Raw genomic sequence first — 115,343 nt, 5'->3', positions numbered from 1 at the left:
CCGGCCCTACCTGTTCGCGGCGGTATGCGCCGAGCTGGACAGGCGCAACCTCAGCGTTCACGACGCGCAGATTTTCACCACCCGCGACGGAATGGCGATGGATACCTTTATCGTCCTTGAGCCGGACGGCAGCCCGCTGTCGCCGGATCGGCATGAGGCGATCCGCGCCGGGCTGGAGCAGGCGATCGCCCAGCGCAGCTGGCAACCGCCGCAGCCGCGCCGCCAGCCCTCCCGGCTGCGCCACTTTACCGTCGATACCGCGGTCACCTTCCTGCCGACCCACACCGACAGGAAATCGTTTCTTGAGCTGATCGCCCTCGACCGGCCGGGGCTGCTGGCGCGGGTCGGGCAAATTTTTGCCGATCTGGGAATTTCGCTGCACGGTGCCCGAATTACAACCATTGGCGAACGAGTAGAAGATTTATTTATAATCGCCACCGCCGATCGGCGCGCCCTTAATAGCGCGCTGCAGCAGGAAGTGCATCAACGGTTGACAGAGGCCCTTAATCCAAACGATAAAGGGTAACGTGTTTATTCATATGGAAAGAGATTAACAATGCAGCAGTTACAGAACGTTATTGAGACCGCTTTTGAGCGCCGTGCCGACATTACTCCGGCCAATGTGGATACCGTCACCCGTGAGGCGGTAAACCAGGTGATTTCCCTGCTGGATTCCGGCGCGCTGCGCGTGGCGGAAAAGATCGACGGCCAGTGGGTAACGCATCAGTGGCTGAAGAAAGCGGTGCTGCTCTCTTTCCGGATTAACGATAACCAGGTGATAGACGGTGCGGAAAGTCGCTATTTTGATAAGGTGCCGATGAAATTTGCCGACTACGACGCGGCGCGCTTCCAGAAGGAAGGTTTCCGCGTTGTGCCGCCGGCGGCGGTGCGCCAAGGCGCGTTTATCGCCCGCAACACCGTGCTGATGCCCTCCTACGTCAACATTGGCGCATACGTTGATGAAGGCACCATGGTAGATACCTGGGCGACCGTCGGCTCCTGCGCGCAGATCGGTAAAAACGTTCATCTCTCCGGCGGCGTCGGCATCGGCGGCGTGCTGGAGCCGCTGCAGGCTAACCCGACCATCATTGAAGACAACTGCTTCATCGGCGCGCGCTCCGAAGTGGTGGAAGGCGTGATCGTGGAAGAAGGTTCCGTGATCTCCATGGGCGTCTATATCGGCCAGAGCACCCGCATTTACGATCGCGAAACCGGCGAAGTGCATTACGGCCGCGTCCCGGCCGGCTCCGTGGTGGTTTCCGGCAATCTGCCGTCAAAAGATGGCACCTATAGCCTGTACTGCGCGGTCATCGTGAAAAAAGTCGACGCCAAAACGCGCGGCAAGGTCGGTATTAACGAACTGCTGCGTTCTATCGACTAACGCTGCGGGCCGGGTAACGGGACGTTATCCGGCCATTTTCATCATCTAATGGATGAGAGATGATTTCACGAAGAGGTCTGTTACCGGGCGCTGCCGGAACGGGTTATATGCACTAGCTGGAGCCAGAGTGATTTGCGGTCTCCGCGCCGCATATTCCCTTCTTTCATACTCAGCCCGGCGCAGACGCTGTTCTTCTCCGACTTACCCTATTCCCGCAATGTTCCCCTGCCCCTGATTGCCCGGGCCATGACGCACGCCCTTGCGCAGCGGCCAGATGCATATTCCCCTTATCGGTCTACCGTTTACGCTGGTTAACGATAAAAGGCACGCCGCCGGCTTAAACGCCTTTGGCACCCGCAGGATCTACACCACCCGGGGCGTCGGCAGCCTTTACGGCCTGCGCCTGAACGGCCGCCCGGAGGTCACCTGGCTCATCTGACCCAGGCCGCGCACCCGACCTCCGCCGCCGGTTAAACCCGCCGCCAGAGCTATCGTCAGGATAAAACAGGTAACTTTCCCGTTTTTACGCCATTATAAAATGCAGTAAGAATGCAGAAGGAAGCGGCATCCCTGAAAACCAGGCCAGCAGCTAAGATGCCATAAGTAAAATTCACTGACTCTCTGTTTGAGGTACCGCTATGTATGACAACCTGAAAAGTCTGGGCATTACCAATCCGGAAGAAATCGACCGGTACAGCCTGCGGCAGGAAGCCAACAACGACATTCTGAAAATCTATTTCCAAAAGGATAAAGGCGAATTCTTCGCCAAGAGCGTCAAGTTCAAATATCCGCGCCAGCGTAAAACCGTGGCCGCCGACGGCGTTGGCCAGGGCTACAAGGAGGTACAGGAGATCAGCCCCAATCTGCGCTACGTGATCGACGAGCTGGATCAAATTAGCCAGCGCGATCGCAGCGATATTGAACTGAAGCGTAAGATCCTCGACGACCTGCACCACCTGGAAAGCGTAGTGGCCAACAAAATCAGCGAAATTGAGTCCGATCTGGAAAAGCTGACGCGCAAATAAGCGCCCTGCCGCCCGGCGCGCTTTGCTTACCGGCCTCTGCGTCGGGCAACGACGCGATCCGGGGGCTTCGGCCTGGCCTTAGGCTGTGTCCCTTAATGCTGCTCGTCCAGCTGCAGCGCCACGTACAGCAGCAGCCGATCGTCAAAATTTCCCAGATTCAGGCCGGTCAGTTCAGAAATCCGGTTGAGACGGTACTCCAGCGTATTACGGTGGATAAACAGCGCCTTTGAGGTCGCCAGCGGCTGCACGTTATGGCGAAACCACGCCGTCAGCGTTCGCCGCAGCAGGCCGTTGTTGTCCATCGCCTTCAGCCTGGTAAGCGGACGCGCCAGCTCATTGGCCTGCCAGCCGCCGCGCAGGCTGTCGAGCAGCACCGGCAGCATCAAATCCTGATAAAAGTAGCTGCGGCTCTCCGGCATCCGCTGCTTGCCGACCATCATGGTGGTGCGCGCGGTGCGCCAGGAGCGGGCAATGCTGCCGGGGCCGGTAAAATAGTTGCCCAGCGCCACCCGAAAGCGCAGCTGGCCGTTCTCTTTCATTCGCGCAATCAGCTGCTCAACGCGCCTGCGGTGATCCTCCGCGTCCCAGCGGCCAAACTGGTTCAGCGCCGGTTTCAGCACCACCATCTCGGTCAGTGACACAATCGCTATCAGGTTATTGCGCTCCGGCGTGGTCAGCGCGTTCTGCAGTTGCTGCAGCTCCGCCATCGCGCTGTCGACGCCAAGCTGCCCGCTGTCCACTTCCACCACCGCCACCACGCGCGGCTGGTTGAGATCGATGCCGAGCCGCTGCGCCCACTCCGTCAGCGCGGGGGTATGCTCTTCGGCCTGGAGCAGGTTCATCACCAGCTCCTCGCGCAGGCGGCTGTCCTGGGCCAGCAGATGCATCAGCCGCGACTGCTCAAGCATCATTTCGGCGGTCATACAGACCAGTTCGCCATACTTGCGCAGGTGCTCCGGCTCGCCGGTGAGCCCGATCACGCCGACAATTTCCCCCTCAAGGCGCAGCGGCAGGTTAATCCCCTGCCGCACGCCGTGCAGATGGCGCGCCACCGCGTCGTCAATATCCACCACCCGCCCCTGAGAGAGCACCAGCAGCGCGCCTTCGTGCAATTCACCAATACGTTCGCGATCGCCACTGCCGATGATGCGCCCCCGGTCATCCATTACGTTGATGTTGGTATCAATAATGCGCATCGTGCGCGCCACGATATCCTGCGCCATTTTAGTATCAAGATGCCAGCCAGCCATAATCCCTCCTCTGAGCAGATCCCAAGCATAGGGAAGATAATAGCGGGCACCATTGTGCAAACGCACAAAGCCGAGGGGAGAAGTATGGAGTTGTGGCCAGGTTCACAAAATATATTGTCGGCTCTGAGGCGGGAGGTAAAACAGAGCAGCCCCTCCCGCGGCGGGAAGGGGCCGTAGGGTGAAATTACTGCATCAGCAGGTAGATAGAGGTGTCACCGCGCTGAATATTCAGCGCCAGCACCGACGGCTTGCTGTCGAGAATTTTGCGCAGTTCGGCAATATTTTTCACCGGCTGCTGGTTAGCGCCGACGATAATGTCGCCTTTCTTCAGGCCAATCAGCGCCGCCGGGGTGTTCGCCTTCACGTTGTTCACCACCACGCCTTTATCCTGGCCCTTATTGCTCATCTCAGCACCTTCGATGCCGTTAAAGATGGAGCTGGAGTCCACCTGGTTCTGGCTGCTCTGCTGCAGCTCCAGGTTAACGGTAACCGGCTTGCCGTCGCGCAGCAGGCCGAGGCTGATCTTGCTGCCGACCGGCATAGTGCCGACCTGGGCGCGCAGCGCCGCGAAGCTGCCGATGGTTTTGCCGTTCAGCGAGGTGATCACATCGCCGGCCTTAATCCCCGCCTTCGCGGCGGAAGAGTTCGGCATCACCTGGCTGACGAACGCGCCGCGCTGGGCGTCGACCTTCATCGCTTTCGCCAGCTCAGAGTTCAGCTCGGTGCCCATGATCCCCAGCTCCCCGCGCTTCACCTGGCCATATTTAACCATCTGGGAGGTCAGGTTCTGCACCATGTTACTTGGAATAGCGAAGCCGATGCCGATATTGCCGCCGTCCGGCGCAAGGATCGCGGTGTTGATACCGATCAGCTCGCCGTTCAGGTTCACCAGCGCGCCGCCGGAGTTACCGCGGTTGATCGCCGCATCCGTCTGGATAAAGTTTTCATAATTTTCCGCGTTCAGGCCGCTGCGCCCCAGCGCGGAAACAATGCCGGAGGTGACGGTTTCACCGAGGCCAAACGGGTTGCCGATCGCCACGGTATAGTCGCCTACGCGCAGCGCGTCGGAGTCGGCAATTTTAATAGCGGTCAGGTTTTTAGGCTCCTGGATCTGGATCAGCGCAATATCGGAACGGGGATCTTTGCCCACCATTTTGGCGTCAAACCTGCGCCCGTCGCTCAGCTGAACCTTAATCACCGTGGCGTTATCCACCACGTGGTTGTTGGTTACAACGTAGCCCTTCGCAGCGTCAATGATGACGCCGGAGCCGAGCGCCATGAATTTCTGTTTCTGGTTTCTGCCGACACCCGGACCACCCTGGCAGAACGGGGAGTCCATAAACGGCGAGCCGTCCTGGCAGAACGGCGAGTTGTCGCCGAAGAACTGCTGGAAGTTACGCGACATACGCGGCGTATTAACGGTCGTGCTTCCTTCAACGTTAATACTCACCACCGAGGGCATAACTTTTTCAAGCATCGGTGCCAGGCTTGGCATTTGTTGGGCAGTCGTTGCTGAAGAAGCAGTCTCAGCGGCAGAGACGGCCAGCGGAGATAACGCCAGACCTAAACTCAGAGCCAGTGCACTCATTGCTAACGTGGATTTTTTCATCTGTTTCGATCTCGATTATCAGGTAACGTAAAATTGCTGTGTAGGTCAGAGTCATTTTATAGCGTGAAGTTCCGGGCGGAAGTTTCTGGAAAAAGTAAAAAAATATTGTCCATCTTTACAAAAGCCCGGGCGCGTTAAATAGCTCTGGCCGCACTCAGCAGAATGCCGCCGGCACCGGTTCTGCGATCGATCCGGGAAACATAAGCCAGCGTTATTATTCAACCGCCATTAAGCGCCGGTATTCATCCCACGCATATAAATCGGTCATCCCGCTAATATAATCCTGGATCAGCCGGCAGCGATAATAGTATTCCAGAACCGGATATTCCACGGCGTCAGGAGCTATTTTACCCATCGCCTCTACATAGGCCAACCGGTGGCGCGTAGAGAGCTTCTGAAAAAGACGCGACTCAATAGGAAACCGCTGCAGGCGCTCTTTTGCCACCAGCTCGCTAAAGTCCGCCAGCGTCATCGCGAGCAGCGGCCGGTAGATATCCAGCAGCCCGCCAATGACCCGATAGCCCTGCAGCTCCAGTTGCTCCACCTCGGGATGGCTGAACACATGTTTAATGGCGACGTTTTTGTAAAGCTCCAGCAGCTGGCTGTAGCTGCTGGCGTCCTCCAGCAGCGCGTGGTTAAAGGTTCCGTCAAAGATCTGCGGTAAATTATCAATAAAGCGCTGGGCGGCGTAAGGCACCAGCTTATTCAGCGTATTGACCCGTAAATACATAAAGAACTGATCTTCCGTACTGCGGCTTAAGGTATTCGCCCGCGATTTCTCCCAGGCATTTTCTATCACCTGCGCAAACAGCGATCCTTTTTCCTGCTCTCCCCAGGCCTCGCGGAGGTGATGATAAAGCTGCTCAACGCTGAAGATTTTTTTCTCAACCGCATCCTCAAGATCGGCCACGCAATAAGAGATATCGTCGGCGGCTTCCATAATCCACGTTAAGGGAAACCGGCTGTAAGGGGCCTGGTTCAGCGCTTTATGCAGCCGCGCAATATAACGCTCTTCAGAAAGATAGTAGCCGGGTTTTTTCATTAAATAGCTGTGGGAGGCGGGAGGCTCGCCGCGCCACCATGCCGGCCGCGTATATTTCAGGATGCCGCCCACCTGCGCCCAGGTCAGATTCATGCGCATCAGCGTCTGCACCAGACGAATGCCCTGCGCATTGCCTTCAAAATAGCAGAGATCCTGGCGCACCTTTCGCCGCAGCTCGTTAAGGGCATCTTCCCCTTCCCTCAGCCGCAGCGCCACCACCACGCAGCGATCGCCGCTCAGCGGCAGGCCTTCCGCATCTGCCGGATGCAGCCGCTGGCGGAACCAGTCGTTGATCGCCGCTTCGCCAAAATGGCCAAACGGCGGATTGCCGATGTCATGCATCAGGCAGGACATCTCGACGATGCTCTCAAAAGGCCCCGTCAGCTCGCTCAGGCCGTAGCGCTCCAGCAGCTTCAGCTCCTTAAGACGACTCAGCACTTCCTTGGCGATATAGCGCCCGACCTGCTGCACCTCCAGGGAGTGGGTCAGACGAGTGCGCACTGCCGCGTTGCGCTCCAGCGGAAAAACCTGGGTTTTCTGCTGCAGCCGACGAATCGCCGGGGAGTTAATAATCCGCCCGCGATCGCTTTCAAAAATGCGCAGGATCTCATGCTCGGACTTTACGCCCTGCGGTGAACGGTAACGACGACGCCAGTTTATTTTGTTGCGAAAATCAATCTGTGCCATGGCCTCTCCCGCCTGAGAAATGCGCTTCCCCTTAAGCGCATGATAAACTATGCCTTCAAATCGGTCCTATCGCGAGTAAATCTATGAAAATCGGCATCATTGGTGCAATGGAAGAAGAAGTTACGCTGCTGCGTGACAAAATCGAAAACCGTCAGACCCACGCCCTCGGCGGCTGTGAGATTTATACCGGCCAGCTGAACGGCACCGGGGTTGCGCTTCTGAAATCAGGTATCGGTAAGGTGGCGGCGGCGCTGGGTGCCACGCTGCTGCTGGAGCGCTGCCGGCCGGACGTCATCATCAATACCGGCTCTGCGGGCGGCCTGGCACCGACGCTGAAGGTGGGCGATATCGTAGTCTCTGACGAGGCGCGCTATCACGACGCCGACGTCACCGCCTTTGGCTACGAATTTGGACAGCTGCCGGGCTGCCCGGCCGGCTTTAAGGCCGATAGCGCCCTGATCGCCGCCGCTGAATCCTGCATCGCGGCGCTAAACCTCAACGCGGTGCGCGGACTCATCGTCAGCGGCGACGCCTTCATCAACGGTGCCGAGGGGCTGGCGAAGATCCGCCACAGCTTCCCCCAGGCGATTGCCGTAGAGATGGAAGCGACCGCCATCGCCCACGTCTGCCATAACTTCAACGTGCCGTTCGTGGTGGTACGCGCCATCTCCGACGTTGCCGACCAGCAGTCCCACCTCAGCTTTGAGGAGTTCCTGGCGGTAGCCGCCCGCCAGTCCAGCCTGATGGTTGAAACGCTGGTGCAGAAGCTGGCCAATGGCTAAACCACGCTTCAGGGCGCTGGCCGCCCTGCTTTTCATTCTGCCGGCGTGGCTGGTCGCCGCGCCGCGCGTAATTTCCCTCTCCCCCGCCAACACCGAACTTGCCTTCGCGGCCGGGATCGTGCCGATCGCGGTCAGCAGCTATTCCGACTATCCGCCGCAGGCGCAGGACATTGAGCAGGTTTCCACCTGGCAGGGGATGAACCTGGAGCGCATCGTGGCGCTGAAACCGGATCTGGTTATCGCCTGGCGCGGCGGCAACGCCGAACGGCAGGTCAACCAGCTGAGCGCCCTGGGAATCAAAGTCATGTGGGTGGACGCCGTCAGCATTGAACAGATCGCCGATGCGCTGCGCCAGCTGGCCGCCTGGAGCCCGCAGCCGGAACGGGCCGAGGCCGCCGCTCAGTCGCTGCTGGACGACGCCGCCCGCCTGCGTGCCGAACGCGCCGGACGGCCGAAAAAGCGCGTCTTTTTGCAGTTTGGCGTCAATCCGCCCTTTACCAGCGCAAAAGGCACCATCCAGAACCAGATACTGGAGCTGTGCGGCGGTGAAAATATTTTTGCCGCCAGCCGGGTGCCCTGGCCGCAGGTCAGCCGCGAGCAGGTGCTGGCGCGCGCGCCTCAGGCCATCGTGGTAACGGGAAATTCTGACGAAATTCGCAAAATTAAACAATACTGGGGAAAACAGCTGGAAATTCCGGTTATTTCTCTTAACAGCGACTGGTTTGAACGGGCAAGCCCGCGTATTATCCTCGCCGCAAAACAGCTCTGCAGCGCGCTGGCACAGGCGGAATAGCGTCTGCCCCGTCAACGGGTTACGCAGGCTGCGGGGCGAGCCTTAAGGATGAGACGGACACAGGCCAACGTACATGTCGCCTGAAGTATGACGGGTATCCGTGGGGATTTAACAATGCTCGTTTATTGGCTGGATATTGTAGGCACGGCCGTATTTGCCATCTCCGGGGTTTTGCTGGCCGGAAAATTACGCATGGACCCGTTCGGGGTTCTTGTGCTGGGGGTGGTCACCGCCGTGGGCGGCGGCACCATTCGCGATATGGCGCTGGATAACGGCCCGGTCTTCTGGGTTAAAGATCCCACCGATCTGGTGGTGGCGATGGTCACCAGTATGTTCACTATTTTGCTGGTGCGTCAGCCCAGGCGGCTGCCGAAATGGATGCTGCCGGTGCTGGACGCCGTGGGGCTGGCGGTGTTTGTCGGCATCGGCGTCAACAAGGCGTTTATCGCCGGCACCGGCCCGCTGGTGGCGATCTGTATGGGAGTGATTACCGGCGTCGGCGGCGGCATTATTCGCGACGTGCTGGCGCGCGAGGTGCCGATGATTCTGCGTACCGAGATTTACGCCACCGCCTGCATTATCGGCGGGATCGTACACGCTACGACGCACTACAGCTTTGGGCTACCGTTGGAGAGCGCCAGTATGCTGGGAATGGGGGTAACGCTGATCATTCGGCTGGCCGCCATACGCTGGCGTCTGAAGCTACCGACGTTCGCCCTGGATGAGAGCGGGCGTTAAGGAAATACTGCCTGGCGGAACCCGCAGGTCCGCCAGGAATCCGCGCCCGCCGATCAGATACTGAAGGACGATCCGCACCCGCAGGTGCTTTTCGCGTTCGGGTTGGTCACAATAAAGCGGGACCCTTCCAGGCCTTCGGTATAGTCGACGGCACCGCCCACCAGGTACTGCAGGCTCATCGGATCAACCACCAGACCAACGCCCTGTTTCTCAATGGTCATATCACCTTCGTTGACCTGGTCATCAAAGGTGAAGCCATACTGGAAACCGCTGCAGCCGCCGCCGGTAATATAGACGCGCAGCTTCAGGTTCGGGTTATCTTCGTCAGCGATCAGGCTCTTTACTTTAGTGGCTGCGGCTTCGGTAAACTGCAGCGGCAGCGCTACGTCATCACTCATATTTTTGCTCCAAACGACATCGGCAATTGGGCAAATTCTGACCCAATAGTCGGGCCATTATCTAATACCCTGGTTATTCGTTCAAGTATTCTCGCCAGAGGCGTCCTGTCGCTTCGCCGCCTGCTCCGCATCCTGCTTTGCCAGCGTGCGCGCCAGGATGGTGGAGTATAGCGGTTTTCCGCCAAGAAACTGCGCCAATAGTGTCGCGCCGAGGCAGGTGATGATCATTGGCAAAATGAGCTGATAGTTGTCGGTCATCTCCAGCACCAGCACGATGCCGGTCAGCGGCGCGCGCACCGAGGCCGCCATCAGCGCCCCCATTCCGGCGATCGCAAAGGTTCCGGCCTCAAGATGATAGTGGGGGAAGGTGGCCGCCGCCGCCATCCCGAAGGCGGTGCCGAACAGGGTGCCCAGCGCCAGCATGGGCGCAAAAATTCCCCCCGGCGCGCCGGAGGAGAAGCACAGCAGCGTGGTGACAATACGGGTAATGAAAATAAACAGCAGCAGCCCGACGCTGTAGTTGCCCGCCGCGGCGATGGGGATCAGGTTAAAGCCGCCGCCCGCCGCCTCCGGGTCAATCAGCCCCAGGATCCCGCACAGGCCACCGATCGCTCCGCCCATCAGTACCCATTTTTTGATATTGCCGCCGTGAAAGCGCTGGAACATATCCTGGGTGCGCAGCACCAGATGGTTGAAAAGCGGCCCCACGCAGCCAAAAATCATGCCGAGGATCAGGTACAGCCACAGGGTATTGACCGGCGCATTGGAAAGCTTGCCGACCTCAATAATCGGTGCTTCACCGTTAAAAATACGAAACACGATGCTCGACATGATGACGCCGGTAAACACCGCTTTAATCGAGATCAGGCTGTAGCGAAACTGCGGACGCATCTCTTCAATAATAAACAGAATGCCCGCCAGCGGCGCGTTAAAGGCGGCAGAAAGCCCCGCCGCCGCGCCGGTCGCCAGCAGGGTATGCCGCGCCTCGGCGCTGCGCATACGAAAAATATCGAGCACCATCCGCCCGATGTTGCCGCCGATCTGCACGGTCGGGCCTTCGCGCCCCAGCACCATGCCCGCGCCGAGGGTGCCCATTCCGCCGATGAACTTTACCGGCAGCACGCGCCACCAGCGCACGGGCCGCAGCTCCTCAAGTGCCCCTTCAATTTCCGGAATCCCCGATCCTCCGGCCTCCGGCGCAAACCGACGCACCAGAAAATAGCCAACCATCGCCAGGAGGGCAGAGAGCACAAAGGCCAGCGGCCAGACCAGAAACGCGCTGTCGGCGGCCTGGACCAGCGCCCCGATGCGCAGATTCTGCACCCAGGTCACCGCCTTTTCGAACGCCACGCCGACGATGCCCGTTACAATGCCGACCACAGCGGCCATCAACAGGATCGCCAGCGGCGTTTTATCCCGTTCAAGAAGACGACGAATCAGCGCGCCGCGCCGTAAACGGACGACCTGTTGCGCTTCAAAGGAAGGAGAGTCTGTTTTCATCAGTTGATCGTTTAAGGAAATGACAAAATCCGGAAACGGCATTCTACTCGCCTTTTCCAGAAAATCTCCTGTAAATCGTGTTGTTTCAAATGATGTCCACTTTCCTTAGAATAGCGGCCATTCACTTTTTCCATCAATCAGGAACCCTCCATGAGCAAGTCTGAACACCTCTACAGCGCAGCGCGCGAGCTGATCCCCGGCGGCGTTAACTCCCCCGTACGCGCCTTTACCGGCGTCGGCGGCACGCCGCTGTTTATTGAAAAAGCGGACGGCGCGTATCTGTATGATGTCGACGGCAAGGCCTACGTTGACTACGTCGGCTCTTGGGGGCCGATGGTGCTGGGCCATAACCACCCGGCTATCCGCAACGCGGTGATTGAGGCGGCGGAGCGCGGCCTGAGCTTCGGCGCGCCCACCGAGATGGAGGTCAAAATGGCGGCGCTGGTGACCGAGCTGGTGCCCACTATGGATATGGTGCGCATGGTGAACTCCGGCACCGAGGCGACCATGAGCGCCATTCGCCTGGCCCGCGGCTTTACCGGCCGCGATAAGATCGTCAAATTCGAAGGCTGCTACCACGGCCACGCCGACTGCCTGCTGGTTAAGGCCGGCTCCGGCGCGCTGACCCTCGGTCAGCCCAATTCTCCGGGCGTACCGGCGGATTTCGCGAAGCATACCCTGACCTGCACCTATAACGATCTGGCCTCGGTGCGCGCGGCGTTTGAACAGTTCCCCCAGGAGATCGCCTGCATTATCGTGGAGCCGGTCGCGGGCAATATGAACTGCATCCCACCGCTGCCGGAATTCCTGCCGGGCCTGCGCGCCCTGTGCGACGAGTTCGGCGCGCTGTTGATTATCGACGAAGTGATGACCGGCTTCCGGGTGGCGCTGGCCGGCGCGCAGGACTACTACGGCGTGACGCCGGATCTGACCTGCCTGGGCAAAATTATCGGCGGCGGGATGCCGGTAGGCGCTTTTGGCGGCCGTCGCGAGGTGATGGACGCGCTGGCCCCCACCGGGCCGGTTTACCAGGCGGGAACGCTCTCCGGCAACCCCATCGCCATGGCGGCGGGCTTCGCCTGCCTGAACGAGGTGGCCCGACCGGGGATTCATCAGACGCTGGACGCGCTGACCACCCGCCTGGCGGAAGGTCTGCGGGAGGCGGCGAAGGCGACGGGGATTCCGCTGGTGGTAAACCACGTCGGCGGTATGTTCGGCATCTTCTTCACCGACGCGCCGTCGGTCACCTGCTACCAGGATGTGATGGCCTGCGACGTGGAGCGCTTTAAGCGCTTCTTCCATCTGATGTTGGCGGAGGGCGTCTATCTGGCACCGTCGGCCTTTGAGGCGGGCTTTATGTCCGTGGCACACAGCATGGACGATATCAATAACACCATCGACGCCGCGCGCCGGGTGTTTGCCTCGCTGTGATTCTGACGCCTCGCCCGGCGGGCGAGGCGTTTACGCTAGCGGCTCTGCCTGCGCAGCAGCCAGACAAAGTACGGCGCGCCGATAAACGTGGCGAGCAGCCCCGCCGGGATCTGATAGGGGAACAGCACCATTCTGCCGCACCAGTCGGCAAAGACCAGCAGCATTCCTCCCACCAGCGCCGAGATCGCCAGATGCGGCATCGCGCGACGAAAACCCAGCATCCGCGCAATATGCGGTGCCATCAGCCCGACAAAGCTCAGCGGTCCGATAGACAGCGTGGCGGTCGCCGTCAGGGAAGCCGCCAGCAGCAGCAGGCCAACCCGCGCCGGCGTCAGCGCGATACCCACCGACCTGGCGGTATCGCCGCCCAGCGGCAGGACGATCAGCCAGCGGCGGCACAGGGGGATGAGCGCCAGCAAAATAAGCATCACTATTCCGGTACGCACCACCTGCCCACCCGAGGCGTTCCAGGTGGAGCCGGAGATCCAGGTGAGCACCGAGGCCATTCGCGGATCGCCACTCGCCTGCAGCATCATCAGCAGCATAGTGAAGGCGGTACTGAGCGCGATCCCCGCCAGCAGCATACGCTGGGGGGAGAAGCCGCCGCGCCCGGCGGCAATCATCACAATCAGCAGCGCCGCCCCCGCCCCAAGGCTGCCGGCGGGCAGCAGCCAGACGAAAGCGTTTTCCGGCACCAGAAACAGCATCAGCACGACGCCAAACGCCGCGCCGGAGCTGATCCCCAGTACTTCCGGACTGGCCATCGGGTTACCGGTCAGGCGCTGAATAATGCATCCCGCCGCCGCCAGCATCACCCCGGCGATCAGCGCCGCCGCAACGCGCGGCCAGCGCCACGGCAGCAGATCGTCCAGCCGCGCTCCGCTCGCCCAGCTCCAGCCCTGGGCGTCGCGCCCGAAAGAGAGCGCCACAAGGGCGACAATCAGCAGCAGCGCGCCTCCCGCGAGGGCATAGCCAACCACGTGGCGACGCTCCGCCGCAACCCGATCGCTCGCGCTCATGTCCGGCGCGCTGATGCTCTTAAGGCGCGGCAGCAGCCACAGCAGCAGCGGCGCGCCCACCAGCGCCGTGACGGAACCGGTGGAGACTTCCATCCATACCCGGCTCAGCCAGAGAACGATCTGATCGGAGAGCCAGAGGATCAATGCGCCGATGGGCGGTGCCAGCGCCAGCCGCGCCAGCAGACGCCGGGCACCGAGCATTTTCGCCAGCAGCGGCGCAAACAGGCCGATAAAGCCGATAATGCCCACCGCGTTGACCAGCAGCGCGCTGAGGGCTATCGCCAGCGTCAGCGCCACCAGCCTCGCCGTCGACAGCGCCAGCCCGAGGTTGCGCGCCACGCCGTCGTCCAGCCCCATCAGGGTCAGCGGGCGCAGCAGCAGCAGGGTCAGCAGCCCCCCGCCGAGCAGCTGCGGCCACAGCTGCTGGACGCCGCGCCAGTCGGTCTGGGTCAGCGTACCGGTGCTCCACAGAAACAGGCTCTGCAGCTGCTCGTGGTGAAAGAGCACCATCAGCTGGTTAATCGCCCCACAGTACAGGCTGACCACCAGGCCGGCGAGGATCAGGGTGACCGGCGACAGGCGTTTCCCCCAGGCGACGCCGAACACCAGCGCGCCCACAAGACAGGCCCCGGCCAGCGCCGCGTACTGTGCGGTCAGCGCCCCCGGCAGCGCCCACAGGGCGGCGACGGCGATGCCCAGCTGCGCGCCGGTGGCGACGCCGAGCGTGGCCGGCTCCGCCAGTGGGTTGCGCAGCACCTGCTGAAACAGCACGCCAACCAGCCCCAGCCCGGCACCAACCAGCAGGGAGATCGCCAGACGCGGCAGCAGGCTGAAGTGAAAAATCATCTGCTCGATCGCGTTAACGTCCGGCGACCGGATGGCCTGCAACCACTGGCCGCGCGGCAGCGCGACGGAAAGGTTAGCCCAGCTCAGCCAGGCGGCGGCGATGAACAGCAGCGCCAGCAGACAGGCCGGGAACAGCGTCGTCCGTTTACTCACGCCCGGCCTCCCAGCGCATTGTCCAGGATGCGCACAAAGCGCATGGCTGACAGCGTCGCGCCGTAGAACCAGACGGCGGGCGCGCGCTGAAAACGACCGGCGCGGATGAACGGCATGGCCTGCCACAGCGGCGTCGCCATCAGCGTTTCCATCTCTTTACCGTTGCCGTGATCGAAGCACAGCACGTCAACGTCGCGCCAGGACGCCAGCCGGTCAATACCGACAATGCTGCTGCCCCAGAAGTTAGTTTCCCCCTGCCAGGCGTTGGGAATACCGAACGCATCCAGCACCTCCTGAAACAGGCAGTTCGGGCCGAAGACCAGCATATGGCGCGCGTCGACCTGGGTCATCATGAGCAGAGGCCGCGCCCCGCGCCGCGCAAAGCGCGGCTTCATGCGCTCGATAAAGCGCTCATATTCCGCCAGGTGGTGGCGCGCCGCCGGTTCGAGATTCAGCAGCTGCGCCAGCTCCAGCAGCGACCGCCGCGCCACCGCCAGCGGATTTTTACCGTCGCTGAAGTTAACGCCGCGTCCCGGCGCGATGCGCAACAGCTTTTCCGGCGCGGGGCCGTAGCCCGCCGACCAGACCATAAACGACGGCCGCATATCCGCCAGCAGCTCCAGGTTCGGCTCGGTGCGCAGCCCGACGTCGATAGTCGATGCCGGCAGCGGCGGCTCGCTGACCCATATCCGGTAGTTGGGCAGGTCCGCCACGCCGCAGGGGATAACGCCGAGCGCCAGCAGCAGCTCCACCGGCAGCCACTCCAGCGCCACGATGCGCTGCGGATCGATCGCCGCCGCGCGCGCCTGGCCCGGCCGCCAGAGCAGCGGGGAAAGCGCCATCGCCGTCAGCAGACGGCGACGGGTAACAGAAAATAAAGCAAAATTATGCATTACAGAACAAAGCTCACGGGTGCAGCGCCGGCCGGGTGTGGCAGAATGCCCATCGGAATGCCGTAAATGGTCGCCAGCGTTTCGCTGCGCATCAGCTCGTCGGGCGTCCCCTGGGCGATGGCTTCACCGCCGCGCAGCGCCACCAGGTAATCGCAGTAGCGGGCGGCCATATTGATATCGTGCAGCACGGCGACCACCGTCAGGCCGCGCTGCTGGCTCAGGCGGTGCACCAGCGCCAGCACGTCCACCTGGTGGGCGATATCCAGCGCCGAGGTCGGTTCATCCAGCAGCAGGCAGCGGCTGTCCTGCGCCACCAACATCGCAATCCACGCCCGCTGGCGCTCGCCGCCGGAGAGGCTGTCGACCAGACGGTTCGCCAGCGGCCCGAGGCCCACCAGCGCGATGGCCTCCTCCACCTTTTCCCGATCGGCGACGCCGAAGCGCCCCAGCGCCCCGTGCCACGGATAGCGGCCAATGGCCACCAGCTCGCGCACCGTCATCCCTTCCGCCGGCGGCAGCTGCTGCGGCAGATAGGCCACCCGGCGGGCAAACGCCCTGCTGCTCCAGCTTTCCAGCGGCCGTTCGTCAAGCAGAATAGCGCCTTCCGACGGCGGCTGATGGCGACCAAGCATTTTCAGCAACGTGGATTTTCCGGAGCCGTTATGGCCGATAAGGCCGGTCACTTTGCCCATCGGGAACGTTAAGGTAAGCGGGTACAGCAGCGTGCGGGTCGGCACGCGAAAGGAGACATTACGCAGCGTGAAGGTGGTGTCAGGTTGGAGAGAGTGTTCCTGCATAGCGGCCAACTTGTAAAGCGGGCGCGGCAAGCCGCGCCCAAAGAAAAATTAGAAACGGAAGGTGGCGGTTGCAACAACCTGACGCTCCGCGCCCCAGAAGCAGCCGTAGGTGTTGAAGCAGCTGGCAACGTACTCACGATCGAACAGGTTGTTGACGTGAAGCGCCACGTTAGAGCCTGCCATACCAAAGCGCGCCAGGTCATAACGCACCAGGGCATCCACCACGGTATAGCTGCCCACTTTAAACGAGTTCGCCGGATCGCCATAGCTGGAGCCGGAGTAACGTCCACCCGCCCCCAGCGTCAGGCCAGAGAGCGCACCGTTAAAGATGGTGTAGTCACCCCACAGGGAGGCCATATGTTTTGGCACCTGCGCCGGCGTGTTGCCTTTGTAGGTGGTATCGGTGGTATATTCCGCATCGGTCCAGGTATACGACCCCACCACGTTAACGCTGGCCGACAGCGCGGCTTTCGCTTCAATTTCCACACCGCGCGAGCGAATTTCGCCGCCTTCAATTGAGAAGAAGGAGCCTGGCGTTGGGTCAGACATCAGGTTGTTGGATTTGGTCAGCTGATAGACCGCGCCGGTAATAACGATCGGACGATCGTTCGGCACATACTTCACGCCCGCTTCGTACTGCTTACCTTTTGACGGTGCAAAAATATTACCGCTCGCCCCGGTCTGGGAAGCCGGTTCAAACGACTCGCTGTAGCTAAAGTATGGGGTTACGCCGTTATCAAACAGATAGTTAACCCCACCACGCCAGGTAAACTGGTTGTCATCACGCGAGTCGGTAATGCCAGACACACGATTCAGGGAGTCCTGTTTCGCCCAGTCGTAACGACCGCCGAGGGTTACCAGCACCTTATCCCACTGCATCTGATCCTGCACGTACAGGCCGGTTTGTTTCTGCTTATTCAGAATACGGTAAGCCCCTGAAGGTTCAGGGTGCGCGCCGAAGTCGAAATCGCCGCGGTCGAGGTTATAGATATCAGACGGCGTAACGGAACCCGCATAGCCGAACCAGGAGTCGATATCGTTACGCATCCGCATAAAGTCAACGCCGGTCAGCAGAGTGTGATCGACAGAACCCGTGGCAAACTTGCTTTGCAGTTGGGTATCCACCGCGAAGTTTTCCAGCTTCTCGTTATCAATAACGTACTGGCGGGTCAGCGTGTGGCCCCACTGTGACTGGGGAACGCTGGCGCACGGGCTGGTCGCAGGATCGCTCGAATACATCGGATCCGAGCACATGCCGTAACCGTAGACGCTGTTCTGCGCAACTTTGTTCTGCGCATAACGCAGATTCTGACGCACGGTGAAGGTGTCGTTAAACTCGTGGTCAAAGCTATAGCCCACCATCTTCTCATTACGGGAATAGGTGTTGTTGTTTGCCCCTTCGTTGAAGTCCGTCGGCAGGCGTTTGCCGTTCGGCAATTTAGACACTGTCCCCTCTTTCGGCAACCAGCCGTAGTAGCCAGTTTCCGGTTCGTTCTGGAAGTACGAGAAGAAGGTGAAGTTGGTTTTATCATCCGGACGCCAGCTGAAAGAGGGCGCGATGGCGTAACGCTGCTCTTCCGCGCCCTGCTGTTGAGCATTGGCCGAACGGGCGAGGCCGGTTAAGCGGTAAGCGTAAACGCCATCGTCGTCCAGCGCGTCGCTAAAGTCAAAACCGGTCTGGAACAGACTGTTAGTACCCATTTTAAACTGGACTTCCTTCAGCGGTTCGCTCAGCGGGCGCTTGCTGACCATGTTCAGCAGGCCACCGGGGTTACTTTTTCCGTAAAGCACAGAAACCGGACCGCGCATCACCTCCGCACGCTCCAGCATATAGGGGTCGATCACCGCATCGTTATAGAAGTTGCCCTGCATTTTCAGGCCGTTCAGATAGTTATTCTGGCTCTGGCCGTCGGCAGCGAAACCGCGGATGATCAGGTAGTCATAAGTATTATGACGCGCCGCGGGTTCCCACCGCAACGCCAGGAGTGTAGCTGAGCGCCTCTTTTACCGACTTCGGCTGATGCAGCGCCATCTCTTCAGCTGTGACCACAGAGATAGACTGCGGCACCTTCTCAATCGGGGTATCGGTTTTGGTTGCCGTGGCGGAGTGTCTTGCCGCGATGGTGGCGGCCGGCCCCCAGGCGCTTTCCTGAGCGGCGGGCGCGGCGGTAACGGTGAGGGTCTCTTCTTTCGGTTGAACCGCCGCCTGTGCATAGACAGACATGCCGCTAACCGCTGTGGCTACGACGACTGCGATTTTGCGCAGCGAGCGAGTTGGCTGAGCAGTTTGGAAACGCGCCATTGGTGTATCTCTGATGAAAAGTGAATGATAACGTAAACGAGAATTATTATAATCGCAGGATAATATTCGAAGTGAACGGCGATTAGCAAGCGGTACGCGCCATCAGACAGGCTAATGGGTTAACAAAACGCCACATAAAGAGTATGGATTACTATATCAGGCTGCTGCATTGTTTGCCGCAGGAGGGAAAAGCACGCAAACCCGCCGAAGCGGGTTTGCGCAGCGAGCGAGTTGGCTGAGCAGTTTGGAAACGCGCCATTGGTGTATCTCTGATGAAAAGTGAATGATAACGTAAACGAGAATTATTATAATCGCAGGATAATATTCGAAGTGAACGGCGATTAGCAAGCGGTACGCGCCATCAGACAGGCTAATGGGTTAACAAAACGCCACATAAAGAGTATGGATTACTATATCAGGCTGCTGCATTGTTTGCCGCAGGAGGGAAAAGCACGCAAACCCGCCGAAGCGGGTTTGCGCTGTCCGACGGTCAGTTACCGCCAAACATCTCTTTGATCCAGCCGGCCACGCCGTCACCGTCCTTTTGCTCCTGGGCCGGCTGCTGCTGCGGCTGAGAGGAGTGATCGAACGGATTGCCCGACGGCTGCTGCTGCATTTCGTTCTGCTGGCACAGCGCGTTGGCATCGCTGGTCCAGACGGGCAGCGAGCGCACCCCACCGCCACAGACGAAACCGCCGTCGTAATCCACGCCAATATCGGTCACATCCTCCGGCGGCGTCAGGGTCAGCGGGGCTGGCGTCTGGTTTGCCAGATAGCGCTGATAAATCGACATCGCCCCGCTCGCCCCGTACAGCTTCGTCGGCTGGTTGTTGTCGCGCCCCACCCAGGTGATGGTCACCTGACCGCCGTCAATACCGGCAAACCAGGTATCGACGTTGTTATTGGTGGTCCCGGTTTTCCCCGCCAGATGCAGGCCCGGATACTTCGCCCCCAGCTGGCGGCCGGTGCCGCGCTGTATTACCTGCTGCATGGTCCACAGCGTCATGTATGCCGCCTGGGCGGGCACGGCGCGCTCGGCCTGCGGGAAGCTCTGATACAGCACCGTGCCATCTTCAGCGATGACCGAACGCAGCGCCGAAAGCGTCGCGCGGTTGCCGCCGCTGGCAAGGGTCTGGAACGCCTGTGCCACCTCAAGCGGCGTCAGGTTCAGCGCCCCCAGCAGCATCGCCGGAACCGGATTCAGCCGCTCCTTCGGCACCCCCAGCTTAACCCAGGTATCGGTTACGGCGGGCAGCCCCAGCGCCATCCCCAGGTTCACCGTCGGCACGTTCATCGAGCGCGTCAGAGCATCCACCAGCATCACCCTGCCGCTCTCGCTGTAGCGGCGGTCGTCATTCTGCGGCGACCACACCTTGCCGTTTGGCTGGCGCAGCGCGATGGGCGCGTCGGCAATCCAGGTGTTCAGACGATACAGCTTTGGCTGGCTCAGGGCGGTCAGGTAGGTGGCCGGCTTCGCCAGCGAACCGATGGACCGGCGCGCCTGCATGGCGCGATTGTAGCCGGCGAACTGAGGCTCCGCCCCGCCGACCATCGCCCGCACTTCGCCGCTGAAGCGGTCGACCACCACCATTGCGGTTTCAAGATCGCTCAGCTTGCGCTGCTTTTTCAGCGCCGGGATCCCCTCCACGGCCGCTTTTTCCGCCGCGTCCTGGGCCACGGGATCAAAGGTGGTGAAGATCTTCACGCCGGAGAGATCTTTCACCTTATCGCCCAGCTTCGTCTGCAGCTCCTGGCGCACCATCTGCATAAAGGCCGGCTGCGGGGAGATCACCCCACCGCGCGGCTGAACGCCCAGCGGACGAGCGCTCAGCATGTCGTAAAGCTCCTGATCTATCACCTTCTGCTGCTGCAGCAGACGCAGCACCAGGTTACGGCGCTCCAGCGCCAGCTTCGGGTTACGCCACGGGTTGTAGTAAGAGGCCCCCTTCACCATGCCCACCAGCAGCGCCTGCTGGTCAAGGCTCAGCTCCTCCACCGGACGACCGAAGTAGTACAGGCTCGCCAGCGGAAAGCCGCGGATCTCGTTATCGCCGCTCTGCCCGAGGTAGACCTCGTTCATATACAGCTCAAGAATGCGGTCTTTGCTGTAGCGGGCGTCCATAATCAGCGCCATATAGGCTTCGTTCGCCTTACGCCAGTAGGAGCGCTCGCTGGAGAGGAACAGGTTTTTTACCAGCTGCTGGGTCAGCGTACTCGCTCCCTGCACCGTTCGCCCGGCGGTCAGGTTCGCCAGCACCGCGCGGCCGATGGAATACAGGCTGATGCCGTCATGCTCGTAGAAGTGGCGATCTTCGGTCGCCAGCAGCGTATCCACCAGCAGATCCGGAAAGCCGCTGCGCGGCACGAACAGGCGCTGCTCGCCGTTCGGCGAAGAGATCATGGTAATCAGCCGCGGATCGAGGCGGAAAAAACCGAACTGGCGGTTATTCTCCAGGTTGACGATGGTCTCCAGATGTCCGCTGGCGAAGGTCAAACGCGCGCGTACCTGCCCCTCTTTACTGTCCGGGAAATCAAACGGACGGCGGATCATCTCAATGCTGTTCGCCTGAACGGTAAACTCGCCGGGGCGGGTCATTTTCGTTACCCGACGATACTGCGTCGCCTCCAGCAGCCTGATCATCTCATTTTTGCTGACCGACATCTCTGGTTCGAGGTTGACCATGCGGCCATAAACGGCCGCCGGCAGCTGCCAGACCTTGCCGTCAATACGGCTGCGGATCTTTTGATCCAGATACACGCCGTAGATGGCGAACAGCACCACAAATACAATCAACAGCTTCAGCAGCAGCCACAGCCAGCCGCGCTTGCCGCGAGGCTTGCGCCCCTTGCCTTTCCCTTTACGCGGCATTGGCTTTTCATCCTCATAGTCATCGTCATAATCGTCGTCATACTCATCGTCTTTGAGGCGACGACGGCTCACCTTTTGTTTCGCCGGACGCGAGGGTCTCCCTTTACGTCCGATTGGCTCGCGGTCATTCCCGGCCATGCTTTTTCTCCGCAACGTTCAGGCGCAATGGCCCGATTTTCTGTGCTTCCGTCAGAAAACAGAAGAAGAACTCTCTCAAAATAAACAGCAAGGCTTTCTTATTAAGAAAGCCTGCGTTTGCGCCCTCTTCCCAGGGAGAGGGCCGGGGTGAGGGCATCGGGCCGCACTCACCTTTTACGAATATTTCTTCGTCCGCCGCGTCGGGGCGCTAGTTGCCGGATCGTCCGGCCAGAGGTGTTTGGGGTAGCGTCCCTTCATCTCTTTTTGCACTTCACGGTAGGCCCCCTGCCAGAAGGCGCTTAAGTCCCGGGTGATCTGCAGCGGCCGCTGCGCCGGCGACAGCAGCTCCAGCACCAGCGGCACCCGCCCCTGGGCGATGGTTGGGGTCGTCGCCTCGCCAAACATCTCCTGCATTCTGACCGCCAGCGCGGGCGGATTATCTTCATGATAGCGGATAGCTATCCGGCTGCCCGTCGGCACAGTGTAATGCGAGGGCAGCGCACTATCCAGCCGTTGTAGCACCGGCCACGCCATGAGTCCGCGCAGCGCCTGGCCCACATCCAGCGTCTTCAGGTCGCGCAGCGAACGCACGCCGGCCATATGCGGCAGCAGCCAGCTTTCCAGGGTCGCCAGCAGGGTCGGCTCATCCGCCGCGGGCCACGCATACTCCGGCAGCCACTTCGCCGCGCACTGCAGCCGTAGACGCAGCTGCTGCGCGTCGGGCGTCCAGTTCAGCACGCTTAAGCCCTTGTCGCGGATCCCGTTGAGGATCGCCTGCTGCAGCTCCGCCTCCGAAGGCTTCGCCAGCGGCTGAACTTTTATCGTCAGCTCCCCGATGCGCAGCCTGCGCCACGCCTTCAGGGTGCCCTGCGCGTCGTCCCATTCGACGGTGTCCGACTGCTGCAGAAGCTGCGGGCAGCGCTGCGTTAACGCCTCGATATCCAGCGGCAGCGCCAGCAGTATGCGCGCGTCCGGCGAGGCGCTCCCCTGCAGCAGCAGCGGGGCGATGAGCCACTCGTGGCGGCCCAGCGCGTCGTCGGCGTCCAGCGCCGCCCCCATGCCGTTCGCCAGCTGATAGCGCCCGGTCAGGCCGCGACGGCGGGCGATACGGTCGGCAAAGCCGCGGGCAAGCAGAGGGGCGATAAGCTGGCCGTCAGCCTCGCCGCCCCGCACGCCGAGCCGCCTGAGCAGCTGCTGGCTGCGCTGCCGCCAGGCGGGATGAGCGCGTGAAAACGCCGCCCCGAGATCGGCGCTGCCCGAGCGCGGCGGCTCTTCCAGAATGGCCGCCAGCCTCGCGGCGGTGGTCGCTTCGTCGCCGCTGCGGGCGTCGACCAGCATTGCCGCCAGCCGGGGATCGCTGCCCAGCGCCGCCATCTTCCGCCCCGTCGCGCTCAGGCGATCGCCCTCCAGCGCGCCCAGCATCGCCAGCAGCCGCCCGGCGGCCTGCAGGTTGACCGCCGGCGGCGCGTCCAGCCAGGTAAGCTGCGCCGGATCGCGACATCCCCACTGCAGCAGCTCCATCAGCAGGCCCGAGAGATCGCTCTGCAGGATCTCCGGCTCGCTCTGGGCCGCGGCGCGCTCCGCCTGCTCTTTCGCCAACAGGTGCAGACAGATGCCCGGTTCCAGACGCCCGGCGCGTCCGGCCCGCTGGGTCATGGAGGCCTGGCTGACGCGCTGGGTTATCAGCCGGGTCAGGCCGGTACGCGCGTCAAAGCGCGCCACGCGCTCCTGGGCGCAGTCCACCACCAGCCGGATACCTTCAATGGTCAGGCTGGTTTCGGCAATGTTAGTCGCCAGCACCACTTTGCGCCTGCCCGGCGGCGGCGCAAGGATCGCCCTGCGCTGATCGTTCAGCGCCAGCGCGCCGTACAGCGGGCAGAGCAGCACGTCGTCGCCGACCCGCTCGCTAAGTTTTTCCTGCACGCGCTGAATCTCTCCGACGCCGGGCAGAAACAGCAGCAGCGAGCCGCGCTCATGGCGCAGCAGCTCCGCCACCGCCGCCGCAACGCCCTCCTCAAAGCGGCCGTGCGCCGGAAGCGGCTGGTAACGGCGCTCAACGGGAAACGCCCGCCCTTCGGAGACAATTACCGGCGCGTCGGGCAGCCGCTGCGCAAGGCGCTCGTTATCCAGGGTCGCGGACATAATCAGCAGCTTCAGGTCATCGCGCAGCCCCTGCTGCACGTCCAGCAGCAGCGCCAGCGCCAGATCCGCCTGCAGGCTGCGCTCGTGAAATTCATCGAGGATCACCAGCCCCACGCCGCTCAGCTCCGGATCGCGCTGGAGCGTGCGGGTGAGCACCCCTTCGGTTACCACTTCCAGCCGGGTTTGCGGCCCGACGCAGCTCTGCGCCCGCATCCGGTAGCCCACCGTCTCGCCGGGCGCTTCCCCCAGCAGCTCCGCCAGCCGCTGCGCCACGCTGCGCGCCGCCAGCCGACGCGGCTCCAGCAGGAGGATCTTACCGTTGATGCCCGGATGCGCCAGCAGCTGCAGCGGCAGCCAGGTTGACTTTCCGGCCCCGGTGGGGGCGCTCAGCAGCACCTGCGGCGCGGCGTCAAGGGCGGCGAGCAGGTCAGACAGTACGGCGGATACGGGCAACGACGTCACAAATGGCTCCAGAGGGTTAACATTCTTCGCGCTGCATTGTAGCATCGTATCGCCCGTCCTCCGTAACTGCGCAATGTATCGTCCCGGACGAAGTCAGTCCCGGCGGGCATCGGAGCCGCCGGACCGGCCCCCGGAGCAACCGCCAGCCACGTTAATCATCCATTAAGGAGCGCCGCCCTATGCCTTCTGAGCCTCAACGGCTGTTCTTCGCGCTGGCGCTGCCGGACGCCACTCGTGAAGAAATTATCCGCTGGCGGGCCGAATGCTTTCCGCCAGAGGCCGGGCGTCCCGTCGCCGCCGACAATCTGCACCTGACCCTGGCCTTTCTGGGGGAGGTAAGCGCGGAAAAACGCCGGGCCCTTACCCAACTTGCCGGGCGTATTCGCCAGCCCGGATTTACCCTCCGGCTGGACGACGCGGGCCAGTGGCCGCGCTCGGGCATCGTCTGGCTTGGCCCGCGCCGGTCGCCGCGCGGGCTGCTGCAGCTGGCCGATATGCTGCGCGCTCAGGCGGCGCGCAGCGGCTGTTATCAAAGCCCGCGGCCCTTTCATCCGCATATTACGCTGCTGCGCGACGTCGGGCAGGCGCTGGCGATTCCCCCTCCCGGCTTCAGCTGGTCGTTTCCGGTCCGCGAATTCGCCCTCTACGCTTCGGCGTTCAGCCGGGGACGAACCCGCTACACCCAGCTGCAGCGCTGGACGCTTACCGAATAGTTAAGGAGATCAGATGCAGTTTTCTCCCCCCCTTCAGCGCGCCGTTCTCGTCCGCCGCTATAAGCGGTTCCTGGCCGATGTGCTGACCCCGAACGGCGATGAGTTAACGCTGCACTGCCCGAACACCGGGGCCATGACCGGCTGCGCCACGCCGGGCGATACCGTCTTCTATTCCACGTCGGAAAACGGCAGGCGCAAATATCCGCACACCTGGGAGCTTACCCTGACCCAGGGCGGCGCGCTGATCTGCGTGAACACCCTGTGGGCCAACAGGCTGACCCGGGAGGCGATCCTGAGCGGGCTAATCCCAGAACTTTCTGGCTACACCTCTTTGAAAAGCGAAGTAAAGTATGGCGCGGAACGCAGCCGTATTGATTTTATGCTGCAGGCAGAGTTGCAACCCGACTGCTATATTGAAGTGAAATCGGTTACCCTGGCGGAAAAGGAGCAGGGCTATTTCCCTGACGCCGTTACCGAACGGGGCCAGAAGCATCTGCGGGAACTGATGAGCGTCGCGGCGGGCGGCGAACGGGCGGTGCTCCTGTTCGCGGTGCTGCACTCGGCTATCGGGCGATTTTCACCCGCCCGTCATATTGACGTCAGGTATGCGCAGCTCTTGTATGAAGCGCAGCAGAAGGGGGTGGAAATTCTGGCCTATAAAGCGGAACTTTCCACCGCAGGTATGACTCTTAAGGAACCCTTACCCATTACGCTGTAATGGCAAAAACAGCGGGTTAGTTTATAGGCAGATCGCGTGCGCAAATACGCTTTTCTTCACAGGGTTGTCAAGGCTTGTATAGAGTTAATTGCTATCCTGAAAAGCATCTGCTATTTATAGCGACCTGATTTTCCCCCGACCATGGGGATCGATAGTGCGTGTTAAGGAGAAGCAACATGCAAGAAGGGCAAAACCGTAAAACATCGTCCCTGAGTATTCTCGCCATCGCTGGGGTGGAGCCGTACCAGGAGAAACCGGGCGAAGAGTACATGAACGAAGCCCAGCTGGCGCACTTCAGGCGTATTCTTGAAGCATGGCGCAATCAACTCAGGGATGAGGTCGATCGCACCGTTACACATATGCAGGACGAAGCGGCTAACTTTCCCGATCCGGTTGACCGCGCCGCGCAGGAAGAGGAGTTCAGCCTTGAGCTACGCAACCGTGACCGCGAGCGCAAGCTGATCAAAAAGATTGAGAAAACGCTGAAGAAGGTTGAAGACGAAGATTTCGGCTACTGCGAATCCTGCGGTGTGGAAATCGGCATTCGTCGCCTGGAAGCGCGCCCAACCGCCGATCTGTGCATCGACTGCAAAACGCTGGCGGAAATTCGCGAAAAACAGATGGCCGGTTAAGCCGACCATTCTACCACCTTTACCCCAGGCGGGAGCTTCTCCCGCCTTATTCTTTACTATCCGCAGAATGACTCACTCACGCTATACTGGCCGCTTCGCCCCTTCGCCTTCCGGCGAGCTGCATTTCGGCTCCCTGATCGCCGCCCTCGGCAGCTACCTGCAGGCGCGCGCCCATCGCGGCATCTGGCGCGTCCGTATTGAAGATATCGATCCGCCTCGTGAAGTTCCCGGTGCCGCAGACGCCATTCTGCGCCAGCTGGAACATTACGGCCTGCACTGGGACGGCGAGGTTCTGTGGCAATCCCAGCGCCATGAGGCCTACCGCGAGGCGCTCGCCTGGCTCCACGAGCGGGGGTTGAGCTATTACTGCACCTGCTCCCGCGCCCGCGTTCAGCGCGTCGGCGGCCTTTACGACGGCCGCTGCCGCGACCGGCATAACGGGCCGGAGCAGGCCGCGATGCGTCTTTATCAGCGCCAGCCGGTGCTGCGGTTCACCGATCGACTGCGCGGCGACGTTCAGGCCGACCCGCGGCTGGCGCGGGAAGATTTTATTATCCATCGCCGGGACGGGCTGTTTGCCTATAACCTGGCGGTGGTGGTGGACGACCGCTTCCAGGGAGTCAGCGAGATTGTCCGCGGCGCGGATCTTATTGAACCGACCGTGCGGCAAATCTCGCTTTATCAGCAGTTTGGCTGGCCCGCCCCCGACTACGTGCACCTGCCGCTGGCGCTTAACGCCCAGGGAGCCAAGCTCTCCAAACAGAACCATGCTCCCGCGCTGCCCTCCGGCGATCCGCGCCCGGTGCTGGCGGAGGCGCTGCGCTTTCTCGGCCAGCGCTGCCCCGACGACTGGCGCGAAATTTCGCTGGAGGCGCTGCTGCGGCAGGCGGTCGATAACTGGACGCTGACGGCGGTGCCCAGGAGCGGCGCTGTAAATTCAGCGTTCTCAAATGCGCCAGGCTGAGCTATGATTAGCCGCTATTTTTTATTCGCTGTCTTTCGTATGCTGCGGCATCGCCTTCGCCTGTTCGCTTCAGGCACGGAAGTACACCGGTTTTCCACAGGGCCGGTCGCCAATACGAAGCTATCGAGAAACGTTGATCCTGAATGGATGTTTGACACTACCGAGGTGCCCTATTTTTACCCGAGTCGCTAATTTTTGCCGCAAGGTGCTAAGCCGCGAGGGGAGCGAGGCCGAAGCCGTCGCCGCCCGTCCGCATATGACGGTAATCCCGCGTGAGCAGCACGCTATTTCCCGCAAAGATATCAGTGAAAATGCCCTGAAGGTAATGTACAGGCTCAATAAAGCGGGATACGAAGCCTGGCTGGTGGGCGGTGGAGTACGCGATCTGCTGCTCGGCAAGAAGCCGAAAGATTTTGACGTCACCACTAACGCCACGCCGGATCAGGTGCGCAAGCTGTTCCGTAACTGCCGCCTGGTGGGCCGCCGTTTCCGCCTCGCCCACATTATGTTTGGCCCGGAAATTATCGAAGTTGCCACCTTTCGCGGCCACCATGAAGGCAGCGAGAGCGATCGCACCACCTCCCAGCGCGGCCAGAACGGTATGCTGTTGCGCGACAATATTTTCGGCTCCATTGAAGAAGACGCCCAGCGTCGCGACTTCACCATCAACAGCCTTTATTACAGCGTCGCCGATTTTACGGTACGCGACTACGTCGGCGGGATGAAAGATCTGCAGGAGGGGGTGATCCGCCTGATCGGCGATCCGGAAACCCGCTATCGCGAAGATCCGGTACGAATGCTGCGCGCCGTGCGCTTCGCCGCGAAGCTGGAGATGCGCATCAGCCCGGAGACCGCCGAGCCGATCCCGCGGCTGGCGACCCTGCTTAAGGACATTCCGCCCGCGCGCCTGTTTGAAGAAGCCCTGAAACTGCTGCAGGCGGGCTACGGCTACGAAACCTACCGCAAACTGCGCGAGCACAGCCTGTTTCAGCCGCTGTTTCCCACCATCACCCGCTATTTTACCGAAAACGGCGACAGCCCGATGGAGCATATTATCGCGCTGGTGCTGAAGAACACCGACAAGCGCATTCATAACGATATGCGCGTCAATCCGGCGTTCCTGTTTGCCGCAATGTTCTGGTATCCGCTGATGGAAACGGCGCAGAAAATCGCCCAGGAGAGCGGTCTGACCTGGCACGACGCCTTCGCGCTGGCGATGAACGACGTGCTGGACGAAGCGTGCCGCTCGCTGGCGATTCCGAAACGTCTGACCGCCCTGACCCGCGACATCTGGCAGCTGCAGCCGCGCATGTCCCGCCGCCAGGGCAAGCGCGCCTGGAAGCTGATGGAGCATCCGAAGTTTCGCGCCGCTTACGATCTGCTGGCTCTGCGGGCGGAAGCGGAGCATAGCGCCGAGCTGCAACGGCTGGTGAAGTGGTGGAGCGAATTCCAGGTTTCCGCGCCGCCGGAGCAGAAAGGTATGCTCAACGAGCTGGACGAAGAGCCGGCACAGCGCCGCCGCAGCCGCCGTCCGCGCAAGCGCGCGCCGCGTCGCGAAGGCACCGCGTGACGATCGCCTGGATCGCCATCGGCAGCAATCTGGCCTCTCCGCTGGCGCAGGTTAACGCCGCGGTTAAGGCCCTCGGCGAGATCCCCCACAGCCGGATCGTCGCCGTCTCCTCTTTCTACCGCACGCCGCCGCTCGGCCCGCAGGATCAGCCCGACTACCTGAACGCGGCCGTGGCGCTGGAGACCGCCCTTGCCCCGGAGGCGCTGCTTGACCATACCCAGCGCATCGAGCTGCAGCAGGGGCGGGAGCGCAAAGCGGAGCGCTGGGGGCCGCGCACGCTGGATCTCGACATTATGCTGTTCGGCGATGAGGTTATCGCCGGCGAGCGCCTGACGATCCCCCATTACGACATGAAAAACCGCGGCTTTATGCTGTGGCCGCTGTTTGAAATCGCGCCCGATCTCACCTTCCCCGACGGCGTTCCCCTGCGCCAGCTTCTGGCCCGCCTCGGTGCGGAAAAACCTGCCCTCTGGTAGCGCCCGCCCGCTCTGCGCCTTTTTAGCGGGCCGCGTCAAACGCCCGTTTAAATCCGTTGCCGTCGCCGGGGTTGACTGCCAAAATGCCGGAGTTTACAGGAACACCTTCAGGAAACGCTATGAAACCGACCACCATCTCGCTGCTGCAGAAATATAAGCGGGAGAGCAAACGCTTCGCCACCCTTACCGCCTATGATTACAGCTTTGCAAAACTGTTCGCCGACGAAGGCATTAAGGTGATGCTGGTGGGCGACTCGCTGGGCATGACGGTTCAGGGGCACGACTCCACGCTGCCGGTCACCGTTGACGACATCGCCTACCATACCCGCGCCGTCCGCAGCGGCGCGCCCCACGCCCTGCTGCTCGCCGACCTGCCGTTTATGGCCTGCGCCACGCCGGAGCAGGCGTTTGAGAACGCGGCCGTGGTCATGCGCGCCGGAGCCAATATGGTCAAGATCGAAGGCGGCGGCTGGCTGACGCAGACGGTAAAAATGCTGACCGATCGCGCGGTGCCGGTGTGCGGCCACCTGGGGCTGACGCCGCAGTCGGTCAATATCTTCGGCGGCTATAAGGTCCAGGGGCGCGGCGACGCCGGTCAGGGGCTGCTCGACGATGCGCTGGCGCTGGAGGCGGCGGGGGCGCAGCTGCTGGTGCTGGAGTGCGTGCCGGTGGCGCTGGCAAAACAGGTGACCGACGCGCTGTCCATTCCGGTCATCGGCATCGGCGCGGGGAACGTGACGGACGGTCAGATTCTGGTGATGCACGACGCCTTCGGCATTACCGGCGGGCATACTCCCTCATTTAGCAAAAATTTCCTGAGCCAGGCAGGCGACATGCGCGCCGCCGTACGGCAGTATATTGCGGACGTTGAATCCGGCGTCTGGCCGGACGATGAACACAGTTTCCATTAAGGAGTGTCGTTGTGCTAATTATTGAAACCCTGCCGCTGCTGCGCCAGCACATCCGAAGAGCGCGTCAGGAAGGTAAACGCATTGCGCTGGTGCCAACCATGGGCAACCTGCACGATGGCCATATGAAGCTGGTGGACGAGGCCAAAGCCCGCGCCGACGTGGTGGTGGTCAGCATTTTCGTCAACCCGATGCAGTTCGATCGCCCGGACGACCTGGTACGCTATCCGCGCACCCTGCAGGAAGACTGCGAAAAGCTGAACAGGCGCAAAGTGGAGATCGTTTTCGCACCCGTGGCGGAAGAGATCTATCCGCAGGGGGCCGAAGGCCAGACCTGGGTCGAGGTGCCGGGGCTGTCCACCATGCTGGAGGGGGCCAGCCGTCCGGGCCACTTCCGCGGCGTCGCCACCATCGTCAGCAAACTGTTCAACCTGGTGCAGCCGGATATCGCCTGTTTTGGGGAGAAAGATTTTCAGCAGCTGGCGCTGATCCGCAAAATGGTGGCCGATATGGGCTACGACATTGAGATCGTCGGCGTACCGATCGTACGCGCGAAAGATGGCCTGGCCCTCAGCTCGCGCAACGGCTACCTGACCGCAGAGCAGCGTAAAATCGCGCCGGGCCTGCACAAGGTGATGAGCGAGATCGGCGAAAAACTCCTCGCGGGCGAGCGCGATCTGCAAGAGATCGTCGCCCTCGCCGGCCAGGCGCTGAATGAAAAGGGGTTCCGTGCTGATGATATCCAAATCCGCGATGCGGATACCCTGCTGGAACTTACCGACACCAGCCGCCGGGCGGTGATCCTGATCGCCGCCTGGCTGGGCCAGGCGCGTCTGATCGATAATCAGATCGTTACATTAACGCCGTAGACAGGGCTTAAAAACCGGGCAATACTGCCCGGGAAATGTCCTGTATCAGGCCAGATGCGCCTGGTTCGTTAATATGCTCAACCTTCAGGCTGCCCTGGCGATGTAACCCGCAGGCGGCCTGAAGAATAAAGTAAAGGTAGATCCTATGATTCGCACGATGCTGCAGGGTAAACTGCACCGCGTAAAAGTGACCCAGGCGGACCTGCACTACGAAGGCTCCTGCGCCATCGACCAGGATTTCCTCGACGCGGCCGGTATCCTGGAAAATGAGGCGATTGATATCTGGAACGTGAGCAACGGCAAGCGTTTCTCCACCTATGCGATTGCCGCCGAGCGCGGTTCAAAAATCATCTCGGTCAACGGCGCGGCGGCGCACTGCGCGGCCGTTGGCGATATCGTGATTATCGCCAGCTTCGTCACCATGAGCGACGAAGAGGCGCGCAGCTGGCGGCCCAGAGTGGCCTATTTTGAAGGCGATAACCACATGAAGCGCACCGCAAAGGCGATTCCGGTTCAGGTTGCCTGACGCCGTCCTCCCCGCGGCCGATGGCCCATCGGCCGCCTGACGATCCGCCCCTTCCCCGTCTGTCTTTTCTTGTCGCCGGCCAGCCGGGTTATCCCTCTGGCCCGGCCTGCTTCCGGCTCAGCGTCGACGTCACGCCCGGCTACTCATGCCGGTCATGTAATAACACAAAGGGGGGATGCTTCTGCTGCTGGTGCCAGAGGCTGGTGGTTTCCGGCGCGCCCAGCGTCACGATCCGCTCGCGAAACGCTTCGCTGCTCATCGACTTCCGCCAGGGGAGCATCTCTTCCAGCAGCGAATAGCTAATACCGGAAATCACCTCGCATTGGGGATGTTTATGGCTCTGCAGCGACGCCACGCGCCAGGGCGTGGCCCCGGTGGTATCGGTTAAAAAAATCACCCCGTCGCCGGAGTTCGTTTCATGCAGCGCGTCGCACAGCATCCGGCTCAGCATATTGGCGCTCAGCCCGCACCAGAAATTGACCGCCCGGCACTGCGCCTGCGGCCCGTGTCTCTTTTGCAGACGCTCCAGCAGCGCCTCAGCCCGATCGTCATGACAGGTAATGACCCAACCCAACATAACCTACCTCCTTAGCGTCTGCTCTATCCGGGCGACGTTGCCCACCATCGTGAATCCGGACAGCGCCCGACACCTTACGTTAGCGTTTTACACCCCGTCAGGGCGAGCGTAGCGCGTCAGGTTCAGGGGCGGGGGCGCGCTCCCTTTTTTCGAACCAGGTTGTTAGCAGGCGAGTAGTTTATCAGGGTAATCACCAACGAAGGGTGATAATCGTCAAAAGTCCTTTTCCCGGCGTCAGCGCCGGGAAAAATCGTATCAGCTACGCAGTCCGCGACCGCGCTGAATCAGATACCAGCACAGCAGATAAAAGCCGACGATAAACACCAGCAGCACGCCGAAAGTGGTAACCAGCGGCACGTCATGAATGCCGAGAAAACCGTAGCGGAAGCCGCTTATCATATAGACGATCGGGTTCAGGTGCGACAGACCCTGCCAGAACGGCGGCAGCAGCGTTAGGGAGTAAAACACCCCGCCGAGGTAGGTCAGCGGCGTCAGCACAAAGGTCGGGATCAGGCTAATGTCGTCGAAGGTTTTCGCGAACACCGCGTTGAGCAGGCCAGCCAGCGAGAAGAGCACCGCCGTCAGGATCAGCGTCAGCGCGACGAAGGTCCATGAGTGAACCTGAAACGGCACAAAGAACAGGGAGATCGCCGTTACCAGGATGCCCACGCACAGGCCGCGCGCCACGCCGCCGCCGACAAAACCGGCGATAACCACGTGCGTCGGCACCGGTGCCACCAGCAGCTCTTCAATATTGCGCTGAAACTTGGCGCTGAAGAACGACGAGGCGACGTTGGCGTAAGCGTTGGTAATCACCGCCATCATAATCAGCCCCGGCACGATAAACTGCATATAGCTGAAGCCGTGCATCTCCCCGATCCGCGAACCGATCAGGTTGCCGAAAATAATAAAATAGAGCGTCATGGTAATGACGGGCGGCACCAGCGTCTGGATCCAGATGCGCATAAAGCGGTGGATCTCTTTCGCCCAGATACTTTTCAGCGCGACCCAGTAAAGCTGCATCATGGGCGATCTCCTTGTTTTTCATGAACCAGTGAAACGAACAGCTCTTCCAGGCGATTGGCCTTGTTACGCATACTGAGCACCTGAATGCCCTGGGCGCTCAGCTGGCTGAAGACGCTGTTCACCCCCTGCTCGCGCAGCACTTCCACCTCCAGCGTAGAGGTGTCCACCAGGCGATACTGATAACCTTCCAGCTTCGGCAGCGGGCTTTTAGGCGCTAAATCCAGAATAAAGGTTTCGGATTTCAGCTTGGAGAGCAGGCTTTTCATGGAGGTGTTTTCCACCAGCTCGCCGTGTTGAATAATGCCGATATTGCGGCACAGCATCTCCGCCTCTTCCAGATAGTGCGTCGTCAGAATGATGGTGGTGCCTTTGTCGTTTAAATCCTTCAAAAACCCCCACATAGAGCGGCGAAGTTCAATATCGACGCCGGCGGTCGGCTCATCGAGGATCAGCAGCTTTGGCTCGTGCATCAGGGCGCGGGCGATCATCAGGCGGCGCTTCATGCCGCCGGAGAGCATCCGCGCGCGTTCTTTGCGTTTTTCCCACAGATCGAGCTGCTTAAGATACTTTTCGCTGCGCGTTACCGCCTCTTTGCGCTCCACTCCGTAGTAGCCCGCCTGATTGACCACGATCTGCTGGACGGTTTCGAACGGGTTAAAGTTAAACTCCTGGGGCACCAGCCCCAGCTGGCGCTTGGCGTTAACCACGTCCTTTTCAAGATCGTAGCCAAAAACGCTGACCCGCCCGGAGGTTTTATTCACCAGCGAGCTGATGATGCCAATGGTGGTGGATTTCCCGGCTCCGTTAGGCCCAAGCAGCGCATAGAAATCACCGGCTTCAACCTGTAAATTTATCCCCCGTAGCGCCTGTACGCCCCCCGGATAGGTCTTTCTAAGTTCCTGAAGTTCCAGAGCAATGGTCATAGTTTTTTACTTACCTTACGTTCTTGCACTCTATACCCGTCATACTTCAAGTTACATGTGCGTTGGCTACGCTCACTCACCCCGGTCACATAGTTCGCTATGCTCCCGGGGATTCGCTCGCTTGCCGCCTTCCTGTAACCCGAATTATTTAGGGTATATATGGTTTAAATAATGTGGAAGTTGCCCTATATTAGCCCAACGCACTTATTTGGTTACAGGTCGTTAACCTCCATGAAAGACATAGATACACTCATCAGCAACAATGCACTATGGTCAAAAATGCTGGTGGAAGAGGATCCCGGTTTTTTTGAGAAGCTGGCACACGCGCAGAAACCGCGTTTCCTGTGGATTGGCTGTTCCGACAGCCGCGTTCCCGCTGAACGCTTAACCGGCCTGGAACCCGGCGAGCTTTTTGTTCACCGCAACGTCGCTAACCTGGTAATTCATACCGACCTGAACTGCCTCTCCGTGGTGCAGTATGCGGTTGACGTGCTGGAGGTTGAGCATATTATCATCTGCGGCCACTACGGATGCGGCGGCGTGCAGGCGGCGGTAGAAAACCCGGAGCTGGGGCTAATCAATAACTGGCTGCTGCACATCCGCGATATCTGGTTCAAACATAGCGACCTGCTCAGCGAAATGCCCCAGGAGCGCCGCATGGACACCCTGTGCGAGCTGAACGTGATGGAGCAGGTCTACAACCTGGGCCACTCAACCATCATGCAGTCTGCCTGGAAGCGCGGCCAGAAGGTGACGATCCACGGCTGGGCCTACGGCATCCACGACGGCCTGCTGCGCGATCTGGAGGTCACCGCCACCAGTCGAGACACCCTGGAGCAGCGCTATCGCCAGGGCGTTTCCGGCATCGGCCTGAAGCACATCAACCATAAGTAACGCGGCACCCGACGTGCCGTTCTGCAGGCCCGGCAGGCCGCGCCGCCGGGCTACCCGTCCTACTCGTCCAGCATAACCACTTTGCCAACGTACGGCAGATGGCGATAGCGCTGGGCGTAGTCGATACCGTAGCCGACCACGAACTCATCCGGAATAGAAAAGCCGACAAACTCAACCGGCACATTCACCTCCCGGCGGGAGGGTTTATCCAGCAGGGTGCAGATCGCCAGCGACTTCGGCCCGCGCAGGCTGAGTATTTCACGCACCTTCGACAGCGTATTGCCGGAGTCGATAATATCCTCCACAATCAGCACATCCTTCCCGCGGATATCTTCATCCAGATCCTTGAGGATTTTCACGTCGCGAGTGCTGGACATCCCGCTGCCGTAGCTGGAAGCGGTCATAAAATCGACTTCATGAGACACCTGCACTTCCCGGCACAGATCCGCCATAAACATAAACGATCCGCGCAGCAGACCGACCAGCACCATATCACTGCCGCTGTCTTTATAGTGTTCAGTAATCTGACGACCCAGTTCGGCAATACGCGCTTTGATCTCCGCTTCGGGGATCATGACTTCTACAGTATGTTTCATGTCTATAACCATATGATTTAAAAAACAAAGCACCTCATGCCCGGTCATAATAAGCGGGCGCTGAAGCGCAAGGCACGCAGTATACCAGCAAAAACATTTATTGGCGGCATCTGTTAGTAAAGTTCATTTTGTGATCATCCTCACACAACGCCTACCTATAATTAACTGCGATTAAAAAATTAACCGGTCAGGATGGAATCCTTTTATGGCTGAAAAACATTCACCATCGCCACGGCTGCTCGTGGCGCTGACGGCGCTCTTCGCCGCCCTCTGCGGGCTTTATCTGCTTATCGGCGGCGGCTGGCTGGTGGCCGTCGGCGGCTCCTGGTACTACCCCATCGCCGGGCTGGTAATGCTCGGCGTGGCGGTGCTGCTGTGGCGCGGCCGGCGCTCCGCGCTATGGCTGTATGCCGTCCTGCTCCTCGCCACGATGATTTGGGGCGTCCGGGAGGTCGGCTTCGACTTCTGGGCGCTGACGCCGCGCTGCGACGTTCTGATTTTCTTCGGCATCTGGCTCATCCTGCCCTTCGTCTGGCATCGTCTGCGCGTCCCTTCCCGCGGTGCCGTCGCCGGGCTGCTGGCGGCGCTGCTGATCGGCGGCGGCATGTTGACCTGGGCCGGGTTCAACGATCCGCAGGAGATTAACGGCACCCTGCGAACCGACGCCAGCCCTGCGGCGGCCATCTCTCAGATCGCCGACGGCGACTGGCCCGCCTACGGCCGCAATCAGGAGGGCCAGCGCTATTCTCCCCTCAGGCAAATTAACGCGGATAACGTCCACAATCTGAAGGAGGCATGGGTCTTCCGCACCGGCGATTTGAAACAGCCAAACGATCCGGGCGAGCTGACCAACGAGGTCACCCCGATTAAGGTAGGCGAAACGCTTTATCTCTGCTCCGCCCACCAGCGTCTGTTTGCCCTCGACGCGGCGACCGGCAAAGAGAAATGGCACTACGATCCACAGTTGAAGACCAACGAATCCTTCCAGCATGTGACCTGCCGCGGAGTCTCTTATCATGAGGCGAAGGCTGATACCGCCTCGCCGGAGGTGATGGCCGACTGTCCGCGCCGCATCCTGCTACCGGTTAACGACGGCCGCCTTATCGCGCTGAACGCCGACACCGGCAGGCTGTGCGAAACCTTCGCCAGCGGAGGTGTGCTCAATCTACAGAGCAATATGCCGGACACCACGCCGGGGCTTTATGAGCCGACCTCGCCGCCCATCGTCACCGATAAAACCATCGTGATCGCCGGTTCAGTGACCGATAACTTCTCCACCCGCGAAACTTCCGGGGTTATCCGCGGCTTTGACGTCAATACCGGCAGGCTGCTGTGGGCCTTCGATCCGGGGGCCAAAGAGCCGAACGCCATCCCGTCCGACGAGCACACCTTCACCTTTAATTCGCCGAACTCCTGGGCACCGGCGGCCTATGACGCGCAGCGGGATCTGGTCTATCTGCCAATGGGCGTGAGCACGCCGGATATCTGGGGCGGACACCGCACGCCGGAGCAGGAGCGCTACGCCAGCTCGATTCTGGCGCTGAACGCCACCACCGGCAGGCTGGCCTGGAGCTACCAGACGGTTCACCACGATCTCTGGGACATGGATATGCCCTCTCAGCCAACGCTGGCGGATATTACCGTGAACGGGCAGACCGTTCCGGCGATCTACGCCCCGGCGAAGACCGGCAACATCTTTGTGCTGGACCGGCGTAACGGCCAGCCGATCGTGCCCGCGCCGGAAACGCCGGTGCCACAGGGTGCCGCCAAAGGCGACTACGTCAGCAAAACCCAGCCGTTTTCTGAACTGAGCTTCCGCCCGCAGAAAAAGCTGTCCGGCGCGGATATGTGGGGCGCGACGATGTTTGACCAGCTGGTCTGCCGGGTGATGTTCCACCAGCTGCGCTATGAGGGGATCTTCACCCCGCCCTCCGAGCAGGGCACGCTGGTGTTCCCCGGCAACCTCGGCATGTTCGAATGGGGCGGCATCTCCGTCGACCCGCATCGCCAGGTGGCAATCGCCAACCCGATGGCGCTGCCCTTTGTCTCCAGGCTTATCCCCCGCGGGCCGGGCAATCCGATGGAGCAGCCGAAAGACGCCACCGGCACCGGAACCGAAGCGGGCATCCAGCCCCAGTACGGCGTGCCGTACGGCGTCACGCTGAACCCGTTCCTGTCGCCGTTTGGCCTGCCGTGCAAGCAGCCAGCCTGGGGCTACATCTCCGCGCTGGATCTGAAAACGCATAAAGTGGTGTGGAAAAAACGCATCGGCACCCCCCAGGATAGCCTGCCGTTTGCGATGCCGATACCCGTGCCGTTCAGGCTGGGGATGCCGATGCTCGGCGGGCCGATTTCCACCGCCGGCAACGTGCTGTTTATCGCCGCCACCGCCGATAACTACCTGCGCGCCTACAACATGAGCAACGGCGAAAAGCTGTGGCAGGGACGTCTGCCAGCGGGCGGCCAGGCGACGCCAATGACCTATGAGGTGAACGGTAAACAGTACGTGGTGGTTTCCGCAGGCGGCCACGGCTCGTTTGGTACAAAGATGGGCGACTATATCGTTGCTTACGCCCTGCCGGACGACGCCAGGTAATCGTCTGACAAAAAACGCCTGCCCTACTCCGCAGGCGTTTTTATATTGTCAGATCGTGGACGGCAGCTCTTTACCAAACTGAAAAAACTGAAGCGACAGTAAGGCCGCCTTCGCCTGACCGACTAAGACTTGCCCACCAGGCGTCATTGTCGCGGGCACTCTGAACACGGACGGCGCAACCGCCGTCCGGCATTTTTTATACGGTGAATCCCAGCATCATCCCCGTATCCTCATGCTCCAGCAGATGGCAGTGGGCCATATAGGCGTGCTCTTTCGGTGCCGGGTGGTTAAACTTCACCAGCACCTCGCTGACGCCGCCCTCCACCCGTACCGTATCCTTCCAGCCCGCGCGGTGCGCCGCCGGAGCCTGGCCGTTTTCCCGCAGAATGCGAAACTGCGTACCGTGAATATGGAACGGGTGCAGCATCATATCGCCCTCGCCGGAAATCACCCAGCGCTCCGGTTTGCCCCGTTCCGCCGCGAACATCGGCTGCTGCATATCGAAAGCTTTATCATTGATCTTATTGGCATTGTGGAAATCAAACGCGCCGTCGCCATGATGCATATTGCCCATGCTGCCGTGGTTCATCCCGCCATGCTCCATCCCGGCCATCGCCCGATCGCCATATTTTTGCCGCAGAAGCTGCATACCCACCATATCGAGCATCGGGTCCATTGAGAGCTGAAGTCTCCGTTCGGTCAGCCCTTCCAGCGACGGCAGCGCGGGCAGCGTCGTCAGGGTATCCGGCAGGGCACCGGAAGAACCCACCCCTACCGGCTGAATACGCATCACCGGGTGCGGCTTATCAAACGGCGCAAGGGTCATTCCCATCTGGCTGACCGGCAGGGTCAGCAGATCGAACGGCCTGCCGTCACTGACGTTTACCAGCACTTCAAAACGCTCTCCCGTCAGCATCGGCAGCGCTTCAAGCTTCACCGGCTCCGCCAGCAGCCCGCCGTCGCTGGCGATAACGTACAGCGGCCGCCGGTCGCTGGTTGCAAAATTGAGCGAGCGCGCGTTGCAGCCGTTAAGCAGGCGCAGGCGCAGCCAGCCGCGCGGAGCGGCATGCCGGGGATAGATCGCCCCGTTCGTCAGCAGGGTGTCGCCGAACCAGCCGACGGCAGCGGTCATGGCATCCAGCTGATAGTCAATCTGGCCGTCGGCGCTGAACCGCCGATCCTGAACAATAACCGGCACGTCATCAATGCCCCACCGCCCCGGCAGCGGCAGCTGGCGGATTTCCGTATCTTCGACCAGCACCAGCCCCGCCAGCCCCATCGCCACCTGACGTCCGGTCTTCCCATGCAGATGCGGATGGAACCAGCAGGTGGCCGCCCGCTGATCGACGGTAAAGGTAACGGTGCGCGTGCCGCCCGGCGGAATAATCCCCTGCGGGCCGCCGTCCACCTCGCCCGGCACCTCCAGGCCATGCCAGTGCAGGGTCGTCTCTTCAGCAAGCTGGTTATGAATGGCGACGGTGACGGTTTCTCCCCGCCGCAGCTTCAGCGCCGGGCCTGACAGGCTACCGTTGTAGCCCCAGGTGGCGGCCGCTTTTCCGCCAAAGCGGGTGTGGCCGGCCTGGACGGTAAGCCGCAGGCGGTTTTGTGAATCACGGGTAAGCAGTTCAGGAACGGGCAGCGGAGGGGGCTCGGCCGCCAGAGCGGCCCGGCTCCACGGCGGCAGCGCCAGCGCAGCGCCGAGCGCCGCGGAATATTTCAGGAAATCACGTCGTAGCATAAGCACTTCCTTATTTTAGGCTGTGTCCCTTAACCGGGCGTGGCGTCGACGCTGAGCCAGAAGCGCGTAATCAAGGCGGAGGGCGCAGGACGTAGTGAACGACGTTCAAGCCCGACAACGCAGAGTACGCGCTTCTGGTTTGCGTCCCGCAGGGCTGGGGCCATTCAGGCCCGCTGCCGCGTTGCTCGCAGCGCATCTGGAATAACCAGACCTCACGGCTCGCGCCTTGCCCCGGACCTGAATGGCCGCCAGCGACGCTCACGAACGGTTAAGGGACACAGCCTGGCAGGTAAGGCAGAGGCCGGTTCCTTCTGACTCAGCCTGCCGGATAGCGCAGGCTAAGGCGGGAACCTTATGCGCCTCCTGATAAAATAAAGGAGTCCGTTAGCCCCTGAGCGTCAGAGGAGTATATACCCTAAATAATTCGAGCTGCAGGACAAAACGCAGCGCGTTTTGCACAGCCTCAGGGCTGGCCCCGAAGGGGTGAGGCCGCAGGGCCGAATAAAGCCAACGCACATGCAACTTGAAGTATGACGGGTATGTACCCTAAATAATTCGAGTTGCATGAAGGCGGCAAGCGAGCGAATCCCCGGGAGCATAGCGAACTATGTGACCGGGGTGAGTGACAAATCTGCCCGGAGCAGATTTGAACGCCGCCCAGCGGCGGCCCGCCAGGGCGAGTCTCATGGATGAGACGAGTAACCCGTAGCCAACGCACAGGCAACTTGAAGTATGACGGGTATAAACGTTCAGACGCCCGGGAAGCCGCCCCTACGCTGACGAATTCCCGCGCCGGGCCGCCCTCTTCTGGTGAAGCTTACGCCGTTATTTCCTCCGGTCTTCTGACGAAGGAGGGAAACGAAGACTCTTCTTCATCCACCTCTTCTGTATTAAAGACGGCGATCATCTGGTTAAGATGCCTTGCCTGATCGTCCAGGCTGGCGGTCGCGGCGGCGGCCTGCTCCACCAGCGCCGCGTTTTGTTGGGTGGTGGAGTCCATCTGGTTAATCGCCACGGCGACCTGCCCTATACCGGTTTTCTGCTCTTCTGACGCCAGGGAGATCTCCTGCATCAGATCGCTGAACTGGGTCACGTACTGCACGATATTTTGCATTCCGTCTCCCGCTTCATTCACCAGCCCGGTTCCCAGCTCGATCTCATCAACCGAGGTGCGAATAATATTATTGATCTCTTTTGCCGCCTCCGCGCTTCGCGCCGCCAGGCTACGGACCTCTGATGAGACTACCGCAAAACCGCGCCCCTGCTCGCCGGCACGCGCGGCCTCCACCGCGGCGTTTAAGGCCAGAATATTGGTCTGGCTGGCGATGCCGTTAATCACATCCGTGATCTCAGCGATCTGGCTGGCGCTCTTTTCAATTCTTTCCATTGAGGCAATCGCATTTTTCATCACCTCCGCGCCGTTATTCGCGGCTCGCCTGGCGTCAGCGGCCAGCACGTTGGCCTGCTTCGCGTTATCCGTATTGTTTTCAACGGTAATCTTTATCTGCTCCATGCTGGCCGCCGTCTCCTGCAGCGCCGAGGCCTGCTCCTCGGTGCGGGACGAGAGATCGTTATTGCCCGTTGTCAGCTCAGAGGAGCTGTTGCCGATGGTATAAACGTTTCCTTTGATGGTAGAGATCATGGTGACCAGCGACTGGCGCATCGCTTCCACGTGGGAAAAGATATCACCAATTTCATTTTTCTCGAAGTTGGTTAACTTTTTGCTCAGGTCGCCTTTACTGATTCTGCCAATATCTACTGCAAGCGCGTTAAGGCGGCGGACAATTTTCGCTTTGGCAATATACAACGAGAAACCAAACAGGCACAGCGAGAGAAGAACAAAAATAAAGGCAAATATCTTCAATGTAAATACGGCGCGCTCAGCACCATTAATAAAATCAATTCTTTCGCGTTCAGCCTTACCTATTTCCTCCCTGATAAGGTTAGTAATTTCAGATAATTTCGAGCTGGTAGAGGTGGTGGCATTCTGCAGGTTCAATATTTGTGACATGGAAAAGTCATAAATTTTTATCAGCGCCTGAGAGCGGTCAATGATGTCGTCATAACGGGTATTATGCAGCTGATCCAACTCCAGGAGTGCCTGTTCGGTCAGCTTTCGTCTACGCTGGTAGTCATCGATATATTTTTGCGTTGGTTTTCTTGAGGCCTCGATATCGGCATCAAGGGTATTGATGCTCCCGCGCATCATAGATAAGTTGTATCTGATCTCGTTAATTTTATTGGTTTGGTTACTCATGTCAGAAGAAACTTGTAGCGCGGTAGCCGTCTTATCCGCCATTGAGAGCGAAGTAACGGAAAAAGCAATTGCACAAAGCATCATGGCAAGAGGAATAGAGATAATAGTGGTGGATATTTTCATCGTTGCTCCATAACACAGAAATTTTATAGACAGGCTTCTCATGCAACTGTTTAACGAAGTTTCTTACTACAGTCAAATAGATAAAAAATGGAAACAACTATGATTTATGATTGGCCTGGTATAAAAAAAGTCAGTTCCATTTAACGTGATATAAGCAGGCAAAAAAAACGGGAGAATTTACTTTATTACGGCAGCTTAATCTGAAATAAACCTCCCTTTCAGAACTTCTCCGGCACAGCATTTTTAATAGCAAACCATTGTTTATCTCTCTGATTTGGCGAAGCGGTAGCCAATGAACCGCCGCTGGCTGCAAAAATTGCCGATCGTCATCACATTTTTGCGAACAGAAAAAGAGGGGCGGATTTGAACATGGTTATATAACACAGTATATATCGATTTTGTAACCGGAAGGTGGGCGACGTCGGGGCCAGTCGCCCGCCGCGCTGGCGGAACTGAGTCTCCCGGAGTCTTCGGGTTACATAACAAAACCAAAGTGCTTTGGAGAGCGCCGGGTCGGCACCCTGGCGTAAGAGGGGATGCTCCTGATGAAGCCCCTGAAACGCAGGAGACGAGCAGTAGCTCGCCCAGAGCCAACGCACAGGCAGCCTTCATGCAACTCGAATTATTTAGGGTATAAGGACATATTCATGATCCCCGTAAAATCTCTTCTCACCGGTTTGCTCCTCTGCTGTAGCCTTTTCGCCGCGGCCGCCGATTTACATCTCTATGCGGGAGCCGGCCTGCGCGCGCCGGTTGATGAAATTATCGCGCGTTTTGAAAAAGAGACCGGCCATCGCGTCACGGTAGAATACGGCGGCTCAGGGCAGATCCTCACCCGCGTTCAGCTCACCCGGCGGGGCGATCTGTTTCTGCCCGGCTCCGCTGACTACGTGGATAAACTCAGCGCGGAGGGTCTGGTCAGCGCCGCTTTTCCCCTCGTGCTTCATACGCCGGTCATGGCGGTTCGCAAAGATAAAGCCGCCGGTATCACCACCTTTGCGCAGCTTGCCGAAAGCCAGCTGAAGCTCGGAATGGGCGATCCTAAGGCGATAGCGCTGGGGAAAAGCGGTGAAAAGCTGCTGGCGCTTACGGGCTACGGAGAATCCCTGCGGGAAAAAGTAGTGGTCAGAACCGCCACCATTAAACAGCTGGTCGTTTACCTGCTCAACGGCGATGTGGACGCCGCCGTTATTGGTCGCACAGACGCCGTAAACAATAGCGATACGTTAGTTATTCTGCCAACGCCCGCCGGCACTCCGCAAGAGATCGCGACGCTGGCCCTTTTGCAGAGCAGCCAACATCCCGAAGAGGCGCGCCTGCTGGCGGACTACTTTGCTGCGGCTCCGGCGATTAAGGTCTTTACGGACAGGGGCTATCTGCCCGTCAGTAAATAACCTTCCACAACAGGTGCACGGATGTCTAAGCTGATTTTTCTGCCGCCCTGCCTGCTGCTGGCGCTGGTGCTGGGTTCGCTCTTATCGCTACTCTTTGAACTGGATCTGGCAACGCTTATCCAGGTTCTCGGCGATCCGGAGCTGCATTTTGCCGTTTTGCTCTCGTTGGGAACCGCCCTGCTTTCCCTGACGCTGTCGCTGCCGATCGGCATTTCCGCAGGCTGGGTGATGGCCCGTATGTCCTTCCGGGGCAAAGGCGTTATCAATACGCTGCTCGATATTCCGCTGGTGACGCCCCCGCTGATCGTCGGCATCGGCCTGCTGCTGCTGCTTGGACAGCGCGGGCCGCTGGCATCGGTGCTGCCCGGCTTATCGGGGCTGCTGTTTTCCCCCTTTGGCGTGGTGATCGCGCAAACCTATGTGGCGAGCGCCATTATTCTGCGCTCCGCCAGCGCGGCCTTCTCCGGAATCGATAAGGCTTATATCAACACCGCCTGGAACCTGGGGCTGACGCCGCTGCGCACCCTCTTTCTGGTGGAGATCCCGCTGTGTCGCCACGCCCTGCTGGGAGGCTGCGTGCTGGCCCTCGCCAGGGCGCTGGGAGAATTCGGCGCGACGCTGATGCTGGCCGGGGCGATACGCCTGAAAACCGAAACCCTGCCGGTCGCCGTCTATCTGAATATCGCCAGCGGTGATTTTTCTCTCGCCATCGGCTGCGCGCTATTACTCATTATGCTGGCAGGGAGCCTGCTGCTGGCGCTGCACCAGCTGCAGCGCCTTGATAAGGAAACTCCCCATGCTGCGCATTGAGCGCCTGAGCACGCAGGCCTTCAGCGATCTGAGCTTTCATGCGGCGGAGGGCTGTTGCACCGTCATCGTCGGCCGGTCGGGCAGCGGCAAAACGACGCTGCTGAACGCCATCGCCGGAACGATCCCCTGTCAGGGACATATCGCGATTGACGGACGCCGCATTGATAATGTGCCCGCCTGGCAGCGCCCGTGCCGCTATCTCAACCAGCGGTTATATCTTTTCCCGTACCTGACGGTGGCGGGAAACCTGGCTCTGGCGCAGTACGCCGCCGGGCAGCCCAGGGCGAAACGGGCGCAAATGGCAATCCTGGACGAGCTGGGTATCGCGCACCTGGCGCACCGCTATCCGCGGCAAATCTCCGGCGGCGAGCAGCAGCGGGCGGCGTTAGCCAGGGCGATGATCTCACGCCCCCGCCTGCTGCTGCTGGACGAGCCCTTTTCCAGCCTGGACTGGGATATCCGCCGCCAGCTATGGGAGAAGGTAAAAAACCTGCAGCGGCGCGGAGTGACGATCCTGCTGGTTACCCATGAGCCCCAAGAGACACAGTTTCTGGCGCAGACGCGGTGGGTCATGGCGGCGGGCCGGCTTGAGGAGTCCACCCTGCCCGTGGCGTCAGGGAGCTGCATAGCGCACCCGAGGCAATAATAAAGGTCGTCGCCTTGCCCACAGTATGCTAACGTTTAATTCTCGTTACACTGTGGTAGAAGCAATGAAGACGTTGTTCAGCACACTTTTATTCGGCGGCCTGCTGGCCATATGCGCAAACAGCTATGCGCTCAGCGAATCTGAAGCGGAAGATATGGCCGACTTAACGGCCGTTTTTGTTTTTCTGAAAAACGACTGCGGCTATCAGAACCTGCCCAACGGCCAGATCCGGCGCGCGCTGGTTTTTTTCGCCCAGCAGAACCGCTGGGATCTGAGCAACTACGACGCCTTCGATATGAAGTCCCTCGGCGAAGACAGCTACCGCGATCTGAGCGGCATCGGCATTCCGATGGCGAAGAAATGCACGGCGCTGGCCCGTGATTCTCTCAGTCTGCTGGCCTACGTTAAATAATTCCTTTACCTTACTGATGAAACATTGACCGTGCATCTGCGGTCATTGTTAGCTATGACGCTGCGCCTTTTTATAGAGGTGTTAACTAAGGAGGTAACAACCGATGGCCAAAAATCCACAGTGGCATGAAACGCTGCACGATCAGTTTGGGCAATACTTTGCCGTAGACAAGGTTCTGTATCATGAAAAAACCGCTCTTCAGGATCTGATCATCTTCGAAAACGCCGCCTTTGGCCGCGTTATGGCGCTGGACGGCGTGGTGCAGACCACCGAACGCGATGAGTTTATCTATCATGAGATGCTGACCCACGTTCCGCTGCTGGCGCACGGCCGGGCGAGGCACGTGCTGATTATCGGCGGCGGCGACGGAGCGATGCTGCGCGAAGTAACGCGGCACAAAGAGATCGAAACCATCACTATGGTGGAGATCGACGCCGGTGTCGTTGCGTTCTGTCGCCAGTATTTACCCAACCACAGCGCCGGCAGCTATGACGATCCGCGCTTCACGCTGGTCATTGACGACGGCGTCAACTTCGTCAGCCAGACCCACCGGACCTTTGATGTCATTATCTCCGACTGCACCGATCCTATCGGTCCAGGCGAAAGCCTGTTCACCTCGGCGTTTTACGAGGGCTGCAGGCGCTGTCTCAATCCCGGCGGCGTTTTCGTCGCGCAGAATGGCGTCTGCTTTCTGCAGCAGGACGAGGCGCTCAACAGCTACCGCAGGCTGAGCCGCAGCTTCGCTGACGTCAGCTTCTACCAGGCCGCGGTGCCCACCTATTACGGCGGCATTATGACCTTCGCCTGGGCCACGGACAATCAGGCGCTGCGCGCGCTCTCCAGCGAGATTATTCAGGCGCGTTTCCATAAGTCCGGCCTGAAGTGTCGCTACTACAACCCGGCTATCCACACCGCGGCGTTTGCCCTACCGCAATATCTGCAGGATGCGCTGTCCGCACGGTAATTCTGAGGAGGTGAACTCAATTGAAAAAACTTAAGCTGCACGGCTTTAACAACCTGACGAAAAGCCTGAGTTTTTGTATTTACGATATCTGCTATGCCAAAACCGCAGAAGAGCGCGATGGTTACATCGCCTATATTGACGAACTCTACAACGCCAACCGCCTGACCGAAATTTTGTCGGAAACCTGCTCGATTATCGGTGCCAATATCCTCAATATCGCCCGCCAGGACTACGAGCCGCAGGGGGCCAGCGTCACCATTCTGGTCAGCGAGGAGCCGGTTGACCCGCGGCTTATCGACAAAACCGAACATCCCGGCCCGCTGCCGGAAGCCGTGGTTGCCCATCTCGACAAAAGCCATATCTGCGTACATACCTACCCGGAAAGCCATCCGCAGGGAGGGCTGTGCACCTTCCGCGCCGACATTGAGGTCTCCACCTGCGGCGTTATATCACCGCTGAAGGCGCTGAATTATCTGATTCATCAGCTGGAATCAGATATTGTCACCATCGACTATCGGGTTCGCGGTTTTACCCGCGATATCAACGGCATGAAGCACTTTATCGATCATGAGATCAACTCCATCCAGAACTTTATGTCGAAGGATATCAAGTCGCTGTATGACATGGTGGACGTGAACGTCTATCAGGAGAATATTTTTCACACCAAAATGCTGCTGAAAGCGTTCGACCTTAAGCACTATATGTTCCATACCAGACCGGAAGATCTGACGGAAGCGGAGCGCCAGGAGATTGCCGCTGCGCTGTGGAAAGAGATGCGCGAAATTTACTATGGGCGCAATATCCCAGGCATATAACGTTTAATACCCATCGCCGTTACGCTGACTGCATCCGCATCAGGGTAACGGCCCCGATCGGGCTCCATAAAAATCAAAGAAGCATTTTTAAGCAGAAAAACCGGGCGCTGACGCCCGATTCAGTCGAAGTGAAACCGATCAGGATTGCTGCATAAACTCTCTGTATGCTTTCACCACCTGCAGAAAGTCCTCCACGCCGCACAGGGACAGGCTCTCTTCATCGTAATAATTCATCCCGTCCTCCATTTCGTCGCCGGTAAACGCCAGCTGGTTGGCGCGGATCATCACCTCCTCACCGTCCATCCAGAGCGTATATTCATGCCCCGTCCGCTGCCAGCTGCGCTCGCTGCCTTTGAGGGCGCGCGCCGCCTGTTCGACTTCGTCCAGCAGCGCCAGATTCGTCTTTACCTCTTCATTAAACCAGTGGCCTGTCGCCTCATGGCCCATAGACATACGCACCAGCACCCGTCCGGTAACATCACGCAAAAATTCATAATCCATAGCGTTTTCCTCTGCAAAGCCGTTACGGCAATTATCGCAGCAGTGAGGAAGAAAAGAAGCGTGTGGGGCGGGAAGAATGGAAATAAAAAAGATGAGGGTGACCCCCTGCGATCTGGCCCCCTTCCCCACCGGGAGAGGATCAAAACAGAAAAAACCGTCTCTGGGGGAGAGGGTTCAGGTTGATGACAAAGAGGGAAAAAACGTGGTTTTTCCCTCTTCGTGGTTAGCAGCCGAAAATCAATGAATTGATTTTCCTTGTTTATTTTTGTGGTGATTATGGCCGAACGAGTTCGGCCTGGGGTTTGTCATCAGTCTCAACCGTCTCTGGGGAGACGGTTTTGCTGTTTATACCGCCGTCTGGAAAATAACGCCGTCCGCTTTTTCGGTGTACTGAGCAAGCTGGTTGAAGTTCAGATAACGGTAGGTGTCCATCGCGCTCTTATCCACCTGGGCCATGAAGCTCTGATACTCTTCCGGCGTCGGCAGCTTACCGGTCAGCGCCGCCACGGCCGCCAGCTCCGCCGAGGCCAGATAGACGTTGGCACCGGTGCCTAAGCGGTTCGGGAAGTTGCGGGTCGAGGTGGAAACCACCGTTGCGCCGTCCGCCACCCGCGCCTGGTTGCCCATGCACAGGGAACAGCCCGGAATTTCAACACGCGCGCCGCTCTTGCCAAATACGCTGTAGTAGCCCTCTTCGGTGAGCTGCGCGGCGTCCATGCGGGTCGGCGGTGCCACCCACAGGCGGGTCGGCAGCTGGCCCTGATGCGCGTCCAGCAGCTTACCCGCCGCCCGGAAGTGGCCAATATTGGTCATACAGGAGCCAATAAACACTTCGTCGATCCGCTGGCCCTGCACCTCGGAGAGCAGGCGCGCGTCGTCCGGATCGTTCGGCGCGCAGAGGATCGGCTCCTTAATATCGGCCAGATCGATGTCGATCACCGCCGCGTATTCCGCATCGGCGTCAGCTTCCAGCAGCTGCGGATCCGCCAGCCATTTTTCCATTCCCTGAATACGGCGCTCCAGGGTGCGGCGATCGCCGTAGCCCTCCGCAATCATCCACTTCAGCAGGACAATATTGGAGTTCAGGTATTCGCTAATCGGCTCTTTGTTCAGCTTGATGGTGCAGCCGGCCGCAGAGCGCTCGGCGGAGGCGTCGGTCAGCTCGAACGCCTGCTCCACCTTCAGATCCGGCAGGCCTTCAATTTCCAGAATGCGGCCGGAGAAGATGTTTTTCTTGCCTTTCTTCTCAACGGTGAGCAGCCCCTGCCTGATGGCGTACAGCGGGATCGCGTGTACCAGATCGCGCAGGGTGATCCCCGGCTGCATTTTGCCTTTAAAGCGCACCAGCACCGACTCCGGCATGTCCAGTGGCATCACGCCGGTGGCGGCGGCAAAGGCCACCAGACCGGAGCCAGCCGGGAAAGAGATACCGATGGGGAAGCGGGTATGGGAATCACCGCCGGTGCCGACGGTGTCCGGCAACAGCATACGGTTCAGCCAGGAGTGGATAACGCCGTCGCCCGGACGCAGCGATACGCCGCCGCGGTTCATAATGAAGTCCGGCAGGGTATGGTGCGTGGTGACGTCAACCGGCTTCGGATAGGCCGCGGTATGGCAGAAGGACTGCATCACCAGGTCGGCGGAGAAGCCGAGGCAGGCCAGATCTTTCAGCTCGTCGCGGGTCATCGGGCCGGTGGTATCCTGCGAGCCTACCGAGGTCATCTTCGGCTCGCAGTAGGCTCCGGGACGCACGCCGGCGACGCCGCAGGCGCGACCCACCATCTTTTGCGCCAGCGAGTAGCCGCGAGCGCTTTCCGCCACGTCCTTCACCTGACGGAACACGTCGCTGGGCGGCAGCGCCAGCGCTTCACGCGCTTTGCTGGTCAGACCGCGGCCGATAATCAGCGGGATACGCCCGCCGGCGCGCACTTCATCGATCAGCACGTCGGTCTTCAGCGTGAAGCTGGCCAGCAGCTCGCCGGTTTCATGGCTGCGCACTTCGCCTTTATACGGGTAAACGTCAATCACGTCGCCCATGTTGAGGTTGGAAACATCCACCTCCACCGGCAGCGCGCCCGCGTCTTCCATCGTATTAAAGAAGATAGGGGCAATTTTGCCACCGAGCACCAGGCCGCCGCTGCGCTTGTTCGGTACGTTGGGAATATCGTCGCCCATAAACCACAGCACCGAGTTGGTGGCGGATTTACGCGAGGAGCCGGTGCCGACCACGTCGCCGACGTAGGCCAGCGGAAAGCCTTTTTGCTGCAGCGCCTCGATCTGCCTGATTGGGCCAACTGCGCCAGGCTTATCCGGATCGATGCCCTCACGGGGGTTTTTCAACATGGCCAGGGCGTGCAGCGGAATGTCCGGGCGCGACCAGGCATCAGGGGCCGGCGACAGGTCGTCGGTATTGGTTTCGCCGGTGACCTTGAAAACGGTAACGGTCAGCTTCTCCGCCAGCGGCGGACGGCTCAGGAACCACTCAGCGTCGGCCCAGGAGCGCAGCACCTGCTCCGCATAGCGGTTGCCCGCTTTGGCTTTGTCGACCACGTCGTAGAAGCTGTCGAACATCAGCAGGGTATGGCACAGCGCTTTAGCGGCAAGCGGTGCCAGCCGGTCATCGTCCAGCGCGTCGATCAGCGGGTGAATGTTATATCCGCCCTGCATAGTGCCGAGCAGTTCGACGGCTTTTTCGGGGCTGACCAGCGGGGATGAGGTTTCGCCTTTGGCGACGGCGGCAAGAAAGCCCGCCTTAACCCAGGCGGCTTCATCGACGCCGGGGGGAACACGGTTGACTAACAGGTCTGACAGGAATGCTTCTTCGCCTGCGGGCGGATTTTTCAGCAGCTCGACGAGCGCGGCCATTTGGGTCGCATCTAAGGGTTTGGGCACAATCCCCTCGGCGGCACGTAAAGCCTGATGCTTACGGTATTCTTCTAGCACGACGGTTCTCCTCGCTCTCATTGTCATAGTGCGGCAGGCGATTCTCTTCACGCTCCTGTGAGACAGCAGTTAGTAGGGTAAATGCCCGATACCGCAACCGGCAGAATAGCAGGATTTTATTGAGGTGTTAATGTGTTTACAAAAAAGCAACATAGAAAAGTGGCTGAATCGTTAAGCATGGTCTAATGTTGCGGGCGTTTTCAGGGCGAAGCAAATTATCGTCTGTTGACCCCGCCCGGGCGGAGAGCGGAACGCGCATTTCTGCCCCGACGTTAGCCTGAACGGACGCCCTCTTCGGGAGCGTTCCCGCCCTGCCCGTTTTCAGCCAAACGGCGTCAATTTAAACAGGAGCGCAGCGGCGGCTCGCTATCTTCCGCCCCGCCGGCCGGAGGTATTGTCTGCTTTCAGCGCCGCAACGGACTCCGTCAGGGTTTTCTACCGCCGTAAAAAAACGGCTCCGTAGAGCCGTTCTGTCAGAAAGCGGGATTCGCTCCTGAATTACTTTTTCTTTGCCTTCGGGTTTGGCAGGTCGGTGATGCTGCCTTCGTAGACTTCCGCGGCCAGGCCGACGGACTCATGCAGCGTCGGGTGCGCGTGGATGGTCAGCGCAATGTCTTCTGCATCACAGCCCATCTCGATGGCCAGGCCGATCTCGCCCAGCAGCTCGCCGCCGTTAGTGCCGACGATCGCGCCGCCGATAATGCGGTGAGACTCTTTGTCAAAGATCAGCTTGGTTATACCGTCAGCGCAGTCGGAAGCGATCGCGCGGCCGGAGGCCGCCCATGGGAAGGTCGACGTCTCGTAGCTGATGCCTTTCTCTTTCGCTTCTTTCTCCGTCAGGCCGACCCATGCAACTTCTGGTTCGGTGTAGGCGATGGACGGGATCACTTTCGGATCAAAGTAGTGTTTCTTACCGGCAATCACCTCAGCGGCAACGTGCCCTTCGTGAACGCCCTTGTGCGCCAGCATCGGCTGGCCAACGATATCGCCGATGGCAAAGATGTGCGGCACGTTGGTGCGCAGCTGTTTGTCAACGCGGATAAAGCCGCGATCGTCCACTTCAACGCCCGCCCTGCCGGCGTCGAGGTTTTTACCGTTCGGCACGCGGCCAATGGCCACCAGCACGGCGTCATAACGCTGCGCTTCGGCAGGCGCTTTTTTGCCTTCCATAGAGACGTAGATACCGTCCTCTTTCGCTTCGACGGCGGTCACTTTGGTTTCCAGCATCAGGTTAAACTTCTTACCGATGCGTTTGGTGAACACCTTGACAATGTCTTTGTCCGCCGCCGGGATCACCTGGTCGAACATTTCAACCACGTCAATTTCTGAACCCAGCGCGTGGTACACGGTGCCCATCTCCAGACCGATGATGCCGCCGCCCATCACCAGCAGACGCTTCGGTACGGACTTCAGCTCCAGCGCGTCGGTGGAATCCCAGACGCGCGGATCGTCGTGGGGAATGAACGGCAGCTGAATCGGACGGGAACCCGCCGCGATAATGGCGTTGTCAAAATTGATGACGGTTGTGCCGCCTTCGCCTTCAACTTCCAGGGTGTTGGCCCCGGTGAATTTTCCCAGACCGTTAACCACTTTGACCTTACGGCCTTTCGCCATGCCCGACAGACCGCCGGTGAGCTGAGTGATGACTTTCTCTTTCCAGGTGCGGATCTTGTCGATATCGGTTTTCGGCTCGCCGAAAACGATACCGTGCTCGGCCAGCGCTTTGGCCTCTTCGATAACTTTCGCCACGTGCAGCAGCGCTTTTGAAGGGATACAGCCGACGTTCAGGCAGACACCGCCAAGGGTGCTGTAACGTTCGACGATGACGGTTTCCAGACCTAAATCAGCGCAACGGAAGGCTGCAGAGTAACCTGCGGGGCCTGCACCAAGTACCACGACCTGAGTTTTTATTTCAGTACTCATCATGACCTCTGTAATTTATTCCCGGCGATGCGGAGCAGCTAACCGCCCACCGTTTGCCGGGTCGTTCTGTTCGTCCGTATTTTACAAAACTGTTAACAATTTTGAAACAACAAACGGCAGCCGAGGGTTCTTTATCTTAGCAACCCTAACCACATCATAAGGTTACCAGACAAAAAGCCGGCCGTTCGGCCGGCTTTTTTATTTACATCACCAGGCGGCGAATATCAGACAGCATCGTATTAATGATGGTGATAAAGCGCGCACCATCAGCACCGTCGATCACCCGGTGGTCGAAGGAGAGAGAGATCGGCATCATCAGACGCGGTACGAACTCTTTACCATTCCACACCGGCTCCATGGCGGATTTGGACACGCCGAGGATCGCCACTTCCGGCGCGTTGACGATCGGCGCGAAGTGGGTGGTGCCCAGGCCGCCGATGCTGGAGATCGTAAAGCAGCCGCCCTGCATTTCGCCAGCGGTCAGTTTACCATCACGCGCTTTCTTAGAAATGGTCGTCAGCTCACGGGACAGCTCGGTAACGCTCTTTTTGTTCACATCTTTGAAGACCGGAACCACCAGACCGTTTGGCGTATCAACCGCCACGCCGATATTGATGTATTTTTTCAGCGTCAGGCGCTGACCGTCCTCAGAGAGCGAGCTGTTAAAGCGCGGCATCTGCTCAAGGGCTGCGGCAACCGCCTTCATGATGAAGACAACCGGGGTGTATTTCACATCCAGTTTGCGCTTCTCGGCCTCAGCGTTCTGCTGCTTACGGAAGGCCTCCAGGTCGGTGATATCGGTTTTGTCGAAGTGGGTAACGTGCGGGATCATTATCCAGTTACGGCTCAGGTTCGCACCGGAGATTTTCTGGATGCGCCCCAGCTCAACTTCTTCGATTTCACCAAACTTGCTGAAGTCCACCTTCGGCCACGGCAGCATCCCCGGAATACCGCCGCCAGCGGCGGCGGCCGGAGCGGCCTCGGCGCGTTTGATCGCCTCTTTCACATAGGCCTGAACGTCTTCGCGCAGGATGCGGCCTTTACGGCCGGAGCCTTTCACCTTCGCCAGGTCGACGCCAAACTCGCGCGCCAGGCGGCGAATCAGCGGAGTCGCGTGGACGTAAGCGTCGTTCTCGGCAAATTCAGATTTGCCCTCGGCCTTCGGTGCCGGCGCGGCCGGTGCTTCAGCTTTCGCCGCCGGAGCCGGGGCGGCCGCCGCCTGTTTAGCCGGGGCGGCTGCCGGGGCAGCGCCTTCGACTTCGAAGACCATAATCAGCGAACCGGTTTTTACTTTGTCGCCGGTGCTGATTTTGATCTCTTTAACCGTACCGGCAAACGGAGCCGGGACTTCCATTGAGGCTTTATCGCCCTCTACGGTAATCAGCGACTGCTCGGCCGCCACGCTGTCGCCCACCTTTACCATCACTTCGGTGACTTCAACTTCGTCGCCGCCGATGTCCGGTACGTTAACCTCTTTCACGCCGGAGGCGGCGGGTGCCGCTGCGGCAGCCGGAGCCGCTTCCGCTTTCGCCGGTGCTGCTGCGCCGGCTTCGTCCGCCACGTCGAAGATCATAATCAGCGAGCCGGTGGAGACTTTATCGCCGGTATTGACCTTAATCTCTTTCACCACGCCGGCGAACGGTGCCGGAACTTCCATCGAGGCTTTGTCACCTTCCACGGTAATCAGCGACTGCTCGGCCGTCACGCTGTCGCCCACCTTAACCATGATCTCGGTGACTTCAACTTCGTCACCGCCGATGTCCGGCACGTGAACGTCTTTCGCCGCCGCTACAGGAGCGGCTTCTTTTTTCTCTTCTGCCCTGGCAGGTGCCGCATCAGCGGCACCGTCGGCGGAATCGAAAATCATGATTAGCGCGCCGGTCTGGGTTTTATCGCCAACGGAGACTTTGATCTCTTTAACGATGCCCGCCTGCGGCGAGGGCACTTCCATAGAGGCTTTGTCGCCTTCTACGGTAATCAGCGACTGTTCAGCCTCAACCTTATCGCCCGGTTTGACCAGAATCTCGGTGATTTCAACTTCATCGGTTCCGATATCCGGCACTTTGATTTCGATAGCCATTATTCTCTTACCTCTTACGCCAGACGCGGGTTAACTTTATCTGCATCGATGTTGAATCGGGTGATAGCCTCTGCCACCACTTTCTTATCGATTTCGCCACGTTTAGCCAGTTCACCCAGCGCCGCAACCACCACGTAGGATGCGTCAACTTCGAAGTGGTGACGCAGGTTTTCACGGCTGTCGGAACGACCAAAACCGTCGGTGCCCAGCACGCGATAGTCATCAGCCGGCACGTAGGTGCGCACCTGCTCGGCGAACAGCTTCATATAGTCCGTGGAGGCAACGGCCGGCGCATCGTTCATGACCTGAGCGATGTACGGTACGCGCGGGGTTTCCAGCGGATGCAGCATGTTCCAGCGTTCGCAATCCTGGCCGTCGCGCGCCAGCTCGGTGAAGGAGGTGACGCTGTAGACGTCGGAACCAACGCCGTAGTCCTTCGCCAGAATCTCTGCCGCTTCGCGGACGTGGCGCAGAATGGAGCCGGAGCCAAGCAGCTGAACCTTACCTTTGCTGCCTGCCAGGGTTTCGAGTTTATAGATACCCTTACGGATACCCTCCTCGGCACCTTCCGGCATCGCCGGCATGTGGTAGTTTTCGTTCAGCGTGGTGATGTAATAGTAAACGTTCTCTTGCTTCTCGCCGTACATACGCTCCAGGCCGTCGTGCATGATGACCGCGACTTCATAGGCGTAGGAGGGATCGTAAGAGATACAGTTCGGGATGGTCAGCGACTGAATATGGCTGTGGCCATCTTCGTGCTGCAGACCTTCGCCGTTCAGGGTAGTACGTCCGGAGGTGCCGCCGATCAGGAAGCCGCGCGCCTGCTGGTCGCCCGCCGCCCAGCACAGGTCGCCGATACGCTGGAAGCCGAACATCGAGTAGTAGATATAGAACGGGATCATCGGCAGGTTGTTGGTGCTGTAAGAGGTTGCCGCCGCCAGCCAGGAAGCGCCTGCGCCCAGCTCGTTAATCCCTTCCTGCAGGATCTGACCCTTCTCATCTTCTTTGTAGTACGCCACCTGCTCACGGTCCTGCGGGGTGTACTGCTGGCCGTTCGGGCTGTAGATACCAATCTGGCGGAACAGGCCTTCCATACCGAAGGTACGCGCCTCATCGGCGATGATCGGCACCAGCCTGTCTTTGATCGACTTGTTCTTCAGCATCACGTTCAGGGCGCGAACGAAGGCGATGGTGGTGGAGATCTCTTTGCTCTGCTCTTCCAGCAGCGCGCTAAAGTCCTCAAGCTGAGGCAGCTCCAGCTTTTCGGTAAACTTCGGCTGGCGGCTCGGCAGATAGCCGTGCAGCTTCTGACGCTGGGCGTGCAGATAGGTATGCTCTTCAGACCCTTCCGGGAAGGTAATGAACGGCAGTTTTTCGATATCGGCATCGGCTACCGGCACGTTGAAACGATCGCGGACGTAGCGAACGCCGTCCATGTTCATTTTCTTCACCTGGTGGGCGATGTTTTTACCTTCGGCAGAGTCGCCCATGCCGTAACCTTTAATGGTATGGGCGAGGATGACGGTAGCTTTGCCTTTGGTTTCCTGCGCTTTTTTCAGCGCCGCGTAGACTTTCTTCGGATCGTGGCCGCCGCGGTTCAGCGCCCAGATCTGCTCGTCGGTCCAGTCGGCGACCAGCGCGGCGGTTTCCGGATATTTACCGAAGAAGTGCTCGCGCACGTACGCGCCGTCTTTGGATTTGAAGGTCTGGTAGTCGCCGTCAACGGTTTCATTCATCAGTTGGATCAGCTTGCCGCTGGTATCTTTACGCAGCAGCTCGTCCCAACGGGAGCCCCACATGACCTTAATCACGTTCCAGCCTGCGCCGTCGAAGATGCCTTCCAGTTCGTTAACGATTTTGCCGTTACCGGTGACCGGACCGTCGAGACGCTGCAGGTTACAGTTGATAATAAAGACCAGGTTATCCAGCTTCTCGCGGGTGGCGATAGTGATCGCGCCCTTGGATTCCGGCTCGTCCATTTCACCGTCGCCAAGGAAAGCGTAAACGGTCTGCTTAGAGGTATCCTTCAGGCCGCGGTGCTCCAGATATTTCAGGAACTTCGCCTGGTAGATCGCGCCGATGGGGCCGAGCCCCATGGAGACGGTCGGGAACTGCCAGAACTCCGGCAGCAGTTTCGGGTGCGGATAAGAAGGAAGGCCGTGGCCGTGAACTTCCTGACGGAAGTTATTCATCTGCTCTTCGCTCAGGCGACCTTCCAGGAAGGCGCGCGCGTAGATGCCGGGAGAGATATGGCCCTGGAAGTAAACCAGGTCGCCGCCGTCCTGCTCGTTGCGGGCGCGGAAAAAGTGGTTGAAGCACACTTCATAGATCGTGGCGGAGGACTGGAAGGAAGCCATGTGACCGCCCAGCTCAAGATCTTTTTTAGAGGCCCGCAGGACGGTCATAATGGCGTTCCAGCGGATGGCGGTACGAATACGGCGCTCCAGATCCAGATTACCGGGATACTCCGGCTCGTCTTCAACGGCAATGGTGTTGACGTAGTTGCTGGCTCCGGCACCTGCCGCCACCTTCACGCCGCCTTTGCGGGCCTCTGAAAGCAGCTGGTCAATCAAATACTGAGCGCGCTCAACACCTTCTTCACGGATGACCGATTCGATCGCCTGTAGCCAGTCGCGGGTTTCGATCGGATCCACGTCATTCTGGAAACGTTCTGACATGGGGGTATTCCTTATCTATCTAATACGTTGAGTTATCTGGAACCTGTCCCATTGCGTTTTCACACGCCCCGCGCTTCATGCTGTATCCTGACCGGCCGCCAGGCTGCCCGGCGCTTCCATGCGTTTCACCCTTCCGGGTCGCCGTTCCACGGCGTTAAGATCCATTCCGGGTTCCGGCCGCATCCTTTGCTCTACGTCCGGAGGCTTGCTCACTTGCCTTGTCATACAACCTGCATCAGTCGGAACTGAAAAACGCAATAAGACAGGTTCTGCGTTATCTACCCGTTATACTTCAGGCCGCACGTGCGTTGGTTTACCGCCTTTATGCCACCTGAATTATTAAGGGTATAGCCTGGCTCATCAGGCGCAATTGTTACAACCCCACGCGGATCCTGAACGGCGTAAACTGACCGACGCTTACATCACGCGGGTCGCTACGCCCTTCTGCCGGCGCGCGCTAAACGCAGCGCGCGTTAGCGGGTGCTCTCCGGACCTCGGCGGCGAATAACATCGCCTGCGAACCTGGCTTTTTGTTGCCGCGCGCTTTTCATGCGCGTGATTTACAACATCTTCTGGTAAACGTGCTGCCAGAAAAATCACTAATTTTTTCGCTGCTCCAGGCGGCGCAGAGCGCGTTCGCGACGGCTCTGCTCGCGGCTACGGTCCAGCAGAATCTCTTCGATAAACGCAAGGTGGCGATGCGAAGCCTCGCGCGCCTCTTCGGGCTTACCGGCAATAATCGCTTCAAAAATGCGGGTGCGGTGACTGCTTACCAGCGGCAGCATTTCGCGACGCGAATAGAGCAATTCAAAGTTCTGACGGACGTTCTGCGCCAGCATTGGCTCCATACACCTTAGCAGATGGAGCAGAACGACATTGTGGGCCGCCTCGGTAACGGCAATCTGATACTGGAGCACCGCGTCGGACTCCGCATCCAGATCGCCGGACTGCTGAGCCAGCTCAATCGCATGATGCAGCTCGCGAATGCGGACTTTGTCCTCATCCGTGCAGCGCAGCGCCGCATAGTAGGCGGCAATGCCTTCCAGCGCATGGCGCGTCTCCAGCAGATCGAACTGGGATTCAGGATGTCCGGACAGCAGCGCTACCAGCGGGTCGCTAAAGCTCTGCCAAAGGCTGTTCTGAACAAAAGTGCCGCCGCCCTGACGACGCAGCAACAGCCCCTTCGCTTCGAGACGCTGGATCGCCTCGCGCAGAGAGGGGCGGGAAACGTCGAACTTCTTCGCCAGTTCGCGCTCCGGCGGGAGTTTTTCACCGGGGCGCAGGGTCCCCTCCAGAATTAAAAACTCCAGCTGTTGCTCAATGACATCGGATAGTTTGGGTTGGCGGATTTTGCTATAGGCCATGCGGTCCTGTCTTAAACCATTTGCCTGGAGTTAATTGGTCTTACCAATTCTTTATCTGTGACGCTAAAGTAACAAAGTATTCACCTTGTGTCCATACAGCTTTTGATTGAAATCACTAAACCCGGCACTTTTTAACAAGTAACCAGGCCAAACACCCCAAACATGTAACTTATTGCAAATGTTAAATTTACCTGTAAAAAATTTGTTTTAACTAATTTGAAACGTAGAAAAATCTCATCTGAACCGATTCACCTGCGGCAATTATGAATTTATATTCAATAAACATGAATAATATAAGCAATATCGCCGTTACCAGCGCTTTGTAATTGATTTACACATGCTCTCTTTTTAGGCAAGCCGCTCTTCGCGCTTCATAAAGCAGGTGCATTCGCCGCCGCATACCATTATTCTTGTCCACGTAAAAGAGCTTTATCAGCATTTCCATGAAAGTCGCTGTAAAGAAAAAAATACAAAAACGGAATAACACACTTACACACGCATCACCGCGTAGCTTAAAAAGTAATGACTCACGCGGATCGGTCCCTTGCGGCAAAGCGGCCCGAAGCGGCGAGAGTAAACCACACACGAGGTTTTATGATGGAAGGTCAACAGCACGGCGAGCAGCTAAAGCGCGGTCTTAAAAATCGACATATTCAGCTTATCGCGCTGGGCGGCGCGATAGGGACGGGTTTGTTCCTGGGAAGCGCCTCCGTTATCCAGTCCGCCGGTCCCGGCATTATTCTGGGATACGCTATCGCCGGATTTATTGCCTTTATGATTATGCGCCAGCTGGGGGAAATGGTCGTCGAAGAGCCGGTCGCCGGTTCATTCAGCCACTTTGCCTATAAGTACTGGGGTAGCTTTGCCGGATTTGCCTCCGGCTGGAACTACTGGGTGCTTTACGTGCTGGTGGCCATGGCGGAGCTGACCGCCGTCGGTAAATATATTCAGTTCTGGTGGCCGGAAATCCCGACCTGGGCCTCCGCTGCGGCGTTCTTCTTACTCATCAACGCCGTTAACCTGACCAACGTCAAAGTGTTTGGCGAGATGGAGTTCTGGTTCGCTATTATTAAAGTAATCGCCGTCGTCGCGATGATTCTGTTCGGCGGCTGGCTGCTGTTCAGCGGCAGCGGCGGCCCGCAGGCCACGGTGCGCAACCTCTGGGAACACGGCGGCTTTCTGCCGCACGGCCTGACGGGGCTGGTGATGATGATGGCGATTATTATGTTCTCATTCGGCGGTCTGGAGCTGGTGGGGATCACCGCCGCCGAGGCCGATAATCCGCAACAGAGCATTCCGAAAGCGACCAACCAGGTTATCTGGCGGATCCTGATCTTTTATGTAGGCTCGCTGGCGATCCTGCTCTCCCTGCTGCCCTGGACCCGCGTAACCGCCGACACCAGCCCGTTTGTCCTCATCTTCCATGAACTGGGCGACACCTTCGTCGCCAATGCCCTCAACGTCGTGGTGCTGACCGCCGCGCTCTCTGTGTATAACAGCTGCGTCTATTGCAATAGCCGTATGCTGTTCGGCCTGGCACAGCAGGGCAACGCGCCGAAGGCGTTGATGTCGGTGGATAAACGCGGCGTACCGGTAAACACCATTCTGGTTTCGGCGCTGGTCACCGCACTGTGCGTACTGATTAACTACGTTGCGCCACAGTCCGCCTTCAGCCTGTTGATGGCGCTGGTGGTATCGGCCCTGCTCATCAACTGGGCCATGATCAGCCTGGCGCATATCAAGTTTCGCCGCGCCAGGCAGCGGCAGGGAATGACGCCGCGCTTCCCGGCGCTGTTCTACCCGGTCGGCAACTGGATCTGCCTGATTTTTATGGCGGCAGTGCTGGTGATTATGCTTATCACGCCAGGCATGGCAATCTCGGTCTACCTGATCCCGGTCTGGCTGGTGGTGCTGGGCATCGGCTTTCTGTGCAAACAGAAAAGCGCCGGAGTGGTAAAAGCACATTAGAAACGCTGTGTGGAGAGCCAGAGGAGCGGCTTCTGACGAACTGCTCACGAGTGGTTAAGAGACGCTCCCCTCCCCCACCGCGGGTGAGGGGAGCCAGGCTTAAACCAGCGTGCCGTAAAGGGTCAATAGCGCAATTATCACCACCAACGTGAACGACGTTTTCCGGGCCATTGAGACGGCAGATTTCGGCGTTTCAACGCTGTCGGTATGGGGTTCGCGTGCCAGAGAGAACTGCGCCAGCCGGGTCAGTACCTGATACTGCGAGGTATGCCGATCCGTCAGCGAGGCAAACCAGGCGGGCAGCGCTTTTTCACCGTGCCCCAGCAGAGCATACACCACCCCCGCCAGCCGCACCGGAACCCAGTCCAGCACGTGCAGCACGGCGTCAATGGCGGACTGCTGGCGCTGTTGCGGGGTCATATAGCGCGCCAGCCATGACTGCCAGGCGCGTAAAAAGGCGTAGCCCACCAGGGTCACCGGTCCCCACGGCCCGCCAACGATCAGCCAGAACAGCGGTGCCAAGTAAAAGCGAAAGTTTATCCACAGCAGCGCATTCTGCAGCTCGCGCAGAAACTCACGCTCGCCGCAGTCCGGCGGCACGCCGTGAATCAGCGTCAGCTCGCTGGCCATCGCCTTGTACGCATGGGCATCACCGCGGGAGGCCGCCGTAAGATAAGCGTGGTAGTGCAGGCGGACCTTGCCCGCGCCGATGCACAGCAGGCCGATCAGGATCCACGCCACCAGCGACAGCACGTTAAACAGCACCCCTTCCAGCGCGTACAGCAGCAGAAAGGTTATCGCCATCACAAAGATCATCATTCCCAGCGTACGCGCCGCCGAGAAATGGTGGATCCGGCGAAAAATCGCCTCCAGCCGGTGATCGAACTGCCAGTGCTCTCCCAGCTTAAAAAGGCGCTCGACGATCAGCACCAGTAGCGTTGTAAACAGCGTCATGTCATCTCCTTGTGTGACGAGGCGGCAAGCAGAGCGCGAAACGTCTCCCAGTCAAACGCGGGTCCAGGATCGGTCTTGCGCCCGGGGGCAATATTGCAGTGTCCGGTCATGTTATCGGCAAGGGCCGGGTAGCGCTTTAGCAGCGCGCGGGTTACGGCGGCCAGCTGCTGATACTGCACGTCGGTATAGGGCAGCGTATCTGTCCCTTCCAGCTCGATACCGATGGAAAAATCATTGCAGCGCTCACGCCCCTGCCAGGACGAAACGCCCGCGTGCCACGCGCGCTTATCAAATGGAACATACTGGATAATTTCGCCATCCCGGCGAATCAGGCAATGGGCCGAAACGCGCAGATGGGCAATTTCGGCGAAAAAAGGATGGGCGTGGGGATCGAGGGTTCCGCTAAACAGGGCGTCGATCCACGGGCCGCCGAACTCGCCGGGCGGCAGGCTGATATTATGCACAACCAGCAGCGAAGGGGCTTCCTCATCAGGACGGCAGTCGTAATGCGGCGAGAGCACGCGCCGCGCCTCCGTCAGCCAGCCCTTATCCAACAGCATGAAGTATCTCCTTATCTACCTCGTGAGAGGGCTAAAATATCTGTATCGCTGGCCCCGAAGGGTAAGGCCCAGTGCCGAATAAAGCCAACGCACATGCAACCTGAAGTATGACGGGTATATGGTGCAAATAGCCGGTTCAGAGTAGCATATTTCTTCCTTATCATTCGTCAGCTATCTGGAGCCAGCCATGCCGCCCCGTCGTTATAATCCTGATGACCCACGTGACGCCCTGCTGGAACGGATCGGTCTGGATATTTCCACCGCCGTCGCCCGGGCGCTGCGTAACGACCTGGGTGGAGAGGCAGACACAGGTAGCGCTATCACCGCCCCCCGGCTCTCTGAGAGCGCCCGCTCACAGGCCACGGTTATCCCCCGCGAGAAGGGTGTATTTTGCGGCAAGCGCTGGGTTGAAGAGGTTTTTATCCAGCTGGCCGGCGACGATGTCGTTATGACCTGGCACGTTAAGGATGGCGATATTATCCGGGCGAATCAGCCGCTGTTTGAACTGGAAGGCCCCTCTCACCTGCTGCTGGCTGGCGAACGCTCCGCGCTCAGCTTCGCGCAGACGCTTTCCGGCGTTGCCAGCGCGGTGCACGACTACGTCAGGCTGCTGACGGGCACGCAAACCCAGCTGCTGGACAGGCGCAGCCCCCGGCCCGGATTCCGCTCCGCCCTGCAATACGCCGCCCTCTGCGGCAGCCGTCGGCTGGCGTTATCCGATACCTATCTGCTCCCGGAGAACCATATTATCGACTGCGGTTCGATTCGCCAGGCGGTTGAAAAAGCCTTCTGGCTGCACCCGGACGTACCAATAGCGGTCCCGGTGAACGATCTCGCCGGGCTGGACGAGGCGCTGAAGGCGGGGGCGGATATCATCATGCTGAACAGCGCCGAAACGGCACAGATACGCGAAGCGGTTCATCGCGCTTATGGCCGGGCGCGCCTGGCCGTAAGCGCCAGCGTCAGCCGCGAGAGGCTGCGGGAATGGGCGGAAACCGGCGTTGATTTTATCTCCGTGAACGCGCTGACGGAACATCTCCCCCCGCTGGCTCTCTCTATGCGTTTTCGCGACGCCTCCTGACAAAAGCCTCTCGCCGGGCGCATTTTCCCGAGCCGCCCCGCAATTTGCATTTTTGATCGTGTAATTCATTAAATATTCGTGGAATCGCGCTCCTTACTTTCTGTTTTTCCACTCGCCGCGCGCCGCGCACATTTGCCAAAGTAACGCCTCCCTACTTAAGGAGCGAACCTATGGACAAACAACGCGGATTTACGCTTATCGAACTGATGGTGGTTATCGGCATTATCGCTATCCTTAGCGCGATCGGTATCCCCGCTTACCAGAACTACCTGCGCAAAGCGGCGCTGACGGATATGCTGCAAATATTTGTCCCTTACCGCACCGCCGTTGAGCTGTGCGCGCTGGATCATGGCGGCATCGCCTCCTGCAATGCGGGCAGCAACGGTATTCCGCCGGCGACCACCTCCCGCTATGTCTCAGGCGTAAGCATTCTGAACGGCGCGGTAACGCTGACCGGCCAGGAGAGCCTCAACGGTCTGAGCATCGAGCTGACCCCGCAATGGGATAACGCCAGCGGTATTACCGGCTGGACGCGCCTCTGCCGCATCCAGAACGATAGCGCGCTGCAGCAGGCCTGCGAAGATGTCTTCCGCTTTAACGCTGAGCAGGAGAGAAGATGACAGACGCACAGCTTCTGGCGTTATGCCAGCGCCATCAGGCAATTGTCCTCAGCGCAGACGGCGAGACCGTCCACATCGCCGTGCAGGATGCGCCCTCTGTAAACCTGCAGGATGCCCTGCGTTTCGCCACCCAAAGACGTATCAAAATCGACTGCTGGACCCGCCAGCAGATGGAGCGCCACTCGCAGCAGCCGGGAAAAGCGTTCGCCAGCGTCATCCCGGAACAGAGTCCCGACGTAGCCGTATTGCTGAATCAGATCCTGCAGACGGCGCTGACGAAGCGCGCCTCCGATATCCATATTGAACCGACGGAGCATCGCTACCGGGTTCGTCTGCGGGTGGACGGCGTGCTGCACGCCCTGCCGGATCTCGCGCCAGAGACGGGAGCGGCCCTGACGGCCCGGCTTAAGGTGCTGGGCAATCTGGATATCGCCGAGCATCGGCTCCCGCAGGACGGGCAGTTCACCGTCACGCTTTCAGACAGCCCGGTCTCTTTTCGCCTCGCCACCCTTCCCTGCCGGGGCGGAGAAAAGGCGGTGCTGCGGCTGCTGCATCAGGTTACCCAGCCGCTGGAGATAAAAGCGCTGGGCATGCAGGAGGATCAGTTGGCCGCCTTCACCCAGGCACTGCGACAGCCCCAGGGCCTGGTGCTGGTAACCGGGCCGACCGGAAGCGGTAAAACCGTCACCCTCTATAGCGCGCTGCAGACGCGCAACACGCCGGAGGTCAATCTTTGCAGCGTGGAGGACCCGGTTGAAATCCCCATTGAAGGGCTAAACCAGACGCAGGTCAATCCGCGCGCCGGGCTCACCTTTCAGGGCGTACTGCGCGCGCTGCTGCGTCAGGATCCGGATGTGATTATGATCGGCGAGATCCGCGACGGCGAGACGGCAGAAATCGCGATTAAAGCTGCACAAACCGGGCATCTGGTCCTCTCCACGCTGCATACTAACTCCACCAGCGAAACGCTGGTGCGTCTGCAGCAGATGGGGATCGCCAGTTGGATGCTCTCTTCGGCGCTGACGCTAACGGTGGCCCAGCGGCTGGTCAGAAAGCTCTGCCCGCACTGCCGCCATCTGGTTGACGATCCCATTACGCTTCCCGCCGCCCTGTGGGCCACGCCGCTGCCGCGCTGGCGGGCGGGCGGCTGCGAACGCTGCTATCACGGTTTTTATGGCCGTACGGCGCTGTTTGAGGTTATGCCAATTACCCTCTCGCTACGTCAGCTGATTGCTAGCGGGAGCGAAGCCGAAGCGCTGGAGGCTCACGCGCAGCAGACAGGTATGCGCACGCTGTTTGCCAACGGCTGTGAGGCCGTCGCGCAGGGGCTAACCACGTTTGAAGAGATAATCCGCGTTCTGGGGATTCCTCATGCCCGCTAAGCAGCTCTGGCACTGGCAGGGGATCGGCAGCGAAGGCGAAGCCTGCGAAGGCGCTCAGTGGGCGGAAAACCGCGAGCTGCTGTCCAGCATGCTGGAACGGCGTCAGATTGCGCCTTTGCGTATAAAGCGCCTGGGCGTAAAAGCCGCCCTGTGGTCAACTGACAAAAGCGCCGCGCTAATACATCAGCTGGCAACGCTGCTGAAAGCGGGCCTCACGCTCACAGAAGGGCTGACCCTGCTCGCCGGGCAGCATCCCAGCAGGCAATGGCAGGCGCTGCTGCAGACGCTGGTTTCAGAGCTGGAGCAGGGCGTGCCCTTTTCCAGCACGCTGGCACAGTGGCCTCAGGTGTTTCCGCCGCTATATCAGGCGATGATCCGTACCGGAGAGCTGACCGGCGGGCTGGATACGTGCTGTTTTGAGCTGGCCCGTCAGCAGGAGGCCCAGCGTCAGCTTGCCGTTAAAGTAAGGAAGGCGCTGCGTTATCCGCTGATTATTTTAACCATGGCGCTGCTGGTGGTGCTGGCCATGCTACATTTTGTGCTACCAGAGTTTGCCGCTATTTACAGCACCTTTAACACGCCGCTGCCGGCGCTGACGCAGGGGATTATCGCGCTGGCCGCCTTCAGCGGCCGCTGGGGCTGGCTGCTACTGCCCATCGGGGCGACAGCGGCCCTTGCCAACAGGCTGCTGCGGCGAAAGCCGGCGTGGCTCATTCAGCGCCAGCGCCTGCTGCTTCGCACGCCGCTCGTCGGTCGTCTGATGCGCGGGCAAAAGTTAACCCAGATATTCACTGTACTTGCCCTTACTCAAAACGCCGGCGTTGCCTTTGTCCAGGGAGTGGAAAGCGTCAGAGAGACGCTGGACTGCCCATACTGGTCGCAGCTGCTGACGCAGGTACAGCGGGATATCAGCGCCGGTCAGCCGGTGTGGCTGGCGCTGAAAAATGCCGGGGAGTTCAGCCCGCTTTGCCTGCAGCTGGTAAAAACGGGAGAGGCCTCCGGCTCGCTGGACACCATGCTGAGCAGCCTTGCGCGCCATCACAGTGAAAGCACGCTGGCGCTGGCGGATAATCTGGCGGCGCTGCTGGAACCTGCGCTACTGATCGTTACGGGTGTGATTATCGGCACGCTGGTGGTCGCCATGTATTTACCGATTTTTCATCTGGGAGATGCGATGAGCGGGATGGGGTAAGCAAGGCCCGGCCCCTTAACCGGGCGTGGCGTTGACGCTCATAAGGGCCGGCGCGTCGTCAGCGCCGGCACGGTACGGCTACAGGCTGTTGAAAACGCGGTTTTCCTGCTCCTGCACGCGGATAAAGGTTGTACGCTTGGTCAGCTCTTTCAGACGAGACGCACCAACGTAGGTGCAGGCGGAGCGCAGGCCGCCGAGAATATCGCGGGCGGTATTTTCCACCGGCCCACGCAGCGGCAGCCTGACGGTTTTCCCCTCCGCAGCGCGATAGCCCGCCACGCCGCCAACGTGGCGATTCATCGCCGACTCGGAGCTCATGCCGTAGAACAGCATAAATTTCTCGCCGTTCTCTTCAATAATTTTACCGCCGCTCTCTTCGTGACCGGCCAGCATCCCACCCAGCATGACAAAGTCCGCACCGCCGCCGAAGGCCTTCGCCACGTCGCCCGGCATGGTGCAACCACCGTCGCTGACGATGGTGCCGCCCAGCCCATGGGCGGCGTCCGCGCATTCGATAACGGCGGAGAGCTGCGGATAGCCGACGCCGGTTTTCACCCGGGTGGTGCATACGGAGCCGGGGCCAATTCCGACCTTCACAATATCGGCACCGGAAAGGACCAGCTCCTCACACATTTCGCCGGTAACCACGTTGCCGGCGCACAGGGTTTTCGTCGGCCATGCTTCACGCGCTTTAGCGACAAACTGCACGAAGTGCTCCGAGTAACCGTTCGCCACGTCAATGCAGACGAAGTTCAGCGCCGGATTAAGAGCCAGAATGCGTTTAGTTTTTTCAAAATCGGCGTCGGAAGTGCCGGTGGACACCATCACGTGCTTCAGAACGTCAGCAGAGGCACTGCTGATAAAGCCCTGCCACTCTTCAACGGAATAGTGCTTATGCACGGCGGTCAGGATGTCGAAAGAAGCCAGGGCGGCGGCCATACCGAAGGTGCCGACGGTATCCATATTGGCAGCAATGATCGGTACGCCGGACCAGGTCTGACCTGAATGTTTAAAGGTAAACTGACGTTCCAGTTCAACTTCGGAACGACTTTTGAGAGTAGAACGCTTGGGACGAATAAGAACGTCTTTAAAACCTAACTTCAGATCTTCTTCGATACGCATGTGCAGATTCCTGGGGTTAATGGCGAAAAAGCGAAACTCACAACTCCAGTGACGCTATCATACGCACTAATCAATGCCGCGCAAGACTGCGAAATTTTCTTTTTTTACGATACAATCTCAGAAATTTACCTGACGAAGAGTGGATATGCAGTGTATCCGCCTCTGCCTGACGCGCATACAATTTAACCCTTTGGGTATTAATTCCCGGAATCTACACCTATGAGGTATACGGTAGCCTTAACCGGCGGCATTGGCAGTGGCAAAAGCACCGTTGCAAACGCATTCGCCGACCTCGGAATTAACGTCATAGACGCCGATATCATCGCACGTCAGGTGGTGGAGCCCGGTACGCCCGCCCTTAAGGCGATAGCGGACCATTTCGGCCCCCAGCTTATTGCTGCAGACGGTACGCTGCAGCGCCGCCTTCTACGTGAACGCATCTTTTCACAGCCGGAAGAGAAGGCCTGGCTGGATGCCCTGCTACATCCTCTGATTCAGCAGGAGACCCAGCGCCAGCTACAGCGAGTCTCCTCACCATATCTGCTGTGGGTCGTCCCGCTGCTGGTTGAAAACGCGCTGTATAAAAAAGCGAACCGCGTTCTGGTGGTGGACGTCACGCCCGAGACGCAGCGCCAAAGGACAATGTTACGCGATGGCGTTTCGCGCAGGCATGTTGAACAGATCCTTGCCGCCCAGGCAACGCGCGAAGCGCGCCTTGCCGTCGCAGACGATGTTATCGATAATAATGGCGCGCCGGATGCCATCGCATCGGATGTCGCCCGCCTGCACGCCCGCTATTTAGCGCTGGCGGCGCAGTTTGTCTCACAGGAAAAACCGTAATGCACACCCAGGTCCTTTTTGAACACCCGCTCAACGAGAAGATGCGCACATGGCTGCGCATTGAGTTCTTGCTCCAGCAGCTCTCCGCCAACTTACCCATCGCCAATCATGCCGGCGCGCTGCATTTTTTTCGCCATGTCGGGGATTTATTGGACGTGTTCGAGCGTGGTGAAGTCCGCACGGAACTGCTTAAGGAGCTGGAGCGGCAGCAGCGCAAACTTCAGGCGTGGGTGGCCGTACCCGGCGTCGATCAGAGCCGAATTGAAATCCTGCATCAGCAGCTTAAAACCGCAGGCAGCGTTCTGATATCAGCACCTCGCCCTGGGCAGCAGCTGCGCGAAGATCGGCTGATCGCTCTGGTGCGCCAGCGGCTGAGCATTCCCGGCGGCTGCTGCAGCTTTGATTTACCAACGCTGCATATCTGGCTGCATCTGCCCCAGGCGAAGCGCAACGCCCAGATCGAAGCCTGGCTTGCCAGCCTGGAGCCGCTCAGCCAGGCGCTGACGCTCATTCTCGATCTGATTCGCCACTCCGCGCCGTTTCGCAGGCAAACCAGCCTGAACGGTTTTTATCAGGATAACGGTGAAGACGCCGATCTGCTGCGCCTGATGCTGACGCTGGATTCGGAGCTTTATCCGCAGATTTCCGGGCATAAGAGCCGGTTTGCCATTCGCTTTATACCGCTGGACAGCGAGCACGGCCTGGTGCCGGAACGTCTCGACTTTGAGCTGGCCTGCTGCTAAGGAGTCAACATGAGTGAAACGATTACCGTTAACTGCCCCACCTGTGGGAAAACCGTCGTCTGGGGCGAAATTAGCCCGTTCCGCCCGTTCTGCTCCAAACGCTGTCAGCTGATAGATTTGGGAGAGTGGGCCGCCGAAGAGAAGCGTATTCCCAGCAGCGGCGACCTGTCGGATAGCGACGGCTGGAGCGAAGATCAGGAGTAACGTTGCCAGGCGACGTTACCCAGGCAACGCCATTTATCCAGTCGCGCTCTGCCCCGCCATAAGTCTATTGATAACCGGCTTATTGGCGGGAGGAAACGCTTCGGCATCCAGCGCGCGTTGCGCAATCCACTGCCCCGGCTGCCCCTCCCGTCCCCAGGGTTCACCCTCCCAGCGCTCCACCAGCCAGAACCAGAGCGTGAGATGCCGGTCCGGAAACTGATACTCCAGCTTTTCGAACAGCGATATCTCGAGGGGCGTAATTCCCACCTCTTCCCGTAGTTCACGCGCCAGCGCCTGCTCCGGCGTTTCCAGTGGTTCGATCTTACCGCCGGGAAACTCCAGCCGGTTTGCCATATGAACGTCGGCGGCGCGTCGGGTAACAAAAATTTCGTCCTGCGGGTTACGGATAATTCCCACGGCAATCTGCAGCGTTTTCATCCTGTTGTATCCATAAAAAAGGCGCAGTTTCCCGCGCCTTATGGTTGCGACTCCGCCCTTAGCTCAGGCGACCGTGGCACTGTTTGTATTTTTTACCGGAGCCGCAGGGGCACGGATCGTTGCGTCCTACCTTACGATCGCCCGTTTGCGCGGCCAGGGCGGCGGCAGCGGCGGCATCATCATTCTGATGGCTCAGTTGCTGCATCTGCGCCAGACGTTCGGCTTCTTCACGGCGCTGTTGCTCCATGGCCTCAACCTCTTCCGGCATCCGCACCTGAACCTTGCTCAGCGTACTGATCACTTCATACTTCAGCGATTCCAGCATCGCCGCAAACATGGAGAAGGATTCGCGCTTGTACTCCTGCTTTGGATCTTTCTGCGCATAACCGCGCAGGTGGATCCCCTGGCGCAGATAGTCCATCGCCGCCAGGTGCTCTTTCCACAAAGAGTCCAGGGTTTGCAGCATGACGCCCTTTTCAAAATGGCGCATCATCTCAACGCCGACGATCTCTTCTTTACGCTGATAAACCTCAATGGCCTGAGCCAGAATGCGCTCGCGCAGCGTCTCTTCATGCAGCTCCGGCTCTTTATCCAGCCACTCGGCAATCGGCATATCAAGATCGAAATCGTTTTTCAGCCGCTCCTGCAGGCCGACAACATCCCACATTTCTTCCAGCGACTGAGGCGGGATATAGGCGTCAATGGTGGCCTTAAAGACATCTTCCCGAATGCTGTTGATGGTTTCGCTAACGTCGGAGACGTCCAGCAGCTCGTTACGCTGGCTGTAAATGGCGCGACGCTGGTCGTTGGCTACATCGTCGTACTCCAGCAGCTGCTTACGGATGTCAAAGTTGCGGCTTTCAACTTTACGCTGGGCGTTGGCGATCGCTTTGGTCACCCACGGATGCTCAATCGCCTCTCCCGGCTTCATTCCCAGCTTACGCATCATGCCGGAAACGCGATCGGAGGCAAAAATACGCATCAGGGCATCTTCCATCGACAGATAGAAGCGGGAGGAACCCGCATCGCCCTGACGGCCGGAACGACCGCGCAGCTGGTTATCAATACGGCGGGATTCATGGCGCTCGGTGCCAATAATATGCAGGCCGCCGGCGGCCAGCACCGCCTCATGACGCACCTGCCAGTCCGCTTTAATCTGCGCTACCTGCTCGGGCGTTGGGTTTTCCAGCGCGGCGACTTCTGCCTGCCAGCTGCCGCCGAGCACAATATCCGTACCGCGACCCGCCATGTTAGTGGCAATGGTCACCGCCGCCGGATACCCCGCCTGGGCGACGATCGCCGCTTCGTTCGCGTGGAATTTGGCGTTCAGTACGTTATGTTTGATGCCCGCTTTGGTCAGCTCGTTCGAGACGACTTCGGACTTCTCGATAGAGATGGTGCCCACCAGCACCGGCTGGCCCCTGGCGGTACGCTCTCTGATATCTTCAATAATGGCCTGAATTTTTTCCGCTTCGGTCATGTAGACCAGATCCGGCATATCCTTACGGATCATCGGCCGGTTAGTTGGCACAACCACGGTGTCCAGCTTATAGATAGAACTGAATTCAAAGGCCTCGGTATCGGCGGTGCCGGTCATACCGGCCAGCTTTTCATACAGACGGAAGTAGTTCTGGAAGGTGATGGAGGCCAGAGTCTGGTTCTCATTCTGGATCTCCACGCCCTCTTTCGCCTCCACCGCCTGGTGCAGGCCGTCGGACCAGCGACGACCCTGCATGGTACGGCCGGTGTGCTCATCGACGATAATGACTTCGCCATCCTTCACGATATAGTCCACATCGCGGGTAAACAGCGCATGAGCGCGCAGCGCGGCGGTGACGTGGTGCATCAGCATGATGTTGCCCGGCGAATACAGCGATTCGCCCTCTTCCATAATGCCTTCTTTGACCAGCAGCTCTTCAATCAGTATCAGCCCACGCTCGGTCAGGTTGACCTGGCGCGCTTTTTCGTCGACGGAAAAGTGGCCTTCGCCCTGGAAGGTTTCAGAATCTTCTTTGTCCTGGCGGATCAGATGCGGGATGATTTTATTGACTTTTTTGTACATCTCCGAGCTGTCTTCCGCCGGGCCGGAAATGATCAGCGGGGTACGCGCTTCGTCGATTAAAATCGAGTCGACCTCATCCACCAGCGCATAGTGCAGCTTACGCTGAACGCGCTCTTCCGGACTAAAGGCCATGTTGTCACGCAGGTAGTCAAAGCCGTATTCGTTGTTGGTGCCGTAGGTAATATCGGCCGCATAGGCTTCACGCTTCGCCGGTGCCGGCATTCCCGGCAGGTTAATGCCTACGGACATGCCGAGGAACTCAAACAGCGGGCGGTTGTTTTCGGCGTCGCGCTGCGCCAGATAGTCGTTCACGGTCACCACGTGCACGCCTTTCCCGCTCAGCGCGTTCAGGTAGGCGGGCAGCGTTGCGGTCAGGGTTTTACCTTCACCGGTGCGCATCTCCGCAATACAGCGATCGTTCAGCACCATGCCGCCCAGCAACTGTACGTCAAAGTGACGCATGCCAAACACGCGCTTACTGGCTTCACGAACCACGGCAAAGGCTTCCGGAATCAAACTCTCAACGCTTTCGCCTTTTTCAATGCGCGCGCGAAATTCGTTGGTTTTGCCCTTCAGCGCCTCATCGGAGAGTTTTTCCATCTCCGGTTCCATGGCATTGATGAGGCTGACCGCTTTACGCATACGACGCAGCGTACGATCGTTACGACTACCGAATACTTTTGTTAATAACTTGATTAGCATAATAAAATCTCAAACGCCCCGCGTTGCGGAGTCTTCATAATAAGTGAGTGGTAATTTGTTTCTTTAGCTGAGGCGTTGAGGGCCAGCGCGGATCCCCTGCGCCTGGCTTATCCAGACGGGAGTGCTGAAAGTGGCCTGAGGGGTAAAATACGTGTACGCCACGCGCCGCATAGCGGGCGGGGCCGCTTTCTGGGTCAGCAACGCGCTGAGGGTATTCAGCAGAGCCAGGTGATGCGCCTGAAGCGGCAGCGGCTCTTCCGCAACGGGCAGCGCCTGCGGGGCCAGGGCGAAAGAGAGATGGCGGATTACGGTGCGAATCGCATGCTGATGCCAGTAGTCGACGCTAAAATTCGCCCGGCGAGCGCTCGTTTCCAGGCGCGCAAGCTGGCTAAAATTAACTTTCGTCGCCCGGTCGGGGCTGCTGGCAGCGGCTCTGGCTGGCGTGGCGGGCTCGGCGGCGTTGCCGATAGCGGGCAGACCAAAGCTGGCCGCAACCATCCCTAATAAGAGATGCGGCCAGAAATATCGTCTGCCTAACTGTCGCCAGCGCGTCAGTATTCCACTCACGTTTTCGCCTTCCTGTTAGCTCCCGAATGCCCGGAATACGCATTCGCTACGTTTTTGCGCACAAATCTTATCATTAATGCCGATGCCGGACAGCAGTATTGATAAGAAGAAGCGGACAAAAGTGTTTAAGAAAACGGCGGTTGCGCCCGCTGCGCCGCACATCGGGCGAAAAATCCAAAAAAAACGACTGGCTCACCTGGCCGGAGAGAGTGCCAGATAAACCAGTCGAATTTTTATGACGAAGCGTCGTTATGCCAGTACGGTCGAAGGCGCTTTAAACGCCAGCGGCAGTTCCGCATCGTCCTGGAAGGTGACAAATTCCCACGCTTCCTGCTTCGCCAGCAGCGCCTGCAGCAGTTTATTATTCAGCGCATGGCCGGACTTATAGGCCGTGAATGCACCAATAATATTGTAACCACACATAAACAGGTCGCCGATTGCGTCAAGCATTTTGTGACGAACGAACTCATCTTCAAAACGCAGGCCGTCTTCATTCAGTACGCGATAATCGTCAACAACGATGGCACAATCGAAGCTGCCGCCCAGGCACAGACCGCGGGACTGCAGATATTCGATATCGCGCATAAAGCCGAAGGTGCGCGCGCGGCTAATCTGGCGCATAAAGGCGTCCGCCGAGAAATTCATCGCATAGCGCTGGCTGCTGGCGTCAATCGCCGGATGGTTAAAGTCGATAGTGAAATCCAACGTAAAACCATTATACGGACGGAATTCAGCCCACTTGTCGCCATCTTCGACGCGAACGGTCTCTTTGATGCGTACAAATTTTTTGGCGCAGCTGAGTTCATCAATACCGGCGTCAAGCAGCAGGTAGACGAACGGCGCGGCGCTGCCATCCATAATCGGGATTTCCGGTGCATCGACTTCAATAACGATGTTATCGATGCCTAATCCCGCCAGCGCCGCGTTCAGGTGCTCGACGGTGGAAATCCGTACATCATGCTCGTTCACCAGGCAGGTACAGAGCATGGTATCACGCACAGATTTGGCATCGGCCGGAAAATCTACCGGTGGATTCAAGTCGGTGCGACGATAGATGACCCCGGTGTTAGCCGGCGCAGGGCGTAATGTCAGGGTGACCTTTTTGCCGGTATGTAAACCGACGCCGGTCGCCTGAACGATACGTTTAAGTGTCCTTTGTTTGATCATCGTATAATCTCGCCAAATTACTTATCCAGCCGAAGTGTACAATACATTCGGCGGGCCAGTTTAGCACAAAGAGCCGCGGAACCCAACTTCAAGGCGATTCTTAATCGGCCTGCTTGCGCAAGAACGCGGGAATATCCAGATAATCCGGCTCCTTAGCGGTCTGCGGCGCGTTGTCGTTGACCACTTTCGCCACCGATTTCTGCTCCTGCGACAGCGGTGCCATGCCGTGCTGCTGGTAGCGATCCATCACCGGCTGCTGAGCTTGCTTATTGGTCACCAGCGTAATTTCAGGACGCTTGTCCATGCCGATACCGGTGGCCACCACGGTCACGCGCAGTTCGTCGTTCATGTCCGGGTCCAGAGACGTACCGATAACCACGGTGGCGTTATCCGATGCAAAGGCGCGGATAGTGTTGCCGACGGTTTCGAACTCGTCCAGACGCAGGTCGAAGCCCGCCGTAATGTTGACCAGCACGCCGCGAGCGCCGGACAGGTCGATATCTTCCAGCAGCGGGGAGGAGATCGCCATTTCGGCCGCCTCTTCCGCACGGTCTTCGCCGCTGGCCACGCCGGAGCCCATCATCGCATAGCCCATTTCGGACATAACGGTGCGCACGTCGGCGAAGTCAACGTTCATCAGCCCCGGACGGGTAATCAGCTCTGCGATCCCCTGAACCGCGCCCTTCAGCACGTCGTTTGCCGCGCCGAAAGCGTCCAGCAGGGAGATACCGCGCCCCAGCACTTTCAGCAGCTTGTCGTTCGGAATGGTAATCAGCGAGTCCACGTGTTTGGACAGCTCGGTGATGCCCTGCTCGGCGAAGGCCATACGCTTCTTGCCTTCGAAGTTAAACGGCTTGGTCACCACGGCGACGGTCAGGATGCCCAAATCTTTCGCCACTTCCGCCACTACCGGCGCAGCGCCGGTGCCGGTGCCGCCGCCCATACCCGCGGCGATAAAGACCATATCAGCCCCCTCAAGGGCGGCGCGCAGCGCTTCGCGATCTTCGTCCGCCGCATTGCGCCCTACTTCCGGGTTAGCGCCAGCGCCCAGACCTTTAGTAATGCCGCTACCGATCTGAATGGTCTGGCCGACCGCCGTCTTACGCAACGCCTGGGCGTCGGTATTTACGGCGAAAAATTCAACACCTTCGATGCGCTCGCGCACCATGTGTTCAACGGCGTTACCGCCGCCGCCGCCGACGCCGATGACTTTAATCACCGCGTCGTTGGTCAGTTCCATAGGTTCAAACATAATTTCTCTCCGTTATGTGCCTGTCGCCTGAGGCCGTAAACGTCGTCGGCCTCATAAAAATTAAAATTCTTTGCGCAGCCAGTTGTTCAGGCGCTTGATCCATGAACCAACTGATGCCGTAACCCGTTTTTCTACTTCCGCTTCACCATTCAAATGGGACTCTTTCCCGTAGTGAAGCAGCCCAACCGCCGTAGAGTAGTACGGCTCCTGGGCATAGTCCGTCAGTCCGGTGATATTCAGCGGCGCGCCAATGCGAACCTGCGTATGGAACACGCGCTGGGCGCAGGCCGCAAGCCCTTCAATTTGCGCCGCGCCGCCGGTCAATACAATTCCTGCCGCAAGGTGGTGCTTAACCCCCTGCTGACGAAGCTGTTCCTGAAGCTGCAAAATCTCTTCGTTAACCAGGTTGAGCAGCTCGGTATAACGTGGCTCAATCACTTCCGCCAGCGTCTGCCGCTGCAGGCTGCGCGGCGGGCGTCCGCCCACGCTCGGCACCTCAACGCTTTCGTCTTTGCCAACGATGGAACCCAGCGCGCAGCCGTGGCGAACCTTAATGGCCTCCGCATCGCTCGGCGGCGTGCCGAAGGCGTAGGCGATATCGCTGGTCACGACGTTTCCGGCGTAGGGAATCACCTTGGTGTGACGCAACGCTCCGCCAGTATAAACGGCGATATCCATTGTACCACCTCCGATATCCACAACGCAGACGCCCAGCTCCCGCTCATCTTCGGTCAGTACGGAATAGCTGGCCGCCAGTCCGGCAAATATCAGTTGGTCAACTTTTAAACCACAACGTTCAACGGCTTTAACAATGTTTTTCGCCATATCGTTGTGACATGTGATCAGGTGCACCTTTGCCTGCATCCGCACACCGGAAAGACCGACGGGGTTTTTGATGCCTTCCTGATAGTCAATGGCGTACTCCTGGGGGATAACGTGAAGAACGCGGTGCTCATCGCGGACGCGAACCGACTTCGCGGTATGCACAACGTTCTCAACATCCTCCTGGGTTACTTCCTCTTCTGAGATAGGCACCATGCCGATCTCATTCTGACAGCTGATATGCTTGCCAGAAAGCGCCAGATATACCGAGGAGATTTGGCAATCCGCCATCAGTTCCGCCTGATCAATGGCGCGCTGGACGCACTTCACCACCGACTCCAGGTCGTTAACCCCGCCTTTATCCATACCACGCGACGGGCAGCTGCCCACGCCAATGATATTGATCATACCGTCGGGCAGAACTTCCCCTACTAAAGCGGCAACTTTCGCGGTGCCAATCTCCAGTCCAACTACCAGTTTTCTGTCCGTCGCCTTGATCATTGTTGTTCTGCCTGTGCCTGATTCTGTTGCTGATTAGATTCCTCAGAAGCCAGGGTAGCCCACCCTACCGCCGCTCCCGAGTCATAGCGCAAATCAACGTAGCTAATCCGTTTACCATCGGTTTGCGCCTGCTGCTGTAAAACCGGGTAGAGTTCTACAAAGCGAGCCAGACGTTTCATCGTGTCGCCCCTGCCGAGGTTGAGCTTAATGTCGTTATTCAGCGTCAACTGCCAGGATCGACGCGCGGTCATGGCCGCTTCCTTTAGCGTAAACCGCGCCTGCGCCAGCACCTGGCCCATCTCCCGGTAGCCCTGCAGCACTTCGCTCGCGCTGCCCTCCGGGCCGTGCAGCACGGGAAGCGTCTGTCCGCCGATACGATCGGACGGCACGCTAAAGATGCTCCCTTCGGCATCCACCATGTGCTGGTCATTCCAACGCGCTACCGGAACGTATTCAACCAGATGAATCTTCAATTCGTCCGGCCACTGTTTTCTCACGCTGGCCTGCTTAATCCACGGCAGTCGCTCTATCTGGCTCTGGATGATATTGACATCCTGAGTCATAAAGGTGCCGGGCGCGCCCAGCGCCAGAATTGACTGGCGAATGTCATCATTGCGCGTATAGTGCCGCTCGCCGGTCAGCACCAGCCTCGACAGCGGCAGACGCTGCGCGTCTTCCATCCACCCCAGCACAACCCAGCCGCTGACCAGCACGGTACACAGCACCGTCAGCAGAAAGAGTATGCCCGCAAGGCGTGTTCCGTTACTCCGGCGGGAAGAGGAGACCTCTTCTTCGCTGTTTCGCGAGTTCAGCGCAGCCTGCGACATATCAGCCCGCCAACGCCAGAATACGCACTACCAGCTGCGAGAAGGTCATTCCCGCCTGCCGCGCCGCCATCGGCACAAGGCTATGGCTGGTCATCCCCGGCGACGTATTCGCCTCCAGCAGATAGAACTGGCCGTCACTATCCAGCATGACGTCAATGCGACCCCAGCCCCTGCAGCCCAACGCTGTCCAGGCGTTCAGCACCAGGGCGTTCAGCTGAGCCTCCTGCGCCGCATCCAGTCCCGAAGGGCAGAAATAGTGTGTCTCATCAGAGAGATACTTCGCTTCATAATCATAGAAGGTTCCGGCGGGTTGGATACGAATCGACGGTAAAATTTCTTGATCGAGTATGGCTACCGTAAACTCCGGCCCGCTGAGCCATTTTTCGATAAGCACCTCATCGTCATGGCGAAAGGCCAGCGCCAGCGCGCCCTGCAGAGCGCTTTGCTCCGTTACCTTCGACATTCCCACGCTGGAGCCTTCGCGGCTCGGCTTCACGATAAGCGGCAGTCCGAGCGCGGCGATCTGCGCCCGCAGCGCCTCGCTCAGCCCGTTCTCAAACCCGGTGCGGGTCAGCGCAACCCACGGCGCAACGGGCAGGCCCGCGCCCTGCCACAGCAGTTTGCTGCGCAGCTTGTCCATTGAGATAGCGGACGCCATCACGCCGCTGCCGGTATAGGGCAGGCCAATAAGTTCCAGCATCCCCTGCAGCGTGCCGTCTTCGCCGCCGCGGCCGTGCAGCGCGATAAATACCTTGTTAAAGCCCCTCTCCTTCAGGCGGCTGATGTCGACCTCTTTCGGATCGACCAGATGAGCGTCCACGCCGCCCTCGCGCAGCCCGGCGAGCACCGCCGCGCCGGAGTTCAGTGAGACTTCGCGTTCCGCGGAGGTTCCGCCTGACAGCACCGCAATTTTATCAGCCATGCTGCTCTTCCTCCTCAGTTTGCGGCTGCAGTTTGATTTCAGCTAAGGTCCGCGCGATTTTGCCTATATTTCCCGCACCCTGCACCAGAACCAGATCGTTACCGGTTAATACCGGTGCCAGCATTTGTGCGACCTGCGTCGGTTCGGAAATCAGGATCGGGTCCACCTTGCCGCGGCCGCGGATTGTCCGGCACAGTGAGCGGCTGTCCGCCCCCGGTATCGCCGCTTCGCCCGCCGGATAGACGTCGAGCATCAGCAGCGCGTCGACCTGGCTCAGCACGTTAGCGAAGTCGTCATACAAATCCCGGGTGCGCGTAAAACGATGCGGCTGAAAAATCATCACCAGATGTTTGTCCGGCCAGCCAGCCCGCGCCGCCTTAATCGTGGCGTCCACTTCCGTTGGATGGTGGCCATAGTCATCAACCAGCATCGCCGTTCCGGCACTGCCGTTAACCCGCGCCAGCGGAAATTCACCGAGGAAATCAAAACGACGCCCGGTTCCCTGGAAGCTTTCCAGCGCGCGCAGGATCGCGTCGTCCTCAATGCCCTCTTCCGTCGCCACCGCCACGGCCGCCGCCGCATTGAGCGCGTTATGGCGGCCCGGGGCGTTCAGCGTAACCCGCAGCGCGGGTTTGTCGTGGCGCAGCAGCGTAAAGTGCCCCTGCGGGCCGGTCTGCTGATAATCATCCACCCGCACATCGGCATCGTCGCTGAAGCCGTAGGTTGTGATCTGGCGACCCACGCGCGGCAGCAGCTCACGAATCACCGGGTCGTCCACGCACATCACCGCACGACCATAAAACGGCAGATTGTGCAGAAAATTAATAAACGTCTGCTTTAAATTTTCGAAATCGCCCTGGTAGGTATCCATATGGTCGGCTTCGATATTGGTGACAACCGCCACCATCGGCTGCAGATGCAGAAACGAAGCATCGCTCTCATCGGCTTCCGCAATCAGGTAACGGCTGTGGCCCAGGCGCGCGTGAACTCCCGCCGCCTTCACCAGCCCGCCGTTAACAAAGGTCGGATCCAGCCCGGCTTCGGCGTAAATGCTGGAGACCATCGCGGTGGTCGTGGTTTTGCCATGCGTGCCGGCAATGGCGATGCCGTGGCGAAAACGCATCAGCTCCGCCAGCATTTCCGCCCGCCGGATCACCGGGATACGCGCCTCATGCGCCGCCACTATCTCCGGGTTATCGGCAGAGATGGCGCTGGAAACCACCACCACGCTCGCTTCGCGCACGTTTTCCGGCCGATGGTTAAAGAAAATCGTCGCCCCCAGGCTCGCCAGCTGCTGGGTGACCGGATTCGGCGCCAAATCAGAACCACTAATCTGATAGCCTTCATTGGCCAGAACTTCGGCAATACCGCCCATACCGGCACCACCGATGCCGACAAAGTGGATGTGCCGAACGCGACGCATTTCGGGCACAATGGAACGCAGTTTTGCCAGTTGTTGTGTATTCATGTTTTACGCCATTAACTCCAGTACTCGTCATAGTTCAAATTGCAGATTGGTTGGCTCTGTCTGGCCCTCGCCCCGCCGGGGACAGCGCCAACGGCGTTTCAAGCGGGCCAGGCCAGTTGGCCGGCGCTCTACGCACAGGGCGCTCGCTGCCTCAACGCCTTTCTGCAACCCGAATAATTCAGGTAAAAAACCTTGCGGTGCAAAAGGCACCGCCACACTTACGTCCGGGCGGCCCGGCTGACTTCACTCGCGACGCGCCCGGTGGCATCCGGAACGGATGCGGCGCGGGCGCGCTCCGCCATGGCTAATAATGTTTCCCGCGTCCAGCCGGACAGCGCGTTCACTACGGCATCCGCAGTAAACTGCGGCTGCTCGATAATTTTGGCGGCTCCCGCCTTCTCCAGCGGCAGCGCATTCCAGTACTGCTGCCGATCTTTATGCTGGAACGGCACAAACAGCGCGGGCAGACCGGCCGCGGCGATTTCGCTCACCGTCAGCGCCCCGGAGCGGCAGACTACAACGTCAGCCCATGCGTAGGCGGCGGCCATATCATCGATAAATTCGCACACCTGATGCTGTGGCTGTCCGGCGTCGGCATAGGCCTGCGCCACCGTTGGCTGCGCGCCCTTGCCACACTGGTGCCAGATGGTCACCGCATCGCCGAGCCTGGCGGCCGCCTGCGGCAGCGTCTGGTTGAGCACCCGCGCCCCCTGGGAGCCGCCAACCACCAGCACGCGAACCGGCCCTTCACGTCCGGCCAGGCGCTCCCGGGGAGCCGGCAGCGCCAGCACATCGGTGCGCACCGGGTTACCCACCACCTCCGCATTCGGGAAAGCGCCGGGAAACGCCTGCATTACCCGGGTGGCAATCTTCGCCAGCCACCTGTTGGTTAAGCCGGCGATCCCGTTTTGTTCATGCAGCACCACCGGAATGCCTAAAGACCAGGCGGCAAGCCCTCCAGGTCCGGAGACGTAGCCCCCCATACCGAGCACCACGTCGGGTTTAAACCGCTTCATAATGGCGCGCGCCTGACGCCAGGCGTTGAAAATACGCAGCGGCGCGGCCAGCAGCGCCTTTATGCCCTTGCCGCGCAGGCCCGAGATACGGATAAAATCGATGTCGATGCCGTGCTTCGGCACCAGCTCTGCCTCCATACGATCGGCGGTGCCCAGCCAGCGAACCTGCCAGCCTTCGGCCATTAAGTGGTGCGCAACCGCCAGCCCCGGGAACACGTGTCCACCGGTCCCGCCCGCCATCACCATTAACCGCTTACCCTGACCGCTCATCGTGAACCTCGTGTAAACGCCTGCGCTTTCTCCAGGCGTGTTTCATAATCGATCCGTAATAACAGCATGATCGCCGTCGACATAATCAGCAGGCTGGAGCCGCCGTAGCTGATAAGCGGCAGCGTCAGGCCTTTGGTTGGCAGCATGCCCGCCGCCGCGCCGATGTTCACCAGGGTCTGGAAACTGAACCAGATGCCGATAGAGCAGGCCATAAAGCCGGAAAAGCGCTGATCGATCTCCAGCGCCCGACGCCCAATAGACATGGCGCGAAAAGCGACGAAGAATACCATCAAAAGCGTCAATACCACACCCATATAACCCAGTTCTTCGCCAATAATGGCGAAGATGAAGTCGGTATGCGCTTCCGGCAGATACTCCAGTTTTTGTACCGAATTGCCCAGCCCCTGTCCCCAGAGTTCACCGCGGCCGAACGCCATCAGCGACTGGGTGAGCTGATAGCCGCTGCCGAACGGATCCTGCCACGGATCCCAGAACGAGGTGACGCGGCGGATACGATAGGGTTCCGCGAGGATCAGCAGCACCACCGCCGAAATCCCCATGCCGATAATGGCGAGGAACTGCCACAGCTTCGCCCCGGCGAGAAACAGCATCGCCAGCGTGGTCACGAACAGCACCACCACCGTCCCGAGGTCCGGCTGCGCCAGCAGCAAAACCGCCAGCACCAGCAGCACGCCCATCGGCTTCAGGAAGCCCCGCAGGTTGTTGCGCACCTCATCAACCTTACGCACCAGATAGTTGGCCAGATAACAGAACAGCGACAGTTTAGTAAACTCCGCCGGCTGAATACGCAGCGGACCCAGCGCAATCCAGCGTGACGCCCCGTTCACGGAGCTGCCCAGAACCAGCACAATCAACAGCATCGCGATCGAAAGGAGCAGCATCACGGCGCTGTAGCGCTGCCAGAACACCATCGGCAGGCTCAGCGTAAACAGGGATAAACAGAACGCGAGGAAGATATAGAACGCATCGCGCCTGGCATAGAGGAACGGATCGCCTGCCAGGCGCTGCCCAACGGGCATCGACGCCGAGGTCACCATGATAAAACCGATGGCCGCAAGGCCGAAGGTCAGCCACAGCAGCGTGCGGTCGTACATCACCAGGCTGTCGGTGTCCTTTTCCCGCGAGCCCATCACCCAGCCTTTGAGCGGCGCAAAGACCCAGGCCAGGAGAGTCATTCCCGGCAGGCGCGGCATCTTCAGGCGAGGGAGAGATAAGCGCATCAGCCCAGCTCCTCGGCCAGGCGGGTAAACTCCTCGCCCCGCTGTTCAAAATTTTTAAACTGATCGAGGCTGGCGCAGGCCGGCGACAGCAGTACCATGTCGCCCGGCCTGACGCGCGGTGCCAGCAGGCGCATTGCCGCCTCCATGGTTTCCGTCCGTTCAGCCACCTCCGGACGCAGAGCCGCAAGCAGCCCACCGTCGCGCCCGAAGCAGTACAGGCGCACCCGATCGCCGTTCAGATAGCGGAGCAGCGGGGAGAAATCCGCCGCTTTGCCGTCACCGCCCAGCAGCAGATGCAGCGTGCCCTCAACGTGCAGGCCGCTGAGAGCCGCCTCGGTGCTGCCAACGTTGGTGGCTTTCGAGTCGTTGATCCAACGCACGCCGTTGTGCTCCAGCGCCAGCTGGAAGCGGTGCGCAAGGCCGGTAAAGGTGGTCAGCGCCTTCAGACTGCTGGCGCGCGGCAGGCCGACGGCGTCCGCCAGCGCCAGCGCGGCGAGCGCGTTGGTGTAGTTATGCTGGCCGCTGAGCGGCATCTCTTTGACGTTCAGCACCTTCTCGCCCTTCACCCGCAGCCAGGTCTCCCCCTGCTGCTGATTAAGGTGGTAGTCGCCCATATTCACGCCAAAGCTGACGCAGCGCTCATCGGCACCGCGCACGGGCATGGTCAGCGCGTCGTCGGCGTTCACGACGCAGACTCCGGCCTGTTCATAAACGCGCAGCTTTGCCGCCCGATACTGCTGTAGACCAAACGGATAGCGATCCATATGATCTTCCGTTACGTTCAGCACCGTGGCCGCCGCCGCATGCAGGCTGGACGTGGTTTCCAGCTGGAAGCTGGAAAGCTCCAGCACGTACAGTTCACGCTCTTCATTCAGCAGCATCAGAGCGGGCAGGCCGATATTACCGCCCACGCCGGCGTTAACGCCGGCCGCCTTCGCCATCTCGCCAACCAGGGTGGTGACCGTGCTTTTGCCGTTAGAACCGGTGATCGCCACGATCGGGGCCTGGGCTTCGCGGCAGAACAGCTCAATATCACCCACGATCTCAACGCCGGCGTTGGCGGCGGCGCTCAGGGCGGGATGCGCCAGGGCTATCCCCGGGCTGGCGACGATCAGATCCGCCGCCAGCAGCCAGTCGTCGTTCAGGCCGCCGGTATGGCGCTCCACGGACTCCGGCAGCTTATCCAGCCCCGGCGGCGTTGGCCGGGTATCCATCACGCGAGGGGTAACGCCGCGGGCCAGAAAGAAGTCCACGCAGGAGAGTCCGGTCAGACCGAGTCCAATAACAACGACGTTTTTACCCTGGTAATCAGCCATGTTTAACGTACCTTCAGCGTTGCCAGGCCAATCAGCACCAACATCAGCGAAATAATCCAGAAGCGCACGATAACGCGCGGTTCCGGCCAGCCCTTAAGCTCATAGTGGTGGTGAATGGGTGCCATCCGGAAAATACGCTGGCCGCGCAGTTTAAAGGAGCCGACCTGCAGGATCACCGACAATGTTTCCACCACAAATACTCCCCCCATGATCACCAGCAGAAACTCCTGACGCAGCAGCACGGCGATAATCCCCAGCGCGCCGCCCAGCGCCAGCGAACCGACGTCGCCCATGAAAACCTGAGCCGGATAGGTGTTGAACCACAGGAAGCCCAGCCCCGCGCCAACGATAGCCGTACAAACGATAACCAGCTCGCCGGCGTGACGCAGATAGGGAATATGCAGATAGTTGGCGAAATTCATATTGCCGGTTGCCCACGCCACCAGCGCAAAGCCGCCGGCGACAAAGACCGTCGGCATAATGGCCAGGCCATCGAGTCCGTCGGTCAGGTTAACGGCGTTGCCGGTGCCAACGATAACAAAGTAGGCCAGCAGCACATAAAACAGCCCCAGCTGCGGCATAACGTCCTTGAAGAACGGCACGACCAGCTGCGTCGCCGGCGTATCTTTACCCGCCAGGTAGAGCGCAAACGCCACCCCCAGCGCGATCGCCGACATCCAGAAATACTTCCAGCGGGCGATCAGGCCCTTAGTGTCTTTACGCACCACCTTCCGGTAGTCGTCGACAAAGCCAATAATGCCGTAGCCCACCAGCACCGCCAGCACGCACCAGACGTACGGGTTTGACGGGTAGGCCCACAGCAGGACGGAGACCACGATCGCCGTCAGAATCATAATACCGCCCATAGTTGGCGTACCGCGTTTACTGAAGTGCGACTCCGGGCCGTCGTTACGCACGACCTGCCCAAAGGAGAGCTTTTGCAAACGGGCGATCATGCGCGGCCCCATCCACAGGGAGATGAACAGCGCGGTCAGCAGGCTGACGATGGCGCGAAACGTCAGATAGGAAAAGACGTTAAAGCCGGAATAATATTTGACCAAGTGCTCGGCCAGCCAAACTAACATGTTCCATTCTCCTGTAATGCGCGCACCACCTCTTCCATGGCGGCGCTACGTGAACCTTTCACTAAAATTGTAACGATCTGCCGCTCATTTATCAGCGACTTAAGGCGGGCAACCAGCGCCGGTTTATCTACAAAATGTTCGCCCACGCCGCTGGCTTCGCCGATTGTCTGGCTCTGTTTTCCGACGCTCAGCACGCGATCGATGCCCGCCGTCTTCGCCGCTTCGCCAACCTGGCGATGGCAGGCGACGCTTTCCGCCCCCAGCTCCGCCATGTCGCCCACCACCAGTACGCGATAGCCCGGCATTTCCGCCAGCACCTGCACCGCAGCGGTCATTGAGCCGACGTTAGCGTTGTAGGTGTCATCAAGCAGCAGCTGGTTTTCCGCCAGCTGAACCGGGAACAGGCGACCCGGCACCGCCTTCAGGCCAGCCAGACCGGATTTAATCGCCTCAGGCGACGCCCCCACCGCCATCGACAGCGCGGCCGCCGCCAGCGCATTGGCGATATTGTGACGCCCGGGCAGCGGCAACAACACCTCCACGCCGCCGGTCGGGGTTTGCAGTAAAAACTCGGTGCCGCGCGGAGTCAGGCGAATATTAGCCGCCGAGAAGTCGGCGCTGGCATCGTGCGGCGAGAAGCGCCAGACCCGGCGATCGCCAATAACCGCCTGCCAGTTCAGCCAGTCGTTATTATCGGCGTTGATAATGGCGACGCCGTTTGTCGGCAGGCCGGTAAAGATTTCCCCTTTGGCTTTGGCCACTCCCGCCAGCGAGCCGAAGCCTTCCAGGTGCGCGGCGGCAAGGTTATTGACCAGCGCCGCCTCCGGACGGGTCAGGCCGACGGTCCAGGCGATTTCGCCCTGATGGTTAGCGCCCAGCTCAATGACCGCATAGTCGTAATCGTGGTTCAGCCGCAGCAGCGTCATCGGCACGCCGATATCGTTATTCAGGTTGCCGGCGGTATAGAGGGTATTTCCGCAGCGGCTCAGAATGGCGGCGGTCATCTCTTTTACCGAGGTTTTGCCGGAGGAGCCGGTCAGGGCCACCACCCGCGCCGGAACCTGCGCACGCACCCACGCCGCCAGCTCGCCAAAGGCCTGGCGCGTATCTTTAACAATCAGCTGCGGCAGATCGACCGCCAGCGGGCGCTCAACCAGCAGCGCACCGGCACCGCCGGCCCTGGCCTGCTCCGCAAAATCATGGGCGTCAAAGCGCTCGCCCTTCAGCGCCACAAACAGACAGCCAGGGGTCAGCCTGCGCGTGTCGGTCGTGACCGCGTCAAGAGTCAGATCGCCGCCCTTCAACTGGCCGCGCAGAACGTCGGCCAGCTGGCTGAGAGTTACGCTAATCATGCGATAACCCCCAGCAGGCGCGCGGCGGTTACGCGATCTGAGTAATCCAGACGCTGGGTGCCGACAATTTGATAATCTTCATGACCTTTGCCCGCCAGCAGCACCACGTCGTTCTCCTGGGCCTGCATAATGGCGTTCGTCACCGCCCCGGCGCGGCCTGCCATCACCTTCGCTCGCCCGGCGTCCAGCATCCCCGCCAGAATATCGTTAATAATGGCGTGCGGCTCCTCGGTGCGCGGATTATCATCCGTCACCACCACCACGTCGGCGAACTGCTCGGCGATAGCGCCCATCAGCGGCCGCTTGCCCTTGTCGCGATCGCCACCGCAGCCGAAAACGCACCACAGCTTACCGCGGCAGTGCAGACGCGCCGCCTGCAGCGCCTTTTCCAGCGCATCCGGCGTGTGGGCGTAGTCCACCACCACCGTGGCTTTTCCCGGTGCGCTAAAGACCTCCATCCGCCCGCACACCGGCTGCAGCCGGGCTGCGGTGTTCAACAGCGCGGCAAGCGGATAGCCCAGCGCCAGCAGGGTCGCCAGCGCCAGCAGTAAATTACTGACGTTAAACGCGCCCATCAGGCGGCTCTCAATCTCGCCTTCGCCCCAGCTGGAATCGAAGCGGATGGTCGCGCCGCTGTCGTGGTAGTTCACGTCGACGGCCTTCAACCAGCGGCCGTGACAGTTCGGGTTTATGCGATCTTCCATAGACACCGCCACCGCATCCGGCAGGCGGCTCAGCCAGCGACGGCCCACTTCATCATCGGCATTAACAATTGCCTGGCCAAAGTGGTGCGTGGAGTACAGCAGCCACTTCGCCGCTTCGTAGTGCTCCATATCACCATGATAATCAAGGTGATCCCGACTCAGGTTGGTAAAGACCGAGGCGGCAAACCGGACCGCCGCCACGCGGTGCTGAACCAGACCGTGAGAGGAAACCTCCATCGCACCGAAGGTCGCCCCCTGCGCAGCCAGCCCCGCCAGCACCTGCTGTACGTCAACGGCAGAGCCGGTGGTGTTCTCCGTCGGGATGACTTTACCCAGCAGCCCATTGCCGACCGTGCCCATCACCGCGCTGGTTTCGCCAAGCAGCTGGCTCCACTGCGCCAGCAGCTGCGTGGTGGTGGTTTTCCCGTTGGTGCCGGTCACCCCCACCAGGCGCATTTTTTCCGAAGGCGCATTGTAAAAGCGGGCGGCCAGCGCCGACAGGCGCTCATTGAGCTGGCTGAGATAGATAACCGGAACGCCGTGCACTTCACGGATTTCACCGTCGCTCGCCTCGCCCTTCGCCTCTGCAATAATGGCAGCCACGCCTTGCGCTATCGCCTGCGGGATATATCGACGCCCGTCCGCCTGATGACCAGTCACCGCCACAAAGAGATCGCCCGACGCCGCCGTACGGCTGTCAAGGGTCATCTCCCGCAGTGTCCGCGCGGGTAGCGCAGGCACCCATGGCGCAAGAAGGTCGCGCAAATTACGATCTGCCACCTGTTCCCTCACCTTGATTAATTACATATTCACTTTTGTCGCCCGTCGCCAGCGCATCCGGCTCGATGTTCATGGTCCGCAGTACGCCGCCCATGATGGCACCAAAAACCGGCGCGGAGACGGCACCGCCGTAGTATTTACCCGCCTGTGGATCGTTGATAACCACAACCAGCGCGAAGCGCGGCCGACTCGCAGGCGCGACGCCTGCGGTATAAGCAATGTATTTGTTGATATAGCGTCCGTCCGGCCCGACCTTTTTCGCCGTACCGGTCTTAATGGCGATGCGATAGCCCTTAATTGCCGCCTTTACCCCGCCGCCGCCCGGCAGCGCTACGCTTTCCATCATATGCACCACGGTGCGGACAATGGATTCCGGGAAGACCCGCTCGCCGGGAACCGGAGGATCAACTTTAGTAATCGACAGCGGGCGATAGATGCCATAGCTGCCGATAGTTGCATAGACCCGCGCTAACTGTAACGGCGTTACCATTAGCCCGTAGCCGAAAGAGAAGGTGGCCCTCTCAATGTCAGACCACCGTTTTTTTTGCGGATATAAGCCACTGCGTTCTCCGACCAGCCCCAGGTTGGTCGCTTTTCCCAGCCCAAAACGTGAGTAAGTGTCTACCAACGCTGAGGACGGCATCGCTAACGCCAGCCTGGAAACGCCAACGTTACTCGACTTCTGTAATATTCCGGTGAGCGTCAGTTCGCTGTACCGCGCCACGTCTTTAATTTCGTGGCCGTTAATTCGATAGGGGATGGTATTCAGCACGCTATTTTCGCGCACCACGCCGCGCTGCAGGGCGGCCATTAACACCATCGGTTTGACGGTAGAGCCCGGTTCGAAAACGTCGGTAATGGTGCGATTGCGCATCGCGTCTTTCGGCGTGCCGCTCAGGTTATTCGGGTTATAGGAGGGGCTGTTGGCCATCGCCAGCACTTCGCCAGTATTCACATCCACCAGCACGGCGCTGCCCGACTCCGCCTTATTGTAAGCGACGGCGTTGTTCAGCTCGCGGTAAACCAGCGCCTGCAGGCGCTCGTCGATGCTCAGGGCGAGGTTATGCGCCGCCTGGCTGTCGGTGGAGGAGATATCCTCAATCACGCGCCCATAGCGGTCTTTGCGCACGATACGCTCGCCGGGCTGGCCGGTAAGCCATTTATCAAAACTTTTTTCAACGCCCTCAATCCCCTGGCTGTCGACGTTGGTAAAGCCGATGAGGTGAGCGGTTACTTCCCCGGAAGGGTAGTAGCGGCGAGATTCCTCGCGCAGATGTATTCCCGGCAGCTTCAGCTTTTTAATGTAGTCAGCCATATCCGGATTCAGCTGACGCGCCAGGTAGATAAAGCGCCCTTTCGGATTGGCATTTACTCGTGCCGACAGCTGATCCAGCGGCAAATTCAGCGCCGTCGAAAGCGCCTTCCAGCGGTCGTCAACGACGATACCGCCCGCCTCATTGACCTCTTTAGGATCCGCCCAGATGGCTTTTACCGGCACGCTCACCGCCAGCGGGCGGCCGGAGCGGTCGGTGATCATGCCGCGAGAGGTTGCGACCTCCTGCACGCGCAGGGAGCGCATATCCCCCTGACGCACCAGCATATCCGGCGCAACGATCTGCAGCCAGGCGACGCGGCCCAGCAGAAGCGCCATCGCCAATAAAATACAGCCGCACAGCAACGCAAAACGCCAACGAATAAAGTTGGTCTGTTCCTCCTGGCGTTTTGGTTTTACGCGCGTCATCCTTCAAGCTGCCTCTGCTTTAGCGGCCCATGCGTCCCCCGCTCGCTTACTGAAGTAAGCAAACGGAAGTTCCTGTGCCTGCCGTACTGATGCACCCTGAATGATTTTGCGCATAGCGTTTTAGCCGCTGTTTTCATGCGTCGCGTTTATCCTTATTTTTGCACTACGATATTTTCTTGTAAGGGATCGACATGCTGCATCTGCATCTTTTCCGTTGCGATCCGTTCGACGCGGCTGTGATCGCCAAGCGCGTTCTCTTCAAGAATCAGGTTGCGCCATTCGATATCCAGCGCATCGCGTTCCAGAACCAGCTGTTCACGCTGCGCGGTCAGCAGTCGCGTATGGTGCACCGTGACCACAACGGTCACGGCCGTCGCGATAATGCAAATAAACAGGCAGAGCGGCAGCTTCCCAAAACGTAAAAGATCGCCACCGATCACGCCAGGTAACACATGGCGCTGGGTGATTCCTGTCGATCCTTTTATTTTATCAAGGGCTTCTGTCACTCTGCCGATCATGCGCCGGTCCTTTCTGCAATACGCAGCACTGAACTGCGGGCCCGGGGATTTTCAGCCACCTCTTCTTCGCCCGGCATCAGTTTCCCTAATGCCCGCAGCTCGCGCCCACCCAGCTTCCTGAGCTGGGCTTCGGTCATCGGCAGCCCGGCCGGAACCTGCGGGCCGCGGCTCTGCTCGCGCATAAAGCGCTTCACAATGCGGTCTTCCAGCGAGTGGAAGCTGATGACGGAAAGCCGACCGCCGGGAGCCAGCACGCTGAGCGAGCTTTTTAGCGCCTGCTCGATCTCTTCCAGTTCACTGTTTACCCAGATACGCACCGCCTGGAAGGTACGGGTCGCCGGGTGTTTGAACTTATCCTTTACCGGCGTTGCCGCTGCGACAACCTCCGCCAGCTCTTTGGTGCGGGTCATCGGCTGTTCGCGGTTGCGCTCAACGATGGCGCGGGCGATACGTTTGGCGAAGCGCTCCTCGCCAAAGGTCTTCAGCACCCAGGCAATATCCGCCTCTTCCGCAGTCTGCAGCCATTCGGCCGCCGACTGTCCGCGGGTGGGATCCATACGCATATCCAGCGGGCCGTCGCGCATAAAGGAAAAGCCGCGTTCTGCATCATCAAGCTGTGGGGAAGAGACGCCAAGATCGAGGAGAATGCCGTCGATCCGGCCGGTGAGCGCGCGCTCGCTCACGTAGTCGGCCAGCGCGGAGAAAGGGCCATGAATGATGGAGAAGCGGGGATCGTTAATGGCCTGCGCCACGGCAATCGCCTGCGGATCGCGATCGATCGCCAGCAAACGCCCCTTTTCGCCCAGCTGCGAAAGGATCAGACGCGAGTGGCCACCGCGGCCAAAAGTGCCATCAATATAGATGCCGTCCGGACGCACGTTCAGGCCGTTAACGGCCTCATCCAGCAGCACCGTAGTGTGTTTATAGTTTTCCATCATCTTATAGAGACAAGTCCTGCAGCCGCTCCGATAAACTACCGGTAGCCGACTGCTCAGCGTCGATATCTTCCCTGACCTGTTGATGCCAGGTCGTTTCGTCCCACAGTTCAAATTTATTAAACTGTCCAACCAGCATCACTTCTTTCATCAGCCCGGCATGCTGCCGCAGTATTGGCGCAATCAGTAATCGACCGGCGCTATCCATCTGACATTCGCTGGCGTGCCCTAAAAGCAGGCGCTGTACACGGCGTTCCATCGGGTTCATGCTCGACAGGCGCGATAATTTTTGCTCGATAATTTCCCATTCTGGCAGGGGGTAAAGCAGCAGGCACGGGTGATGGATATCAATGGTGCACACCATTTGACCGGCAGCGTTCTCGATCAGCCGATCCCTGTAACGGGCGGGCACTGATAAGCGCCCTTTACTGTCGAGGTTGACTAACGTCGCCCCACGGAACATGCCAGCCTCTCCCCTTCTTACCACTTTATCCCACAAATTCCCACTGAAAGGAGTTTACGGAGCGGAGGAAAAGCTTGTCAAGCAAGTCGGGAAGCCCACCGGAACAAAAACCCAATGATTTCGGTTAATATCAGCGTTGATTAAATTACCGCCAGCGAGCGAAGCAAAAATAAGGTTATGAATAGTTGTAAGAAAAACCCCAAAACTCATCACCGTTTTTAAAACACCTCAATATTATCCACGAAGAATATAAAGTGTCAGTTTGCGACGCGGGCGGCATTTTAGGACATATTTGCCGCGGATAACAGCATCCGCTGTTCCCCGTGATGCCCCGCCGCGCCACGCCTGTAAAGAAAATTGCACCTTCCGCAGGAAAAGTGTCTGCTAATTCAGCAAAGCGCAGGAAGCATGTAACAAAATAATACAAAACTAACTCGTCGTTACTTTTCTATGCCCCGCGTCAGGAGCAACAGGTATTGATTGTCTGCGTAATAAATGCCTTTCAGATTCCACTAAAGAATATTCCGAATTGCGCAGCGGAACGTTGAAAGAAGTGTAAAAGAGGGCGTCAGGCAACTTTTTGAGGCCAGGGGGAAACGATAAGCGGAGTCTGTCCTGGCAGGCGTAATTAACGCGGGCAGGCTGAACACAAACAGCGCGCAGCAACCGGCGCACGGGGGTAGTCCGTAAGGATGACTCGCAAAGCTCCCCCTTACGGACGCACAAAAGCCTCTTAGCCCCGGCTAAGCACGCCGCGACGGTAGAGGTTACGCTTAATGCGGGTCAGGCCCGGCTTCGGCTTACGCGGCTCGTCAAGGCTCGCCAGCACGATCTCCAGTACGCGCTCCGCCACGTCGCGATGGCGCTGCGCCACCGCCAGCACCGGACACTGCAGGAAATCAAGCAGCTCGTTATCGCCAAAGGTGGCGATAGCCAGATCGGAGGGAAGCCGACCATCGCGACGCAGCGTTACGTCCATCACCCCCTGCAGCAGGGCAAAAGAGGTGGTGAACAGCGCCTGCGGCATGGGGTGCGTTTCCAGCCACTTTTCAAACAGCTGCGCCGCCGCCCCGCGCTCGTAGCTATTGGCATAGAGGAAATGTACCTCGCGAGGGTCATCCTGCCAGGCGGCCCGAAAGCCCTGTTCGCGCAGAAAGCTGACCGACAGTTCTGGCAGCGCGCCAAGATAGAGCACCGTTTCGGCCGGGAACTGACGCAGCTCGCTCGCCAGCATCTCAGCGTCTTCCCGGTCGGCTCCCACCACGCTGGTAAAGTGCTCGCGATCTAACGCCCGATCCAGCGCCACGATAGGGAAAGTGCCGCTGGCCCAGCGCTGATAGAAAGGATGTTCCGGCGGCAGCGAGGTGGAAACAATAATCGCGTCGACCTGGCGCTGAAGCAGATGCTCAATACAGCGCATTTCGTTATCGGGCTGATCTTCCGAACAGGCGATCAGCAGTTGGTAACCGCGCTGGCGCGCCTGTCGCTCAAGGTAGTTGGCAATACGGGTATAGCTGGTATTTTCCAGATCGGGGATCACCAGCCCGATAGAGCGGGTACGCCCGGCGCGCAGCCCCGCGGCCACGGCGTTGGGATGGTAATTATGCTCGCGTACCACCGCCATCACTTTTTCAACGGTCTTGTCGCTCACCCGGTATTGCTTCGCTTTACCGTTTATGACGTAGCTTGCCGTGGTACGTGATACGCCGGCCAGCCGAGCGATTTCATCCAGTTTCACAGTTGCCCCTTGCATAAAATGTACAAACCATAGCCATTATAATGGTATGGATTAAATTTATTAGATTAATTCCCACTGTGTGTGAGGCATAATCCGGCTATCTAAGCGCAGAATAGCGGCTGCGGCAACCGCTTTTGCTTCGGCTTACCGCTGATTTCTCAAAAAAAAAGCCCAACGGATAGCGTCGGGCTTACGGCACGTCCGCCAGGATCACTCCTGGCGCATAATTTTGTCGCCCCGCGACAGCCCCACCACGCCGGAACGGGCAACTTCCACAATTTTCGCCACCTCGCGCAGCGACGTCAGGAAAGCGTCCAGCTTATCGCTGGTGCCCGCCAGCTGGACGGTGTAGCTGGTCGGCGTCACGTCGATAATTTGCCCGCGAAAAATCTCCGTGTTGCGCTTCACCTCTTCCCGGCCATAGCCGCTGGCCTGAATCTTCACCAGCATAATTTCCCGCTCAACGTAGGCCCCCTGCCCCAGTTCGCTCACCCGCAGAACGTCAATCAGCTTATGCAGCTGTTTTTCGATCTGCTCAAGCGCTTTTTCATCACCCACCGTCTGGATCGTCATCCGCGACAGGGTAGGATCGTCCGTTGGCGCCACGGTCAGGCTTTCAATATTGTAACCGCGCTGTGAGAAGAGACCGATCACCCGCGACAGCGCGCCGGACTCGTTCTCCAGCAGAACTGATAATATCCGACGCATAGTCAGGTCCTCTCCGTTTTGCTTAACCACATTTCGTCCATTCCGCCACCGCGAATCTGCATCGGATAGACGTGCTCGCTACCGTCAACGATGACGTCAACAAACACCAGCCGATGACCGCGCACCAGCTCCAGCGCCTCGGCCAGTCGGCTTTCCAGCTCCTCCGGACGGGTAATTTGTATGCCGATATGGCCATAGGCTTCGGCCAGGCGGACAAAATCCGGCAGCGACTGCATATACGAGTGGGAGTGACGGCCAGAGTAGATCATATCCTGCCACTGCTTCACCATGCCCAGATAGCGGTTGTTCAGATTCAGCACCAGCACCGGCAGCGCATACTGCTGCGCCGTCGACAGCTCCTGGATGTTCATCTGAATGCTGCCGTCGCCGGTTACGCAGATTACTATTTCGTCCGGCAGGGCCATTTTCACCCCCAGCGCCGCCGGCAGGCCGAACCCCATCGTCCCGAGGCCGCCGGAGTTTATCCAGCGTCGCGGCTTGTCGAAGGGATAATAGAGAGCGGCAAACATCTGATGCTGCCCGACATCCGAGGCGACGTACGCCTCGCCCCGGGTCAGCCGCCAGATCGTCTCAATAACCGCCTGGGGCTTGATGCTCTCGCCCTGGGTGCCATAGCTCAGGCACCGGCGCGCGCGCCAGCGCTCGATCTGTCGCCACCAGTCGCGGATCTCATCCAGCGGCTGCCGCGTGCACTCCTGGCTAAGCAGCCCCAGCATCTGTTCCAGCACCTGCCGCGCATCGCCGACAACGGGAATATCCGCCGTCACGGTCTTGGAGATAGAGGCCGGATCGATGTCCACGTGCAGCACCGTCGCCTCCGGACAGTATTTCGCCAGATTGTTGGTGGTACGATCGTCAAAACGTACCCCAACGGCAAAAATCACGTCGGCGTTGTGCATCGTCATGTTGGCCTCATAGGTGCCATGCATACCGAGCATACCCAGCGCCTGGGAGTGGGTGCCCGGAAACGCGCCCAGCCCCATCAGCGATGACACCACGGGAAGATTAAGCGTCGTAACGATCTGCCGCAGCTGCTCATGACAGCCCGCCGTTACCGCGCCGCCGCCCACGTATACTACCGGTTTTTTCGCGGCGATCAGCGTCTGCAGGGCGCGCTTTATCTGGCCTTTATGTCCGGCCGTCGTTGGATTGTAGGAGCGCATAGCGATCGACTCCGGCCAGACGTAGGGCCGTTTCTGCGCCACGTTGAGGATATCCTTTGGTAAATCGACCACCACCGGGCCCGGGCGGCCGCTCGCCGCCAACCAGAAGGCCTTCTTCAGCACCTGCGGAATATCCTCCGTTTGCTTAACCAGAAAGCTGTGCTTCACGATTGGCCGGGAGATCCCCACCATATCGCACTCCTGAAAAGCATCGAAGCCGATAAGGGAAGTCGCCACCTGCCCGGAAAGGATAACCAGGGGGATAGAATCCATATAGGCGGTGGCGATGCCGGTAATGGCGTTGGTGGCTCCGGGGCCGGAGGTAACCAGCACCACGCCAGGTTCACCCGTTGCCCTCGCCAGGCCGTCGGCCATATGAACCGCCGCCTGCTCGTGGCGCACCAGAACATGTTCAATACCGCCAACGGTATGCAGCGCATCATAGATATCAAGGACCGCGCCCCCGGGGTAACCAAACACCTGTTTGACGCCCTGATCGATAAGCGATCGGACGACCATCTCGGCTCCAGACAACATCTCCATGGCTTACCTCACTGTATGACGAAAATGAATTTTGACCACCTTAACCGCTCGCCCTGAGGCAGGCAATTCACCCGGTTCGCTTTCTCGCAGGAGCCACAGGAATAAATAGAACAAAAGGAGCCGAAGGACGCTACATAACACCAGAACAAAGGCAAAAACTAATAAGAAATGATTTAAATTTCACGACAAGCAGCTATTCATCTAATTTTTAGCCGCCAGGAAAGAGAATGAAAGGACGAATTCAGAATAAAATACCAGTAATATGAACAAAAGCAGAATAAATCGAACATGCCTGCCCGATTTATTCTGTATACCCTAAATAATTCGAGTTGCAGGACAAAACGCAGCGCGTTTTGAACAGCCCCGGGGCTGGCCCCGAAGGGGTGAGGCCATCAGGCCGAATCACGCGGCGACGCAGAGACAAATTCGTCAGGAACGAATTTGAACGGCCGCAGGCTGCCTCTGGTGAGAGACAGGGATGTCTCTCATTCATCCCCGGGAGCTTACTGCAGTAAGTGACCGGGGTGAACGAGGACAAATCAGCTTAGCTGATTTGAACGCCGCTGGCGGCGGCCCTTCAGGGTGAGGCCCCCAGGGCCGAATAAAGCCAACGCACATGCTATTTGAAGTATGACGGGTATATCTCATTACCGTTTGCAGACCGATATTAACAGCTCCTCCATCCATTGATGGCCTTTATCCCGCCCTGCTGCATCATGCCAGGAGAGATAGCAGGTGCGGCTGTTCAACTTTAATGGCAGCGGTAAAAGCTGAAGATCCAACGAGCCGGTAAACTCTTCCGCCAGCCAGCGCGGCGCAATGGCCACCAAATGGGTTTGAGAAACCACGTTGAGCACGCTGATCAATGCCATTCCCTGATAGGCGATGCAGCTCTGCTTATCCGGCGTGTCGTACCATGGCTGGCTGAAGGAGGCAAAGCGCTCCAGCGAAACGACGGCATGCTGCTCCCGATAAAGCGTGCTTTCCGTTAGCGAACCGCCGATACGAGGATGCTTCCGGCTGGCGACCAGCACCATTTCATCTTTAAACAGCGGCACGCTGGTGAATTCAGGCCGGCGAAACTCTTCATAACTGATAACGAATTCCGTCTCCTGATAGCGCAGCTGGTGTTCAGTGTTTTGATTTAACGCAGATTTAAAGACAACCTGTATATTTGGCGCAATCTCTTCCACGCGGTTATAAATCATTGAGGTCAGAATATTGTCCAGCGGGCTACAGACGCACAGGTGGAAAACACGTTCGCTGCTGGCGGGTTCAAAACCGGAGCCGGGCAGCTCATTTTGCACCAGCTGCAGCGCCTGACGAATGGAGCCAAACAGTTGGTAAGCGCGCGCCGTCGGCTGAATTCCCCGGCCATAGCGGACAAACAGCTCATCATTAAACATCACCTTCAGGCGCGCCACGGCGTTGCTTACCGCAGGTTGAGACATCCCCAGCGCATGCGCCGCGCGGGTAATATTTTGCTCCTGCATCACGGCATCAAATACCGTCAACAGATTCAAATCGACCATGCGAAGCTGCGGTTTTCCCGCTTCTAAAGCGCCGGCGTTCGGCTTATCTTTTTTCACTTCTGGCATACTTAACTCCCCTGTCATACATCACTCCCTTTTCTTGCCGGTATGCAGAAAATAAATACTGAAAATATCATTTACCATGCATATAAAATAAGAAAAAGAGAAAATACAAAAATTCGGAAAACGTAAAGGCATTTTTGCAATCGCGCAAAAAAACGGCGAGAACGCGCCTTATTCCAGGAGCAAGATGAAAATCAATACACCACAGTTAACGTAACTTATGTAAAAATAGCTGCTGTGAATACAAAACCATACATAAAACCAATGGTTCTTTGATTTTAATTAGATTTATAAATTATCAGTTTGCCAAAACATAACCAAAATTTATCATTTCTTCCTTTTCAGCGAGCGACAACCATTCACTACGCATATAATGATAGAGAAACCATATAGGTATATCTGATGCCGTCGGGATTTATCCGATAATATTTTCCTGTTATCTGAAATAATTTGCTTTAAATAAAGTCACGTTTGAGAATCATCATCAGCCAGCCGATGATAATCTTTTTCTTCCCGCCAGCTTAAGCACAATAGACTGTTAAACCGCGCGCCGCTCCCTTCGCCCCGGCGGTAAATTACCGGGGCCGGGGTTGACATCAGCAGACGTATCCAGTACCACTAAAAGCACATCGCATTCTTCTGGAGTTGATTAATGATCCGTATCGCTCGCTTTGACGGCCTACTACTACTAAACGCATCCACGTTGCGCGGTAGACCGGTGAGCGGCATTCAGCATTAAGTCAGCCCACAGTCCGAACGAAAACCCGCGCCGTTGCGCGGGTTTTTTTATGCTCGAAGCAAGGCGCTCTCTGAGAGACAAGGACCTAACATATGAGCCAGCAAGTCATTATTTTTGATACGACGTTACGCGACGGTGAGCAGGCGTTACAGGCGAGCCTGAGCGCGAAAGAGAAGCTGCAAATCGCTCTGGCACTCGAACGGATGGGCGTCGACGTGATGGAAGTGGGTTTTCCCGTTTCGTCGCCGGGCGACTTTGAATCGGTGCAGTCCATCGCCCGCCGGGTAAAAAACAGCCGCGTCTGCGCCTTAGCCCGCTGTGTGGAAAAAGATATCGACGTGGCGGCGGAATCTTTAAAAGTCGCCGACGCCTTCCGCATTCATACCTTTATCGCCACCTCGCCCATGCATATTGCCACCAAGCTGCGCAGCACGCTGGATGAGGTGATCGAGCGCGCGGTGTATATGATTAAGCGGGCGCGAAATTACACCGACGACGTGGAGTTTTCCTGCGAAGACGCCGGGCGTACCCCCATCGCGGACCTGGCGCGCGTGGTCGAAGCGGCCATTAACGCCGGGGCCAAAACCATCAATATTCCCGACACCGTTGGCTACACCCTGCCCTTTGAGTTTGGTGGGATTATTTCCGGCCTGTACGAGCGGGTGCCCAATATCGACAGGGCGATTATCTCCGTGCACACCCATGACGATCTGGGGCTGGGCGTCGGCAACGCGCTGGCGGCGGTCCACGCCGGGGCGCGTCAGGTTGAAGGCGCAATGAACGGCATCGGCGAACGCGCCGGCAACTGTTCGCTGGAAGAGGTGATTATGGCAATCAAGGTGCGCCGGGATCTCCTTAACGTGGAGACCCGCATTAATCACCAGGAGATCTGGCGCACCAGCCAGATGGTCAGCCAGATCTGCAATATGCCGATCCCGGCGAACAAGGCGATTGTCGGCAGCGGTGCGTTTGCCCACTCCTCCGGCATTCACCAGGACGGTGTGCTGAAGAACCGCGAAAACTACGAAATCATGACGCCAGAATCGATCGGCCTCAACCAGGTACAGCTGAACCTGACCTCCCGTTCCGGGCGCGCGGCGGTGAAACATCGTATGGATGAAATGGGCTATAAAGAGAGCGATTACAGCCTGGACAATCTGTACGACGCCTTCCTGAAGCTGGCGGATAAAAAAGGCCAGGTATTTGATTACGATCTGGAAGCGCTGGCGTTCTTTAATCAGCAGCAGGAGGAGCCGGAGCATTTTCGTCTGGACTATTTCAGCGTCCAGTCAGGCTCTAATGATATCGCCACCGCCTCCGTCAGGCTGGCCTGCGGCGATGAGATCAAAGCCGAAGCCGCAAACGGCAATGGCCCGGTTGACGCGGTCTATCAGGCAATTAACCGCCTCACCCGCTACAGCATTGAGCTGGAGAAATACGCTCTGTCGGCAAAAGGCCACGGCAAAGACGCGCTGGGTCAGGTGGATATCGTCGCCAATTACAACGGGCGACGCTTCCACGGCGTCGGCCTGGCGACCGATATCGTCGAATCCTCCGCCAAAGCGATGGTGCATGTGCTGAACAACATCTGGCGCGCCGCAGAAGTGGAAAAAGAGCTGCAGCGTAAAGCGCAGAATAAAGAAAACAACAAGGAAACCGTGTGATGTCGAAGAATTACCATATTGCCGTTTTACCGGGCGACGGAATCGGCCCGGAAGTGATGGCTCAGGCCCTGAAGGTACTGGAAGCCGTTCGCCACCGTTTTGATATGCGCATTACCACCAGCCGTTACGACGTGGGTGGTGCCGCCATCGACGCTCACGGCCAGCCGCTGCCGCAGGCCACGGTTGAAGGGTGCGAACAGGCCGACGCCGTCCTGTTCGGCTCCGTCGGCGGCCCGAAGTGGGAGCATCTGCCGCCGGATCGGCAGCCGGAGCGCGGTGCCCTGCTGCCGCTGCGTAAGCACTTTAAGTTATTCAGCAACCTGCGCCCGGCAAAGCTGTATCAGGGGCTGGAGGCGTTCTGCCCCCTGCGCGCCGATATCGCCGCCAGCGGCTTCGATATTCTGTGCGTGCGCGAGCTGACCGGTGGCATTTATTTCGGCCAGCCTAAGGGGCGCGAAGGCAGCGGCCAGTATGAAAAGGCGTTTGATACCGAGGTTTATCACCGGTTCGAGATCGAGCGTATCGCACGCATCGCCTTTGAATCCGCCCGCAAGCGCCGTCGTAAGGTCACCTCAATTGACAAAGCCAACGTTCTGCAGTCCTCCATTCTGTGGCGTGAAATTGTCAATGAGATCGCCGCCGCTTATCCGGACGTCGAACTGACGCATATGTATATCGACAACGCCACCATGCAGCTGATTAAAGATCCGTCGCAGTTTGACGTGCTGCTGTGCTCCAACCTGTTTGGCGATATTTTGTCGGACGAATGCGCGATGATCACCGGCTCAATGGGAATGCTGCCCTCCGCCAGCCTTAACGAGCAGGGCTTCGGTCTGTACGAGCCGGCGGGCGGCTCTGCGCCGGATATCGCCGGAAAAAATATCGCCAACCCGATTGCGCAGATTTTGTCGCTGGCGCTGCTGCTGCGCTACAGCCTCGACGCCGATAAGGCGGCGACGGCGATTGAAAACGCCGTTAATAAAGCGCTGGAGGCGGGCATTCGCACCGGCGACCTGGCCCGCGGCGCGGCCGCAGTCAGCACCGATGAAATGGGCGACACTATCGCCCGCTATGTGGCAGAAGGGGCATAAACATGGCGAAAACGTTATACGAAAAGTTATTTGATGCGCACGTGGTTTACGAGGCCCCAGAGGAAACGCCGCTGCTCTATATCGATCGGCATCTGGTGCACGAGGTGACCTCTCCACAGGCGTTTGATGGCCTGCGCGCCCACGGGCGGCCGGTTCGTCAGCCGGGAAAAACCTTCGCCACTATGGACCATAACGTCTCCACCCAGACGAAAGACATCAACGCCTGCGGCGAGATGGCACGCATTCAGATGCAGGAGCTGATCAAAAACTGCAGCGAGTTCGGCGTTGAGCTGTATGACCTGAACCATCCGTATCAGGGCATCGTCCACGTGATGGGGCCAGAGCAAGGGGTTACCCTGCCGGGAATGACCATCGTCTGCGGCGACTCCCACACCGCCACCCACGGCGCATTTGGCGCGCTGGCGTTTGGTATCGGCACCTCCGAAGTGGAGCACGTGCTGGCAACGCAAACCCTGAAGCAGGGCCGGGCGAAAACCATGAAAATAGAGGTGCAGGGCCGCACCGCGCCGGGGATCACCGCCAAGGATATCGTGCTGGCCATCATTGGTAAAACCGGCAGCGCCGGCGGCACCGGCCACGTCGTTGAGTTCTGCGGCGAGGCGATCCGCGCCCTGAGCATGGAGGGTCGGATGACGTTGTGCAACATGGCCATTGAGATGGGAGCCAAGGCCGGGCTGGTGGCCCCGGACGAGATCACCTTCAGCTACGTGAAGGGCCGCCGCCATGCGCCAAAGGGACAGGACTTCGACGACGCGGTGGCGTACTGGAAAACATTGAAAAGCGACGACGACGCGGTCTTCGACACGGTGGTCACCCTGCGGGCCGAAGAGATCGCCCCGCAGGTGACCTGGGGCACCAACCCCGGCCAGGTGATCGCCATCCATGACGCGATCCCCGATCCGGACGGCTTTACCGATCCGGTAGAGCGCGCGTCGGCGGAAAAAGCGCTGGCCTATATGGGCTTACGTCCCGGTATTCCGTTAACCGACGTGACGATCGATAAGGTCTTTATCGGCTCCTGCACCAACTCGCGCATTGAAGATTTACGCGCGGCGGCGGAGATCGCCCGCGGACGTAAAGTGGCACCGGGGGTACAGGCGCTGGTGGTTCCCGGCTCCGGCCCGGTTAAAGCCCAGGCGGAAGCGGAAGGGCTGGATAAGATCTTTATCGACGCCGGCTTTGAGTGGCGTCTGCCGGGCTGCTCCATGTGCCTGGCGATGAACAACGACCGCCTGAACCCAGGCGAGCGCTGCGCCTCTACCAGCAACCGTAACTTTGAAGGACGTCAGGGCCGCGGCGGGCGCACGCATCTGGTCAGCCCGGCGATGGCCGCCGCCGCCGCCGTCACCGGCCGTTTCGCCGACATTCGCAGCATTAAATAAGGAGACCACCGTGGCAGAGAAATTTATTCAACATCAGGGTCTGGTCGTGCCGCTGGATGCCGCCAACGTCGACACTGACGCTATTATCCCGAAGCAGTTTTTGCAGAAGGTCACCCGCACCGGCTTTGGTGCCCACCTGTTCAACGACTGGCGCTTTCTCGATGAGAAGGGCCAGCAGCCGAATCCGGAGTTTGTGCTGAATTTCCCGGAGTATCAGGGCGCATCAATCCTGCTGGCGCGGGAAAACTTCGGCTGCGGCTCCTCCCGGGAGCACGCCCCCTGGGCGCTGACCGATTACGGTTTTAAGGTGGTGATCGCCCCGAGCTTTGCGGACATCTTCTACGGCAACAGCTTCAACAACCAGCTGCTGCCGGTGAGGCTGAGCGACGAGGAGGTCGATGAGCTGTTCAGGCTGGTGCAGGCCAACCCCGGCATCCGCTTTGAGGTGGATCTGCAGGCGCAGGTGGTTAAAGCCGGCGGCAAGGTTTATCCCTTTGACATTGACGCTTTCCGCCGCCACTGCATGCTGAACGGCCTCGACAGCATCGGGCTGACGCTGCAGCACGAGGCGGTAATTGCCGCCTGGGAAGAGAAGCAGCCGGCCTTTATGCGCTGATCGACACCCTGTCGGCGGCGCAGCCAGAGGCTCGCGCCGCCGCAAAAAAACCAGCAGAGGTTATCTGCTGGCGGTCAATATCAGGCCGAAGCCTGCACCAATACTCAGTCATACGTGATATCCGCAAAGGGAAAGGGGGATCAGGCACTCTCCTCCCACTGCATCAGCTCCTCAAGCATCTTCACGCGCCGCGGCGCGCTCAGCCAGGACGCCCCTTCAGTTGCGGTAAAGTATTGCAAGTAAAACCGACGCATAATTGACCCCTTTCGTTTCCCGTTGCTTCATCGCTGACGATTATTGGCCTAATATAGGGATTATAAAATTGCTGAGTTTTACGCGGGAGTTCCCCTTTTATGTCTTCAGGTCGTCTGCAACAACAGTTCATCCGCCTGTGGCAGTGCTGTGACGGCAAAACGCAGGACACCACCCTCAACGAGCTGGCGGAGCTGCTCAGCTGCTCCCGCCGCCATATGCGCACCCTGCTAAACACTATGCAGGAGCGCGGCTGGTTAACGTGGGAGGCCGAAGTGGGGCGAGGAAAACGCTCGCGCCTGACCTTTCTCTATACCGGCCTGGCGCTACAGCAGCAGCGGGCGGAAGACCTGCTGGAGCAGGATCGCATCGATCAATTGGTACAGCTGGTGGGCGATAAGGCCGCCGTCCGGCAGATGCTGGTATCTCACCTGGGGCGCAGTTTCCGCCAGGGGCGGCATATTCTGCGGGTGCTCTACTATCGCCCGCTGCACAATCTGCTGCCGGGTACCGCCCTGCGACGCTCGGAAACCCATATCGCCCGACAAATCTTCAGCGCCCTGACCCGCGTAAATGAGGAAAATGGGGAACTGGAGGCGGATATCGCCCACCACTGGCAGCAGATATCCTCCCTGCAGTGGCGCTTTTTTCTGCGTCCGGGGATTCACTTCCATCACGGCCGCGAGCTGGAAATGGAGGACGTCATCGCCTCACTCACGCGCATTAACGCGCTGCCGCTCTACGCGCATATCACAAAAATTGTCTCTCCCACCGCCTGGACGCTGGACATCCATCTGTCGCAGCCCGATCGCTGGCTGCCGCTTCTGCTGGGCCAGGTTCCGGCAATGATCCTGCCCCGCGAGTGGGAAACCCTGAGCAATTTTGCCAGCCATCCCATCGGCACCGGCCCCTACGCTGTCGCGCGTAACACCCGCAACCAGCTGAAAATTCACGCCTTTGACGACTACTTTGGCTATCGGGCCTTAATTGACGAAGTGAACGTCTGGGTGCTGCCGGATATCGGCGACGAGCCAAACGGTGGCCTGACCTTAAAAGGCCCGACCGAAGACCAAAAGGCGATCGAGAGCCGGGCGGAAGAGGGCTGTTATTATCTGCTGTTTGACGCCCGGACCCACCGGGGGGCCAGCCCGGAGGTCAGAGAGTGGATAAGCCGCGTGTGCTCTCCCGTCAACCTGCTCTACTACGCCGACGAGCAGTACCAGCGCCACTGGTTTCCGGCCTACGGCCTGCTCCCCCGCTGGCACCATACGCAGCCCGGACATGGCGACAAGCCTGCCGGGCTGGAAACCCTCAGGCTGACCTATTATCACGACCACATTGAGCACCGGGCCATCGCGCAGATCATGTGCCGGCTGCTGGCGGAGCATCAGGTAAAGCTGGAGATTCAGGAGCTTGACTACGATCGCTGGCACGCCGGTGAAACTGAAAGCGATATCTGGCTCAACAGCGCCAACTTCACCCTGCCGCTCGACTTCTCGCTGTTCGCGCATCTGTGCGAGGTTCCGCTGCTGCAGCACTGCATCCCGCAGGACTGGCAGGCCGACGCCGCGCGCTGGCGCACCGGCGAAATGGACCTGGCGGCGTGGTGTCAGCAGCTGCTGGCCAGCAGGGCGATTGTTCCGCTGATCCATCACTGGCTGATCATCCAGGGACAGCGCAGTATGCGCGGTTTACGCATGAACACGCTCGGCTGGTTTGATTTTAAATCGGCGTGGTTCGCGCCGCCGGACCCTTAACGCCCGGCTCCCGATTGCCGTGTCGCAACAAAGTCACTACACTAACGCCGTTCTCAACGGGGTGCTGCGCCTGCGCGCGTGCTGAGAGATACCCGTCGAACCTGATCCGGATAACGCCGGCGAAGGGATTTGAGGCCCTACTCAAAATCCTTTGCCCCCTATCGCCCGAGGTGCAAAGTGTTAAAAAAATGTCTTTCCCTGCTGCTGCTGTGCGCGGCCCCCATCTTCGCTAAACCCGTTCTTACCGTCTACACCTACGACTCCTTCGCCGCTGAGTGGGGACCGGGTCCGGCGGTAAAAAAGGCGTTCGAGGCCGACTGCCAGTGCGAGCTGAAATATGTAGCGCTGGAGGATGGCGTTTCGCTGCTTAACCGCCTGCGCATGGAAGGAAAGAACAGCAAAGCCGACGTCGTGCTGGGCCTGGATAACAACCTGCTGGAGGCCGCCATGCGAACCGGGCTGTTCGCCAGAACGTCTATTGCCACGGATGCCGTAACGCTTCCCTTCAGCTGGAGTAACGACACCTTTGTTCCTTACGATTACGGCTGGTTCGCCTTTGTTTACGATAAAACGAAGCTGAAAACCCCGCCCGGCAGCCTGAAGGAGCTGGTGGAAAGCCCGCAAAAATGGCGCATCATCTATGAAGATCCGCGCACCAGCACGCCGGGGCTGGGGCTGCTGCTGTGGATGCAAAAGGTCTATGGCGACAAGACGCCGGAGGCCTGGCGGGCGCTGGCGGCAAAAACGGTGACCGTCACCAAAGGCTGGAGCGAAGCCTACGGGCTGTTTTTAAAGGGCGAAGGCGATATGGTGCTGAGCTACACCACCTCGCCGGCGTATCACCTTATTGAGGAGAAAAAAGAGCGCTACGCGGCGGCAAACTTCAGCGAAGGCCACTATGTGCAGGTGGAAGTGGCGGCGCGCACCGTCGCCAGCAGGCAGCCGGAGCTGGCGGATAAGTTCCTGCAGTTTATTCTTACGCCCGCCTTCCAGAACACGATCCCGACCGGTAACTGGATGTACCCGGCTACCGACGTTCCGCTGCCCGCCGGTTTTGCCGCGCTCGCCAGGCCCACCGCGACGCTACAGTTTACTCCGAAGGAAGTGGCGACCCAGCGCCAGGCGTGGATTAGCGAATGGCAACGCGCCGTCAGCCGCTGATTCCCGGCTGGCTACTTCCCGGCCTTGGTGCCGCGACGCTAATCCTGGCGGTGGCCCTTGCGGCGTTTCTGGCCCTGTGGCTGAACGCGCCGCAGGGCGACTGGATGTCGCTCTGGCAGGACAGCTATCTTTGGCACGTGGTGCGCTTCTCCTTCTGGCAGGCGTTTCTCTCGGCGGCGCTCTCCGTCGCACCGGCGATCCTGCTTGCCAGGGCGCTGTACCGACGGCGCTTTCCGGGCCGCCTGCTCCTGCTGCGCCTGTGCGCAATGACCCTGGTGTTGCCGGTGCTGGTGGCCGTTTTTGGTATTCTCAGCGTCTACGGACGCCAGGGCTGGCTGGCCTCCCTCTGGCGGCTGATGGGCCTGGAGTGGACCTTCTCCCCCTACGGCCTGCAGGGGATTCTGCTGGCCCACGTCTTTTTTAATCTGCCGATGGCGAGCCGCCTGCTGTTACAGACGCTGGAAAATATTCCCGGCGAGCAGCGGCAGTTGGCGGCGCAGTTAGGCCTGCGCGGCTGGTCCTTCTTCCGCTTTGTTGAATGGCCATGGCTGCGCCGTCAGATCCCGCCCGTGGCGGCGCTGATCTTTATGCTTTGCTTCGCCAGCTTTGCGACCGTCCTGTCGCTGGGCGGCGGGCCGCAGGCGACGACCATCGAGCTGGCCATCTACCAGGCCCTCAGCTACGACTACGATCCCGCCCGCGCGGCGATGCTGGCGCTCATTCAGATGCTCTGCTGCCTGGGGCTGGTGCTGCTCAGCCAACGGCTGAGCAGGGCCGTGGCCCCCGGGGCCTCGCTGGTGCAGGGCTGGCGCGATCCGGACGATCGTCTGTACAGCCGCGTGGCGGACACCCTGCTTATCCTGATGGCGCTGCTGCTGCTGCTGCCCCCCCTGCTGGCAACGATCGTCGGTGGGGTTAACCGACAACTGGCCGACGTACTGACGCAGCCGGCGCTATGGCAGGCGCTGTGGACCTCGCTGCGCATCGCCCTGGCGGCGGGCCTGCTCTGCATTACCCTTAGCATGATGCTGCTGTGGAGCAGCCGCGAGCTGCGGGTGCGGCGACGGCTGGCCGGACAGGCGCTGGAGCTGAGCGGTATGCTGATCCTCGCCATGCCGGGCATTGTGCTGGCGACCGGCTTCTTCCTGCTGCTCAACGACAGCGTCGGGCTGCCGGAAGAGGCCGACGGGATCGTTATCTTCACCAATGCGCTGATGGCTATTCCCTGGGCGCTGAAGGTGCTGGAAAACCCGATGCGCGACATCGCCGTCCGCTACGGCAGGCTCTGCCAGGCGCTGGGGCTTGAGGGATGGTCGCGTCTGAAGGTGGTGGAGCTACGCGCCCTGCGACGTCCGCTGGCCCAGGCGCTGGCCTTCGCCTGCGTGCTGTCGATCGGCGACTTCGGCGTGGTGGCGCTGTTCGGCAATGAAGATTTCCGCACGCTGCCCTTTTATCTCTATCAGCAGATTGGCTCTTATCGTAGCGAGGACGGCGCGGTCACCGCCCTGCTGCTGCTGCTGCTCTGCTTTATCCTGTTTACCGCCATTGAAAAATTACCGGGGAAAAATGTTAACGCTGACTGATGTCACCTGGCAGTATCAGGATCTACCGATGCGCTTCACCCTGTCGATAGCGCGCGGCGAGCAGGTGGCGATTCTGGGTCCCAGCGGCGCGGGGAAAAGCACGCTGTTAAATTTGATCGCCGGCTTTCTGGCCCCCGTCAGCGGTACGATTGCCATCGCTGGTGAAGATCACACCGCGACCCCGCCCGCCCGCCGTCCGGTTTCGATGCTGTTCCAGGAAAATAATCTCTTCAGCCACCTGAGCCTCCGGCAGAACATCGGGCTGGGTTTCGATCCGGGGCTAAGACTTAGCGCGGCGCAGCGGGAAAAAATGGACCATATCGCGCGGCAGATGGGGCTGAGTAGCCTGCTGGAGCGCCTGCCCGGCGAACTCTCCGGCGGCCAGCGCCAGCGGGCAGCCCTGGCGCGCTGTCTGGTGCGCGAGCGGCCGGTGCTGCTTCTTGACGAGCCCTTTTCAGCCCTCGACCCCGCCCTGCGCGAGGAGATGCTGACGCTGGTCAGCGAGGTCTGCCGCGAGCGGCGGCTTACCCTGCTGATGGTGTCGCACAGCATTGAGGATGCGGCGCGTATCACCCCACGCGCCGTCGTGGTGGCGAACGGCGGCGTCGCCTGGCAGGGCGACACGGCCGAGCTGATTAGCGGCAGGGCCAGCGCCTCCTCGCTGCTAGGCATCGCGCCGCCAGGCCAGTAAACGCAGGAGATCGGAGCATCCCCTCAGGCCGCCGGATAACCCACCACCTTTTGCAGAATATCGATATACGTTGGCATCAACGGATGGCGAATCAGCGCCACCAGCGCCACGATCCCAGCACCGAGAACCAGCGGAGCCAGCCAGTGCAGGCGTCCCCGCGACAAATACGGGGTTAAGCGATCCGCCGCCGCCTTCCCGCTGCGCCACAGACGCCAGCCCAGCCAGCCGCCCAGCCACAGCAGCAGCGCCGCCGCCAGCAGCAGCCACCTGAAGCTGCCGCTCTGCATCCCGGCCGGAATGTCGATCGCCGCCCCGGCCAGAATCCCCGGCAGCAGATAGAGAGGCGGCCACAGCACGCAGCCGATAAGATTCGGCGTAAGAAATTTGCCGATCGGCAGATCGAGCATTCCCGCGACCATTGGCACCAGCGGGCGCGTCGGCCCGACAAAGCGCCCGACCAGGATGGTGAACATGCTGTGCTGATGCAGCGCATGCTCGGTTTTATCCAGCAGCGCCTTATGCTTTTTCACAAAGGACCAGCGGTGCAGCGGCTTTTTGAAACGCCAGCCCAACCAGAAGGAGATCCAGTCCCCCAGCAGGCAGCCGACGATCCCCGCCAGCCAGGCATGCCAGAAATTAAGCTCTCCGCCGCCGATCAGCGCCCCCAGCCCCGCCATCATCACCGTGCCGGGCAGGATCAGCCCGACCAGCGCCAGCGATTCGAGGAAAGCGACCAGCGCCACGGCAATCAAAGAGTACATGGCTGACTGCAAAATAAAGTGTTCCAGCAATGCTTGCATAATGCGCTCGTCAGGTTTACGAAGCTGGGATTCTGCAAACCCCCGGTCCCTTCGTCAAGTCCTCAGCGTATAAAATAACCGCCGGCCGTCGCGACTTCACGCCGGGATCGATCGCTCTGTTTCCGCTATTGAGCGCAAAGCGAGCGGCCTGTTTAACGTCATCCTTATATACCCAAAATAATTCGGGTTGCCTGTAGGCGGCAAGGGAACGACAAATTCGTTCCTGACGAATTTGTCGCTGCGTTGCCGCGTGATTCGGCCTGAGGGCCTCACCCCTTCGGGGCCAGCCCAGGGGCTGTTCAAAACGCGCTGCTTTTTGTCATGCAACTCGAATTATTTAGGGTATATATTCAGCGAAGGTACTTTGATATCGACAATCATTTGCGCTGATATATTCAATCATATTATCGTAGTAGCCGTGCGCTTCGGCACCTTCGAGAGAGTGAAAAAACATATAATCAGCAATCGCCGACTGCCACCTCTGCCCGTTAAGCAGATAATTAATCACCGTATCACGATGACCGTTTCGCTTATCATTTCCTTGCCAGTGAAAGAACGCATTACCGCTTTCTATAATTTCACTACGCCAGATTTGTCCTGCCCACGTTTTGTACTCAATATATTTGCTTACTGTCTTTATGGCGGGATTAGCCAGCTGAGTGGTGACAAACATATAATTTTCAAATCCCACCTGCAGTGTCTGAGTATAAATAGTCATACAAGCCTCATTAACTAACACCAAAGGTATTGATTAACCCGGAAACGTCTTCCTTATAAATTATTTATACCCGTCATACTTCAGGCTGCATGTGCGTCGCCGCGTGATTCGGCCTGAGGGCCTCACCCCTTCGGGGCCAGCCCGGGGGCTGTTCAAAACGCGCTGCGTTTTGTCCTGCAGTTCGAATTATTTAGGGTATATACCCGTCATCATTCTGGCTGCATCCGGTCTGTCTCTGCCCCCTGCGCGGCACCGTCAGATTACTTCCACATCACTGACAGCCACAGGCACAGCGGCCCCCCCTCTTCTGGATCTCCTTCCCTGCGGCCTGTCGGCGGGTCAACGTCATGATTAATGAATGTGACCTCCCTGTCGGTGCATCGGCCTCTCTTATTTGTCACGGCACCGTTCAGTAGCCTCCGGGTATTTTATTCAACCGCCTGAATCATCCTGGACAAATGCCTGACTCACTTGCCGATCTTCCTGCAGCCGTTCAAAAAATCACTCAGACGAGATCTGAGCAACACATTTTTTAAACACTGTTATGATCCGGGTTTATATTATGTTCACTCATAAGTTAAGGCGTTTCCGAAGGAAATTTTTACACTTTCTCTTAATTAAGACAAACAAAAATTTCACTTTTTTAGAGCTTCGACAATAAATACCAGAAATGAGCGAGTAAATATCCTAAAAATCTGCGGCGACGCCCGCGCAGATAAGATTATTCCGGCAAACAATAATCCATGACGACAGAAAAAAACAATATAAAGCTAATAATGATATAATAAAACCTCCCGTCAAATCAGCGGCGACATATTTATCTTTTGAATATTTATTCGACACGCGCTTCGTTTGCGACGCCGTTTTTTGTTAGCATAACGCACCATAATGTACGCAACGGGTGATTCAGTGAAGCATAAAGGCATCGGAAAATTTATTATTATTCCCTTCGCGGCCTTCACTGCCGTTATTATTTATCATGCTATCGCCATATATCAGTTCAGTCAGCAGGATGAGACGCAGCCGGCTGACTGCGCCATCGTCGCCGGGGCGGGCGTAACGGAAAGCCGCCCTTCTCCGGTATTTCAGGCGAGGCTGGACCATGCCGTTCGCCTTTACCAGCAGCGACTGGTTCGCGCGCTGGTGCTGACGGGCGGCTACGCTCCCGGCGCGGCGGAGTCGGATGCCGCAGCGGCCCGCCGGTACGTTCTGGCGAAAGGCGTTCCCGCCGACGCCGTTTTTATCGAAGAGCGCTCAACGGTCACCCGGGAGAATATCCGCTACGCCAGGCTGATTCTGCTACAGCAGCGATGGCGCACGGCCCTGCTGGTCAGCGATCCGCTGCATATGCTGCGCCTGAAGCGCATAGCCAACGACAGCGGCATTGACGGAAGATCCTCGCCAACCCCCTTCACCCGCTACCAATCGTGGCTGCCGAAGGCCCGTTTTCTGCTGCGTGAATCCTTTTACTACAGCACCTACCGCCTTTTTCATCCTCCGGCTGTACAAAATGCCAGTATCCGGACCTGAACCAGGCTATTATTAGCCGGTTATGGTTAATGGAGTGCAGCGTGGCGCAGGCAGGTTTTATCTTAACCCGGCACTGGCGGGATACGCCGCAGGGTACGGAAGTCTCTTTCTGGCTGGCGACGGACGACGGCCCGCTCCAGGTCACGCTTGCCCCGCAGGAGTCAGTCGCGTTTATTCCCACTCACCAGGCCACGCGCGCCGCTGCGCTGCTCGACGGCGAAGAGAACGTTCGCCTGACGCCGCTTCATCTGTGTAACTTCCAGCGCCAGCCGGTTTCCGGGCTTTACTGCCGCTCCCACCGCCAGCTTATGCGGCTGGAAAAAATCCTGCGCGAAGGCGGCGTTACGGTCTATGAGGCCGACGTGCGCCCGCCAGAGCGCTATTTGATGGAGCGGTTTATCACCTCCCCGGTATGGGTGGAGGGCGAACCGCGCGGCGGAACCCTGGTCAACGCCCGCCTGAAGCCGCATCCGGACTACCGTCCGCCCCTGAAGTGGCTGTCGCTGGATATTGAAACCACGCGGCACGGCGAGCTGTACTGCATTGGCCTTGAGGGCTGCGGGCAGCGGGTGGTTTACATGCTCGGCCCGGCAAACGGCGATGCTTCAGCGCTGGATTTTCAGCTGGAGTATGTCGCGAGTCGCCCACAGCTGCTGGAGCGGCTCAACGCCTGGATCGCCCGCCACGATCCCGACGTTATCATCGGCTGGAACCTGGTGCAGTTCGATCTGCGTATGCTGCAAAAACACGCCGGGCGCTACCGGACCCCGCTACGCTTCGGCCGCGACGGCAGCGAGCTGGAGTGGCGCGAACACGGCTTTAAAAACGGCGTTTTTTTCGCCCAGGCAAAGGGGCGGCTGATTATTGACGGTATTGAAGCGCTCAAATCCGCCTTCTGGAGCTTCTCCTCCTTCTCGCTGGAGAACGTGGCGCGGACGCTGCTGGGCGAAGGCAAAGCCATTGACACCCCCTGGGATCGAATGGACGAAATCGACCGCCGCTTCGCCGAGGACAAGCCCGCGCTTGCCGCCTATAACCTGCAGGACTGCGAGCTGGTGACGCGAATTTTTCATAAAACCGATATCATGCCGTTTCTGCTGGAGCGCTCGTCGGTCAACGGGCTGCCCGCCGATCGTCACGGCGGGTCGGTTGCCGCCTTTAGCCACCTCTATTTTCCGCGTATGCACCGCGCCGGCTATGTGGCTCCCAATATGGGCGAGGTGCCGCCCCACGCCAGCCCCGGCGGCTACGTTATGGATTCGCGTCCCGGCCTGTACGACTCCGTGCTGGTACTGGACTACAAAAGCCTGTACCCCTCGATCATTCGCACCTTTCTTATCGATCCCGTCGGGCTGGCGGAGGGAATGGCGCAGCCGGACGCCGAGCACAGCGTTGAAGGCTTTCTTGACGCCTGGTTCTCCAGGGAGAAGCACTGCCTGCCGGAGATCGTCACCCGCATCTGGCGGGGGCGCGACGAGGCGAAGCGGCACGGCAATCAACCGCTTTCCCAGGCGCTGAAGATCCTGATGAACGCCTTTTACGGCGTGCTCGGCACGACGGCCTGTCGCTTCTTCGATCCCCGGCTGGCCTCGTCGATCACCCTGCGCGGGCACGCGATTATGCGCCAGACCAGGGCGTTGATTGAGTCGCAGGGCTACGACGTGATCTATGGCGATACCGACTCCACGTTTGTCTGGCTCAGGCGCGCCCACGACGAAGAGGCGGCGGCGGAAATCGGCCGCGCGCTGGTGGCGCACGTCAACGACTGGTGGGCGCAAACCCTGGGACAGCAGCGGCTGACCAGCGCGCTGGAGCTGGAGTATGAGACCCACTTCTGCCGTTTCCTGATGCCCACCATCCGCGGCGCGGACACCGGCAGCAAAAAGCGTTACGCCGGAATGATTCAGGAGGGCAACGCCCGGCGGATGGTGTTCAAAGGACTGGAGACGGTGCGCACCGACTGGACGCCCCTGGCGCAGCGCTTCCAGCAGGAGCTTTACCGGCGTATTTTTTGCCACGAGCCGTACCAGGATTATATCCGCGAAACCATTGCAAAACTGATGGCGGGTGAGCTGGACGACCAGCTGGTCTACCGCAAGCGCCTGCGTCGCCCCCTGAGCGAGTATCAGCGCAACGTTCCCCCCCACGTGCGCGCCGCAAGGCTTGCGGACGAACAAAATCACAGGCTGGGGCGTCCGTTCCAGTACCAGAACCGCGGCACTATCCGGTACGTCTGGACCACCGGCGGCCCTGAGCCGGTCGACTACCGGCTTTCGCCGCTGGATTACGAACACTATCTGACCCGACAGCTGCAGCCGGTAGCGGAAGGCATCCTGCCTTTTATTGGAGATAATTTCTCGACGCTGGTCACCGGACAGCTGGGGCTATTTTGACACGTGACGAATGGGTCGCCATCCATTACCATAGCGCCCTTTCCATTCCTGGACCCAATGCACGCCGCCGCAAGGTTAGCCTGGCGGCGACGTCGTATACTCCCAGTCATTCGGGCTGCAGGCAGGCCGGGCAACGCCAACGCACCTGCCGCGCGAAGTATGACGAGTATTGCCTGCAATTAAAGATATAGAGCCTGACAAATATGCCTTTTACACTTGGTCAACGCTGGATCAGCGATACTGAAAGCGAACTGGGACTCGGAACTGTTGTCGCAACGGATGCGCGCACTGTCACTTTACTTTTTCCGTCCACCGGCGAAAACCGTCTGTACGCACGCAGCGACTCTCCGGTAACCCGCGTGATGTTCAACCCCGGCGATACCGTTACAAGCCATGAAGGCTGGCAGCTGCATATCGATGAAGTAAAAGAAGAAAAGGGACTGCTTACCTATATCGGCACCCGCCCCGACACCGGCGAGAGCGGCATCGCGCTGCGGGAAGTGCTGCTCGACAGCAAGCTGGTCTTCAGCAAGCCCCAGGACCGCCTGTTCGCCGGGCAAATCGACCGCATGGATCGCTTCGCCCTGCGCTACCGGGCGCGTAAGTTCCAGAGCGAGCAGTACCGTATGCCGTGGAGCGGGCTGCGCGGCCAGCGCACCAGCCTGATCCCCCATCAGCTAAATATCGCCCACGACGTCGGCCGCCGCCACGCGCCGCGCGTGCTGCTGGCGGATGAAGTGGGCCTTGGCAAAACTATCGAGGCGGGGATGATTTTGCACCAGCAGCTGCTGTCCGGGGCGGCGGAGCGAGTGTTGATTATCGTTCCTGAAACCCTCCAGCATCAGTGGCTGGTGGAGATGCTGCGCCGCTTTAACCTGCGCTTCGCCCTGTTTGACGACGAGCGCTACGCCGAGGCCCAGCACGACGCCTATAACCCGTTTGAAACCGAACAGCTGGTCATCTGCTCGCTGGACTTTGCCCGCCGCAACAAGCAGCGCCTGGAGCATCTGTGCGACGCAGAATGGGATCTGATGGTCGTGGACGAGGCCCATCACCTGGCGTGGAGCGCCGATGCGCCGAGCCGTGAATATCTGGCGATCGAACAGCTGGCCGAGCGCGTGCCCGGCGTCCTGCTGCTGACCGCCACGCCGGAACAGCTGGGAATGGAGAGCCACTTCGCCCGGCTGCGCCTGCTGGACCCGAACCGTTTTCACGACTTCGGCCAGTTCGTGGAGGAGCAGAAAAACTATCGCCCGGTCGCCGACGCCGTCGCCATGCTGCTGGCGGGCAACAGGCTCAGCAACGACGAGCTGAATAGGCTGGGCGAACTGATCGGCGAACAGGATATCGAGCCGCTGCTGCAAACCGCCAACAGCGACCGCGACGGCGCGCAAAGCGCGCGCCAGGAGCTTTGCGCAATGCTGATGGACCGCCACGGCACCAGCCGCGTGCTGTTCCGCAACACCCGC

At 59.3% G+C, this 115,343-nt stretch carries 96 protein-coding genes, 2 pseudogenes and 1 riboswitch (2 of these 99 only partly in view); of the genes and pseudogenes, 45 read left to right on the top strand and 53 right to left on the bottom strand.

The window, feature by feature from the left end; genetic code table 11:
• The 4 genes and pseudogenes from glnD to GJV78_RS02630 form a co-directional block, all read left to right on the top strand.
• Nucleotides 1–526: the final stretch of a bifunctional uridylyltransferase/uridylyl-removing protein GlnD gene (gene glnD / locus GJV78_RS02645; RefSeq protein ID WP_155106860.1), read on the top strand. It extends 2,150 nt beyond the left edge of the window; only the last 526 of its 2,676 coding nucleotides appear in the window; the start codon falls outside the window, past its left edge; it ends in the stop codon at nucleotides 524–526.
• A gap of 30 nt (nucleotides 527–556) precedes the next feature.
• The gene (gene dapD, locus GJV78_RS02640; protein WP_155106859.1) at nucleotides 557–1,381 is read left to right on the top strand and encodes a 2,3,4,5-tetrahydropyridine-2,6-dicarboxylate N-succinyltransferase; all 825 of its coding nucleotides are present in this window, start codon (nucleotides 557–559) and stop codon (nucleotides 1,379–1,381) included.
• A 268-nt stretch (nucleotides 1,382–1,649) separates the two neighbouring features.
• Nucleotides 1,650–1,820, top strand: a pseudogene (locus GJV78_RS02635) (phosphodiesterase YaeI); the annotation flags it as partial.
• A 199-nt stretch (nucleotides 1,821–2,019) separates the two neighbouring features.
• Nucleotides 2,020–2,406 (top strand): DUF3461 family protein, encoded by a 387-nt coding sequence (locus tag GJV78_RS02630; protein ID WP_155106858.1) that lies wholly within the window; start codon nucleotides 2,020–2,022, stop codon nucleotides 2,404–2,406.
• A gap of 92 nt (nucleotides 2,407–2,498) precedes the next feature.
• On the opposite strand, the gene cdaR is transcribed toward GJV78_RS02630, so the two are convergent.
• The 3 genes from cdaR to dgt form a co-directional block, all read right to left on the bottom strand.
• Nucleotides 2,499–3,656, bottom strand: a complete 1,158-nt coding sequence (cdaR, locus tag GJV78_RS02625; RefSeq protein ID WP_155106857.1) for a DNA-binding transcriptional regulator CdaR — start codon at nucleotides 3,654–3,656, stop codon at nucleotides 2,499–2,501.
• Nucleotides 3,657–3,840: 184 nt separating this feature from the next.
• Complete coding sequence (degP, locus tag GJV78_RS02620) at nucleotides 3,841–5,265, bottom strand: serine endoprotease DegP (protein WP_155106856.1); 1,425 nt, start codon at nucleotides 5,263–5,265, stop codon at nucleotides 3,841–3,843.
• 214 nt (nucleotides 5,266–5,479) lie between these two features.
• The gene (gene dgt, locus GJV78_RS02615; RefSeq protein ID WP_155106855.1) at nucleotides 5,480–6,994 is read right to left on the bottom strand and encodes a dGTPase; all 1,515 of its coding nucleotides are present in this window, start codon (nucleotides 6,992–6,994) and stop codon (nucleotides 5,480–5,482) included.
• 83 nt (nucleotides 6,995–7,077) lie between these two features.
• Between dgt and mtnN the strand changes: the two genes are divergently transcribed.
• From mtnN to GJV78_RS02600, 3 genes are all read left to right on the top strand, one after another.
• Nucleotides 7,078–7,776: a 5'-methylthioadenosine/S-adenosylhomocysteine nucleosidase gene (mtnN, locus tag GJV78_RS02610; RefSeq protein WP_155106854.1), complete on the top strand. Its 699-nt coding sequence runs from the start codon at nucleotides 7,078–7,080 to the stop codon at nucleotides 7,774–7,776.
• Entirely contained in the window at nucleotides 7,769–8,569 is an 801-nt protein-coding gene (gene btuF, locus GJV78_RS02605) for a vitamin B12 ABC transporter substrate-binding protein BtuF (protein WP_155106853.1), read from the top strand. The genes mtnN and btuF overlap by 8 nt, the downstream gene beginning before the upstream one ends.
• Before the next feature lie 114 nt (nucleotides 8,570–8,683).
• Entirely contained in the window at nucleotides 8,684–9,307 is a 624-nt protein-coding gene (locus GJV78_RS02600; protein WP_155106852.1) for a TRIC cation channel family protein, read from the top strand.
• A 53-nt stretch (nucleotides 9,308–9,360) separates the two neighbouring features.
• Here the strand turns inward: GJV78_RS02600 and erpA are convergent, their stop codons facing one another.
• Genes erpA through clcA form a run of 3 tightly spaced genes read right to left on the bottom strand, consistent with a single transcriptional unit; the run spans nucleotide 9,361 to nucleotide 11,205 of the window.
• Nucleotides 9,361–9,705: an iron-sulfur cluster insertion protein ErpA gene (gene erpA, locus GJV78_RS02595; RefSeq protein WP_155106851.1), complete on the bottom strand. Its 345-nt coding sequence runs from the start codon at nucleotides 9,703–9,705 to the stop codon at nucleotides 9,361–9,363.
• Nucleotides 9,702–9,836 carry a small protein YadW gene (yadW, locus tag GJV78_RS24100; RefSeq protein ID WP_407929015.1) on the bottom strand — a complete coding sequence of 45 codons (135 nt, stop codon included), beginning with the start codon at nucleotides 9,834–9,836 and terminating at the stop codon, nucleotides 9,702–9,704. Before yadW ends, erpA begins: the two co-directional genes overlap by 4 nt.
• On the bottom strand, nucleotides 9,787–11,205 hold the full coding sequence (gene clcA, locus GJV78_RS02590) for a H(+)/Cl(-) exchange transporter ClcA (protein ID WP_155106850.1): 1,419 nt from the start codon (nucleotides 11,203–11,205) through the stop codon (nucleotides 9,787–9,789). Before clcA ends, yadW begins: the two co-directional genes overlap by 50 nt.
• A 150-nt stretch (nucleotides 11,206–11,355) precedes the next feature.
• On the opposite strand from clcA, the gene hemL reads away from it, so the two are divergent.
• A complete protein-coding gene (gene hemL / locus GJV78_RS02585; RefSeq protein ID WP_155106849.1) occupies nucleotides 11,356–12,636 on the top strand; it encodes a glutamate-1-semialdehyde 2,1-aminomutase in 1,281 nt (426 codons plus the stop codon).
• Between the two features lie 35 nt (nucleotides 12,637–12,671).
• Here the strand turns inward: hemL and fhuB are convergent, their stop codons facing one another.
• The 6 genes and pseudogenes from fhuB to hrpB form a co-directional block, all read right to left on the bottom strand.
• The gene (fhuB, locus tag GJV78_RS02580; protein ID WP_167519332.1) at nucleotides 12,672–14,654 is read right to left on the bottom strand and encodes a Fe(3+)-hydroxamate ABC transporter permease FhuB; all 1,983 of its coding nucleotides are present in this window, start codon (nucleotides 14,652–14,654) and stop codon (nucleotides 12,672–12,674) included.
• Nucleotides 14,651–15,547 (bottom strand): Fe(3+)-hydroxamate ABC transporter substrate-binding protein FhuD, encoded by an 897-nt coding sequence (gene fhuD / locus GJV78_RS02575; RefSeq protein WP_155106848.1) that lies wholly within the window; start codon nucleotides 15,545–15,547, stop codon nucleotides 14,651–14,653. The genes fhuB and fhuD overlap by 4 nt, the downstream gene beginning before the upstream one ends.
• A complete protein-coding gene (gene fhuC / locus GJV78_RS02570; protein ID WP_155106847.1) occupies nucleotides 15,547–16,344 on the bottom strand; it encodes a Fe3+-hydroxamate ABC transporter ATP-binding protein FhuC in 798 nt (265 codons plus the stop codon). Before fhuC ends, fhuD begins: the two co-directional genes overlap by 1 nt.
• Before the next feature lie 48 nt (nucleotides 16,345–16,392).
• A pseudogene (gene fhuA, locus GJV78_RS02565) lies at nucleotides 16,393–18,646 on the bottom strand (ferrichrome porin FhuA).
• A gap of 490 nt (nucleotides 18,647–19,136) precedes the next feature.
• Nucleotides 19,137–21,653, bottom strand: coding sequence for a bifunctional glycosyl transferase/transpeptidase (mrcB, locus tag GJV78_RS02555; RefSeq protein ID WP_155106844.1), 2,517 nt, complete (start codon nucleotides 21,651–21,653; stop codon nucleotides 19,137–19,139).
• A 174-nt stretch (nucleotides 21,654–21,827) separates the two neighbouring features.
• On the bottom strand, nucleotides 21,828–24,257 hold the full coding sequence (gene hrpB, locus GJV78_RS02550; protein ID WP_167519331.1) for an ATP-dependent helicase HrpB: 2,430 nt from the start codon (nucleotides 24,255–24,257) through the stop codon (nucleotides 21,828–21,830).
• Between the two features lie 179 nt (nucleotides 24,258–24,436).
• On the opposite strand from hrpB, the gene thpR reads away from it, so the two are divergent.
• The 9 genes from thpR to panD all read left to right on the top strand — a co-directional run bounded on the left by thpR (nucleotide 24,437) and on the right by panD (nucleotide 31,633).
• Nucleotides 24,437–24,970 carry an RNA 2',3'-cyclic phosphodiesterase gene (gene thpR / locus GJV78_RS02545; protein WP_155106842.1) on the top strand — a complete coding sequence of 178 codons (534 nt, stop codon included), beginning with the start codon at nucleotides 24,437–24,439 and terminating at the stop codon, nucleotides 24,968–24,970.
• Between the two features lie 13 nt (nucleotides 24,971–24,983).
• Nucleotides 24,984–25,688 (top strand): DNA/RNA nuclease SfsA, encoded by a 705-nt coding sequence (gene sfsA, locus GJV78_RS02540; RefSeq protein ID WP_155106841.1) that lies wholly within the window; start codon nucleotides 24,984–24,986, stop codon nucleotides 25,686–25,688.
• Nucleotides 25,689–25,864: 176 nt separating this feature from the next.
• On the top strand, nucleotides 25,865–26,320 hold the full coding sequence (gene dksA, locus GJV78_RS02535) for an RNA polymerase-binding protein DksA (RefSeq protein ID WP_001155227.1): 456 nt from the start codon (nucleotides 25,865–25,867) through the stop codon (nucleotides 26,318–26,320).
• 67 nt (nucleotides 26,321–26,387) lie between these two features.
• Nucleotides 26,388–27,284, top strand: coding sequence for a tRNA glutamyl-Q(34) synthetase GluQRS (gene gluQRS, locus GJV78_RS02530; protein WP_155106840.1), 897 nt, complete (start codon nucleotides 26,388–26,390; stop codon nucleotides 27,282–27,284).
• Nucleotides 27,285–27,456: 172 nt separating this feature from the next.
• A complete protein-coding gene (pcnB, locus tag GJV78_RS02525; RefSeq protein WP_330998774.1) occupies nucleotides 27,457–28,854 on the top strand; it encodes a polynucleotide adenylyltransferase PcnB in 1,398 nt (465 codons plus the stop codon).
• Nucleotides 28,851–29,330, top strand: coding sequence for a 2-amino-4-hydroxy-6-hydroxymethyldihydropteridine diphosphokinase (folK, locus tag GJV78_RS02520; RefSeq protein WP_167519330.1), 480 nt, complete (start codon nucleotides 28,851–28,853; stop codon nucleotides 29,328–29,330). The genes pcnB and folK overlap by 4 nt, the downstream gene beginning before the upstream one ends.
• A gap of 119 nt (nucleotides 29,331–29,449) precedes the next feature.
• The gene (panB, locus tag GJV78_RS02515) at nucleotides 29,450–30,241 is read left to right on the top strand and encodes a 3-methyl-2-oxobutanoate hydroxymethyltransferase (RefSeq protein ID WP_155106838.1); all 792 of its coding nucleotides are present in this window, start codon (nucleotides 29,450–29,452) and stop codon (nucleotides 30,239–30,241) included.
• An 11-nt stretch (nucleotides 30,242–30,252) separates the two neighbouring features.
• The gene (gene panC / locus GJV78_RS02510; protein WP_167519329.1) at nucleotides 30,253–31,107 is read left to right on the top strand and encodes a pantoate--beta-alanine ligase; all 855 of its coding nucleotides are present in this window, start codon (nucleotides 30,253–30,255) and stop codon (nucleotides 31,105–31,107) included.
• Nucleotides 31,108–31,252: 145 nt separating this feature from the next.
• Entirely contained in the window at nucleotides 31,253–31,633 is a 381-nt protein-coding gene (gene panD, locus GJV78_RS02505; protein ID WP_155106837.1) for an aspartate 1-decarboxylase, read from the top strand.
• A gap of 139 nt (nucleotides 31,634–31,772) precedes the next feature.
• On the opposite strand, the gene GJV78_RS02500 is transcribed toward panD, so the two are convergent.
• The 3 genes from GJV78_RS02500 to GJV78_RS02490 form a co-directional block, all read right to left on the bottom strand.
• Nucleotides 31,773–32,210, bottom strand: a complete 438-nt coding sequence (locus GJV78_RS02500; RefSeq protein ID WP_155106836.1) for a PTS sugar transporter subunit IIA — start codon at nucleotides 32,208–32,210, stop codon at nucleotides 31,773–31,775.
• A 255-nt stretch (nucleotides 32,211–32,465) separates the two neighbouring features.
• The gene (locus tag GJV78_RS02495; protein ID WP_155106835.1) at nucleotides 32,466–33,236 is read right to left on the bottom strand and encodes an ABC transporter permease; all 771 of its coding nucleotides are present in this window, start codon (nucleotides 33,234–33,236) and stop codon (nucleotides 32,466–32,468) included.
• Nucleotides 33,233–34,159, bottom strand: coding sequence for an ABC transporter ATP-binding protein (locus GJV78_RS02490; protein WP_155106834.1), 927 nt, complete (start codon nucleotides 34,157–34,159; stop codon nucleotides 33,233–33,235). Before GJV78_RS02490 ends, GJV78_RS02495 begins: the two co-directional genes overlap by 4 nt.
• A 231-nt stretch (nucleotides 34,160–34,390) precedes the next feature.
• Here GJV78_RS02490 and can point away from each other — a divergent pair, with 231 nt between their 5' ends.
• On the top strand, nucleotides 34,391–35,053 hold the full coding sequence (gene can, locus GJV78_RS02485) for a carbonate dehydratase (RefSeq protein WP_155106833.1): 663 nt from the start codon (nucleotides 34,391–34,393) through the stop codon (nucleotides 35,051–35,053).
• Between the two features lie 59 nt (nucleotides 35,054–35,112).
• On the opposite strand, the gene hpt is transcribed toward can, so the two are convergent.
• Nucleotides 35,113–35,649, bottom strand: coding sequence for a hypoxanthine phosphoribosyltransferase (gene hpt / locus GJV78_RS02480; protein ID WP_155106832.1), 537 nt, complete (start codon nucleotides 35,647–35,649; stop codon nucleotides 35,113–35,115).
• 205 nt (nucleotides 35,650–35,854) lie between these two features.
• Between hpt and GJV78_RS02475 the strand changes: the two genes are divergently transcribed.
• The gene (locus tag GJV78_RS02475) at nucleotides 35,855–38,245 is read left to right on the top strand and encodes a glucose/quinate/shikimate family membrane-bound PQQ-dependent dehydrogenase (RefSeq protein ID WP_155106831.1); all 2,391 of its coding nucleotides are present in this window, start codon (nucleotides 35,855–35,857) and stop codon (nucleotides 38,243–38,245) included.
• A gap of 196 nt (nucleotides 38,246–38,441) precedes the next feature.
• Here the strand turns inward: GJV78_RS02475 and cueO are convergent, their stop codons facing one another.
• Complete coding sequence (gene cueO, locus GJV78_RS02470) at nucleotides 38,442–39,983, bottom strand: multicopper oxidase CueO (protein WP_155106830.1); 1,542 nt, start codon at nucleotides 39,981–39,983, stop codon at nucleotides 38,442–38,444.
• A gap of 817 nt (nucleotides 39,984–40,800) precedes the next feature.
• On the bottom strand, nucleotides 40,801–42,363 hold the full coding sequence (locus tag GJV78_RS02465) for a methyl-accepting chemotaxis protein (RefSeq protein WP_209439222.1): 1,563 nt from the start codon (nucleotides 42,361–42,363) through the stop codon (nucleotides 40,801–40,803).
• A gap of 647 nt (nucleotides 42,364–43,010) precedes the next feature.
• Between GJV78_RS02465 and modA the strand changes: the two genes are divergently transcribed.
• From modA to speD, 6 genes are all read left to right on the top strand, one after another.
• Nucleotides 43,011–43,757, top strand: coding sequence for a molybdate ABC transporter substrate-binding protein (modA, locus tag GJV78_RS02460; protein ID WP_155106828.1), 747 nt, complete (start codon nucleotides 43,011–43,013; stop codon nucleotides 43,755–43,757).
• Nucleotides 43,758–43,778: 21 nt separating this feature from the next.
• The gene (locus GJV78_RS02455; RefSeq protein ID WP_155106827.1) at nucleotides 43,779–44,567 is read left to right on the top strand and encodes an ABC transporter permease; all 789 of its coding nucleotides are present in this window, start codon (nucleotides 43,779–43,781) and stop codon (nucleotides 44,565–44,567) included.
• Nucleotides 44,554–45,213: an ABC transporter ATP-binding protein gene (locus tag GJV78_RS02450; protein ID WP_155106826.1), complete on the top strand. Its 660-nt coding sequence runs from the start codon at nucleotides 44,554–44,556 to the stop codon at nucleotides 45,211–45,213. The genes GJV78_RS02455 and GJV78_RS02450 overlap by 14 nt, the downstream gene beginning before the upstream one ends.
• A 64-nt stretch (nucleotides 45,214–45,277) precedes the next feature.
• Nucleotides 45,278–45,625, top strand: coding sequence for a YacC family pilotin-like protein (locus GJV78_RS02445; protein ID WP_155106825.1), 348 nt, complete (start codon nucleotides 45,278–45,280; stop codon nucleotides 45,623–45,625).
• 103 nt (nucleotides 45,626–45,728) lie between these two features.
• Nucleotides 45,729–46,589, top strand: coding sequence for a polyamine aminopropyltransferase (speE, locus tag GJV78_RS02440; RefSeq protein WP_155106824.1), 861 nt, complete (start codon nucleotides 45,729–45,731; stop codon nucleotides 46,587–46,589).
• Between the two features lie 20 nt (nucleotides 46,590–46,609).
• Entirely contained in the window at nucleotides 46,610–47,404 is a 795-nt protein-coding gene (speD, locus tag GJV78_RS02435) for an adenosylmethionine decarboxylase (RefSeq protein WP_155106823.1), read from the top strand.
• 138 nt (nucleotides 47,405–47,542) lie between these two features.
• On the opposite strand, the gene yacL is transcribed toward speD, so the two are convergent.
• The 6 genes from yacL to pdhR all read right to left on the bottom strand — a co-directional run bounded on the left by yacL (nucleotide 47,543) and on the right by pdhR (nucleotide 58,893).
• Nucleotides 47,543–47,905, bottom strand: coding sequence for a protein YacL (gene yacL, locus GJV78_RS02430; protein ID WP_155106822.1), 363 nt, complete (start codon nucleotides 47,903–47,905; stop codon nucleotides 47,543–47,545).
• 345 nt (nucleotides 47,906–48,250) lie between these two features.
• Complete coding sequence (gene acnB, locus GJV78_RS02425; protein ID WP_167519327.1) at nucleotides 48,251–50,848, bottom strand: bifunctional aconitate hydratase 2/2-methylisocitrate dehydratase; 2,598 nt, start codon at nucleotides 50,846–50,848, stop codon at nucleotides 48,251–48,253.
• A 498-nt stretch (nucleotides 50,849–51,346) separates the two neighbouring features.
• Nucleotides 51,347–52,771 (bottom strand): dihydrolipoyl dehydrogenase, encoded by a 1,425-nt coding sequence (lpdA, locus tag GJV78_RS02420; RefSeq protein ID WP_155106820.1) that lies wholly within the window; start codon nucleotides 52,769–52,771, stop codon nucleotides 51,347–51,349.
• Between the two features lie 202 nt (nucleotides 52,772–52,973).
• On the bottom strand, nucleotides 52,974–54,851 hold the full coding sequence (gene aceF, locus GJV78_RS02415) for a pyruvate dehydrogenase complex dihydrolipoyllysine-residue acetyltransferase (protein WP_155106819.1): 1,878 nt from the start codon (nucleotides 54,849–54,851) through the stop codon (nucleotides 52,974–52,976).
• A 14-nt stretch (nucleotides 54,852–54,865) separates the two neighbouring features.
• Complete coding sequence (gene aceE / locus GJV78_RS02410; protein ID WP_155106818.1) at nucleotides 54,866–57,529, bottom strand: pyruvate dehydrogenase (acetyl-transferring), homodimeric type; 2,664 nt, start codon at nucleotides 57,527–57,529, stop codon at nucleotides 54,866–54,868.
• Nucleotides 57,530–58,128: 599 nt separating this feature from the next.
• Nucleotides 58,129–58,893 carry a pyruvate dehydrogenase complex transcriptional repressor PdhR gene (gene pdhR / locus GJV78_RS02405; protein WP_155106817.1) on the bottom strand — a complete coding sequence of 255 codons (765 nt, stop codon included), beginning with the start codon at nucleotides 58,891–58,893 and terminating at the stop codon, nucleotides 58,129–58,131.
• A 594-nt stretch (nucleotides 58,894–59,487) separates the two neighbouring features.
• Between pdhR and aroP the strand changes: the two genes are divergently transcribed.
• On the top strand, nucleotides 59,488–60,861 hold the full coding sequence (gene aroP / locus GJV78_RS02400; protein WP_155106816.1) for an aromatic amino acid transporter AroP: 1,374 nt from the start codon (nucleotides 59,488–59,490) through the stop codon (nucleotides 60,859–60,861).
• Between the two features lie 99 nt (nucleotides 60,862–60,960).
• On the opposite strand, the gene ampE is transcribed toward aroP, so the two are convergent.
• Nucleotides 60,961–61,815: a beta-lactamase regulator AmpE gene (ampE, locus tag GJV78_RS02395; protein ID WP_155106815.1), complete on the bottom strand. Its 855-nt coding sequence runs from the start codon at nucleotides 61,813–61,815 to the stop codon at nucleotides 60,961–60,963.
• Nucleotides 61,812–62,375 (bottom strand): 1,6-anhydro-N-acetylmuramyl-L-alanine amidase AmpD, encoded by a 564-nt coding sequence (gene ampD, locus GJV78_RS02390; RefSeq protein ID WP_155106814.1) that lies wholly within the window; start codon nucleotides 62,373–62,375, stop codon nucleotides 61,812–61,814. Before ampD ends, ampE begins: the two co-directional genes overlap by 4 nt.
• A gap of 187 nt (nucleotides 62,376–62,562) precedes the next feature.
• On the opposite strand from ampD, the gene nadC reads away from it, so the two are divergent.
• From nadC to hofC, 4 genes are all read left to right on the top strand, one after another.
• On the top strand, nucleotides 62,563–63,456 hold the full coding sequence (gene nadC / locus GJV78_RS02385; protein ID WP_155106813.1) for a carboxylating nicotinate-nucleotide diphosphorylase: 894 nt from the start codon (nucleotides 62,563–62,565) through the stop codon (nucleotides 63,454–63,456).
• Between the two features lie 170 nt (nucleotides 63,457–63,626).
• Nucleotides 63,627–64,076 carry a prepilin peptidase-dependent pilin gene (ppdD, locus tag GJV78_RS02380; RefSeq protein WP_155106812.1) on the top strand — a complete coding sequence of 150 codons (450 nt, stop codon included), beginning with the start codon at nucleotides 63,627–63,629 and terminating at the stop codon, nucleotides 64,074–64,076.
• Nucleotides 64,073–65,458, top strand: coding sequence for a type II secretion system protein GspE (gspE, locus tag GJV78_RS02375; protein WP_155106811.1), 1,386 nt, complete (start codon nucleotides 64,073–64,075; stop codon nucleotides 65,456–65,458). The genes ppdD and gspE overlap by 4 nt, the downstream gene beginning before the upstream one ends.
• Complete coding sequence (hofC, locus tag GJV78_RS02370; RefSeq protein ID WP_155106810.1) at nucleotides 65,448–66,650, top strand: protein transport protein HofC; 1,203 nt, start codon at nucleotides 65,448–65,450, stop codon at nucleotides 66,648–66,650. Before gspE ends, hofC begins: the two co-directional genes overlap by 11 nt.
• A gap of 78 nt (nucleotides 66,651–66,728) precedes the next feature.
• Here the strand turns inward: hofC and GJV78_RS02365 are convergent, their stop codons facing one another.
• Entirely contained in the window at nucleotides 66,729–67,772 is a 1,044-nt protein-coding gene (locus GJV78_RS02365; protein ID WP_155106809.1) for a GMP reductase, read from the bottom strand.
• Between the two features lie 219 nt (nucleotides 67,773–67,991).
• Here GJV78_RS02365 and coaE point away from each other — a divergent pair, with 219 nt between their 5' ends.
• The 3 genes from coaE to yacG are packed head-to-tail and all read left to right on the top strand — an operon-like array spanning nucleotide 67,992 to nucleotide 69,559.
• Nucleotides 67,992–68,612: a dephospho-CoA kinase gene (gene coaE, locus GJV78_RS02360; RefSeq protein WP_155106808.1), complete on the top strand. Its 621-nt coding sequence runs from the start codon at nucleotides 67,992–67,994 to the stop codon at nucleotides 68,610–68,612.
• Nucleotides 68,612–69,355, top strand: a complete 744-nt coding sequence (gene zapD / locus GJV78_RS02355; RefSeq protein WP_155106807.1) for a cell division protein ZapD — start codon at nucleotides 68,612–68,614, stop codon at nucleotides 69,353–69,355. Before coaE ends, zapD begins: the two co-directional genes overlap by 1 nt.
• A 9-nt stretch (nucleotides 69,356–69,364) precedes the next feature.
• Nucleotides 69,365–69,559, top strand: a complete 195-nt coding sequence (gene yacG, locus GJV78_RS02350; protein WP_155106806.1) for a DNA gyrase inhibitor YacG — start codon at nucleotides 69,365–69,367, stop codon at nucleotides 69,557–69,559.
• A gap of 33 nt (nucleotides 69,560–69,592) precedes the next feature.
• On the opposite strand, the gene mutT is transcribed toward yacG, so the two are convergent.
• From mutT to leuO, 23 genes are all read right to left on the bottom strand, one after another.
• The gene (gene mutT, locus GJV78_RS02345) at nucleotides 69,593–69,997 is read right to left on the bottom strand and encodes an 8-oxo-dGTP diphosphatase MutT (protein WP_155106805.1); all 405 of its coding nucleotides are present in this window, start codon (nucleotides 69,995–69,997) and stop codon (nucleotides 69,593–69,595) included.
• Between the two features lie 58 nt (nucleotides 69,998–70,055).
• Complete coding sequence (gene secA, locus GJV78_RS02340) at nucleotides 70,056–72,761, bottom strand: preprotein translocase subunit SecA (protein ID WP_155106804.1); 2,706 nt, start codon at nucleotides 72,759–72,761, stop codon at nucleotides 70,056–70,058.
• Between the two features lie 63 nt (nucleotides 72,762–72,824).
• Nucleotides 72,825–73,328 carry a secA translation cis-regulator SecM gene (gene secM / locus GJV78_RS02335; protein ID WP_167519326.1) on the bottom strand — a complete coding sequence of 168 codons (504 nt, stop codon included), beginning with the start codon at nucleotides 73,326–73,328 and terminating at the stop codon, nucleotides 72,825–72,827.
• A 249-nt stretch (nucleotides 73,329–73,577) separates the two neighbouring features.
• Nucleotides 73,578–74,495 (bottom strand): UDP-3-O-acyl-N-acetylglucosamine deacetylase, encoded by a 918-nt coding sequence (gene lpxC, locus GJV78_RS02330; protein WP_155106803.1) that lies wholly within the window; start codon nucleotides 74,493–74,495, stop codon nucleotides 73,578–73,580.
• Nucleotides 74,496–74,595: 100 nt separating this feature from the next.
• Entirely contained in the window at nucleotides 74,596–75,747 is a 1,152-nt protein-coding gene (ftsZ, locus tag GJV78_RS02325; protein ID WP_155106802.1) for a cell division protein FtsZ, read from the bottom strand.
• Between the two features lie 60 nt (nucleotides 75,748–75,807).
• On the bottom strand, nucleotides 75,808–77,070 hold the full coding sequence (gene ftsA / locus GJV78_RS02320) for a cell division protein FtsA (RefSeq protein ID WP_155106801.1): 1,263 nt from the start codon (nucleotides 77,068–77,070) through the stop codon (nucleotides 75,808–75,810).
• Nucleotides 77,067–77,897 (bottom strand): cell division protein FtsQ, encoded by an 831-nt coding sequence (gene ftsQ, locus GJV78_RS02315; protein WP_155106800.1) that lies wholly within the window; start codon nucleotides 77,895–77,897, stop codon nucleotides 77,067–77,069. Before ftsQ ends, ftsA begins: the two co-directional genes overlap by 4 nt.
• 1 nt (nucleotide 77,898) lies before the next feature.
• Nucleotides 77,899–78,819, bottom strand: a complete 921-nt coding sequence (locus GJV78_RS02310) for a D-alanine--D-alanine ligase (protein WP_155106799.1) — start codon at nucleotides 78,817–78,819, stop codon at nucleotides 77,899–77,901.
• Nucleotides 78,812–80,287 carry a UDP-N-acetylmuramate--L-alanine ligase gene (murC, locus tag GJV78_RS02305; RefSeq protein ID WP_155106798.1) on the bottom strand — a complete coding sequence of 492 codons (1,476 nt, stop codon included), beginning with the start codon at nucleotides 80,285–80,287 and terminating at the stop codon, nucleotides 78,812–78,814. Before murC ends, GJV78_RS02310 begins: the two co-directional genes overlap by 8 nt.
• A 218-nt stretch (nucleotides 80,288–80,505) precedes the next feature.
• Nucleotides 80,506–81,573, bottom strand: a complete 1,068-nt coding sequence (gene murG, locus GJV78_RS02300; RefSeq protein WP_155106797.1) for an undecaprenyldiphospho-muramoylpentapeptide beta-N-acetylglucosaminyltransferase — start codon at nucleotides 81,571–81,573, stop codon at nucleotides 80,506–80,508.
• Nucleotides 81,570–82,814, bottom strand: coding sequence for a cell division protein FtsW (gene ftsW / locus GJV78_RS02295; protein ID WP_155106796.1), 1,245 nt, complete (start codon nucleotides 82,812–82,814; stop codon nucleotides 81,570–81,572). The genes murG and ftsW overlap by 4 nt, the downstream gene beginning before the upstream one ends.
• Nucleotides 82,814–84,130 carry a UDP-N-acetylmuramoyl-L-alanine--D-glutamate ligase gene (gene murD, locus GJV78_RS02290; protein ID WP_155106795.1) on the bottom strand — a complete coding sequence of 439 codons (1,317 nt, stop codon included), beginning with the start codon at nucleotides 84,128–84,130 and terminating at the stop codon, nucleotides 82,814–82,816. The genes ftsW and murD overlap by 1 nt, the downstream gene beginning before the upstream one ends.
• A gap of 2 nt (nucleotides 84,131–84,132) precedes the next feature.
• Nucleotides 84,133–85,215 (bottom strand): phospho-N-acetylmuramoyl-pentapeptide-transferase, encoded by a 1,083-nt coding sequence (mraY, locus tag GJV78_RS02285; RefSeq protein WP_155106794.1) that lies wholly within the window; start codon nucleotides 85,213–85,215, stop codon nucleotides 84,133–84,135.
• Nucleotides 85,209–86,567: a UDP-N-acetylmuramoyl-tripeptide--D-alanyl-D-alanine ligase gene (murF, locus tag GJV78_RS02280; protein WP_155106793.1), complete on the bottom strand. Its 1,359-nt coding sequence runs from the start codon at nucleotides 86,565–86,567 to the stop codon at nucleotides 85,209–85,211. The genes mraY and murF overlap by 7 nt, the downstream gene beginning before the upstream one ends.
• Nucleotides 86,564–88,051 carry a UDP-N-acetylmuramoyl-L-alanyl-D-glutamate--2,6-diaminopimelate ligase gene (murE, locus tag GJV78_RS02275; protein WP_167519325.1) on the bottom strand — a complete coding sequence of 496 codons (1,488 nt, stop codon included), beginning with the start codon at nucleotides 88,049–88,051 and terminating at the stop codon, nucleotides 86,564–86,566. Before murE ends, murF begins: the two co-directional genes overlap by 4 nt.
• Nucleotides 88,038–89,792 (bottom strand): peptidoglycan glycosyltransferase FtsI, encoded by a 1,755-nt coding sequence (ftsI, locus tag GJV78_RS02270; RefSeq protein ID WP_155106792.1) that lies wholly within the window; start codon nucleotides 89,790–89,792, stop codon nucleotides 88,038–88,040. The genes murE and ftsI overlap by 14 nt, the downstream gene beginning before the upstream one ends.
• A 152-nt stretch (nucleotides 89,793–89,944) precedes the next feature.
• Nucleotides 89,945–90,310, bottom strand: coding sequence for a cell division protein FtsL (gene ftsL, locus GJV78_RS02265; protein WP_155106791.1), 366 nt, complete (start codon nucleotides 90,308–90,310; stop codon nucleotides 89,945–89,947).
• Entirely contained in the window at nucleotides 90,307–91,248 is a 942-nt protein-coding gene (gene rsmH / locus GJV78_RS02260) for a 16S rRNA (cytosine(1402)-N(4))-methyltransferase RsmH (RefSeq protein ID WP_155106790.1), read from the bottom strand. Before rsmH ends, ftsL begins: the two co-directional genes overlap by 4 nt.
• A gap of 1 nt (nucleotide 91,249) precedes the next feature.
• Nucleotides 91,250–91,708: a division/cell wall cluster transcriptional repressor MraZ gene (gene mraZ / locus GJV78_RS02255; RefSeq protein ID WP_155106789.1), complete on the bottom strand. Its 459-nt coding sequence runs from the start codon at nucleotides 91,706–91,708 to the stop codon at nucleotides 91,250–91,252.
• A gap of 733 nt (nucleotides 91,709–92,441) precedes the next feature.
• A complete protein-coding gene (gene cra / locus GJV78_RS02250) occupies nucleotides 92,442–93,446 on the bottom strand; it encodes a catabolite repressor/activator (RefSeq protein WP_167519324.1) in 1,005 nt (334 codons plus the stop codon).
• 210 nt (nucleotides 93,447–93,656) lie between these two features.
• The gene (ilvN, locus tag GJV78_RS02245) at nucleotides 93,657–94,154 is read right to left on the bottom strand and encodes an acetolactate synthase small subunit (RefSeq protein ID WP_155106787.1); all 498 of its coding nucleotides are present in this window, start codon (nucleotides 94,152–94,154) and stop codon (nucleotides 93,657–93,659) included.
• A gap of 2 nt (nucleotides 94,155–94,156) precedes the next feature.
• On the bottom strand, nucleotides 94,157–95,881 hold the full coding sequence (gene ilvI, locus GJV78_RS02240; protein ID WP_155106786.1) for an acetolactate synthase 3 large subunit: 1,725 nt from the start codon (nucleotides 95,879–95,881) through the stop codon (nucleotides 94,157–94,159).
• A gap of 647 nt (nucleotides 95,882–96,528) precedes the next feature.
• Nucleotides 96,529–97,479: a transcriptional regulator LeuO gene (leuO, locus tag GJV78_RS02235; RefSeq protein ID WP_155106897.1), complete on the bottom strand. Its 951-nt coding sequence runs from the start codon at nucleotides 97,477–97,479 to the stop codon at nucleotides 96,529–96,531.
• A 649-nt stretch (nucleotides 97,480–98,128) separates the two neighbouring features.
• Between leuO and leuL the strand changes: the two genes are divergently transcribed.
• The 5 genes from leuL to leuD all read left to right on the top strand — a co-directional run bounded on the left by leuL (nucleotide 98,129) and on the right by leuD (nucleotide 102,989).
• Nucleotides 98,129–98,215, top strand: coding sequence for a leu operon leader peptide (leuL, locus tag GJV78_RS24095; RefSeq protein WP_155106896.1), 87 nt, complete (start codon nucleotides 98,129–98,131; stop codon nucleotides 98,213–98,215).
• A gap of 92 nt (nucleotides 98,216–98,307) precedes the next feature.
• Nucleotides 98,308–99,879, top strand: coding sequence for a 2-isopropylmalate synthase (leuA, locus tag GJV78_RS02225; RefSeq protein WP_155106785.1), 1,572 nt, complete (start codon nucleotides 98,308–98,310; stop codon nucleotides 99,877–99,879).
• Nucleotides 99,879–100,970 (top strand): 3-isopropylmalate dehydrogenase, encoded by a 1,092-nt coding sequence (leuB, locus tag GJV78_RS02220; RefSeq protein WP_155106784.1) that lies wholly within the window; start codon nucleotides 99,879–99,881, stop codon nucleotides 100,968–100,970. The genes leuA and leuB overlap by 1 nt, the downstream gene beginning before the upstream one ends.
• A 2-nt stretch (nucleotides 100,971–100,972) precedes the next feature.
• A complete protein-coding gene (leuC, locus tag GJV78_RS02215; protein WP_155106783.1) occupies nucleotides 100,973–102,373 on the top strand; it encodes a 3-isopropylmalate dehydratase large subunit in 1,401 nt (466 codons plus the stop codon).
• 10 nt (nucleotides 102,374–102,383) lie between these two features.
• Nucleotides 102,384–102,989 carry a 3-isopropylmalate dehydratase small subunit gene (gene leuD, locus GJV78_RS02210; protein ID WP_167519323.1) on the top strand — a complete coding sequence of 202 codons (606 nt, stop codon included), beginning with the start codon at nucleotides 102,384–102,386 and terminating at the stop codon, nucleotides 102,987–102,989.
• A gap of 140 nt (nucleotides 102,990–103,129) precedes the next feature.
• Here the strand turns inward: leuD and sgrT are convergent, their stop codons facing one another.
• Complete coding sequence (sgrT, locus tag GJV78_RS02205; RefSeq protein WP_155106782.1) at nucleotides 103,130–103,243, bottom strand: glucose uptake inhibitor SgrT; 114 nt, start codon at nucleotides 103,241–103,243, stop codon at nucleotides 103,130–103,132.
• 99 nt (nucleotides 103,244–103,342) lie between these two features.
• Here sgrT and sgrR point away from each other — a divergent pair, with 99 nt between their 5' ends.
• The 4 genes from sgrR (at nucleotide 103,343) to thiQ (ending at nucleotide 108,433) form a co-directional block, all read left to right on the top strand.
• On the top strand, nucleotides 103,343–104,998 hold the full coding sequence (sgrR, locus tag GJV78_RS02200) for an HTH-type transcriptional regulator SgrR (protein WP_155106781.1): 1,656 nt from the start codon (nucleotides 103,343–103,345) through the stop codon (nucleotides 104,996–104,998).
• Between the two features lie 47 nt (nucleotides 104,999–105,045).
• Nucleotides 105,046–105,144: riboswitch (TPP riboswitch) on the top strand.
• A 31-nt stretch (nucleotides 105,145–105,175) separates the two neighbouring features.
• Entirely contained in the window at nucleotides 105,176–106,159 is a 984-nt protein-coding gene (gene thiB, locus GJV78_RS02195; RefSeq protein ID WP_167519322.1) for a thiamine ABC transporter substrate binding subunit, read from the top strand.
• On the top strand, nucleotides 106,135–107,742 hold the full coding sequence (gene thiP / locus GJV78_RS02190) for a thiamine/thiamine pyrophosphate ABC transporter permease ThiP (protein ID WP_155106779.1): 1,608 nt from the start codon (nucleotides 106,135–106,137) through the stop codon (nucleotides 107,740–107,742). The genes thiB and thiP overlap by 25 nt, the downstream gene beginning before the upstream one ends.
• Nucleotides 107,726–108,433, top strand: a complete 708-nt coding sequence (thiQ, locus tag GJV78_RS02185) for a thiamine ABC transporter ATP-binding protein ThiQ (protein ID WP_155106778.1) — start codon at nucleotides 107,726–107,728, stop codon at nucleotides 108,431–108,433. Before thiP ends, thiQ begins: the two co-directional genes overlap by 17 nt.
• 23 nt (nucleotides 108,434–108,456) lie before the next feature.
• Here thiQ and GJV78_RS02180 read toward each other — a convergent pair whose 3' ends face one another.
• Complete coding sequence (locus GJV78_RS02180) at nucleotides 108,457–109,233, bottom strand: DedA family protein (protein WP_155106777.1); 777 nt, start codon at nucleotides 109,231–109,233, stop codon at nucleotides 108,457–108,459.
• Between the two features lie 337 nt (nucleotides 109,234–109,570).
• Complete coding sequence (locus GJV78_RS02175; protein WP_155106776.1) at nucleotides 109,571–109,951, bottom strand: DUF4751 family protein; 381 nt, start codon at nucleotides 109,949–109,951, stop codon at nucleotides 109,571–109,573.
• A 924-nt stretch (nucleotides 109,952–110,875) separates the two neighbouring features.
• On the opposite strand from GJV78_RS02175, the gene GJV78_RS02170 reads away from it, so the two are divergent.
• From GJV78_RS02170 to rapA, 3 genes are all read left to right on the top strand, one after another.
• Entirely contained in the window at nucleotides 110,876–111,481 is a 606-nt protein-coding gene (locus GJV78_RS02170) for a YdcF family protein (protein WP_330998773.1), read from the top strand.
• A gap of 41 nt (nucleotides 111,482–111,522) precedes the next feature.
• Entirely contained in the window at nucleotides 111,523–113,874 is a 2,352-nt protein-coding gene (gene polB / locus GJV78_RS02165) for a DNA polymerase II (protein ID WP_167519321.1), read from the top strand.
• Between the two features lie 203 nt (nucleotides 113,875–114,077).
• A protein-coding gene (rapA, locus tag GJV78_RS02160; RefSeq protein ID WP_155106773.1) for an RNA polymerase-associated protein RapA crosses the window boundary here: on the top strand, nucleotides 114,078–115,343 show its 5' portion. Its footprint extends 1,641 nt past the window's final position; 1,266 of the gene's 2,907 nt are visible here — the first part of the coding sequence; it begins with the start codon at nucleotides 114,078–114,080; the stop codon falls past the right edge of the window.

The sequence above is a fragment of the Intestinirhabdus alba genome, assembly GCF_009711095.1.
Taxonomy (GTDB): Bacteria; Pseudomonadota; Gammaproteobacteria; order Enterobacterales; family Enterobacteriaceae; genus Intestinirhabdus; species Intestinirhabdus alba.
The sequence above is the reverse complement of the archived record's forward strand: the minus strand, read 5'-3'. Positions and strand labels throughout refer to the sequence as shown.

Bases quoted from the DNA above. Each gene is read 5' to 3' on its own strand.
- dapD (WP_155106859.1), top strand. From the start codon at position 557: ATGCAGCAGTTACAGAACGTTATTGAGACCGCTTTTGAGCGCCGTGCC.
- GJV78_RS02630 (WP_155106858.1), top strand. From the start codon at position 2,020: ATGTATGACAACCTGAAAAGTCTGGGCATTACCAATCCGGAAGAAATC.
- cdaR (WP_155106857.1), bottom strand. From the start codon at position 3,656: ATGGCTGGCTGGCATCTTGATACTAAAATGGCGCAGGATATCGTGGCG.
- degP (WP_155106856.1), bottom strand. From the start codon at position 5,265: ATGAAAAAATCCACGTTAGCAATGAGTGCACTGGCTCTGAGTTTAGGT.
- dgt (WP_155106855.1), bottom strand. From the start codon at position 6,994: ATGGCACAGATTGATTTTCGCAACAAAATAAACTGGCGTCGTCGTTAC.
- mtnN (WP_155106854.1), top strand. From the start codon at position 7,078: ATGAAAATCGGCATCATTGGTGCAATGGAAGAAGAAGTTACGCTGCTG.
- btuF (WP_155106853.1), top strand. From the start codon at position 7,769: ATGGCTAAACCACGCTTCAGGGCGCTGGCCGCCCTGCTTTTCATTCTG.
- GJV78_RS02600 (WP_155106852.1), top strand. From the start codon at position 8,684: ATGCTCGTTTATTGGCTGGATATTGTAGGCACGGCCGTATTTGCCATC.
- erpA (WP_155106851.1), bottom strand. From the start codon at position 9,705: ATGAGTGATGACGTAGCGCTGCCGCTGCAGTTTACCGAAGCCGCAGCC.
- yadW (WP_407929015.1), bottom strand. From the start codon at position 9,836: ATGCGGAGCAGGCGGCGAAGCGACAGGACGCCTCTGGCGAGAATACTT.
- clcA (WP_155106850.1), bottom strand. From the start codon at position 11,205: ATGAAAACAGACTCTCCTTCCTTTGAAGCGCAACAGGTCGTCCGTTTA.
- hemL (WP_155106849.1), top strand. From the start codon at position 11,356: ATGAGCAAGTCTGAACACCTCTACAGCGCAGCGCGCGAGCTGATCCCC.
- fhuD (WP_155106848.1), bottom strand. From the start codon at position 15,547: ATGCATAATTTTGCTTTATTTTCTGTTACCCGTCGCCGTCTGCTGACG.
- fhuC (WP_155106847.1), bottom strand. From the start codon at position 16,344: ATGCAGGAACACTCTCTCCAACCTGACACCACCTTCACGCTGCGTAAT.
- mrcB (WP_155106844.1), bottom strand. From the start codon at position 21,653: ATGGCCGGGAATGACCGCGAGCCAATCGGACGTAAAGGGAGACCCTCG.
- thpR (WP_155106842.1), top strand. From the start codon at position 24,437: ATGCCTTCTGAGCCTCAACGGCTGTTCTTCGCGCTGGCGCTGCCGGAC.
- sfsA (WP_155106841.1), top strand. From the start codon at position 24,984: ATGCAGTTTTCTCCCCCCCTTCAGCGCGCCGTTCTCGTCCGCCGCTAT.
- dksA (WP_001155227.1), top strand. From the start codon at position 25,865: ATGCAAGAAGGGCAAAACCGTAAAACATCGTCCCTGAGTATTCTCGCC.
- gluQRS (WP_155106840.1), top strand. From the start codon at position 26,388: ATGACTCACTCACGCTATACTGGCCGCTTCGCCCCTTCGCCTTCCGGC.
- panB (WP_155106838.1), top strand. From the start codon at position 29,450: ATGAAACCGACCACCATCTCGCTGCTGCAGAAATATAAGCGGGAGAGC.
- panD (WP_155106837.1), top strand. From the start codon at position 31,253: ATGATTCGCACGATGCTGCAGGGTAAACTGCACCGCGTAAAAGTGACC.
- GJV78_RS02500 (WP_155106836.1), bottom strand. From the start codon at position 32,210: ATGTTGGGTTGGGTCATTACCTGTCATGACGATCGGGCTGAGGCGCTG.
- GJV78_RS02495 (WP_155106835.1), bottom strand. From the start codon at position 33,236: ATGATGCAGCTTTACTGGGTCGCGCTGAAAAGTATCTGGGCGAAAGAG.
- GJV78_RS02490 (WP_155106834.1), bottom strand. From the start codon at position 34,159: ATGACCATTGCTCTGGAACTTCAGGAACTTAGAAAGACCTATCCGGGG.
- can (WP_155106833.1), top strand. From the start codon at position 34,391: ATGAAAGACATAGATACACTCATCAGCAACAATGCACTATGGTCAAAA.
- hpt (WP_155106832.1), bottom strand. From the start codon at position 35,649: ATGAAACATACTGTAGAAGTCATGATCCCCGAAGCGGAGATCAAAGCG.
- GJV78_RS02475 (WP_155106831.1), top strand. From the start codon at position 35,855: ATGGCTGAAAAACATTCACCATCGCCACGGCTGCTCGTGGCGCTGACG.
- cueO (WP_155106830.1), bottom strand. From the start codon at position 39,983: ATGCTACGACGTGATTTCCTGAAATATTCCGCGGCGCTCGGCGCTGCG.
- GJV78_RS02465 (WP_209439222.1), bottom strand. From the start codon at position 42,363: ATGAAAATATCCACCACTATTATCTCTATTCCTCTTGCCATGATGCTT.
- modA (WP_155106828.1), top strand. From the start codon at position 43,011: ATGATCCCCGTAAAATCTCTTCTCACCGGTTTGCTCCTCTGCTGTAGC.
- GJV78_RS02455 (WP_155106827.1), top strand. From the start codon at position 43,779: ATGTCTAAGCTGATTTTTCTGCCGCCCTGCCTGCTGCTGGCGCTGGTG.
- GJV78_RS02450 (WP_155106826.1), top strand. From the start codon at position 44,554: ATGCTGCGCATTGAGCGCCTGAGCACGCAGGCCTTCAGCGATCTGAGC.
- GJV78_RS02445 (WP_155106825.1), top strand. From the start codon at position 45,278: ATGAAGACGTTGTTCAGCACACTTTTATTCGGCGGCCTGCTGGCCATA.
- speE (WP_155106824.1), top strand. From the start codon at position 45,729: ATGGCCAAAAATCCACAGTGGCATGAAACGCTGCACGATCAGTTTGGG.
- yacL (WP_155106822.1), bottom strand. From the start codon at position 47,905: ATGGATTATGAATTTTTGCGTGATGTTACCGGACGGGTGCTGGTGCGT.
- lpdA (WP_155106820.1), bottom strand. From the start codon at position 52,771: ATGAGTACTGAAATAAAAACTCAGGTCGTGGTACTTGGTGCAGGCCCC.
- aceF (WP_155106819.1), bottom strand. From the start codon at position 54,851: ATGGCTATCGAAATCAAAGTGCCGGATATCGGAACCGATGAAGTTGAA.
- aceE (WP_155106818.1), bottom strand. From the start codon at position 57,529: ATGTCAGAACGTTTCCAGAATGACGTGGATCCGATCGAAACCCGCGAC.
- pdhR (WP_155106817.1), bottom strand. From the start codon at position 58,893: ATGGCCTATAGCAAAATCCGCCAACCCAAACTATCCGATGTCATTGAG.
- aroP (WP_155106816.1), top strand. From the start codon at position 59,488: ATGATGGAAGGTCAACAGCACGGCGAGCAGCTAAAGCGCGGTCTTAAA.
- ampE (WP_155106815.1), bottom strand. From the start codon at position 61,815: ATGACGCTGTTTACAACGCTACTGGTGCTGATCGTCGAGCGCCTTTTT.
- ampD (WP_155106814.1), bottom strand. From the start codon at position 62,375: ATGCTGTTGGATAAGGGCTGGCTGACGGAGGCGCGGCGCGTGCTCTCG.
- nadC (WP_155106813.1), top strand. From the start codon at position 62,563: ATGCCGCCCCGTCGTTATAATCCTGATGACCCACGTGACGCCCTGCTG.
- ppdD (WP_155106812.1), top strand. From the start codon at position 63,627: ATGGACAAACAACGCGGATTTACGCTTATCGAACTGATGGTGGTTATC.
- gspE (WP_155106811.1), top strand. From the start codon at position 64,073: ATGACAGACGCACAGCTTCTGGCGTTATGCCAGCGCCATCAGGCAATT.
- hofC (WP_155106810.1), top strand. From the start codon at position 65,448: ATGCCCGCTAAGCAGCTCTGGCACTGGCAGGGGATCGGCAGCGAAGGC.
- GJV78_RS02365 (WP_155106809.1), bottom strand. From the start codon at position 67,772: ATGCGTATCGAAGAAGATCTGAAGTTAGGTTTTAAAGACGTTCTTATT.
- coaE (WP_155106808.1), top strand. From the start codon at position 67,992: ATGAGGTATACGGTAGCCTTAACCGGCGGCATTGGCAGTGGCAAAAGC.
- zapD (WP_155106807.1), top strand. From the start codon at position 68,612: ATGCACACCCAGGTCCTTTTTGAACACCCGCTCAACGAGAAGATGCGC.
- yacG (WP_155106806.1), top strand. From the start codon at position 69,365: ATGAGTGAAACGATTACCGTTAACTGCCCCACCTGTGGGAAAACCGTC.
- mutT (WP_155106805.1), bottom strand. From the start codon at position 69,997: ATGAAAACGCTGCAGATTGCCGTGGGAATTATCCGTAACCCGCAGGAC.
- secA (WP_155106804.1), bottom strand. From the start codon at position 72,761: ATGCTAATCAAGTTATTAACAAAAGTATTCGGTAGTCGTAACGATCGT.
- lpxC (WP_155106803.1), bottom strand. From the start codon at position 74,495: ATGATCAAACAAAGGACACTTAAACGTATCGTTCAGGCGACCGGCGTC.
- ftsZ (WP_155106802.1), bottom strand. From the start codon at position 75,747: ATGTTTGAACCTATGGAACTGACCAACGACGCGGTGATTAAAGTCATC.
- ftsA (WP_155106801.1), bottom strand. From the start codon at position 77,070: ATGATCAAGGCGACGGACAGAAAACTGGTAGTTGGACTGGAGATTGGC.
- ftsQ (WP_155106800.1), bottom strand. From the start codon at position 77,897: ATGTCGCAGGCTGCGCTGAACTCGCGAAACAGCGAAGAAGAGGTCTCC.
- GJV78_RS02310 (WP_155106799.1), bottom strand. From the start codon at position 78,819: ATGGCTGATAAAATTGCGGTGCTGTCAGGCGGAACCTCCGCGGAACGC.
- murC (WP_155106798.1), bottom strand. From the start codon at position 80,287: ATGAATACACAACAACTGGCAAAACTGCGTTCCATTGTGCCCGAAATG.
- murG (WP_155106797.1), bottom strand. From the start codon at position 81,573: ATGAGCGGTCAGGGTAAGCGGTTAATGGTGATGGCGGGCGGGACCGGT.
- ftsW (WP_155106796.1), bottom strand. From the start codon at position 82,814: ATGCGCTTATCTCTCCCTCGCCTGAAGATGCCGCGCCTGCCGGGAATG.
- murD (WP_155106795.1), bottom strand. From the start codon at position 84,130: ATGGCTGATTACCAGGGTAAAAACGTCGTTGTTATTGGACTCGGTCTG.
- mraY (WP_155106794.1), bottom strand. From the start codon at position 85,215: ATGTTAGTTTGGCTGGCCGAGCACTTGGTCAAATATTATTCCGGCTTT.
- murF (WP_155106793.1), bottom strand. From the start codon at position 86,567: ATGATTAGCGTAACTCTCAGCCAGCTGGCCGACGTTCTGCGCGGCCAG.
- ftsI (WP_155106792.1), bottom strand. From the start codon at position 89,792: ATGACGCGCGTAAAACCAAAACGCCAGGAGGAACAGACCAACTTTATT.
- ftsL (WP_155106791.1), bottom strand. From the start codon at position 90,310: ATGATCGGCAGAGTGACAGAAGCCCTTGATAAAATAAAAGGATCGACA.
- rsmH (WP_155106790.1), bottom strand. From the start codon at position 91,248: ATGATGGAAAACTATAAACACACTACGGTGCTGCTGGATGAGGCCGTT.
- mraZ (WP_155106789.1), bottom strand. From the start codon at position 91,708: ATGTTCCGTGGGGCGACGTTAGTCAACCTCGACAGTAAAGGGCGCTTA.
- ilvN (WP_155106787.1), bottom strand. From the start codon at position 94,154: ATGCGTCGGATATTATCAGTTCTGCTGGAGAACGAGTCCGGCGCGCTG.
- ilvI (WP_155106786.1), bottom strand. From the start codon at position 95,881: ATGGAGATGTTGTCTGGAGCCGAGATGGTCGTCCGATCGCTTATCGAT.
- leuO (WP_155106897.1), bottom strand. From the start codon at position 97,479: ATGCCAGAAGTGAAAAAAGATAAGCCGAACGCCGGCGCTTTAGAAGCG.
- leuL (WP_155106896.1), top strand. From the start codon at position 98,129: ATGATCCGTATCGCTCGCTTTGACGGCCTACTACTACTAAACGCATCC.
- leuA (WP_155106785.1), top strand. From the start codon at position 98,308: ATGAGCCAGCAAGTCATTATTTTTGATACGACGTTACGCGACGGTGAG.
- leuB (WP_155106784.1), top strand. From the start codon at position 99,879: ATGTCGAAGAATTACCATATTGCCGTTTTACCGGGCGACGGAATCGGC.
- leuC (WP_155106783.1), top strand. From the start codon at position 100,973: ATGGCGAAAACGTTATACGAAAAGTTATTTGATGCGCACGTGGTTTAC.
- sgrT (WP_155106782.1), bottom strand. From the start codon at position 103,243: ATGCGTCGGTTTTACTTGCAATACTTTACCGCAACTGAAGGGGCGTCC.
- sgrR (WP_155106781.1), top strand. From the start codon at position 103,343: ATGTCTTCAGGTCGTCTGCAACAACAGTTCATCCGCCTGTGGCAGTGC.
- thiP (WP_155106779.1), top strand. From the start codon at position 106,135: ATGGCAACGCGCCGTCAGCCGCTGATTCCCGGCTGGCTACTTCCCGGC.
- thiQ (WP_155106778.1), top strand. From the start codon at position 107,726: ATGTTAACGCTGACTGATGTCACCTGGCAGTATCAGGATCTACCGATG.
- GJV78_RS02180 (WP_155106777.1), bottom strand. From the start codon at position 109,233: ATGCAAGCATTGCTGGAACACTTTATTTTGCAGTCAGCCATGTACTCT.
- GJV78_RS02175 (WP_155106776.1), bottom strand. From the start codon at position 109,951: ATGACTATTTATACTCAGACACTGCAGGTGGGATTTGAAAATTATATG.